Below are 113,053 nucleotides of genomic sequence, written 5' to 3'. Positions count from 1 at the left end.
GCCTGCATCAACCCGTCGCGCGGCGCGTAGTAGATCGCATATCGTGTGTAATATCCCATGCCCGCCTTTTCCCCGCGTTTTGTCACGTCGATGTGACACTTCGCTGCGAAAGCGGCAAGACGTTCAACCGGAGCCTCCCATGAGTGACCTCATCCTCGCCAATGCAACCCTCGTTCTGCCCCGCGAGGTGATCCGCGGATCGCTCGTCATCGAAGACGGGCATATCGCGCGGATCGACGAGGGCGCGAGCATTCCCGAAGGCGCGACGGATTGCGGTGGCGATCTGGTGATGCCGGGGCTGATCGAGTTGCACACTGACAATCTCGAACGCCATATCGAGCCGCGCCCCAAGGTGAACTGGCCGCATTCGGCAGCGATCATCGCCCATGACGCGGAACTTGCTTCGGTGGGGATCACTACGGTGTTCGACGCGCTGCGCGTGGGCTCGATCGGTGTCTCCGGCTCGAGCCGGACCGATTACCACGAATATGCGCGCGCTCTCGCGAGTGAAATTCTGGGGATGCGCGATGCGGGCGGGCTGCGCATCAGCCATTATCTGCATCTGCGCGCCGAAACCTGTTCCGAGACCCTGATCGAGGAGCTTGCAAAATTCGGGCCCGAGGATCGCGTGGGGATCGTGAGCCTGATGGATCACACCCCCGGCGAGCGCCAGTTCCGCGACCTCAGCAAGCTGCGCGATTATGTCTGCGGCAAGCACGGGCTAAGCGATGCCGCTTTCGACGATCACGTCGCAAGCCAGATCGCGCTGAAGGAACGCCTTGGTGCGCGTCATCTCGAAGCCGCGATCGCTGCGGCGGGGCGTTACGGCGCGGTGCTCGCCAGCCATGACGACACCACGGCCGAGCAGGTCGCGCAATCGGCCGCGCAGGGCGTGCATTTCGCCGAGTTCCCGACCACGCGCGAGGCGGCCGAGGCATGTCGGGCGCAGGGGATCGCGGTGATGATGGGTGCGCCGAACTTGATCCGGGGCGGCTCGCATTCGGGCAATGTCGCGGCGCATGAGCTGGCAGAAGCGGACCTGCTCGATATCGTCTCGTCGGATTACGTGCCCTCGGCGCTTCTGTCGGCGGCGCTTCTGCTGGGCGATCTCTGGGATGATCTGGCGCGCGGGATCGCCACCGTGACCGCGGCGCCGGCCGATGCGGTCGGGCTTGAAGATCGCGGGCGGCTCGAGCCTGGCAAACGCGCGGATGTCATCCGCGTGCACCGGTTCAACGGGTCCGGTGCGCTGCGCGGCACTTGGGTCAAGGGCGAGCGTGTGGGCTGAAATCTTGCCCGCAACGCCGGTCATCTGATCGTGCGTGTACCGTTCGCGGCAGGCAAAGGGCGACGTTCTCGTTGCGGTGAAGAGGTTTTCGGACCCGTTGGACGCGGCGACCGGGGCGGCGCTTTCGGGGTTGAAGCCGGGCTATTCGGCGCGACTTGGGGCCGCTTTGCGCCATGCCGGGAGAGATCTCGGCCAAGTGCCGCGTCATCGCCGCTTGTTGCTTTTCATCACGGATGGTGAGCCCTCCGATATCGACACGCCCGATCCGGAATATCTGGTTCGAGATGCGCAGCGCGCCGTCCGCAGCCTGAGCGCGATGGGAATCGATGTTTTCTGCGTCGGCCCCGGACCGCGGAACAAGGAACAGGAGGCCGCTATCTTCGGACGGAACGGCTTTATCCAGATCGACACGCTCAACACGCTGCCGGACAAGCTCTTGTCGTTCTATCTCAGACTGACGCGCTAGGTTCGCGCGGCATCCGTCAGGCACTGATCGGCCCCGGACTCGCGGCGCGCAAATCGAGAGGTCATCCACCGGACTTGCGCGCGTCGCGGATCGCGGGATGCAGCGCGCGGTAGCGGGCATATTGCGCGTCAAAGGCGACACGGAGATCCGCGCGTGGGGCGATGCGCTCGGCGATGGCCGGTGCGGTGCAGATCTCGGACGGAGCGGCGTTGGTCGCAGCGCAAAGGCCGAGGCGGGCCGCCCCGAAAGCCGCGCCGTAATCCCCGGCTTCGGGCAGCAGGATCTCGGTGTCGAGATTGGTTGCGATCATCTCGAGCCAGAGCCGCGACCGCGAGCCGCCGCCGACCGCGATCAGCTGATCGACCCGCGTCCCGGCCTCTGCCAGCACCCGCTGACAGTCCCGGAAGGCGAAGGCGACGCCCTCCATCACCGCTTGTGTCATGCTCTCGGCGGTACTCAGATGCGACAACCCGGTGAAACTGCCGCGCGCGGTCGCGTCGTTATGCGGGGTGCGCTCGCCCGAGAGATAGGGCAGGAAGATCTCTTCTCCCGGGCCCCGATAGCCACGCGCCACGGAACCGGTCAGCTCTACGACATCCCGCCCGACCAGATTTGCGATCCAGTTGAGGCTGTCGCTTGCCGACAGGATCACCCCCATCTGGTGCCACATGCCGGGCAGGGCATGGCAGAAGCTGTGTACCGCGCCAGCCGTATTGGGCGAAAACCGGTCATCTGCGACGAAAAGCACGCCGGAGGTGCCAAGCGAGACGAAGCCCTTGCCGGGGGTGATCGCACCTATCCCGCAAGCCGAGGCGGCATTGTCGCCGCCGCCGCCCGCAACGGGGACGGGGCTGGAAATCCCCCAGCGCGCGCGCAGTTCGGTGCGCAATGCGCCTGCGACCGCAGTGCCCTCGACGAGGGCGGGCATATGGTTGCGCGCGAGCCCCGTCGCCGCGAGGATCGTATCGGACCAGTCGCGCCTGCCGACATCGAGCCAGAGCGTGCCCGCCGCATCCGACATCTCCGAGATATGCTCGCCGGTCAGACGCAGCCGAAGGTAATCCTTCGGCAGGAGCACTTTCGCGACTTTCTCGAAGATCGCGGGCTCGTGGCGCGCGACCCAGATCAGTTTGGGCGCGGTGAAGCCGGGCATCGCGAGGTTGCCGGTGATTGCGTGCAGATCGGGGGCGTCAGTTTCAAGTGCCGCGCATTCCTCGGCTGCGCGCATGTCGTTCCAAAGGATCGCGGGGCGCAGCACCGCGTCGGCAGCATCGAGCAGAACCGCCCCATGCATCTGTCCCGACAATCCCAGCCCGCGCAGCGCAGCCATATCCCCGGGCGCCTTCGCGGCCAGCGCGTCGAGCGCGGCGAGCGTTGCCTGCCACCAGTCCTCGGGGGCTTGCTCGGACCAGCCCGGATGCGGGCGCGAGACCGAGAGGGGCTGATGCGCTTCGGCCAGAACCGTGCCGGTCGGGTCGATCAGCGCCGCCTTGACCCCGGAGGTGCCCAGATCGATGCCCAGATAGGTCTCGCGCGTCATGTCTTCTTTCCTAATGCCGCTCAGGACGCGAGATAGGCGTCGATCGCGGCGCTCATGCCCTCGGCCCAGATCATCTCGAGCCAATGGGCGAAAGCGTCGGCGAAACGCGGCGTGTCGGCAAGATCGCCATAGGTCTGGCGCATCTCGAGCCAGCGGCGGGGATCGGATTTCGCCTCCTGCGCGCGCAGCGTGAGCGCCTCCCAGAACGGATCGTTCGGGGTGATCTCGGAGCCGTCCTCGCGGGTGCCGGCGCACATCCGCGCCCAGGCAGCCTCGACCAGTGCAAGCCCGGATACCGGCTTGCCCGCGGCCAGACCCTCGCGCACTGAAGGCAGAACGAAGCCCGGGTGACGCGACGATCCGTCGAAAGCCACGCGCCGCGTCGTGTCGACGATGGCGGGGTTCGAGAACCGCCGCGCGATCAAGTCGACATAGGCCTCAGGTGTCATTCCGGGCACTTCGGCGACATGGGGGGCGATCTCCTCACGCTCGACCTTGTCGTAGAGCGCGCGGATCTTGGGGTGCTCCATGCAGCCCGAGATCGTCTCGACGCGCAGCACCTCGCCGGGCACGGAAATCACCTGATGCCCGCCATTGAGAATGCGGATCTTCATCACCTCGTAATCATGCACCCGGTTCGAGAAGGTCGCGCCCGCGCGGTCCCAATCGGGGCGCCCGGCGCAGAAATCGTCCTCGATCACCCATTGACGGAAATTCTCATGCGTGACCGGCGCCGCGTCGTCGATCCCGAAAGCGAGCGCCTGGGCGAGCTCTTTCGGGCCGGTCGCGGGCACGATGCAATCGACCATCGAATTGGGAAAGGAGCAATTCGCCTCGATCCAGTCCGCGAGCTCGGGATCCTGCATCCGCGCGAGCGAGACCACCGTCTGACGCAGGATGCGGCCATTGCCTTGCAGATTGTCGCAGCTCTGGCCGGTGAAGGGGCCGGTGCCGCGCTCGCGCCGTAGTCGCAGCGCCGCGACCATCGCGCCGAATGCGGTGCGCGGGCGATCGGGATTGGCCGCGTCATGGACGATATCGGGATGGGCCGCGTCAAAGCCCTTGCCGGCGGGGTCGATGTAATAGCCACCCTCGGTCACGGTCAGCGCGACGATGCGGATATCGGGCTCGGCCATCCGCGCGATGAGCGCGCCATTGCCGTCCTCGATCGCGACATAGTCGATCATCGAGCCCACGACCTCGGCCGAGGAGCTTTCGGGGCCAAGTTCGATCAGCGTCGTCAGATAGTCCTGAGCGGCCAGTTTCGCGCGCTGCACGGCGTCATAGGGGCGCACGCCTGCGCCGACGATAGCCCAATCCTGTGCGAGACCCTGCTGCATCAATCGGTGCAGATACCACGCCTGATGCGCGCGGTGAAAATTGCCCAGCCCGATATGCACGATCCCGGCGCGGAGCGCGCTTCGGTCATAGCGGGGCCGCTCCACGCTTTCGGGCAGGCGGTTCAGGGTCGCATTCGAGAGCTTGATGGCCATCTCGGGGGCTCCTTCTTCCGGCGTGGGCCGGTCAACTCATCCAGTTGCCGCCATCGACATTGAGCGTCTGGGCGGTTATGTATCGGGCGTCGTCGGAAGCGAGAAAAACGCATGGATCGGCGATGTCCTCAGGGCGGCCCATCCGTCCGAGCGGCACGGCCTCGCCGACAAGGCGTTTCTTCTCGCCTGGTGCGCGGTGCTCGTATTTCGCGAAAAGCGCGTCGACCTGATCCCACATCGGGGTGTCGACCACGCCCGGCGCGATGGCGTTCACGCGGATCTTGTGGGGGGCGAATTCCAGCGCGAGCGATTGCGTGAGCGAGATCACCGCCGCCTTGGTCGAACAGTAGATCGCGATGTTCGGCTCGCCCCGCCGTCCGGCCTGCGAGCTGAAATTCACGATTGCGCCGCCTTTTCCGCGCCGCTTCATCCCCGGCACGACGGCCTGAATGGTAAAGAGCGTGCCCGCGACGTTGATGTCGTATTGGCGGCGGTAGTCCTCGAAGGTGATCTCTTCGATCGGGGCCATGTTGAAGACGCCCGCATTGTTCACGAGAATGTCGATCCCGCCCCAGCGTGCCTCGATGGAGGCGACGCCTGCCGCGATCTCCTCGCGGTCGGTGACATCCATCGCGACGGCCATCGCCTCGGGGCCGAGGGCGGCGGCAGTCTCTGCCGCCTCCGCTCCGAGCCGGTCGGCCACGGCGACCCGCGCCCCCGCCGCGACATAGGCCGCGCAGATGGCCCGGCCGATCCCGCGCGCCCCTCCGGTGACGAGGGCGACCTTGCCCGCGAGCGCGCTCATGCGATCCGCATCCCGTCCGCGTCGAAGCGATGGATCTTGTCCTCCTGCGGGGTGAGGAAGATCGTGTCGCCATGGCGCAGGCTGACTTCGCCGCTGGTGCGCACGGTCATGCTCTCGGCGAGCCCGGTGCCCATCACGTGGAAGAACGTGTCCGAACCCAGATGCTCGGAAACGCCGACCGTGCCCTTCCACGCGCCTTCGCTGGGCGAGATCGAGATGTGTTCGGGGCGGATGCCGATGGTATGCGCACCAAGTCTCGCGGCTTCCGCGCCGGTGATGAAATTCATCTTCGGACTGCCGATGAAGCCTGCGACGAAGAGATTGCGCGGGCGCTCGTAGAGTTCGAGCGGAGCGCCGACCTGCTCGATCCGGCCCGCTTGCAGCACCACGATCTTGTCGGCCATGGTCATTGCCTCGACCTGATCGTGGGTGACGTAGATCATCGTCGTGGCGAGGCGGTTATGCAACTCGGAAATCTCCAGCCGCATTCCAACGCGCAGCGCGGCGTCGAGGTTCGACAGAGGTTCGTCGAAGAGGAAGGCCGCCGGTTCGCGCACGATGGCGCGGCCGATGGCGACGCGCTGGCGCTGACCGCCCGAAAGCTGGCCGGGGCGGCGATCGAGGTAATCCCCGAGGTTGAGAACCTTCGCCGCCGCTTCCACGCGCCTGTCGATCTCGGCCTGATCGAACTTCGCCATCTTCAGCGGGAAGGCGATGTTCTTGCGCACCGACATATGCGGGTAGAGCGCATAGCTCTGGAACACCATGGCGAGGCGGCGTTTCGCGGGCACCAGCCCGGTCGCATCCGTCCCGTCGATCGCGATCGTGCCGCTCGTGACATCCTCGAGCCCCGCGATCAGGCGCAGAAGCGTCGACTTGCCACACCCCGAGGGGCCGACGAAGACGACGAACTCGCCATCGTTGATCTCCAGATCGAGCGGCGGGATGACCTCGACCTCGCCGAATTTCTTGGTGACCTTGGAAAGGGTGATCTGTCCCATGTCGCGCCCCCTATTTCACCGCGCCGAAGGTCAGGCCGCGGACAAGCTGTTTCTGAGAGAACCACCCCAGGATCAGGATCGGCGCGATGGCCATCATGGAGGCGGCGGAGAGTTTGGCGTAGAAAAGGCCCTCGGGGCTGGAATAGGAGGCGATGAAGGCGGTGAGTGGTGCGGCGTTCGCAGCCGTCAGGTTCAGCGTCCAGAAGGCCTCGTTCCAGGCGAGGATGACGTTGAGCAGGAGCGTCGAGGCGATCCCCGGTATCGCCATCGGCGTGAGGATATGAATTACCTCCTCGCGCAGCCCCGCCCCGTCCATGCGGGCGGCTTCGAGGATCTCGCCGGGGATTTCCTTGAAATAGGTGTAGAGCATCCAGACGATGATCGGCAGGTCGATCAGGGTCAGGATGATCACCAGACCCGTGCGCGTATCCATCAGCCCGGTGTTCTTGAACAGCAGGAAGATCGGGATCAGCACGCCCACCGGCGGAAGCATCTTGGTCGAGAGCATCCACATCAGCACGTCCTTGGTGCGCTTTCCGGGCACGAAGGCCATCGACCAGGCGGCGGGGATCGCGATGATCAGCCCGAGCACGGTCGAGCCGACCGAGATCACCACCGAGTTCATGAAATGCAGGAAGTAGTCCGAGCGCTCGTTGACCTCGATGTAGTTCTCCAGCGTCCAGTTGAAGAAGAGGAAATGCGGTGGCGTGGCCACGGCCTCCCCTTCGGTCTTGAACGAGGTCAGGAAGGTCCACAGGATCGGGAAGAAGATCAGGAAGGCCACGGCCCAGGCGATGGCGGTCACGATCACGCGGCGGCGGGTGGAAACTCTGCGAGCCATGATATCCTCCTCACGCGTCGAGGTTCTTGCCGATCATCCGCATCAGGAAGATCGCAACGATATTGGCGAGGATGACGGCAATGATGCCGCCGGCGGAGCCTCCGCCCACGTCGAATTGCAGCAGCGACTGGGCGTAGACGAGATAGGTCAGGTTGGTCGAGGCCGTACCGGGCCCGCCATTCGTGGTCACCAGGATCTCGGCGAAGACCGAGAGCAGGAAGATCGTCTGGATCAGGATGACCACGGTCGTCGCGCGCGCCAGGTGCGGCACGGTGATATAGACGAAGCGCGAGATCGCCCCGGCCCCGTCCATCTCGGCCGCTTCCATCTGCTCGCTATCAAGCGATTGCAGCGCGGTCAGCAGGATCAGCGTCGAGAAGGGCAGCCATTGCCAGGCCACGATCATGATGACCGAGAACAGCGGCGCATGGGCGAGGAAATCGAAGGGCGGCAGCCCGAGCGAGGTCGCGATCCAGCCGAAGAGCCCGTTCACCGGGTTCATGAACATGTTCTTCCAGACCAGCGCCGAGACGGTGGGCATGACGAAGAAGGGGGCGATCACCAGGACCCTGACGATCCCCTGTCCCCAGATCGGCTGATCGAGGAGCAGCGCCAGCAGCGTACCGCCGACCGTGGTGATGAGGAGGACGCCCCCGACCAGCACCAGCGTATTGATCAACGCGGTGGTGAAGGCGGGATCGGTGAGGAAATACTTGTAATTGTCGAAGCCGATGAAGTTATGCGCGCCCGGCATCAACAGGTTGTAGTTGAGGAACGAGAAGTAGATCGTCATCGACAGCGGGACGATCATCCAGCCCAGCAGCAGCAGGACTGCCGGTGAGATCATCAGCCGCGATGCGGCGCGTGAATGCTTGGTGGCCATCTCCCCCTCCCTCGTTTGACGGCAGAATTTGGTGGCGGGGCCGGTATGGGGCGGCCCCGCCGGGGTGGGCGGCTTACTTGATGTAGCCTGCCTTCTTCATTTCACGCTCGGTCAGGGACTGCGCGTTCTGAAGCGCCTGATCGGCCGTGATCTGACCCGCGAGGGCCGCCGAGAACTGCTGGCCGACAGCGGTGCCGATCGCCTGGAACTCGGGGATCGCGACGAATTGCACGCCGGTATAGGGCACGTCCTGCACCGAGGGGCTCTTCGGATCAGCCGCGTTGATCGACTTCAGCGTCAGATCCGCGAAAGGCGCCGCGCTGGTGTAGTCGGGGTTCTCGTAGAGCGAGGTGCGGGTGCCCGGGGGCACGTTCGCCCAACCTTCTTTCGAGGCGACGAGCGCGGTGTATTCCTTCGAGGTCGCCCATTCGATGAAGGTCTTCGCGGCGTCTTCCTTCTGAGTGCCCGCCGGGATCGCCAGCGTCCAGGCCCAAAGCCAGTTGCCGTTCTTCGCCACGCCATCCTTGTGCGGGGCCATCGCGAAGCCGACCTGATCGGCGACCTTGCTGTCCTTGGGGTTGGTCACGAAGGAGGCCGCGACGGTTGCGTCCATCCACATGCCGCACTTGCCCTGCTGGAACAGCGCCAGGTTCTCGTTGAAGCCGTTCGACGAGGCGCCGGGCGGGCCGTATTCGTTCATCAGGTTCAGATAGGTGGTGAGGGTGTTCTTCCACTCCGGCGTGTTGAACTGCGGGTTCCAGTCCATGTCGAACCAGCGGCCACCCATCGAGTTGTCCATCGCCGAGAGGAAAGCCATGTTCTCGCCCCAGCCGGCCTTGCCGCGCAGGCAGATGCCGTAGATGCCCGCTTCCTTGTCGGTCATCGCGGCGGCGGCTTTCTCGATGTCGGCCCAGGTCGGGTCCTCGGGCATCGTGAGCCCGGCCTTCTCCATCAGGTCCTTGCGATACATGGTGAAGGAGCTCTCGCCATAGAAGGGCAGGGCGTAGAGGTGATCATCCACCGTCAGGCCCGAGCGGATCGCCGGCAAAAGGTCGTTCACGTCATAGCTGTCGGGCAGATTGTCGAGAGCCACGAGCCAGCCCTGCTTGCCCCAGATCGGAACCTCGTAGGTGCCGATGGTCATCACGTCATACTGACCAGCCTTGGTCGCCACGTCCGTCGTCACCTTCTGGCGCAGGACGTTCTCTTCCATGGTGACCCAGTTCACCTTGATGTCGGGATGCGCGGCGTAGAAGTCATCCATCAATCCCTGCATGCGGATCATGTCGCCGTTGTTTACGGTCGCGACGGTGATGGTGGTCTCTGCCATTGCGCCGCTGGCGGTCAAGCCAAGGACGCACGCGCCCGCGAGCGCGCGAAATTTCATTGTCATGTTTCTCCTCCCAAAGAATCCGAGCAGATGCCCAGAGTATGAGCGAATGCTCACTCATGTGCGATTTTCTGTCAACTCCCTTTTCGAAAACCCTCCGGTTCGTGGGAGAAGAGATTAGGAGAGAAGCGCCTCGGCGGTTTGTTCGGACGTCACCAACCCGTTGAGCAGGCGTCCCTTTAGCGCCGCGCGCAGGGGGGTGACCTTCTCGGGGCCCGCAGCGATCCCGATCGTGTGAGCCCCCTCGCGCCCACCCGGGCGCAAGCCGCCAACACGTCGCGACAGGCGGCTTTCGAGAAAACGCCCCTGCGAATCGAAGCACCAGGAGGCGATCTCGCCCACAGCGCCAAGCGCGCGCTCCTCGCGCAGATCATCGGCCGAGATGAACCCGTCGACGTAAAGCGGCGCGCTCTCGCTCATCTGGCCGACGCCCACGAAGGTCACATCGGCCTCTGCCGCGAGCAATGCGACGATCTTGAGCTGCGGCAGCGCGTAGAAACTGCGCCGGATCTCAGGGTCGTCGAGCAGCACCGGCAGGGGCATCGGGTAGTGGCGTGCGTTCAGCTTGTCGGCCGCCCGCATGATCACGTCATAATTCGACGCGGTCCCGTCGGGAGAGATGTTGCCGATCAGGGAAACGAGCTTGTGCTGCTCGCAATTGATCTTCGGCAATTCTTCGACCATCGCGCGCAGCGCGCGCCCGGTGCCAAGCGCGATCGTCTGCGGTTCGGGCTGGCGCAGGAAACGCTCCATCACGCTCGCCGCGACGGGGGCGATCGCATGGGTGGGATCGGCGCCCTCACCCAAGCGCGGGGCGACACGGACGGTTTTCAGGTCATAGCGCCGTTTCAGTTCGGCCTCGAGCGCGAGGCATCCGGCGATGCGATGCTCCAGCCGGACATGGATCAGCCCCTCCGCCATGGCCTTGGAAACAAGGCGCTGGGCGCGCTGGCGCGAGACGCCAAGCTCTGTCGCGATCTGATCCTGGGTCAGCCCGCCGACATAATAGAGCCAGGCCGCACGCGCTGCCGCATCGGTCGCGCTTTCCTCGGGATCGGGCAGGGGCTTTTTCATCAGCGGGCGGGCTCCTTCGCTTGCAACTCCGGGAATTGCACGAAAAAGCGCGAAAAGCCACCAAGTGTCACCTCGGGAGGCGGCATGCCCTCCGGCAGGTGTACATCGCTCATGTGGCTGCCGCCGGTGAAATGGCACAGACGCATCCCGGCTGCCTGGCCTGCGCGCAGGCCCATCAGGCTGTCTTCGATCACGAGGCAGCGCGCAGGTTCCGCGCCCATCTGGGCTGCGGCGTGGAGAAAGAGATCGGGGGCGGGCTTGCCATTTGCGACCTGCGAGGCGGTGAAGATGCGGCCCGCGAAAGCTTCGGAAAGCCCGGTGAGCTGGAGCGAGCGCGCCACGCGTGCGGGGCTTGAAGAGGTCGCGGCGCAAAACGGCACCGCCAGCCGCGAGAGCACCTCGGCAACCCCCGGCATGATCTTCAGATCGCGCTCGAACGCCACCAGGAGACGGGCGCGGTAATCGGCTTCGAACTGGTCGGGGAGCGTGATGCCGAATTCCTCGCGCACGCGCTGGAGCACCACCGGATAGCTGCGCCCGAGAAAGTTCCGGGCGACAAAGCCCATGTCGATCTCGATGCCATGTTCAGCCAGTTCGGCAATCAGCATCCGCGCGCTGATCACCTCGCTGTCGATCAGCACCCCGTCGCAATCGAAGATGACGAGCTCGATGGCTGCGCCCATGTCCACGTCCCTTCGCTCCCCATGTCCAGTGAGCAACCTATCGCGAGGTTGAGCAATTTCTCAAGCGCCAAGGCGTCCTTGCCCCGCAGCCGCGATCCTGCGCTGGTTGACGCAGCGGCCGCGGAACAGCAGTCCAGACCGCGTCGCGATCTATGTCACGAGATCTTCGCCTCGGCTTTGAGCGCATTGGCAAGAGAGCGGAAACGCGCCTCGGCGACCTCTCCGAAAAGTGCGGTGCCGCGCTTGGTCAGCTTCAGCTCCAGAACGCCCTTCTTGGCCGAATATTGGAGCTCTCCGGCGTCGCCGGGGCTGTGGGTCGCGAACATCGATCCGAAGCGCATCGCCTTGCCCAGCACCTCTGCTTCCTGAATGTCCTCGTCGCTCAGCAGGGGCAGGAACGGTTCAAGGCGCGAGCCGTTGCGAGAGTTCTTGTAACGGTGCAGGAGCGCCACTCCGAGCCAGATCCGCTCGGCATGGGACATGGCCGAGTAATTCGCGCGGGTGACATTCTCGAAACAGGCCTCGGCGCGGTAATCGGGATGCGTGCGCCACGTCGTGTCGTGAAGTAGGCAGGCGGCGCGCACGAGGCGGAATTTCTCGGGCGGCAGCGGACCGAAGATCGGCTCGATGAAGGCGTGCAGTTTCTTGCCAAATCCGGGCATCCGGCTCATCACGCGCTCGGTATGGCGGGCAGCCTCGACCAATGGGTCACGGCGGCGCAGGCGCTCGGGCATCTGCTCGTAGAGCAGACCCTCGCGGATACCGTAGGCCGAGACGTCGATCTCCTTGGGCTGGAAGGTCTCGATCAGCTCGCGCAGCACTTGCGTGGCAAGCGGGACCAGCTCCATCCGCGCGGAGGAGGTGCCGGTCTTGGCCCGCAGCTTCTCGTTGTCGGATTTGGCGATCCAGTCGATCGTCTCCACCAACCCCTCGGGGTCCATCCGGTATTCGTGCAAAACCAGCAGCGGATAGCCGCGCCGCTCCATGTCGAGCCGTGCGATCGCGCGCCACGAGCCACCCACGAGGTAGATGCGTTCGTGATCGGTGCCGACCTGTGCGGCAAGCTCGGCCATCGTGGCCTGGATATGCGCGGTGACGGCCTTCTTGCCGCCCTCGATCTGTTGCAGGCGGAACGGGCCGAGTTGCGAGGTGGCGCGGCGCCAGACCTTCCCGGCGCGGATCTCGGCCAGCTCCATCGAGTTGCCGCCGATGTCGCAGACAAGCCCCTCGGCCTCGGGCCAGCCCAGAAGCACGCCCTGCGCCGAGAGCCTCGCCTCCTCGATCCCGTCGATCACATGGACCTTGAGGCCGGTCTCTTTCTCGATCTGCGCGTGATACTCGGGGCCGTCCTCGGCATCGCGCATCGCGGCGGTCGCAACGCAGGTGAGCGGGCCGATATCCATCCCTTCGGCAAGGGCGGCGAAGCGTTTGAGCGCCACAAGGCCGCGCGCGCGCCCCTCGGGATTGAGCCGACCGGTCTCGGCCAGCCCCTGACCGAGGCCCGCCATTACCTTTTCGTTGAAGAAATAAGCCGGGCTGCGGGCCGCCCCGTCGAAGACCACCATGCGGATCGAGTTCGATCCGATATCGACGACGCCGACGCGCGAAAGCGCGCGCACGGACGGATCGTCGAAGAGCGGCTGACCAAAGGGATCCCAATCGTCGCCATCGGCAAGTTCCAGCGGCGCCTTGTTTTTCGTCATCGAGCCCGTCCGAGTGAGTCGTCCGGCCCCACGCTAGGGCTAGTCGAAGCTGTGGGCAAGTTTCGGAACGTCCTGTGCCCCTGCGGAACCCCGGCCCGAGAGCGAGGGATATTCCATGAAGAACCGGTGGCAGGAGAAGAGATCCTCCTTGCCCTCGGGCAGGTGGCGGATGAACTTGCCGTCGGGTTGCAGGATCCAGCTCTGCGCCTCGTCGGCCATGTTCGCGGACATGATCTGGCCGACGATCTGCGCTTTCACGGTGGGGTTCTTCGCCTCGATCAGCGTCTCGACCCGGCGGTTGAGGTTGCGCCCCATCCAGTCGGCTGAGGAGAAGAACACGCGCGCCTCGTTCGAGGGCAGGCTGTGGCCATTGCCGAAGCAGACGATGCGCGAATGTTCAAGGAAACGCCCGACGATGGATTTCACCCGGATGTTTTCGGACAGGCCCTTGATGCCCGGGCGAATGCCGCAGATGCCGCGGATCACGAGCGAGATCTTCACCCCCGCCTGACTGGCGGCATAGAGCGCGTCGATCACTTCGGATTCGATCAGCGAGTTCATCTTCGCCCAGATCTCGGCGGGCTTGCCCTGCCGCGCGTTCTCGGCCTCGCGCGCGATCAGCTCGAGCAGGCGCGGCTTGAGCGAGATCGGCGAGATCGCGAGGTTTTCAAGCCCTTCGGGCTGCACATAGCCCGAGAGGTAATTGAACACCTTGGTCGCATCGCGCCCCAGCGCCGCGTCGCAGGTGAAGAAGCTCAGGTCCGTGTAGATCTTCGCGGTGATCGGGTGGTAGTTGCCGGTGCCGTAGTGGGTATAGGTCACGAGCTGGTCGCCCTCGCGGCGCACCACGGTCGAGATCTTGGCATGGGTCTTGTAGTTGATGAAGCCGTAGACGACATGCGCGCCCGAGCGCTCCAGCCGGCGCGACTGGCGGATGTTCGCGGCCTCGTCGAAGCGCGCTTTCAGTTCGACCAATGCAGTAACCGACTTGCCGTTCTCGGCGGCCTCGCAAAGTGACGAGACGATCGGGCTGTCCTTCGAGGTGCGATAGAGCGTCTGCTTGATCGCCAGCACGTTCGGATCGTTGGCGGCCTGATCGAGGAAGCGCACCACGAGGTCGAAGGTCTCATAGGGGTGATGCAGAAGGATGTCCTTCTGCTTGATTGCGGCGAACATGTCGCCCTCGTGGTCCTGCACGCGTTCGGGCACGCGCGGGGTGAAGGGCGGCCAGAGCAGGTCGGGGCGCTCGCCCAGAACCAGTTCCTTCACATCAGCGATGCCGACGAGCCCCTTTTCCTCGACCACGTCCTCGGGAGCGACGTGCAATTCGCGCATCACGAGCGCTTGCAGGTCCTCGGGCGCGCCGGCCGAGACCGACATGCGGATGACCTGGCCCCGACGGCGGCGCTTGAGTGCGGTTTCGAATTCGCGCACGAGGTCTTCGGCCTCGTCCTCGACTTCGAGATCGCTGTCACGCAGCACCCGGAACGAGCACGAGCCCACATCCTTGTAGCCCGGAAAGAGCGAGCCGAGATGCAGCATCAGGAGCTGTTCGAGCGGCAGGAAGCGGGCTTCACCGGGCAGGCGCACGAAGCGGTCGATCTGCTGCGGGATCGGCAGCAGAGCCTGCAGGCGGCGATGATCGTTGTCGCGCTCCAGCTCGAGCGCGAGGCAGAAGCCCGTATTGGGGATGAAGGGGAAGGGGTGCGCCGGGTCGATCGCCAGTGGCGAGAGCACCGGGAAGACCTTGTTGAGGAAGTGATCCGAAAGAAAGTCGAGGTCGCGCTTGGTCAGCCGCGAGCGCGACACGACATGGATCCCCTCGCGTTCCATCTCGCGCTTGAGCGCCGACCATGTCGCCTGCTGCGTATCCATCAGGCGGCGAGCATTGGCGTTGATCTTCTCGAGCTGCTCGGCCGGCGACAGCCCGTCGTCGGAAGAGTTCACGTTGCCCTCGCGTACCAGCTCCATCAGGCCGGCCACGCGCACGGTATAGAATTCATCGAGGTTGGTGGCCGAGATCGACAGGAACCGCACCCGCTCGAGAAGGGGCACACGCGGATTGCGCGCCTCTTCCAGCACCCGCCAGTTGAAGGCAAGCCAGCTCAGTTCGCGGTTGAAGAAACGCCCCGGTCCGGTGATCTCCGCTTCGGGCAGCGTGATCGGGGTCGGGAAGGGGGACTTGAGGAAATCGGCTTGTGTCATGGCGCGCTTATCGTTGGAGTTTGTAATGCCTGCGTGACAGTTTGCGCGGCTCAGTCGAGACTGTCCAGCACCTCTGCGGCGAGCCTTTGGGTGATCGCGCGACGCTGCGCGAGCGCCTGCCGGTCGAGCGCGGCGACCAGCTTGCGCGCGGTAGCAAGCGAGCGGTCCATCCGCGTCACCAGCCACGAGATCAGGTTCGGCGCCACGGTCAGCTGGCGGTCGGCAAACAGCTTGACCAGAACCGCGGCCAGAAGCGCGTCATCGGGGGGCGTGATGCGCACCGTCGCGGTCGCTTCCATCCGGCTGATCAGGTCGGGTAGGGTGAGGCCCCAGTCGCGCGGCGGCGTGCGTGCGGTCAGCAGCAGTTGCCCGCCCTCGGCCTGCATCAGGTTATGCAGGTGAAAGAGCGCGCGCTGATGCTCGGGACTTTGCGCGATCGCTTCGGCATCCTCGATCACCGCCGCACCCTGGGCGACCAGGTCGGGGGCCATGTCTTCGGTGAGATCGCGGGCGCGGAGCACGTCCGCTCCGTGCTCGTCGGCCCAGATCGCGGCGAGATGCGTCTTGCCCGCTCCCTCGGGCCCGATCAGGATCATCCGCCCCAGCGGCCAGGCCTCTGGGCTGTCCAGCGTGGTCAGCGCCAGCGCATTCGCGGGGGCGATGAAGAAGTCCTCGCGCCCCTGCGCGGAACGCAGATGCAGCGGGAAGGTCAACTGCTCGGCCATTTCAGCTCTCGTTGTCGCTCGTCTCGGCTGCGCCCGTGCCGGTCCCTGTCTCCGCTGGAAGGCTTTGCGCCGACAGGCCGCGATAGAGCGCCCCATGCAGATATTGGTCAATGAAGAAACGCGCAACCACTCCGATCACCGCCGCGACCGGCACCGCGACCAGCATTCCGACGAAACCGAAGAGCGTGCCGAAGGCGGAAAGCGCGAAGATCAGCCAGAGAGGATGAAGCCCCACGGAATCGCCGACGAGTTTCGGCGTCACGAAATTGCCTTCGAGAAACTGGCCAAGCGCGAAAATGCCCGCGACGATCCCGATATTGAGCCATTCGCCCCAGAACTGGAACAGCGCCAGCCCGATCGCGAGCGTACCGCCTATGATCGCGCCGATATAGGGAATGAAGGTCAGCGCACCGGCAACCGAGCCCACGAGCAGCCCGAAATCGAGTCCCGCCGCCATCAGCGCCACCGCGTAGAAAGTGCCGAGCACGAGGCAGACCGTGACCTGCCCGCGCACGAAGCCCGACAGCACCCGGTCGATATCGCGGGCGATCTGGCGGATCGTGTCGACATGATCGCGCGGCAGCCAGGCATCGATCTTGGCCACCATCCGGTCCCAGTCGAGCAGCATGTAGAAGGCCACCACCGGCACCACGACGATGAAGACGACGATATTGACCACCGTCATCGCCGAACTCAGCACCGTCGCAGCCAGCTCTCCGCCGCGCGACTTGATCGCGTTGCCCAGCGAATTGAGCGTGTCATTGACCACGGAGTTCTGCAAAAGGTCCGGGAAACGCTCGTTCAGGAAGCCCTGGAACGAGCGCAGCAGATCGGGCGCCAGCGCCACGAGCTGGCCGAGCTGGCGCACCAGCATCGGCACGATGGCCAGCGACAGCACCACGAAGACCAGCACCGCGATCAGCGCGATGATCGCCGTCGAGGCCGCCCGCGACAGACCGAGCTTTTCCAGCCGGTCGGCCAGCGGGTCGAGGAAATAGGCGATCGCACCGCCCATGATGAAGGGCAGGATCACATTGCCCAGCCACCACAGCGAGAACACAAGCACCAGCGTGGCGACGGTCCAATAGGTGATCTGCTGGCGAACAGGCAGGGCCATTGCGGCTCCTTTGCGAAAGGGCGTTGTCCTAACGTGGCGAAACGGCGAGGGAAATCAAGGGGTGAGCCGCGTCTCGAAAGGCTTCCAGTGGAAGCCTTTAGCGGCGAACGCGCCGTGCGTCACGGCGCCGGGCCACAGGCAGCCGCACCTTGGGGGGCTTGTTTGGAGTGCCAAGGATCGGCCTCGGCCCGGGGCTGGTCACCCCGCGCCGAGGGTCGAGGTGAGATGAGCTATTCTACCACGGAAGGGGACTTTTGAGCGTGGGGGAGGGGCGTTAGGCTCGTTATATTTACAAAGGTTGGGATATTTCGGAGGCCGTATGCATAACCACTATAAAGACATTCTTTCTCGTATCGTCGCCCCACCCGACTGGTTCGACGAAAATGCCGTGCCGCGCTGGGGGCGTTTCTCTCCGCTCTCGGTGGCGAATGTCTATGCAAAAGAGACGGCCTTGGCTGAGATTTGCTGCCAGGCTTGCCGGCACAGTTTTCAGGTCGCCTTCTCGGAACTGAACATGCAACCGCCACGGCTGCGAAACGCAGCGGGCGGAGAGCTTATGCGACTTGCCGAAATCATTGAGGCAGGGCTTCTGCATTACGGCGATCCGCCCAATATAGACTGCTGCGGTCCCGGGCCGACAATGAACTCTGTGCCACTGAGGGTGCTCGAATACTGGCATCATCCGCCGACCCCTTACAATCTGCCGCGCGAGCAGTTCGAGCGCTATCTAGAGGTCTCTCTCGAAACAAAGGGATGGGTGCGGGACCCGCGCTACGAGGTCGCCTTGCGCGGTTAGCCATCTTGCCCAATCCCCCCATTTCCTCTAGGCCAAGCGCAACATAGGACCTCAACGCTCAAAGGACCGCCATGCGCCTGTCCCGCTACTTTCTCCCCGTTCTGAAAGAAACGCCCGCCGAGGCGCAGATCGCCTCGCACCGCCTGATGCTGCGCGCGGGCATGGTCAAGCAACAGCAGGCCGGGATCTATTCCTGGCTGCCGCTGGGCTACAAGGTGCTGCGCCGGATCGAGCAGATCGTGCATGAAGAGCAGATCCGCGCGGGCCATATTCCGCTGCTGATGCCGACACTCCAGCCCGCGACTCTGTGGCAGGAATCGGGTCGTTACGACGCCTATGGCCCCGAGATGCTGCGCATCAAGGATCGCCACGACCGCGACATGCTCTATGGTCCCACCAACGAAGAGATGATCACCGACATCTTCCGCAGCCATGTGGAAAGCTACAAGTCGCTGCCGCTGACGCTCTACCACATCCAGTGGAAATTCCGCGACGAGGTGCGTCCGCGTTTTGGCGTGATGCGCGGCCGCGAATTCCTGATGAAGGACGGCTACAATTTCGACCTGACCAAGGAAGACGCGCTGCACGCCTATAACCGCCACATGGTCAGCTACCTGCGCACCTATGAGCGCATGGGCCTCACCGCGATCCCGATGCGCGCCGATAGCGGCCCGATCGGGGGTGACGATACGCATGAATTCCTCGTGCTGGCCGAGACGGGCGAGTCGGAAGTGTTCTACGACGCCAAGGTGCCCGAGCTGAAACTGGGCAAGCGCGAAGTCGATTACGACAATCGCGACGAGGTGGCGGGCATCTGCGAAGAGTTCACCACCCTTTACGCCCGCACCGACGAGACCCATGACGAGGCGCTCTTCAACGAGATCCCCGAAGACCGTCGCAAGGTCGGCCGCGGTATCGAGGTCGGGCAGATCTTCTATTTCGGCACCAAGTATTCCGAGCCGATGGGCGCGACCGTGAACACCCCCGATCAGGGCAAGGTGCCGGTCCACATGGGCTCGCACGGGATCGGGGTGAGCCGTCTCGTCGGCGCGCTGATCGAGGCGAACCACGACGAGAAGGGCATCATCTGGCCCGAGGGCGTCACGCCGTTCCATGTCGGGATCGTGAACCTCAAGCAGGGTGATGTGAGCTGCGATTCCGCCTGCGAGGCTCTGTATCGCGCCTTTGTCGAGCACGGGCTCGACCCGCTCTATGACGACCGCGAGGAACGGGCGGGGGCGAAATTCGCGACGATGGACCTGATCGGTCTGCCCTGGCGCATCACCGTCGGGCCGCGCGGGATTGCGGCGAACAAGGTGGAACTCACCTGCCGCCGTACCGGCGAGAGCGAAGAGATGTCGGCGGAAGAGGCGGTCGAGAAGGTCGCGGGGATCTATGCGGCGCTCTGATCCGATCGTCGCGCTGGTCGCGGGGCTCCTTCTTGCAGGGGCCGCGCAGGCGGGCGGTCTGGTCGCGTGGTCCGATGCGGATCTGGGCATCGCCGCGCAGGTGCCGCAAGGCTGGGTCTCGGATACGATGCCCGGTGGCGGGGTGTTGTTCTCGGCGCCCGGGATCGATCCACACAAAGCGCCTCATGTGGCGCTGCGGGCCCATGCCGACAACGGTTCGGATCTGGACGCGGCCCATGACCAGCTCCTGCGCGCGATCCTGCTCGATGGCGAGACGGTTCTGAGCGACGACCAGGGCACGGCCGGTTTCGCGATCCGCTCGCAAGATGCTTTCGGAAAGGTGACACTGCACCAGACCGAGCGGCTCGATTGCGCAAGCGGGGCGCTGCTCGCCTCGGTGCAGACCGATTATCCGGCCGGGATGGCAGCGCAGATGGCGCCGCTTCTGGCACAGGTGCCGGCCACGCTGACCTGCCGTTGAGGGGGCGCTGCCCCCGCGCTGACGCGCCCCCCGATGTATTTCGGGCAAGATGAAGAGGCGTGCACCCGCCAAGACGGGGCGTGCGGCCTTGACCTTTCGGACCAGCCGCGCCAGCTTGCGCCGAATTTTGGTGGATGGAGCCGATGGCCGCACGCACTGCCCCGTTTTCCCGTTTCGAGTTCATGATCGCCTGGCGTTACCTGCGCGCGCGTCGCGCCGAAGGGGGCGTGTCGGTGATGACCTGGATTTCGCTCATCGGCATCACGCTGGGCGTGGCCGCGCTGATTGCGACGCTTGCGGTGCGCGCAGGGTTTCGCGCCGAGTTCGTCGGCACCATCGTCGGCTCGAACCCGCAGATCACCGTCTATTCCGCGCCGACCGAGGTGGTGGAGGGATCTGGGGTCTATTCGCGGCTGATCCGCGATTACACGGAGCGCACCGAGCGCATCAAGGCGATCCCGGGCGTGGTGAGCGCCGCGCCTGCGGTGCGTGGTCAGGCGATGGTGAGTTTCGGCGAGCGCTCGAACGTGGGCGATGTCTACGGGTTGGCGTTGAGCGATCTGAAGAACATTCCCAATATCGCCCATTCCGAGGATGCGCAGGGCGATATCGACGATTTCGGTGCAGGGATCGCGATGGGGATCGGGATGGCGCGCGATCTGGGCGTCTCGGTCGGTGACACGATCAAGCTGATCTCGCCCAATGGTGCGAAGACGCCGCTTGGGACGAGCCCGCGGGTCAATGCCTACAAGGTCGTCTATATCTTCTCGGCGGGGCGCTACGATATCGACCAGACGCGGCTCTACATGCCCTTCAGCGAGGCGCAGAGCTATTTCAACCGTGAGGGAGGGGCGGACGAGATCGACGTGGATGTGACCGATCCCGAAGAGGTCGAAAGCTGGGAGGCCGCGATCAGCGATGCGAGCGGGCCGGGAACCCTGCTGTGGACCTGGAAGGATGCTTCGGGCAGTTTCCTGCGTGCGCTCACGGTCGAGGATAACGTGATGTTCATCATCCTCTCGATCCTGGTGCTGATCGCCTCGATGAATATCACCTCGGGGCTGATCATGCTGGTCAAGAACAAGGGCCGCGATATCGGCATCCTGCGCACGATGGGGCTGAGCCAGGGCTCGATCCTGCGGGTGTTCTTCCTCTGCGGGGCGTTCACCGGCGTGATCGGCACGATCGCCGGGCTGACGCTGGGGGTGCTTTTCGCGGTCAATATCGACAGCGTCATGAGTTTCGTGAACTGGCTGAACGGGGGCGGGGTCTGGGATCCGTCGATCCGTGGGATCTATCACCTGCCGGCGAAACTTCAGCCGCTGGACGTGATCAAGGCGGTGGCGTTGTCGCTGTCGCTGAGCTTCATCGTGACGATCTTCCCCGCGCGGCGCGCCGCGCGGATGAACCCGGTGGAGGCGTTGCGCTATGAATGACGTGCTGATCTGCGAAGGCATCGCGAAGAGTTACAACCGGGGGAAGCCCAACGAGATCACGGTGCTGCGCGACCTGAGCCTCACGATCCCGAAAGGGCAGGTGACCGCGCTGGTTGCGCCTTCGGGCGCGGGCAAGTCGACGCTGCTGCATATCGCGGGGCTCCTGGATACGCCCGATGCGGGGCGGGTGGTGATCGACGGCGAGGATCTGTCGGGCGCGCGCGACGGCAAGCGCACGGCGGCGCGGCGCGAGAAGCTGGGTTTCGTCTACCAGTTCCACCACCTGCTGCCGGAGTTTACGGCGGCCGAGAACATTATCTTGCCGCAGCTCGCCAATGGCGTGAGCCGATCCGCAGCCGAGGCGCGTGCGGCGGATCTTCTTGGCCGGGTGGGGCTGTCTGCGCGGATGGATCACCGCCCTTCCGCGCTCTCTGGTGGCGAGCAGCAGCGTGTGGCCTTCTGCCGGGCGCTGGCCAACGCGCCGAGCCTGCTTTTGGCCGACGAGCCGACGGGCAACCTCGATCCCGCAACCTCGGACACGGTCTTCGACGTGCTGATGGGGCTCGTGCGCGAAACGGGACTTTCGGCGCTGATCGCGACGCATAACTTGGAGCTGGCCGCGAAGATGGATCGCGTGCTGCGGCTCGAGAATGGCGCTTTGACGGAGGGGTAAATGATCGTCTTTGGGATTTCGACCTGTGACACGGTGCGCAAGGCGCGCAAGGCTCTGGAAGCGGCGGGCCGGGACGTGGAGTTTCGCGACGTGCGCGCCGAGCCCCTGACGACCGAAGAGATTGCCGAGTTCGAAGCGGCGTTTGGCGAAAAGATCGTCAACCGCGCCTCGACCACTTGGCGCGCTCTGAGCGAGGAAGAGCGCGCGGCGCCCATCGCCGATCTGCTGAGGGCCCATCCGACGCTGATGAAGCGCCCGGTAATCCGCGAGGGCGACAAACTCACGCTGGGCTGGGCGAAGCCGGTTCAGGCCGAGTGGCTCTGAGCGTCTGAGACGCTCGAAAGCAAACGACCCGCGCAAATGGCGCGGGCCGTTCGGGTCAAACCTGTGTCAAACGCTCAGAGCAGTTGCAGATCCGAAGCCGAGGCGCGACCGTCGCGACCCGACTGGAGCTCGTACGACACTTTCTGGTTGTCGGCGAGTTCCTTGAGGCCCGCACGCTCGACCGCCGAGATGTGCACGAACACATCCTTGCCGCCTTCGTCGGGGGCGATGAAACCATAGCCCTTGGTGGAATTGAACCATTTCACGGTGCCAGTGGCCATACCGTCTTCTCCTTCGTAGTCTCCCGGGGGCGAGATTGCCGCCGGGCCGTGCAGCCAGTGTCTTTCGGATCTTCCGGCTGCCTTTTACAGAAGCGAGGCGGTAGGAAAGTCTGCGAAACACGCTTTCCGAGTCTCTATGAGTTTTGCAAAAATGCAATGACAATCCGTGAGGGGCGCAACCCCCTCACAGGCCAGTGAAATTTGGCGATCCGCCTGTTTTTGCGGCAATTATCCGCGCAGGTCCGGCGGGGTCGATTCGGCCACCAGTTCGGCCACGATCTCGTCGAGCGCGACCGTCGCAGTGCGGGTGTCGCCGAGCTTGCGGACCGAAACGGTGCGCTCCTCGACCTCTTTCATCCCGATCGCGAAGATATAGGGCACCTTGGCCAGCGAATGCTCGCGGACCTTGTAATTGATCTTCTCGTTGCGGGTATCGGCCTCGGCGCGCAGGCCCGCGGCACGGAGCTTCTCGGTGACTTCGCGCACGTAATCATCGGCATCCGAGACGATCGAGGCGACCACGACCTGACGCGGGGCGAGCCAGAGCGGCATCTTGCCCGCATGGCTCTCGATCAGAATGCCGAGGAAACGCTCGAAGGAGCCCAGAACGGCGCGGTGGAGCATGACCGGACGATGCCGGTCGCCATCCGACCCCACGTAATCGGCATCGAGGCGCTCGGGCAGGTTCGGGTCGACCTGAAGGGTGCCGCACTGCCATTGCCGACCGATCGCATCGGTCAGGGTGAATTCCAGTTTCGGGCCGTAGAAGGCGCCTTCGCCCTCCTGGATCTCGTAATCGTAACCGGCATTGCGGCAGGCATTGCCGAGGCTTTCCTCGGCATGGTCCCAGCTCTCTTCCGAGCCGATACGCTTTTCGGGTCGGGTCGAGAGCTTCACCGACCAGTCGTCGAAGCCTAGGTCGGAATAGATCCCGGCGAGGAATTCGATGAATTTCTTCGTCTCGGATTCGATCTGGTCCTCGGTGCAGAAGATATGCGCATCGTCCTGCGTGAAGCCGCGCACGCGCATGATGCCGTGCAGCGCGCCGGAGGGCTCATAGCGCGCGCAGGACCCGAACTCGGCCATGCGCAGCGGCAGGTCGCGATAGCTTTTGACGCCCTGATTGAAGATCTGCACGTGACAGGGGCAGTTCATCGGCTTGAGCGCGTTGATCGTCTTTTCGCGGGCATGCTCCTCGTCGACTTCGACGATGAACATGTTCTCCTGATAGTTCTCCCAGTGGCCCGAGGCTTCCCAGAGCTTGCGGTTGACGACCTGCGGGGTGTTCACTTCGACATAGCCGTCGGCGCGCTGCTTGCGGCGCATGTAGTCCTGAAGCGCGGTGTAGATCGTCCAGCCGTTGGGGTGCCAGAAGATCTGGCCCGGCGCCTCTTCCTGCATGTGGAAGAGATCCATCTCGCGGCCGAGCTTGCGGTGGTCGCGCTTGGCGGCCTCCTCCATCATCGTGACCCAGGCGTTGAGATCCTTCTTGGTCTTAAACGCCACGCCATAGATGCGCTGGAGCATCGGGCGGCTCGAGTCGCCCAGCCAATAGGCGCCTGCGACATGGGTCAGCTTGAACGCGTCGGCGGGCACCTGACCGGTATGCTGAAGGTGCGGGCCCCGGCAGAGATCCTGCCAGTTCCCGTGCCAGTACATCCGGATATCCTCGCCGGGCGGGATCCGGTTGATCAGCTCGACCTTGTACGGCTCGTTCGTGGCCAGGTAGTGGTCGATCGCATGTTTGCGGCTCCAGACCTCGGTCTTGACCGGGTCGCGGGCGTTGATGATCTCGCGCATCTTCTTTTCGATGGCGCCGAGGTCTTCGGGGGTGAAGGGCTCTTCGCGGTCGAAATCGTAAAACCAGCCATTGTCGCGCACCGGGCCGATCGTGACCTTCACGCCGGGATAGAGGTCCTGCACCGCGCGGGCCATGATATGGGCGAGGTCATGGCGGATCAGCTCCAGCGCGGGGCCGTCATCGGCCATCGTGTTGATCGCGATCTGCGCATCCTCATGGATCGGCCATTGCAGATCCCAATGCGCGCCGTTGACCTGCGCGGAAATCGCTTTCTTCGCCAGCGAGGGCGCGATCGAGGCGGCCACTTCGGCAGGAGTCACGCCTGCGTCGTACTCGCGCGAATTGCCATCAGGGAAGGTGAGGGAGATCTGGGACATGTCGTCCTCCTCGTCGGTTTGGCGCCCACGGAACGCCCGGTTGCGGGATATATGTTGCCCGAGCCTTTTGCGCGCGCAGGGCGGGGCTGTCAATGGGGCGGGGGAGGCAGAGTTGTCGCGGGGCTTGTCGCCGCCGGAAATTGGCCCGCCGAAATGGGCCGATGCGGCGAAGTTGCCCGCGCTCCTACTCGACGAGCCCCGGCACCGGCAGTCCCGCCGATTGCCACAGCAGCACGAAATTGAGCCCCAGTACCACCGTCGCCCCCAGAACCGCGAGCCACAGCACCGGCCCGCGGATCGCGAACCGGCCCATGATGTCGGGGCGCCGCGCGAAGACCAGAAGCGCCACCATCGGGACGGGCAGAGCGATCGACAACACCACCTGGCTCATCACCAGCGCTTCGGTCGTGTTCACGCCCAGCCAGACGACGACGAAAGCGGGGGCCATCGTGATCACCCGGCGCAACCAGACCGGAATGTGGCGGCGGATGAAGCCCTGCATGATCATCTGCCCCGCCATCGTGCCCACGACCGAAGAGGAAATCCCCGAGGCGATCAGCGAGGTCAGGAAGGCGGCGGCGGCGAACCCGCCCAGAAGTGGCGTCAGTGTGTGATAGGCGGTCTCGATCTCGGCCACTTCGGCATGACCCTGATGGAAGGCAGAGGCCGCCATGATCACCATCGCCATGTTCACCATTCCTGCGACGGCGAGCGCGATGATCACCTCGCGGTTCGAGAAGCTCACCAACCTTGCCTTTTGCGCAGGGTCGCTGGTGAGCGCCCGGTGCTGGGTCAGACCTGAATGCAGGAAGATCGCATGCGGCATCACCGTCGCGCCGATGATGCCCACCGCGATCGTCAGGGCGCGGGCATCGGGCATCGTGGGGGTGGTCAGACCCGCAAGTGCGCTGCCCCAATCGACGGGGGCCACGAACATCTCTGCCAGGTAACAGGCCCCGATCAGCGCCACGAGCGCGCCGATCACGATCTCCATCGGCCGGAAGCCGCCACGTTCGAACATCAGGATCGCGTAGGTGACCACCGCCGTCACGCCCATCCCCCAGATCAGCGGCCAGCCAAACAGCAGTGACAACCCGAGCGCGCCGCCCAGAAACTCCGCAAGATCGGTCGCCATCGCGGCAATCTCCGAGACGATCCACATCGCGATCGTGACGGGTTTCGAGAAATTCTCGCGCGACAGTTCGGCCAGGTTCTTGCCCGTGACGATCCCGACCCGCGCCGAGATCCCCTGGAAGAGCATCGCGATCAGGTTCGCGGCCAGCACGACCCACAGGAGCTTGTATCCATAACCCGCGCCCGCCCCGATATTCGTCGCGTAATTGCCGGGATCCATATAGGCGACCGAAGCGATCACGGCAGGGCCGAAGAAAAGCCACATCGCACCGCGCCGGGGCGATCCGGCCAGAACCTCGGCCATGGCCGACCGTGTCCTGTCACTCATTCCCTGTCCTGCGCGACTGTTCATTGCCCGGGTCTCCTGTTGCTGCGCTTGCGAAATGTAGCCTTGGCTACAAATTTCGCAAGGGGCTAAATTACGTTGACTTGGGAGGAGTGCCCGCGTCATCCTTTTCCTTGGCTTCCGGCAGGCGCTGCGCTATGCGGGCGGCCCCCGCATCAGGCACCCGGCGAGACAGGAGCGATGAGCGAAACCGACCCCTCTCAGATCAAGGGCTTCAACCGTGCCCGTGAGCGCGCCTCCCGGGCGTTGCTGGAGGATTATGTCGAGATGATCGCGGATCTGGCGGCCGAATTCGGCGAAGCTCGGATCACCGAAATCGCGGCGCGGCTCGGCGTGGCTCATCCGACGGCCACGAAGGCCGTTGCGCGGCTCAAGCGGGAGGGACTGGCGGTCTCACGTCCCTATCGCGGGGTGTTCCTGACCGAAGCCGGCGAGGCATTGGCCGAGCAGGTGCGCGCGCGGCACCGAACCGTCGTGGCGCTTCTACGCGCCGTGGGGGTGCCCGAGGATCTGGCCGAGCTCGATGCCGAAGGGATTGAGCACCATGTCTCGACCCGCACCCTCAAGGCGTTCGAGGCTTTCCTTGCCTCACAAGGCGGCAAAACGGGCTGAGAGCCGCTCTGCCTCGCCCGCAAGTCCGAAGGGCGGATTCACCACGAACATACCCGAGCCGATCATGCCATGGCCTTCGCGCGCGGGGGGGAAGCGCACCTCGTGGCTCAGTGCCTCGGGGAAAGCGCCGCGCAATGCGGCGACCATCCCCTCCTGTGCGCCCGAGGCCAGAACCGGGTACCACAATGCGATGATCCCGACGTTCCACTTTTTCGCGACCTGCCCGATCAGCTTCGGCATCGCGACATAATCCGCCTTCTCCTCGAAGCTCGGATCGATCAGCATCAGGCCGCGGCGCGGGGTGGGGGGCGTGAGCGCCAGAGCCATCTCGCGCCCGTCTGCCTTGTGAACGGTGATCTTGCGCCCCACAGCCTGGCGCAACGCGGTGAATTCCTTCGGATGCAGCTCGCAAAGCTGGATCGTGTCGATGTCCCGCAAGAGCGCCATGGCCACCAGCGGCGAGCCCGGATAGGCTTGCGGCCCATGCTTGGCCCGAACCGTGGCGAGCGCCCGCATATAGGGGTGATCGGGCGCAAACCAGCCCAAGCCCTCGATCCGTGCGATCCCCGCCGCCGCCTCGCCCGTTTTCACCGCCTCGGCCGCATCCAGCGCATAGAGCCCGCGCCCGGCATGGGTCTCGAGGTAACTCAACGGCTTGTCCTTGCGCGTGAGGTAGTCGAGCGCCGAGGCCAGCAGTGCGTGCTTGTGCACATCGGCGAGATTTCCGGCGTGATAGGCGTGTTGATAAGACAGCATCGGCGGGCCTCCTTGCGCTCCTTCCTGCCCTGCGCCGCGCGTGAGGGCAATCCCGAAGCGCGGGCCTTCTTCTTGATCCAAATATCTCGGGGGGCGCCGCACGGCGCGGGGGCAGGGCCCCCTCGACCTCTCCGCATGGCGAGAAAAGAAAACGGCGGCGCCCAGGGAGGAGGAGGGGCGCCGCCGTCTCTTTGCTACCTTGGGTCTCAGGGAGGAGGAGAGACCCTTCGGCATGTCCGACGCCGCTTCAGGGAGGAGGAAGAAGCAGCGTCTTACCCTTGGGCCCAGGGAGGAGGATAGGGCCTTCGGTATCTGGTGGGCGGCACCCTCAGGGAGGAGGAGGAGGGTGCCGCCAAAACGATCGGTCCAGGGAGGAGGAGAGGACCTTTCGCATTCTTATCCTCAGTTTGGACCCTTTGGTCCGCATATCAAGTGCTGCACCGCAGCATGCGACAGCCTGTCGCACCTGCGCGCTGATTGTAGGCGGCGACCTCAGGGAGGAGGAGAGAGGTCGCCGCCTGCTCAGCGCGGGTCTCAGGGAGGAGGAGAGAGACCCGGGCAGCTCGGTTCCGGCATCGCAGCGTCTCGCCGCGCGGGGCCGGTATGGTCTGGATGGCGGCGCCCTCAGGGAGGAGGAGGAGGGCGCCGCCGAGTTCCTAAGCCCCAGGGAGGAGGAGAGGGGCTTCGGAAATCAATTACTTGCCGTATGCGGCCTCATAGGCCACGCGGGTGATCATCGAGCGATGCATCCCGAGATCGTCGAGCTCGCGGGAGGACAGCGAGCGGAGTTCGTTGAGCGTCTGACGGTACACCTTGCGACGCGCCATGGCGTCGGAGAGTTTTGCCTTGAGCTTCGAGAAGCCGCTTTCGCTCAGTTGGATGTCGTGAACGAGTGCCATCGTCTTCGCCTCTTCTTTTCTCGTACGGGGCCCTGTGCGTTTTCCCGCTTCTGGGCCCGAATTCGTCACTGCGCTTTCTGTCGCGTTGTCCCTAAGATGGGCTGAATGCTGCGGGTGCACAATGCGCCGAGGCCTCAATGCCGCCATGCAGAAAATGCATGAATGATTCTGACCCATTTCCGAGGCATATGCGCAAGAAACGTGCGCTTCGGATGCATGTTCGCATCTGAACCTGTCGGTTTAGACAGGAATGCGCTTGAACTGCGCGGCAAAAACGCCACAGTTCCCGGCGAATTGACCATTTTGACGGACGCTAACAGTCCGGGGAATCGGAGGGTTTGCATGGCTCTGAGCAAGGAGCAGGTGCTTGATGTGCTGCGTGCAGTCGAGGTGCCGGGGGGCGGAACCGCGGTGAGTCGCGATCTTCTGCGTGCGCTCGCGGTGCAGGACGGGGTTGTGAGATTCGTGCTCGAGGGTGCGCCGCAGGCTGAACTCGAGGCGATGCGCCCGGTGCTCGAAGCGGCGGTGAAGTCGCTGCCTGGGGTGGCGAGCGTGACGATCGTGGTGCCCGCGGGGCCGCCGCGCGGTATGGGCGGGACGGCGCAACAGGCGCGCGGCCCGGCAATCGGCGGTCATCCCAAGCCCCAATCGGGCCCGCAGCCTGTGCCGGGGGTGGCCAGGATCATCGCGGTCGGTTCCGGCAAGGGTGGCGTGGGCAAATCCACCGTCAGCTCCAACCTCGCCGTAGCGCTTTCGCGAGCGGGTAAAAGGGTGGGGCTGCTCGATGCCGATATCTATGGCCCGTCCCAACCGAGGATGATGGGAGCAACGCAGCGGCCCTCTTCGCCCGATGGCCAGACCATCCTGCCGCTGAAGGCGCATGGCGTCGCGCTGATGTCGGTCGGCCTGATGCTGAAAGAGGACGAGGCGGTGATCTGGCGCGGTCCGATGCTGATGGGCGCGATGCAGCAAATGCTTTTCCAGGTGAAATGGGACGAGTTCGGCCCGCTCGACGTGCTCTTGATCGACCTGCCGCCCGGAACCGGCGATGTGCAGCTTACGCTGTGCCAGAAGACGAAACTCGATGGAACGATCGTCGTGTCGACTCCGCAGGACGTGGCGCTGCTCGATGCGAAGAAGGCGATCGACATGTTCCGCAGGCTCGATGCCCCCGTGCTGGGGCTGATCGAGAACATGTCCTCTTATATATGCGCCAATTGCGGGCATGAGGCACATCCTTTCGGTCAGGGCGGGGTCGAGGCGGAGGCGGCGCGTCTGGGCTTGCCTTTCCTTGGTGCGCTGCCGCTTGATCTCGATGTGCGGCTCGCGGGTGATGCCGGCACGCCGGCTGCGGCGGGCGAAGGGGCCGCGGCCGAGGCCTATGCGGCGCTTGCGGAGGCATTGATCGCGCGCGGCGCGGTCTGATCCATTCCATATGAAGATTCGAAAGGGCGCCCTTCGCGGCGCCTTTTTTCTCATTCTGCGCGCGGCGCTTCGGGGGCTCACGGGAATTCGTGGGATCTTGTTCTGGGAATTCACGGGAGCGTGTGGCTGACGTGAGGGGGCGAGTCGCGGCGAAAATCGGGAAATCACAGGGAAATCGCGCCGAGTCGAGGCAAATCATCCTTTCGTGATGGGCGGTTTGAGGCTTGGCCCCTGGGATATTTTCGCCACGAAAGGCGTGCTTGGGTCGATCTTTTGGAAAAAATTTGAATCCTCTGGGAACTTAACCCACCCGAGCTTTGCCACTAAATATGGGGTTGATCCCGAAAATTCATGCCATATAAAGCATGTTTTTCCCGAAGGTCTCAGTTCCTGATGTCCTTTCGGGGTGATCTCTTCCCATTTCTCGGCAAATTTTTTCTTGCGTGCCATGAATTCCCATGGCATCCCTAATTCATCGGAAGCGAGGACACAAAGAGGCATAAAGACCTCACGGCGATACGCAGGTTTCATACAGGCACCCGCTTCACGAAAATAAGAGATCCGGCGCGCGAGCGAGCAGACATCCCCCCAGGTGGCGCGTGCAGTCGGACATACCCAGAGATGGGAACGAGGGCGGCGGATTGGGCAGTGGCAGCAGCCCAATCCGCCGTTTTCATTTCCGGGCTCCGGCCCGGTTCGGGACAGGTGATAGGAGCGCGCTTTGGCGGGCATGTTCATAGGCGAATACACCTTCAAGGTGGACAGCAAGGGTCGCGTGTCGATCCCCGCGCTGTTTCGTCGTGAGCTCGAGGAGGGCGACCCCGACCGTCCGAACAAAGAGCGTCCGCGCATGGTCATCGTCTACGGCGCCGATACCCAGAAAATGCTCCAGGTCTATACGCAGGCCGCTTTCGAAGCGCTGGCCGCCGATATCGCGGCGCTTCCGCGCGGCTCGAAGCAGCGCACGATCCTGCAGCGTCTCGTGCTTTCGAAATCGCATCCGACCGAGGTCGACAATGATGGTCGCCTGGTGATCCCGGCGCCGCTTCGCGCGAAGATCGGCCTGTCGAGCGAGGCCTATTTCTCCGGCGTGGGCGAGACCTTCGAAATCTGGAACCCCGAGACCTTCGCCGCTGCCGACGAAGCGAATATCGACCAGTGGGTCGAGGAGCAGGGCGAAGATTTCGACCCGCTCAGCCTTTTGTCACAGGGGTGAGCCATGTCGGATCGGGACGCCCTGCCAGACGCCCCCCATATCCCGGTTTTGCTGCGGCCGCTCCTTCGGGCGGTCGCGCCTGTCTCCGGCATCTGGCTTGACGGTACTTTCGGCGCGGGCGGCTACACGCGTGGCCTGCTCGAGGCCGGGGCCGACAAGGTGATCGGGGTCGATCGCGACCCGGCCGTGTTCGAGATGGCCGAAAGCTGGCGTGGACAATATGGCGACCGGCTCGAACTGGTCGAAGGCACGTTTTCCGAACTCGATACCTATTGCGAAGAACCGCTCGACGGGGTGGTGCTCGATCTTGGTGTGTCGTCGATGCAGCTCGATCAGGCCGAGCGCGGGTTTTCCTTCCTGCGCGACGGACCGCTCGACATGCGGATGTCGCAAGAGGGGCCGTCCGCCGCCGATCTGGTGAACGAGACGGACGAGGCCGATCTCGCCGATATCCTCTATCAATACGGCGAGGAACGCGCCTCGCGCCGGATCGCCAAGGCGATCGTCGAGGCGCGCAAGGTTCAGCCTTTCGAGACCACGCAGCAACTCGTGAAGGTGATCGAGCGTTGCCTGCCGCGCCCGAAACCGGGCCAGAGCCACCCGGCCACGCGCAGTTTCCAGGGCATCCGCATCGCGGTGAATGACGAATTTGGCCAGCTCATCGAGGGGTTGGAGGCGGCAGAGCGCGCGCTCAAGCCGGGCGGGCTTCTGGCGGTGGTCAGCTTCCACTCGCTTGAGGATCGTGTGGTGAAGCGCTTCTTTGCGGCGCGCTCCTCCACGGGTGGTGGCGGGTCGCGCTATGCGCCGGTTCAGCAAACCCTTGATCCGGCGTTCGAAATTCTCGTCAAAGGCGATGGTCCGGACGAAGAGGAACTGGCCGAGAATCCGCGTTCGCGCTCTGCACGGCTACGGGTGGGGCGGCGCACGCAGGCGCCGGCCGGCAAGGCTGATCGCAGTCAGCTGGGCCTGCCCGCGCTCGTGACCGGAGAGAAGAAGGGGAAACGCCGTTGAGACTGCTTGCCTATCTCGCCACGTCTGTCTTCGTCATGGGGCTCGCCTTCTGGGCCTATCACGTCAATTACGACACGCAGGACAAGCTCGACGAGCTGCGCGATCTCAACCGTGAAATCGCCTCGCTCAACGAGGGTCTTTCGGTTCTCAATGCCGAATGGGCCTATCTCAACCGTCCCGAGCGCCTGCGAGAGCTGGTCAATCTGAACTTCGCCTCGCTGCGCCTGCTGCCGATGACGCCCGAGCAATTCGGCACCGTCGCCCAGATCGCCTATCCGACCCCGCAAGCCGACGCGCCCGACACCTCCGGTCTGTCCGACCCGGTTGATGTGAAGGCCGATCCCGAGGGAGGGAACTGATGCGCACGCCCCTTCGTCCGCTTGCCCGTATCCTCGACGCCCGTGCCAGGGGCGAGAATCCCGACGCGATCGAGCGTGAAAACCGCCGCCTGCGTGGCGAGGCGACCCGCGACAAGGCCCGTCAGCGCGCCGAGGGTCGTCTGCTGGTCATGTCGGTGCTGTTTCTCGCGGCCTTCCTGACGGTCGGGCTGCGGATGGGATCCTTCGCGGCGTCACGCCCCGAAGAGCCGCAAACCGATATCTCGACCGAGCAGATCCACGCTCAACGCGCCGATATCGTCGATCGCAAGGGCAGGGTGCTGGCCACCAACCTTCTCACCCATGCTCTCTACGCCCAGCCGCCGATGATGATCGACCCCAAGGGCACGGTCGACAAGCTGGTCGCGATCTTCCCCGATCTCGATCGCGAACGGCTGATCAAGGATTTCACCGGCGGGCGCAAATTCGTCTGGATCAAGAAGCGCATCAGCCCCGAGCAGATGCAGGCCGTGCATGATATCGGTGATCCGGGGCTTCTGTTCGGCCCGCGCGAGATGCGGCTTTACCCGAACGGGCATCTTGCCGCGCATATCCTTGGCGGCTCTCGCTATGGCACCGAAGGGGTGAACTCGGCCGAGATCCTTGGCGTGGCCGGGATCGAGAAGGAATATGACGGCTGGTTGCGCGATCCGGGCAACGGCGGTCAGCCGCTCAAGCTCTCGCTCGATCTGACGGTGCAGGCGGCGCTGGAAGACGTGCTCGCAGGCGGCATGAAGCTGATGAACGCCAAGGGCGCGACGGCGGTTCTGATGAAGGTCCATACCGGCGAGATCGTCGCGATGGCGAGCCTGCCCGATTTCGACCCCAACGACCGGCCCGCACCGCTTCTGAAGGGCGATCCCTCCGACAGCCCGCTGTTCAATCGCGCGGTGCAGGGGATGTACGAGCTCGGCTCGACCTTCAAGATCTTCGCGGTGGCGCAAGCGATGCAGGACGGGCTCGTCACGCCCTCCACGATGATCGACACCAAGGGTCCGCTGCGCTGGGGCAAATTCAGGATCCACGACTTCCACGATTACGGCAAACAGCTCTCGGTCACGGATGTGATCGTGCACAGCTCGAATATCGGAACTGCCCGGATCGTGCAGCAGATCGGCCCCGAGAAGCAGCGTGAATTCCTCGGCAAGCTCGGTCTGCTCGAGCCCTCGCCGGTCGAGTTGATCGAGGCGCCCACGGGCCGTCCGATCCTGCCCTCGAAATGGTCCGAACTCTCGGCGATGACCATCGGCTATGGGCACGGCCTGTCCGACAGCCCGCTGCAACTGGCCGCCGCCTATGCGACAATCGCCAATGACGGCAAGCGCGTACTTCCCACGCTCATCGCACAAGGCGGCCCGCGAGAGCCGCATAAGCAGGAATTCGGCGCGCCCGAAGGCGATCAGGTCGTCTCGCCTTCCGTCGCGCGCAAGGCGCTGGCAATGATGCGCGCAGTGGTCACGCGCGGCACTGCGAGCTTCGGCGATGTCGCGGGCTATCAGGTCGCGGGCAAGACCGGCACCGCCGACAAGCCCAATCCGCAGGGCGGCTATTACGACGACAAGGTGATCTCGACCTTCGCGGGTGTCTTCCCGGTGACCAGCCCCGAATACGTTCTGGTGCTGACGCTCGACGAGCCGACCGACACCTCGGGCAAGGAACCGCGCCGCACCGCGGGCTGGACCGCCGTTCCGGTGGCCGCCGAAACGATCCGCCGCGTGGCGCCCCTGCTGGGTCTGCGCCCCGAGCCGACCACGCCGGATACGCTCGACGGGATCCGCCTTGTGAAGAAGGATTGAAGCCGCTTTCACGCCCCGTGCACGATGCCGCGCATGGGGCCCGGGCCGGGGTGCTCGCGCCTTGACCTTGCAAGGCTGCCACCGGATAAGTGCGACAAGCTGAGTGAGGGACGAACGACATGGCCGCTGGCAGCAAAATGCTGAGCGAATTGGGGCTGACCCCTTTGCACGGAGGGGATCGCGCGATCTCGGGGCTTTCGGTCGACAGTCGTCAGGTCAAACCAGGTCATCTCTTCGCGGCGCTTCCCGGGACGAAGATCCACGGGGCCGAGTTCATCCCCTACGCGCTGCGCATGGGCGCGGCTGCCGTTCTGACCGATCGCGCCGGTGAGCCGATCGCGCGCGAAGCGCTGGAAGGCACCGATACCGCCATCGTGATCACCGAGGATCCGCGTCAGGCGCTGGCCTTCGCCGCAGCCCTCTGGTTCGGGCGCCAGCCCGAGACGATGATCGCGGTCACCGGCACGAACGGAAAGACCTCCGTCGCGACCTTCACCCGCCAGATCTGGCAGCTGCTGGGCTTCGAGGCGGCCAATATCGGCACGACCGGTGTCGAGGGCAGCTATTCCGCGCCCTCGTCGCATACCACGCCCGAGCCGATCACCCTGCATCGGTTGCTCTCGGACATGGCGGGTGTGGGCGTGACACATGCGGCGATGGAGGCCAGCTCGCACGGGCTCGCGCAGCGACGCCTCGACGGGGTGACGCTGACCGCCGCCGCCTTCACGAATTTCACGCAAGACCACCTCGATTATCATGCGAGCTTTGACGAGTATTTCGCGGCCAAGGCGGCGCTCTTCACCCGAGTTCTGCCCGAGGATGGCGCGGCGGTGATCAATCTCGACGATCCCAAGGGGCAGGAACTCGCGAAATACGTCACCGCACGCGGGCAGGAGCTGATCGGGATCGGCCATTCCGAGCAATGCGAGATGCAGATCCTCGGTCAGCGTTTCGACGCGACGGGGCAGGATGTGCGCTTCGCCTGGGAAGGCTGGACGCAGATGACCCGCCTGCCGCTGATCGGCGGGTTCCAGGCGATGAACGTGCTCACGGCCGCGTCGCTTGCCATTGCTTGTGGCGCCGAGCCCGAAGAGGTCTTCGCCACCCTGCCGCGCCTGACCACGGTGCGCGGGCGTATGCAGCTGGCCGCGACTCGCGAGAACGGTGCGACGGTCTTCGTCGATTACGCCCATACGCCCGACGCGGTGCAGACCGCGCTCAAGGCGCTGCGCCCTCATGTGATGGGGCGCCTCATCGCCATCGTCGGCGCGGGTGGGGATCGTGACACGACCAAGCGCCCGCTGATGGGCAAGGCGGCGGCCGAGAATGCCGATCTGGTGATCGTGACCGACGACAACCCGCGCACCGAAGACCCCGCCACGATCCGCGCCGCGGTGATGGAGGGCGCGCCGGGGGCGATGGAGGTGGGCGATCGTGCCGAGGCGATCCTGCGCGGCGTCGATGCGCTCGGTCCGGGCGACGCGCTCCTGGTGATGGGCAAGGGCCATGAGAGCGGGCAGGTGATCGGGTCGGACATCTACCCGTTCGATGACGCCGAACAGGCGAGCGTGGCCGTGGCCGCACTGGACGGGAAGATCTGATGGGCGTGCTCTGGACTTCGACCGACGCGGCGACCGCGACCCAGGGGCAGGTGACGCAACCTTTTGCCGTGACGGGGATTTCCATCGATACCCGCACGATCCGTCCGGGTGATCTCTTCGTCGCGCTCAAGGATGTCCGCGACGGGCATGATTTCGTACGTCAGGCGCTCGACAAGGGCGCGGCGGCGGCGCTGGTGAGCCGCATCCCCGAAGGGTGTTCGGCATCCGACCCGTTGCTGATCGTGCCCGAGGTTCTGCCCGCGCTCGAGGCGCTGGGGCGTGCCGGACGCGCCCGGTCTCGCGCCCGGGTGCTTGCCGTGACCGGTTCGGTCGGCAAGACCTCGAGCAAGGAGATGCTGCGCGCGGTCCTGTCTGCGCAAGGCAGGGTCCATGCCGCCGAGGCCAGTTTCAACAACCACTGGGGCGTGCCGATCACGCTGGCGCGGATGCCCGAGGACGCCGATTTCGCGGTGATCGAGATCGGAATGAGCAATCCCGGTGAGATCGCGCCGCTCGCCCGCCTCGCGCGGCCCCATGCGGCGATGATCACCACCGTCGCCCCGGCCCATCTCGCGGCCTTTGAAAATATCGAGGGCATCGCGCGCGAAAAGGGAGCGATCTTCGAGGGGCTGGTCGCGGGCGGCACCGCCGTGATCCCGACCGGGCTCGAAGTGACGCCGATCCTGCGTGAGGCGGCGGCGACCGCTGGCGCGGTCGTCAGCTTCGGTCCCGAAGCAGGCTCCGACTACCGGCTGATCGAAGCGCGCATCGCGGGAGACGCGACGGTCGTTCAGGCTGAGCACCACGGAAAGCCGATGCTTTTCAAGGTTATGACGCCGGGCAAGCATTTTGCCACGAACGCTCTGGGCGTGCTGGCACTGGCCGAGGCCGCGGGCTGCGATCCGGCGGTCGCGGCGATGGATCTGGGCTCGTGGTTGCCGCCCGCAGGACGTGGTCAGCGCGAGCGGATCTATCTCGATATCGTGGACGAGGCCGAGAGTTTCGATCTTTTCGATGACGCGTTCAACGCCAACCCGGCTTCGATGGCCGCAGCGCTCGACGTGCTGGCGGGCGCGAGCCCCCGCGACGGGGTGGGGCGCACCGTGAAGGGCCGCCGCATCGCGATCCTCGGCGACATGCTCGAGCTGGGAGCGGACGAAGCCGCGCTCCATGCCGCGATCGCGGATCTGCCCTCGATGGCATCGGTCGATCTGGTGCATATGGCAGGCCCGCGCATGGCGGCGCTGCGCGACGCACTTCCGCGGGCCAAACGCGGTGAATGGTACAAGAGCGCCGAGGAGCTGGCCGAACGCGCGCGCCATCTCGTCGATCCCGGCGACGTGGTGCTGGTGAAGGGCTCGAAGGGTTCCAAGGTCAGCCTTGTCGTTGATGCATTGAAAAAACTGCGCCAGCCCGGCGCGGCCGAGGCGCATAGAGGAAAAGAATAATGCTGTATTGGCTTACCGACCTGTCCGATGGCGGCGGCGTGTTCAACCTGTTTCGCTACATCACCTTCCGGGCGGGCGGGGCTTTCTTCACGGCGCTTCTGGTGGGGTTTCTCTTCGGGCCGTGGCTGATCAACATCCTGCGGATGAAGCAGGGCAAGGGCCAGCCGATCCGCGATGACGGCCCCGAGGGGCATCTGGCCAAGGCGGGCACGCCGACGATGGGCGGCATCCTGATCCTCACCGCGCTTCTGGTCTCCACGCTGCTCTGGGCGCGGCTCGACAATGGCTATATCTGGGTCGTGCTGATGGTCACCTATGGCTATGCCGCGATCGGTTTTGCCGATGATTACGCTAAGGTCTCCAAGCAGAACACCAAGGGCGTGAGCGGCAAGGCACGGCTGGGCCTTGGCTTCCTCCTGGCGCTGATGGCCTCTGTCGCGACCTGGTATCTGCACCCTTCGGAGCTGGCGGGCCATGTCGCGGTGCCCTTCCTCAAGGATCTGATCCTGAATCTCGGCTATTTCTACATTCCCTTCGCGATGTTCGTGATCGTGGGCGCAGCAAATGCGGTGAACCTCACCGACGGGCTCGACGGGCTGGCGATCATGCCGGTGATGATCGCCGCCGGCACGCTGGGCGCGATCGCCTATGTCGTGGGCCGCACCGACTTCACCGAATATCTGGGCGTGCAATTCGTGCCCGGCACCGGAGAACTCGCGATCTTCACCGCCGCGCTGATGGGCGGCGGACTTGGCTTCTTGTGGTATAACGCGCCGCCGGCGGCGGTGTTCATGGGCGATACCGGCTCGCTGGCCCTGGGCGGTGCGCTCGGCGCCATCGCGGTCTGCACCCAGCACGAGATCGTCCTTGGGATCGTCGGTGGTCTCTTCGTGGTCGAGGCGCTCTCGGTGATCATCCAGGTCGCCTATTTCAAGCGCACCGGGAAACGGGTCTTCCTGATGGCGCCAATCCATCACCATTTCGAGAAGAAGGGCTGGTCGGAGCCGCAGATCGTGATCCGCTTCTGGATCATTTCGCTGATCCTCGCGCTGATCGGCCTTGCGACTCTGAAAATCCGCTGATCCCGACAAACGGTTTTCACGCCGCCGATTTATAAGGCGGTGCAATGAAACCTGACCCGGCTATGCCCGATGCGCCGCCTTGCGGGGCGGCGCAGAGGCTGCGAGATTTGTGCCTGTATGCCTTTCGCGCTCCGCTGCATGCAGAGGGGCTGCACGGGGAATGAGAATGGGACAAGGTAAACAAGCGCTGATCTACGGGCTTGAGGACAGGCCTGCACCGGGGCCGGCCTCGCTCGCCGCGCTCCAGCATATCCTCGCCTCGATCGTGGGCATCGTGACGCCTACGCTGGTGATCGGCGGTGCGCTGGGTCTGGGCGAGCACGTACCCTACCTGATCGCCATGTCACTTTTCGTCTCGGGCGTGGCGACCTTCATCCAATCGAACCGGGTCGGGCCGGTGGGCTCTGGGCTCCTGAGCGTGCAGGGCACCTCCTTCGCCTTTCTTGGCGCGATCCTCGCTGCGGGTTTTACGGTGAAAGAGCGCGGCGGCACGCCCGAGGATATTCTCGCAATGATCTTCGGTCTCTGCCTCGTCGGCTGTGTGGTCGAGATCGTGCTGTCGCAATTCCTCGACAAGCTGGGAAGGGTGGTGAACCCGACCGTGACCGGCGTCGTGATCACCGTGATCGGGCTGAGCCTCGTGAAGGTCGGCTTCACCGATTTCGCGGGCGGCGCACAGGCGGGTGAAAACCTCGGTCGGCCGCTGAACCTGGCGCTTGGCACCCTCGTCGTCGCGGTGATCCTGGTGACCACCTTCCTCGGCAAGCCGATGCTGCGGATCGCGGCGATCATGATCGGGCTCATTGCGGGGACGATTGTCGCAGCGCTCTTCGGCATGGTGGACCCATCTCCGCTGGCGCAGGCGCAATGGCTGGCGTTTCCTGTGCCCTTCAAATTCGGCTTCGATTTCGACTTCGGCCTCTTCATCCCGATCGCCTTTCTCTACCTCGTGACGGCCATCGAGACCTCGGGCGACCTGACGGCGAACTCGGTGATCTCGGGTCAGCCGGTGCGCGGGCCTCTCTATCTCAGCCGGATCAAGGGCGGCGTGCTGGGCGATGGTGTGAATTCGGGACTGGCGGCGATCTTCAACACCTTCCCGAACACGACGTTTTCGCAAAATAACGGGGTCATCCAGATGACCGGCGTGGCGAGCCGTCACGTCGGGCGCTACATCGCGGGCTTCCTTGTCATTCTCGGATTCTTTCCGATCATTGGCGCCGTTTTCCTGCTGATCCCCAAACCTGTTCTGGGCGGTGCCACGCTTTTGCTCTTCGGCTCGATCGCGGTTGCTGGCATTCGCATCATCGCCTCCGAGCCGATCGACATGCGCCGCGTCTATATCATGGCGATGAGCTTCGGCCTCGGGCTCGGCGTGACGCTGGTCCCCGAGGCTACGCAATATCTGCCGGTGCTGGTCAAGCAGGTCGTGGCGACTCCGATCACACTTGCGGGTCTCTCGGCGATCCTGCTGTCGCTGCTGATCCCCGAAAGCCCGACATCCAAAGGCGAAATCGCAGAAGAAGCCCAAGAGGCCCCGGTCGGTGGCGCGGAGTAACGCCTCTCACCGCCGAGATTACCATTAAGGGCGGACGGACCTCCTCTTTTCCCATGCGCCGCAGCGGTGTCTGAGCTTCCCGCCCCTTTCCCTTTCCAACCGCTTCAAATATCCCGGGGCAGCGGGGGGTGGCCCCCGCGCGCGACAGGAGACTGCGATGATCCCGGTTCAGGGCTTTGACGGACATAAGGTGGCGGTTCTGGGCCTCGGGCGTTCGGGTCTGGCTACAGCGGCGGCCCTGCGCGCAGGCGGGGCAGCGCCGCTTTGCTGGGATGACAGTCCCGAGGGGCGGGCCCGCGCCGAGGAGGCGGGCTTTGCAATCCACGACCTCACCGGGCAAACCGCCTTCGACGGGGTCGCGGCGCTGATCGTCTCGCCGGGCATTCCGCATCTCTACCCCAAGCCCAACCCGGTGATCGCGGCGGCAATGGCGGCAGGCATTCCGGTCGACAATGATATCGGGCTTTTCTTCCGCTCTTGGGCGACGCGCGAGTTCGACAATTTCGACACCACTCCGCGCACGATCTGCGTGACCGGCTCGAACGGGAAATCGACCACCACGGCGCTCATCCATCATATCCTGCAAGAGGCGGGCCGCCCGACGCAAATGGCGGGCAATATCGGGCGCGGCGTGCTCGATATCGAACCGGCCGAGGATGGCGAGGTCGTGGTGCTGGAACTGTCGAGCTACCAGACCGATCTCGCGCGGGCCCTGACCCCCGACATTGCAGTCTTCACCAATCTATCTCCCGATCACCTCGATCGCCATGCAGGGATGGGCGGCTATTTCGCGGCCAAGCGTCGCCTCTTCGCCGAGGGCGGCCCCGATCGCGCGGTGATCGGGGTGGACGAGCCCGAGGGCGTCTATCTCGCCAACCAGATTTCGATGGGGCGCGAGGACGACCGGCTGATCCGGGTTTCCTCGGCGCGCAAGCTCGGCGACTGGGGCTGGTCTGTCTTTGCCCGCAAGGGGTTCCTGAGCGAATGGCGCAAGGGGCGGCAAATGGCTTCTATCGACCTGCGCGAAATCACTGGGCTTCCGGGCGCGCATAACCACCAGAACGCCTGCGCCGCCTATGCCGCGACGCGCGCGATCGGGATCGCGCCGCGGATGATCGAGCAGGCGTTCCACTCTTTCGCGGGGCTGCCTCATCGCAGCCAGACGGTGGCAGACAAGGGAGGCGTGCGCTGGGTCAACGACTCCAAGGCCACCAATACCGACAGCGCAGCCAAGGCGCTCGATGCGTTCCGCAATATCCGCTGGATCGCGGGGGGGCTGGGCAAGGAGGGCGGGGTGGCGAGCCTCGCGGGCCATCTCGAACATGTGCGCAAAGCTTATTTCATCGGCCATTCAGCGCGTGATTTCGCGTTGGAACTCGCCCCGCTCGAACACGAGATCTGCGAGACGATGGAGGCTGCGGTCGCAGCGTGTGCGCGCGACGCGGAACCCGGAGATACGGTTCTGCTTGCACCGGCGGCAGCGAGCTTCGATCAATATCCCAATTTCGAAAAGCGCGGCGAGCATTTCGCGCAGCTCGTGGATGCGCTGCCGGGGTAAACCCGGGCTTGCGCCCGCGCGTGCAATGGCGATGCTGAGCCCATGAGCGATGCCCCCACGAGCGATGCCGGAGCTATCTCGACCCCGACGCCCGAGCTGCTACCCGCGGGCACGGATGGGATGCTCGTGCGGTTCGCACTCAGCCCCGACCCGGTCGCGATGGCGGCCGCGCAGGGTTTCGAGCGTGCGCTGGAAGAGGCCCGGCCCGCCGGGGTTATCGAGGTGGCGCCCGCGCTCGTCTCGGTGCTGCTGCGCTTCGATCCCGCACAGACCCGGCGCGCCGATCTGATCGCGGCCCTGCGCCCTCTGGCAGAGCGCGCGGCACGCGAGGCAGGTCACCTGCCGGACCCGATCCGCCGCTGGCAGATCCCCGCGGCTTTCGGGGGTGACAACGGCCCCGAGCTTGCCCCCATTGCCCGCCAGCTTGGCCTGAGCGAGAGGGAAGCGGCGGGTGAGATCTGCAAAACGGATCTTCGCGTGCTCGCGATCGGGTTCTTTCCCGGTCAGCCCTATCTCGGTCTTCTGCCCGAACCCTGGAACCTGCCGCGCCTGCCAGAGCTGGTGCCCTCGGTGCCCTCCGGTGCCGTGGTCGTCGCGGTGCGCCAGATCGTGCTTTTCGGTGCGTCCTCGGCAACAGGGTGGCGGCAGGTCGCACGCTCGCATTTTCGCTGTTTCGATCCCGCGCGGACCGAGCCGATGCCCCTGCGCGCGGGCGATGCGATCCGTTTCGTGCCGATCAGCGCCGGGGAACTGGCGGCGCTCGATACGCCCGATGGTTTGGGCGGCGCGCGGCTGGAGCATCTGGCATGAGCGCGCTGCGGGTCTTGCGCGCCGATGGGTTGATCTCGGTGCAGGATATGGGCCGCGAGGGCTATCTCGCCCAAGGCCTTTCGCGCGGTGGTGCGATGGACCGTCTGGCGCTACTGGAGGCGGCTGCTTTGCTGGGGGCAGAGACCCCGCTGGCAGGGCTCGAGATGGCCGGGGCAGGGGGGCTTTTCGAGGTCACCCGGCCGATGCGGATCGCCCTGACCGGCGCGCCGATGCGGGCCGATCTCGACGGGGTGGCATTGCGCTGGAACGCGGCCCATCCTTTTTTGCCCGGACAACAGTTGCGCATCGGCGGCGCGCAGGCGGGCAGTTACGGCTATCTCGTGCCGGGCGGCGAGCTTGCGACACCCGACTGGCTGGGCAGCCGCGCGGCACATCTGTCGGTCGGGATTGGCGCGCGGGTGGAGAGCGGCCTGACGTTGCCCTGCGCAGACGATCCCGCACCGGACCGTCCGGCGCGCGGATTGCCTGCAACCCAGCGTTTCGGCGGTGGCACGGTGCGGGTGGCAGACGGCCCGCAAACCGCGCTGTTTGACCCCGCAGTGATCGCGTCATTCTTTGAAACGGGTTTTGTGCGCGCCCCGCGTGGGAACCGCCAGGGCGTGCAACTCGATGCGGAGACGCGGTTTGCGGCGCAGGGGGCGGCGGGGCTGGCATCTGACGTGATCGGGCCGGGAGACGTTCAGATGACGGGTGACGGCGTGCCCTACATTCTGCTCGCCGAATGCCAGACCATCGGCGGCTATCCAAGGATCGGCAAGGTGATCCCTGCTGATCTGCCGATTGTCGCGCAGGCCCCGCCCGGAGCGCGGCTCCGCTTCTCGCGGCTGTCGCCCGATCAGGCCGATGCGCTCTGGCGGTCCGAGGCCGAGCAGTTGCGCACCCTTCGGGCCGCCTGCCATCCGCTGATCCGAGACCCGTCTGAAATGGGGGATCTGCTTTCCTACCAGCTCATCGGCGGTGTAACCTCGGGCGACGATCTGGAGAGGGGCTGATGCGTATCGATCTCAATGCCGATATGGGCGAGGGTTTCGGCCCTTGGAGCATGGGCGATGACACGGCGCTGCTCGACGTGATCAGCTCGGCCAATATCGCCTGCGCTTTTCATGCGGGCGACCCCGATCACATGGCTGCGGTGATGCGCGCGGCGGTGACGCAGGGAGTGGGCATTGGCGCGCATCCGGGATTTGCCGACATGCAAGGTTTCGGGCGGCGGCGGATGTCTCTTTCCTCCGAGGAGCTCGGAAATCTGGTCGCCTATCAGCTGGGGGCTGCACAGGCGATGGCCCGGCGCGCGGGCGGGCAGGTGCGGCATCTGAAACTTCACGGGGCGCTCTCGAACATGGCGGCCGAGGATGCCTCGATCGCGCGCGCCTGTTTCGAGGCGGCGCTTGCGGTCGATCCCGAACTCATTCTCGTGGTGATGCCTCTGACCGCAATGGACGAGGCGGCGGAAGCGCTGGGTGCGAAGCGGGCGGGCGAGGTCTTTGCCGATCGCGCCTATACCGAAACAGGTCTTCTGGCCCCGCGAGGTACGCCGGGCGCGATGATCCATGATGCAAGCGAGGCGGCCGAACGGGTGGCGGCGATGCTGCGCGCGGGCGGGATCGTAACCGGCTCCGGCAAGGTGCTGCCGTGCCGGATCGACACGGTCTGCGTGCATGGCGACAGCCCCGATGCGGTTGCGATGGCGCGCGCTCTGCGGGGCCATCTCGCGGCCGAGGGGATCGGGATCGCGCGCTTTGGCTGAGGCTCAGGCCTTCGAGGCGATGTAATTCGCGGTCATCAGGTCGAGATGCGCGCCGCCGCCATTCTTGAAGATCGTGATCTCCTCGGCGCTCTCACGACCTTTCGCGGAGCCACCGACCAGATCGTAGAGATCGCCCAGCACGTCGTCTTCCGAGATCACGCCCGCGCGCATCGGGATCAGCAGCTCCCCGATATGGCCAAGCGTTGTCGCGCGGCTGTCGACGAACAACCGTCCCTTTGAGATCAGCGCATCATCAGCCTCGCGCATGTCGGCCTTGTAGGCGCCGATCAGGTCGACATGAGTGCCGGGCCTGATCCAGTCGCCATGCAGCACCGGCTCGCGCGCCATCGTCGCGCAGGAGATTATATCGGCCATGCCTGCCGCCTCGGCCAGATCTGGCGCGGCAGTAAGGGGAATGGCGCTTTCGACATCCTCCACCAGCGCCTGCGCCTGTTCGGGGCGCCGCGTCCAAAGGGTGATCCGCTCAAGCCCCGGAAAGAGCGCGCCATAAGCCGCGATCAGCGAACGGGCCACCGTCCCGCCGCCCACGATCAGAAGGCGTTTGCTGTCGGGCCGCGCCAGAAGTCGCGCGCCAAGGCCGCTATCGGCGGCTGTCTTGATCTCGGTGACGAGCGGGCTTTCGACGATGGCGCGCAGGCAGCCATGCTCGGGCTCGAAGACCAGCATCGCGCCTTGCACCGTCGGCAGGCCAGCCTTTGGGTTCCCATCGAAGACGGTGAAGCTTTTGACGCCGTAGCCCAGCCCCGGCACATAGGCCGAGCGGCTGAGCAGCGTGCCGGTCGCGGGGCCGAGGAAGGTGTCTCCGATCTCTGCTCGCGGGCGTTTGTGACCTTCGCGCAGGGCCTCCACCGCCTCCGCCCAGTCGAGCCGGTTGATCATCGCGTCATAGGTCAGGGTCGGGATGCTCATCGTCTCTCCTTATAACGGGTCGAGCCAGCGCGCCTGGGCCGACACATCTTGTACCTCGCGCGCCTCGCCCGAAATCGCCTGCGCCAGCAGCTCGCCGCAGCCCGCCGAGGCGGTCCAGCCAAGCGAGCCGTGGCCCGCATTGATCCAGAGATTGGGATAGGCGCGCACCCGTCCAAGATAGGGGGCGCTGGCGGGGGTGGTCGGGCGAAGTCCCGTCCAGAAGGTGACATCGTCGAGATCGACCACATCCGCGAAATGGCGTTCGGCATAGCGGCGCAGGATGTCGAGCCGCTTCTCGGGCATGTCGCGATTGCGGCCCGCGAATTCAGCAAGCGCGGTGATCCGCAGGATGCCGCTATAGACGCCGACGGCAAGCCGCGCGGCCTCGTCGATGAAGGGCAGGGTCGGCGCAGCTTCGGCATCCTTGATCCGCCAGCTGCCGGAATAGCCCTTCACCGGATAGATATTGGGCGCAAAGCCCAAGGGGCGCGTGAGGTCGGGGGTCTCGATCCCGGTCGCGAGGATGACGTGATCGGCGGCAATCACCTCGCCGCCCGCGCGGATGCCTGTGATCGTGCCGTTCTGCCGCTCGAACCCCTCGAACTCGGTGTCGTAGCGCAGGGTTACATGGTTCAGCCGCCCCAGATGCGCGCCAAGCTCGTTGGTGAAGAGGTGGCAATCGCCCACGCTGTCCTCGGGCGCGTAGAAGCCGCCAGCGAAATGATCCGTCATCCGGCTCAGGCGCGGGTCTTTCGCGACGATCTCGGCGGCGGTGACCGGCTGGAGATGTGCGCTGGCATGACTGTCGCGGAAGGTCTCGAACTCGGCGCGGTCGGTATGCAGGTAAAAGCCCCCCGCGTGGCGTACGAGCCCGCCAAGCCCGGCCTCTTCGGCGACCACGGGCAGGCGCGCGCGGCTGAACCGGCAGAGCCGTGCGAGCCGGTCGCTATTGGCCCTATGCGCCTCGGTGGAACAGTTGCGCAGGAATTCCAACCCCCAGCGGATCAGCGCCGGATCGCTCCAGCGGCTGACTTTCACGCCCGGATCGCGCCCCGCGGCGGCGCGGATCATCGTGCCGAGCGCTCCGGGTCCGGCCCAGGCCTCGGCATGGCCGATCGAGATGATCCCCGCATTGCCCTTCGAGCACAGGTTCGCCGGCGCCGATCCGCGCTCGATCACCGTCACCTTTGTGCCGCGCCGCGCCAGCGCATAGGCGGTCTGGATGCCCACAACGCCCGCGCCGAGAACGACGACGCTCATGCGCGCCACCCAGAGCGGCGGGCTGCGATGGAGGAATTGGTCGGAAAACCGGGCATTTGCGGCCCCTTCTTGAGAGTCGCGGAGAGGCTATCGGCGCCCCCGAAGCCCGTCAAGCAAGCCCGACTGGCGCAAAGAAATGTGTCGTATGACAAGTAATACAACCTCAGGTGGTGTTTTCGCGACGCAGCACCGATGCGCGATGGCTTTGGCGGGGCTTAGCCTTGGACTCGGCTGCCCGGCACGTCTGGGGACACGGGGCCATTTCCGCCGGGGAGCCCGGCTTTGTAAAGCAAATGGAGTGCAAGATGAAACTGTTCAAACTCAAGACCCTTCGCGACCTGAAGAACGACGAAGAGGGCGTCACCGTCGTCGAATACGGCATCGCGCTGTCTGTTGCACTGGGTATCGGCGCGGCGATTTATGCAGGCCTTGCAGGTGACATCGAACTTGCGATGGAGGCAGCCGGGAAGGCCATGCCGACCACCCAAGCTACCGGTACCTACAACCAATGAACTTAGGGAAGTAGCGGTTCGAGCATTCTCGGAACCGCTGCACCTTTCATCGCGCTTGCTTGGGGCGGTTCGTTATTCGATTTGCCCCAAGCTTTTCAATCCTTTGAAATGGAGAGCGCCATGCGTATCGCATCCCTGCTGACCTTCACCGCCGGTCTTGTCGTTGCGGGCGGCTCGGCCTACCTGGCGCAGAATTTCTTCGAAGCAAAGCTTCAGCGCGAGGCTGCCGCCGAAAAGGCCGGTCTCGTCGAGGTTCTTGCCGCCGCACAGAGCATTCCCTTCGGCCAGACCATCGAATCCCAGAAGCTGACCACCATCGCATGGCCCAAAGAGGCTTTGCCGCCGGGTGTCTTTACCGACACTGCGGCGCTGCTGCCGGCTCAGGGCCAGCAGCCGCGCCGCGCAAAGGCCGAGATCGCGCAGGGCGAGCTGATCCTTGCCTCGAAGGTCTCCGGCTATGGCGAGAAGATCACCATCGTCCAGACTCTTGGCCCGAACAGCCGCGCCATGGCGATCGAGGTCAACGCCTCGAGCGGTGTCGGTGGCTTCGTCACGCCCGGCGACAAGGTCGACGTGATGATGACACGGGGTCGCAACGATACGCTCAAGACCGTCACGATCCTTCAGGACGTCCGGGTGATCGGTGTCGACCAGACCTCGGATGAAAAGGTCAAGACGCCGGGTGTCGCGCGTACCGTGACGGTCGAGGTGACGCCCGAACAGGGCCAGCGCCTCGCTCTGGCGCAAAAGGCGGGGACGCTCAGCCTGACGCTGCGCACGCTCGACGACGCCGAGAGCGAACCGCTGCCCTCGATCGGTCTTGCCGATATCCTGAGCGAACGCCCCTCCAAGCTCGAGCCGACCCAGGTGCGCACGGTGATCATCCGCCGCGGCACCGAAGTCACCGAGACCGCGATCAAGTGAGGCGCGGGGGAGATGGCACGTATCCACGACAGTATCCGGCGCTTTTCCCAAGATGAAGACGGGACGATCCTCGTCTTCTTCGGCATGAGCCTCGTGATCCTGTTCGGATTGGTGGCCCTTTCCTTCGATCTCGGTCGTCTCGGGAGTACCCGCTCCGAGCTTCAATCCTACGCCGATTCCGTGGCGCTGGCCGCCGCAGGAGAGCTTGACGGCAATTCCGACGCGATCTCGCGCGCCAATTCCGCCGCAGCGCTCGTTTCGGACACGCAGACATTCGGTGCGGGCGGGCATTCGCTCAGCTATGCCGAGATCGATCCCGATAATGCTGACGGCGCTGACGTGGTGAGCGACGTCACGCTCACCTACCTCTCGCGGCTGCCGAAAGATACCGAGACAATCGCGGATGTCGCGACGACCGAGCCCGCGAAAGCGGCTTTCGTCCATGCCGCCGTTGCGCGCCACGATGTCAGCGCGACATTCGCGGCGGTCTTCACGACACTGGGGGGCTTTGACGCATTCGACGGCAGCGCCGAGGCGGATGCCATCGCGGGGCTCGAAATTCAGGCCTGCGATGTGACCCCTCTGATGTTTTGTGTGCCCCCGGGATTCAAGGCTTCGGCCAATATCGGCACGATGGTACGTATTCGCGCGGGCGGGAGCGGTGCGGCATGGGGCCCGGGAGACTTCGGCTTTCTCGATCCCGACAAGATCAAGGTCGATGACGAAGGCCCTTGCGCAAAGCTGAACGGCGCGCATCTCGACGCTTGCTTGCTGGGGGCGCAACAGAGCATCACGCAATGCTTCAACCAGCGCGGCGTCGATACGGAGCCGGGCCAGAAAGAAGGGCTCAACGCCTCGATCTTCAATGTCCGCTTCGACATGTATCAGGCGATCATGAACGGGCTGAGCAACGACGAAGACTATGCGCCCGCGCCCAATGTGATCAAGGGGATCATCAAGAAGGATCCGGGGAACAGCTCCAACCAGAATCAGGGCCAGGGCAAAGCGAATTGCATCGGCGAGGCCGAGCAGGTTTCACCTGACACGGTCGGGTTGCCCCGGGACGATTGCTTCATGGATAAAAGCTGCGATCGCTTTGGTGATGGCGACTGGAGCGAGGGGCGCGAAACCTATGTCGCGACGAATTACGGCGCGGGTGTCGACGATCCGCACCCGGACGCGGTCACGCGCTACGATTATTACCTCGCCGAAATCAAGGCGGCCGCTGGCGGCGAGATCCTGACTGACCGCGCCGAGACGGGGCTGCCTACCTGCGCGCCTGCCGCGTCGAGCAACCCCGACCGCCGCGTGCTGATCGTAGCGGGGATCGATTGCTCGGCCGAGACCGGAACCGTGATCAAGGGGGCGATGTCGGACGTTCCCGTGAAGGAATTCGTCAAGGTCTTCCTCACCGAGCCGGTGGGCGAGGATGGCTCGACACCGCCCGTGATGGATATCTGGGGCGAGATCATCGGCTCGGCCAGCAATGGCGGGTCGGAAGATACGGGGACTGGGGGCATCGTGCGCGATGTCGTCCAGCTTTACCGGTGAGCGCGATGTGGGGGACGATCGCATATCCGATCCAAAGCCTGCGCCGTCTCTGGCGCGACGAGGAAGGCGCTCAACTGGTCGAATTCGCGCTGGTTCTGCCGATCCTGCTGGTGCTTTTCGCGACGATCGTCGAGGGCGGGCGGATGTTCCTTTCCTACCAGACGGTAATCGGCGGCGTGCGCGACGCGAGCCGTTATCTCGCCCGTGTCACGCCGCGCGACATCTGTGACAATGAAGACAGTTTCGACGGGCGCGGCGATGATCTGACCGATATCGTGGAAAAGGCCCTGACTGGCGAAAGACTGCTGCCGAGCGGCATCACGGTTACCGGCGTCACTCCGAGCCTGACCTGCACGACGGGTGATTACCGTTTCGGCACCGCCCCGGTCGTCAGCGTCAGCGCGGCTCTGAGCATCACCTTTCCATTCGGTGCGATCTTCTCCTTTGCGGGCGGGCAGACGCTGGGCACGCTCTCGACGAGCGTCGCCGATGAACACCGGGCTTACGGAACATGAGCGCGCGGCTCGCATCTCGCGCCCGCAAGGCGCTGCGCGGCTTTGCCCGCGACGAGAGCGGGGCGGCGCTGGTCGAGTTCGCGCTGGTGATCGGGCTCTACCTGATGATCTTCTTCGCGCTGATCGATTTCGGTCGGATGGCCTTTCATTATGTGAACGCGCAACGCGCGCTTCAGGTCGCGGCGCGGCTGGCGGCAGTGCGTTCGCCCGCGTGCGATGGCGTTCCTCCGATCCACGAACGCGGGGTTACGCCACAAGGGGAGATCGAGCCGAATTTCGGCACGAATTGCAACGCCTCCGACACGACCTGCGCCAATCCCGGCACGATCACCTGCGCGGGCAATGCCGACAATGGCACGGCCAAGGATATCTGGTCGATCGTCCAGCGCGCGCTGCCCAATGACGCCGAAATCGGGGATCTGTCGTTTTCCTATTCCTACGATCCCGACCTCGGCTTCCTGGGGGGGCCTTATGTGCCGATCGTGACCGTCAAACTGCAAAATCTCGACTTCCAGTTCGTGACGCCGATCGGGGCCTTCGCTTCGCTTTGGACGAGCGAGGAGGTCACACAGATATCGCGCGTGACCTTCCCGAGCCTGAGCACCTCGATGCCGGGGGAAGCATTGGGACGGGATGGGACGAGCTGAGAGATGAAGGGGAGAGATGACATGACGAGCGTGAACAAGCAGATGTTCCTGGTGGCCGATTCCGCCGAAGCGGTGCAGACCGAATCCGGGCAGCGCCGACTGAATTTCGCCGCCGAATCCGAGCGTCTCGCGAAGGGCGGTTCCGCCGCGCACGAGGGGCATGTGATCGCCGTTGCGCGCAGCCGGGGCGGGATCGGGGCGACCATGCTCGCGGTCAATCTCGCCCATCACCTCGCCACGATCGGCAGCACGCGCAAGAGCGGTCCGGCTCGTCGCGTTGCGCTTGTGGATCTCGACCTGCAATTCGGCATGGTCGCGGGCTTTCTCGATCTCGAACCGAGCCCCGCGCTTTACGATATGGCGCGCGATGGCGGCATCCCCGATGACACCTTCCTCGATCAATCGCTGCAATCGACCCCGGATGGGCTCGATGTGCTCTGCGCGCCCTCTGCCTTCGCGCCGCTCGATGCGCTGCGGCCTGACCAGCTGCGCGGCCTCATCGAGGCGTTGCAGGCGCGCTACGAATATGTCGTGGTCGATCTGCCCCATGCGCTGGTCGACTGGGTCTCGCCGGTGCTGGCACATGCCGGGCTGATGTATCTCGTGACCGATCTCTCGGTGCCCTCGCTCCAGCAGGCGCGGCGCCTGATCGATGCCTATGCCGAGGACAACCTCGCGCTGGAGATCGAGATCGTGGTCAATCACGAGGCGCGTCCGCTTTTGCCGCACCGTCACCACCAGGAGGCCGCGCGCGCGCTCGATCGCGAACTGCGCCACTGGCTGCCCGATGATCGGCGCGCGGCGAAGGAAGCCGCCGATCGCGGCCTGCCGCTGGGGCGTGTCGCGCGTCATTCGTCCCTTGCCAAAGCGGTGGGCAAACTCGCCCAGGATCGTCTCAAGAAGGCCGCCGCAGCGGCGCACGTCAGCTGAACGGAGGGAAAGACATGTTTCGCAATTTCACCGATCGCGGGTCGAAGCCTTCCGAAAAGGACAAGGTGATCCCTCTGGGGCAACACCGCGCCGCCGCCGGTGCCCCCGCCGATACGCTCGTGCTGCATGAGGCCCCGGTCAAGGCGACGCCCGAAACCGCTCCGGCATTCGAGGAAAGCCAGCGCCGCGCGCTCGAACTGAAAAGCCGGCTTCACGATGCGCTGCTCGACCGTCTGAACCTGTCGATGATCGACAAGGTCGTGCCCGAAGAGCTGCGTCGCGAAGTGGCCACGCTCGTCTCCGAGGAGCTGCGCGACGCCAAGACGCCGCTGCGGGCCGATCAGTTCAAGACGCTGGTCGACGAACTGCTTGACGAGGTGCTGGGCCTTGGCCCGCTCGAACCGTTGATCGCGGATCCCACGATCAACGACATCCTCGTGAATGGCTGCCACAAGGTTTTCATCGAACGCAACGGCGTGCTGGAGCGCACGCAGGTCCGCTTCCGCGACGAGCGTCACCTGTTGCGCATCATCGACAAGATCGTCTCGCGCGTGGGCCGCCGGATCGACGAGAGCAACCCTTGGGTCGATGCGCGTCTTGAGGATGGCAGCCGTGTCAACGCGATCATCCGTCCCTGTGCCATCGACGGCCCGAGCATCTCGATCCGCAAATTCGCCCGCCAGCCTTACACGCTGGAGCGTCTGGTCGGCACCGGCATGATGACCGAACAGGCGGCACATTTCCTCAAGGGGCTGGTGCAGGCACGCAAGAATATCCTGATCTCGGGCGGTACGGGCTCGGGCAAGACGACGCTTCTCAACGCGATCTCGGCGGCGATCGATCCGCGAGCGCGGATCGTCACCATCGAGGACGCGGCAGAGCTTCAGCTGCAACAGGAGCATGTGGTGCGTCTTGAAACCCGCGCCTCCAATCCCAACGGACAGGGCGCGGTGCATCAGCGCGATCTGGTGCGCAATGCGCTGCGGATGCGCCCCGACCGCATCATCGTCGGCGAGGTGCGCGGGGGCGAGGCCTTCGACATGCTTCAGGCGATGAACACGGGCCATGATGGCTCGATGACCACCGTGCACGCCAATTCCGCCCGCGACGCGCTGGGCAGGATCGAGCAGATGGTGACCATGATCGGCCTCGACATGCCTCTCTCCGCGATCCGTTCGCAGATCGCTTCGGGGCTCGACGTCGTGGTGCAGATCGCGCGCATGTCCGATGGCCGCCGCCGGGTGCTCTCGATCTCCGAGATCACCGGGCAGGAGGGCGATATCGTGATGATGCAGGACATCTTCACCTTCCGAAAGAAGGGCACGCTCGGCGATGGCACCATCGAGGGCAACTTCACCGCGACCGGCCTGCGCCCGCGTTGTCTCGAGGACATGATCGCGGCGGGTGTCGAGGTCGACCCTTCAGATTTTGTCGTGCGGGGGTGAGGGGCCATGTTCAACGGGATCGAGAATGACTGGTTCGCCTATCTGACCTATAGCGGCATCGCATTGGGCATGCTGCTGGCAGTAACGGGGGCATTGCATCTGGCCAGCCGCAGCGAGACACGCGGCGAGGCGAAGAGCCGCCGGATGAAGATGATCGCCCAAGGGCGCAATACCGAAGAGCTTCTTGCGCTTCTGAAGCCCGCGCCGCGCAGCGGGATCGCGGCGCATCTGCCGCAGGCGCTTGACCTCGCGCGCCAGCTGCACCGCGCCGGCATACCGATCTCGCCGGACCGTTTCGTGGCGCTTTGCGCCTCGCTTGGGGTGGGGGGCTTCGTGCTCAGCTTCGCGGCTCTCGGCCTGCTTCAGGCGGTGGCCGTGGCGATGGTCGTGGGGGTGGCGCTCCCGGCGCTGGTGGTCCGATTTCGCGCCAAGGACCGGATGACGAAGCTCACCGGGCAGCTGCCCGATGCGCTCGACATGCTCGCGCGGGGGCTCAAGATCGGCCACCCGCTGAACATGACGATCGGGGCCGTGGCCGAAGAGATGCCCGATCCGATCGGGACCGAGTTCGGCCTGATCTTCGATCAGGTGACCTATGGTGACGATCTGCCCGACGCGGTGCTGGATTTCGCGGATCGGGTGGGGATCGAGGATGTGGACTACCTCGCCGCAAGCATCGGCATCCAGCACGGGACCGGGGGCGATCTGGCCCGCGTACTCGAGGTGCTGGGCCGGACGATCCGTGGCCGCATCGCGTTGCGCCGAAAGATCAAGGCGATCTCGGCGGAGGGGCGGGCCTCGGCCTGGTTTCTCAGTGCGCTGCCCTTCGTCATGTTCGGCTTCACCAATTTCATTTCGCCGGGCTATTTCGGCGAGGTCGCCGATGACCCGCTCTTCAAGCCGATGGCTGCGATCGTGCTGCTGCTGGTGGTGCTCAACGGGCTGATCCTGCGCAAGCTGGTCACGTTCCGGATCTGACGGGGAGGAAAGAGTCATGCTGATGACACGTATCGAGAGCATCGCGCTGGAGCTGGGCATCGCGCCCGAGACGGTTCTCGCAGGGGGCATTGGGCTCGGGGCGCTGCTGGTGATCTGGGGGCTTCTGGCGGCGTTCCAGCGCGACCGGGCGGTCGAGCGCATCGCCGCGATCGGCGGGGCCCGCGCGAATGTCCGCGCCGAGCATGCGTTGCTCAAGGCACCGGAGGCCACGCCGGGGCGCTTCATGAAGGCCTTCGTGCCCGCCGACCGTCAGAAACGCAGCGCGCTTCAGCGCAAGCTTGAAATGGCGGGGATGTCCGATGTGGGTGCGTTGCGCCGGTTCACGCTTGTGCGTGTCATTCTCGGTATCGGTCTTCCGGGGCTGTTCCTCGGTCTGTTGATTGCCGCCCGCACGCCCGAACTGAGCCTGCCTTTCGGCCTCTCGGACCGTCTCGGCGGGCTGAGCGGCATGGCAACCTACCAAATCCTGACCGGGCTTGTGGCCTTTGGCTATCTCGCGCCGCTGAAATGGCTGGGCGGACGCATGAAAGAGCGCCGGTTGCGCATCGAGGAGAGCTTTCCGAACGCGCTCGATCTGATGCAGGTCGCGATCGAAAGCGGGATGGGGTTTGACGCTGCGATGACGCGTGTGGGCAACGAGCTTGCGAATACCTCAGCCGAGATCTCCTTCGAGTTCCTGTCCGTACAACGCCAGGTACAGGCGGGTCGCGAGCGCGACGCGGCTTTGCGCGACATGGCCGATCGCACCGGGGTCGAGACGGTGCGTGCCTTTGCCAATGTCGCCACGCAATCCTTGCGCTTCGGCTCCTCCATGGCACAGGCGCTCACGACCTATGCAGAGGAATTGCGTGCGATGCGGGAAATGCGCGCCCAGGAGAAGGCCAACCGGCTGCCGGTGCAGATGTCGGGCGTGCTCGCCTCGCTGATGCTCCCGGCGCTGATCCTGATCTGTCTCGGGCCGATCGTGATTCGCTACCTCAACAATGTCTGAGCCGAATCGAGGCGAAAAGGAATCGTTTCAATTTGCGAAACGGTTGGAAAAACACGCGAAATGCCCAAGTTTGTCTCGGCGCCCGTACTGAAATGTCTACCTGTGGTTGAGCAACTGTCTCTCAAAACTGCCCACAGGCTGCTGTGGATATCAATCCAAAGATTAGCTTAGGGCGACGGTGAAAAGTAGGTTACGCTGGGGGAACTCACACGCTGCCAAGAATATGTGAGTACATTATATAAGTCTTTGGGATGGTGGGGGCCATGAGGGACTATGCGATGGATCGGGGTGGGGACCCCGGTCAGCAACGCGCTATTGAAGCCGGCATGATCGGCGCAGTGGCGCAATGGTGCGAGTGTTTGCACGGAACCAATCCGCTGCGCAGCGCTCTGCGAATTCTGACTGACAGTATCGGAGCAGAGGCGATCGTGCTCTCGCGCTATGCGCGGGCCGGAGAGACGCCGACGCGGGTTCTGGTCCATGACAGGGCACGCTCGGGGAATCGGATCCCGTTGCAGCAAAGCTTCGCCGAACTCTTGCTGGATGGTTATCTCGACAAGGCCAAGCCGGGTTCGACCTGGTACGGAACGATGCGCGACGAAGAGCTTCCGGCCGCCGCCGCGATGCTTCTGGCCCGGCGCCAGCTGCACGAGTTGGTGGTGATCCCGCTCGAGGTGAGTGACCGCGCGATCGACACGATCGAGCTACATTTCTCCGACAAGCTGCGCCATTATCAGCAAGCGGTGCTGACGATCCTTGCCGATACGCTCAGCCGGACCTGGAGCAACCGTGCACGCGGGCTCTTTACCGAGGCGCTGCTGAAATCGGCTGCGGCGCAGGCGGCACCCGCCGTGGGTTCGCCCATCCTGAGCGCGGACAATCCCGCACGGCTCAGTCGCGCCGAGTATCGCGTCTGCCTGCTTCTGAGCCACGGCCAGTCACCCGATCAGATGCGCGGCGAGCTTGGGATCTCGGAATCGACCCTGCGCACGCATCTGAGCAATCTCTATGCCAAGACAGGTGCACGCAACCTGGCCGAGCTGACCTTCCAGCTCGTCTCGGATCTGCCATTCGAGCTCACCCGCCGCCATGCGGGACGGCTGGCATGAGCCTGCAACTGCTGCCGCTGGTCGCTCTGGCGCCGCTTCTGTTCATGGTGGCGTTCAGCGACCTGCGCGAGATGCGCATCCCTAACCGGCTGGTGCTGATTGCGCTGGGGCTTTTCGTCCTGTGCGCTCCGCTTCTGGGCTGGTCCGAGATTGGCGCGCGTCTGACCGTGGCGGGGGTGACCTTAGCGATCGGCTACGTGCTGTTCACCTTGCGTGCCTTCGGGGGCGGGGATGTGAAATTCCTGACCGTGCTGATGCTCTTCGTGCCCTCCGCTGCGGTGGCGCAGTTTCTTATTGTCTTCTCGGTGTCGCTGATCATTGGCAGTGGCATCGCGATCGGCTTGCAACGTGCCCCGGTCGCGGCGCGTCTCGACTGGATGACCTGCCGACGCAGGGGCAAGCTGCCGATGGGCATTTCGCTCGCAATGGCGGGGCTGGCGCTGCCTTACGTGCTTGCGATCGGCTAACCGCGCGTCAAAACTCGGCGAGAAATCAAGAGTTCTTGTGCGTGATCAAGGCGCATCCCTGATTTCTGTGTCATACTATAAAGATAGACAAGGCAGGGGACATGCTATGCGTGGTCACGATTTTCGCTATTGGATGCTCGGCACGGCGCTCGCTACGGGCGTGTTGATGAGTATGACAGGGGTGGCGCTCGCGCAGGATGCGGCGACACCCGTTGCGCCCGCGACAGAGCCCGCCGCCTCGCAAGACGCCACTCAGGTCTCCCCGCGCAGTCGGGCCGAGGCTTTGATTTACGGGCTCGACGGCCAGACAAAAGATGTCGCTGCCGGGCTTGCGCTGCTTGAGACTGCGGCGGCGCAGGGCGATCTTCCTTCCCAGACCTCGCTTGGAAACCTGCTGCTCTGGGGTGGGCCGCTTCCGGCTGATCCCGCACGCGGCGAGGCGCTGCTGTCGGAAGCCGCAGCGGCAGGCGACAGCGAGGCCAAGCTGATCCTTGGCAGGCAACTGATCGGGGGCTGGGCAATTCCCCGCGATCTGGATCGCGGCAAGGGGCTGCTCGAGGAGCTGGTTGCGAAGGGAGATCCAAAGGCCGAGGTCGCGCTGGCCGAGTTCTACCTTTACGGCACGGGACTTCCGAAGGATTGGGAGAAAGCCAAGGCGCTTGCCGAAGCCGCCGCCGACAAGGGCGACGGGCAGGGCATCTGGAAATACGGCGAGATGCTGATGTGGAGCGAGCGCGACCCCAAGGGCGCCGAAGCGATCCTCAACCGTGCGGGCGAACTGGGCGCGGGGCAGGCCTATGCCACGCTCGCGGAAGGCGCGATGTATGGGTATCTTGGCGGCGGTTCGGTCTCGCGCGCGAAATTCGAAGGCTATGCCGAGAAAGCGCGCGCCGCGGGCAACCAGCGCATCGAGGTGCTTGATGCCATCCGCCAGATGTGGGGTATCTCGATGCGCGCCGACGGGCCCAAGACCGTCGAGGAGTTGACGCAGGCCTCCAATGCCGGCAATCGCGAAGCCGCGCGCTATCTGCTGGGGCTTTTGCGCGATGGCAACGGGCTCAATATACAGAAGGATCGCGCGGCGGCCGAGGCATTGCTCAAGGACCATCCCGAGCTTTTCACCGATTCCGAACGCGCGGCGATGCAGTTGAGCATCGATGTCGCGAAGCGGCGCGATCCGAAAGGGATCGCGGCCTCTGCGGCTGTCGTACAATCGCGCCGCGCCGATCTGAGCCAGGCGGCCGCCGAGGATCTCTTCAAGGCTGCGCCGAACGTGGTGATCTACGTCCTTCAGGAGGATCTGAAGGCGAAGGGGCTCTATTCGGGCAAGCTCGATGGGCTGGCGGGGCCGTTGACGCTGAGAGGGATGAACAAGCTGTGCAAGACTGTGCCGGGTGGGCTCAATTGCACGGACGGCATCCTGAGCCGGAAAACCGTCGGTGCCCTTCTCGTGAACCCTTGATCGACAGATCCTGCCCGCGACGCAATCTCGCAGTGAAAACGGCGTGTTCACGGGCAGGATTGCTTTGTGTCAGGGTTATTCACAGCGTAATCTGGTAGTCTTGATATGTTTGAAGGGGCAAATACCTTTCAGGCGTTCGACGGGTCAGGTGGGCAAGGCCCGAGGTGTTGGAAGGGGTAAGAATGTCAGCCGAAAAAGAATTCGTTCCGCCTTTTGTCAGTGGGGCTGGGGCGCTGTCGGGTGCTCAGGCGTATCGCCGCACAGTACTCATCGCGGGCGGAGCGGGCTTCATCGGGTCCAATCTTTCGCGGCGTCTGCTGGCGCAGGGCGACCGGGTGATCTGCATCGACAATCTTGAAACGGGACGTAGCGCCAATATCGAAGGGCTGATCCCCAATCCCGGCTTCGCCTTCTTCCTGCATGATATCGTGGAGCCCTTCACGGTGAAGGGGCCGGTGGACCGGATCTACAACCTTGCCTGTCCGGCCTCGCCGCCGAAATATCAGCGTGATCCGGTGCATACGCTCAAGACCTCTTTCATCGGGGCGCTGAACCTGCTCGCGATTGCCGAGAAGAAAAATGCGCGGATCCTGCAAAGCTCGACCTCCGAAGTTTACGGCGACCCCGACATCTCGCCTCAGCCCGAGAGCTATCGCGGTCTGGTCAACACGGTCGGCCCGCGCGCCTGCTATGACGAGGGCAAGCGCGCCACCGAAACGCTGTTTTACGAAAGCCACCGCCAGACCCATGTCGATGTGCGCATCGCGCGGATCTTCAACACGTACGGGCCGCGTATGGACCCGGAGGACGGGCGCGTGGTGTCGAATTTCGTCGTGCAGGCGCTGACGGGCCAGCCGCTCACGGTCTATGGCGAGGGCGAGCAGACCCGGTCCTTCTGCTATATAGAGGATATGCTCGTCGGTCTGACGTCACTGATGGAGGCCGATGAACTGGAGCCGACGATCTTCGATCCGATGAACCTCGGCAATCCGCATGAGTTCACCATGCTCGAACTGGCCGATCTCGTGCTTCATCTGACAGGGGCGAAGGTGAAACGCGAGTTCCATCCGCTGCCCAAGGACGACCCGCTTCAGCGCCGCCCGGACATCACGCGGGCGAAGACGCTTCTGGGGTGGGAGCCGAAAGTGCCGCTCCATGACGGGCTTATCCCGACGATCGAGTATTTCCGCGAGGAGATCGATATGGCGCAGCAGCGCATCGGCGGCGTGGCATGAGCAAACCGAAGATCCTCGTGACAGGGGGGGCGGGCTATATCGGCTCGCATTGCTGCAAGGCGCTGGCAAAGGCCGGGCGCGAGCCGGTGGTCTATGACGATCTTTCGCGTGGCCATGCGGATGCGGTGCGCTGGGGGCCGCTGGTGGTGGGCGACATGCGCGACCGTGCGCTACTCGAGAAAACGCTGGCCGAGCATCGGATCGGCGCGGTGATCCATTTCGCGGCGCTTGCCTATGTCGGCGAGAGCGTGGGCGCGCCCGAGCACTATTACGACGTGAACCTCGGGGGCATGACCGCGCTGCTGGAGGCGGTCGAAGCGGTGGGGATCGACAAGATCGTGTTCTCGTCGAGCTGCGCGACCTATGGCACACCCGACCGCCTGCCGATCTCGGAGGACCTGCCGCAGGCTCCGATCAACCCTTACGGCCGCACCAAGCTCGTCTGCGAATGGATGTTGCAAGATGCTCAGGTCGCACATCGGCTGCGCTTTGCCGCGCTGCGCTATTTCAACGCCGCCGGGGCCGACCCAGAGGGCGAGATCGGGGAACGTCATGACCCCGAGACCCATCTGATCCCGCTGGTGCTGATGGCGGCCTCGGGGCAGGCAGGGCCGGTGAAGATCTTCGGCACCGATTATCCCACGCCCGATGGCACCTGTATCCGCGACTATATCCATGTCGACGATCTGGCCCGCGCGCATCTGCTCGCGCTCGATCACCTCGAGGCGGGAGGCGAGAGCGTGAAGCTCAACCTCGGCACCGGGCGTGGCGCGTCGATCCACGAGGTGGTGGCCGCGGTGGAGCGGGTGACGGGCCGCAAGGTGCCCCATGAACTGGCCCCGCGCCGTCCCGGCGATCCGGCGGAGCTGACAGCCGACCCGTCCAAGGCGGCCGAGGTGCTGGGCTTCACCGCACGTTACCGCGATCTCGACGAGATCGTGGCCCATGCAGCGCCATGGTTCGGCCTCTAACCGCCCGACCAGCCGCCAGCCGGGCTTGAGCCTGCCGCAAGGACCTCTATCTTGCCCCTCAAAGGCAAATCAGGAGGCAGACATGGCAAGCGATCCGATCGACGCGAAAACCCTCGACAAGCTCGCGCAGGTCGCGGTGAAGGTGGGGCTCAACCTGCAACCGGGCCAGGATCTGGTGCTGACCGCGCCGGTCGAGGCGCTGCCACTCGTGCGCAAGATCGCCGCCGAGGCGTACCGCGCGGGGGCATCGACCTTCACCCCGATCCTCAGCGATGGCGAGATCACGCTGGCGCGGTTCGAGAACGCCCATGACGACAGTTTCGATCACGCGCCGGGCTGGCTCTACAAGGGCATGGCCGAGGCCTATGCCGGGGGCGCGGCACGCATGGCGATCGTGGGCGAAGATCCGATGCTGCTGGCCGAGCAGGATCCCGAGAAGGTCGCGCGCGCCGGCAAGGCCAATTCGATCGCCTATAAGCCCGCGCTCGAGAAGATCTCGAATTTCGACATCAACTGGTCGATCGTGAGCTACCCGACCGCCGCCTGGGCGAAGCGCGTCTTCCCCGACCTGCCCGAAACAGAGGCGGTGGCGAAACTGGCCGCTGCGATCTTTGCCGCCTCGCGTGCCGATCAGCCCGATCCGGTCGCGGCCTGGGAGGCGCATAATGCGGCGCTGCGTACGCGCACTGAATGGCTCAACACCCAGCGGTTTGCCGCGCTCCATTTTCAGGGCGGCGGCACCGATCTGACGGTGGGGCTTGCCGATGACCACGAATGGAACGGCGGGGCCTCGACGGCGAATAACGGCGTCACCTGCAACGCCAACATCCCCACCGAGGAGGTCTTCACCACGCCTCATGCCAAGAAGGTCGAAGGCGTCGTGCGTGCGACCAAGCCGCTCTCGCATCAGGGCAGCCTGATCGAAAATATCGAGATGCGTTTCGAAGGCGGCCGCGCCGTCGAGGCGAAAGCCAGCCGGGGCGAGGCGGTCCTGCAAAAGCTCCTCGATACCGACGAGGGCGCGCGCCATTTGGGCGAGGTGGCGCTGGTGCCGCATGGCTCGCCAATCTCGCAATCGGGGTTGTTGTTCTACAACACGCTTTATGACGAGAACGCCGCTTGCCATATCGCGATGGGCCAGTGCTATTCGAAATGCTTCGTCGGCGGGGGCGAGATGAGCCCCGAGGAAATCGCCGCGAAAGGGGGTAACAGCTCGATGATCCATGTCGACTGGATGATCGGCGGGCCCGAGACCGATATCGACGGGATCACCGCCGATGGCGCCCGCGTGCCGGTTTTCCGCAAGGGCGAATGGGCCGTTTGAGGTTTTCCCAGCTCTGACTGAAAAACGGGCGCATCCTTTCGGGTGCGCCCATTTTTTTGGCGCGACTGCTTCTGCCGGTTATTCTGCTGCACTGCGGAAAGCGGCGAGATTGCCGGGTGTGGGCTGAACCCTCTACCGCTGGGCGCGAAGAGGGTGCCATGTCGAAGAAATTGTCCATCGTCGTCGTCGAAGCCGAGCCCGAGCGAGCCGCCCTGATCGAGGCGAGCCTGCGCGAGGCGGGCGATTTCGAGATTGCTGTGATTGCCGAGACGGCCGGGCTCGCCCGACGCATTTCCGAGCGCAACCCGGACGTCGTGCTGATCGACATGGCCAACCCCTCGCGCGATATGCTCGAAGAGATGGCGCTGGCCTCGGGGCCGCTTGAGCGGCCCGTGGCAATGTTCGTTGATCGAGAAGACGAGGGAATGACCAAGGCCGCGATCGACGCGGGCGTGTCGGCCTATGTCGTGGCCGGGCTGCGTGCGGACCGGATCAAGCCGATCCTGGACGCCGCGGTGGCGCGCTTTCACATGATCCACCGGATGCGGGCGGAACTCGCCGCGACCAAACGTGCGCTGGAAGAGCGCAAGGTGATCGACCGTGCCAAGGGTTTGTTGATGAAGGCGCGCGGCGTCGACGAGGATGCGGCCTATGCGCTGCTGCGCAAAACGGCGATGGATCAGGGAAAGCGTGTGGCCGAAGTGGCGCAGGCGCTGGTTACGGCGGCGGGGCTTCTGGCATGAGTGGCGCGCCGATCTCTGTCGGGTTCATCCCACTCGTTGATGCCGCACCGCTGATCATCGCGCGCGAAATCGGGTTTGCCGAGGAAGAGGGGCTCGACCTCAAACTTGCGCCCGCGCCGAGCTGGTCGACCCTGCGCGACCGCCTCGCAATGGGGCAGATCGAGGCGGCGCATATGCTCTTCCCGATGCCGGTCGCGGCGGCGCTGGGGCTCGGGGGCTTTGGCACCAGGATCGACATTCTTCTGGTTCTCTCGCTCAATGGAAATTCCATTGGCGTATCGCGCGCCCTTGCCGAGAAAATTCGCGCCAACGGGTACGAGTTCGATTTTACCTGCGCCAAACGGGCGGGGGAGGCGCTGATCGCAGCGCTTGACGGGCCGCTGCGCATCGGCGTGCCGTTCCCGTTCTCGATGCATGCAGAGATGCTCTATCACTGGCTTGGTGCGCTGGGGCTGAAAGCGCCGCAGGATCTCGATGTGCGTACCGTGCCGCCGCCGCTGATGGCCGAGGCTTTGGCCGCAGGCGAGATCGACGCCTTCTGCGTGGGCGCCCCCTGGGGCTCGATCGCAGTCGAAACCGGGGTTGGCGAGCTGCTTCTGCCAGGAACCGCGATCCGGGCCAACGCGCCCGAGAAGGTTTTGGCCGTGCGTCACGACTGGGCCGAGGCGGAACCGGGTCTCACACGGCGCCTGATGCGTGCCACCTGGCTTGCGGGGCGCTGGCTTGCACGGCCCGAGAATCGCGGCACTGCAGCTGAAATCCTTGCGCTGCACGAATATCTCGACCTGCCCGCCGAACTGATCGAGCGGTCTCTGACGGGGGAGCTGATAATCTCGCAGCGCGGCGAGCTGCGTCGCGTCAGCGGCTATCTGGAGTTCTTCGAGGGGGCTGCGGCCTATCCCTGGGCGTCGCAGGCGGCGCTGGTCGCGTCGCGTCTCGCCGCTCGGATGGGGCTTGGTCGGGAAGAAGCGATGGCGGCCGCGCGTGCGATCTGCCGGACCGATCTCTACCGCCGCAACCTTGCGGATCTGGGAGCCGAAATGCCCGGCGCGCGCGAGAAGATCGAAGGCGCAATGACCGAGCCGACCGCAGTCGCCACGCAATCCGGCAAGCTGATTCTGTCACCGGATGCGTTTTTCGACGGCTGGATTTTTGATCCCTCAAATCCCTGACGGTGAAAATTTGGGCAAATAAAACGGCCCGCGAAAAATTCGGCCCTTTTGCGGGTGCAGAAATTTCCAAGGTCGTTGACGCCGCAGCTGCACAATGGGATTCTTGACTTATCGAGGCAAGGTCGTCTCGACGAAGACATTCATAGCCGCGCGCTGCAGCGTGGCTTCGGGCAAAGCCGCTCGATCTTAGCGCAGACTTCCACTCCTCCTCCCTGGAAGCGCGCCTGGATCGGGCGGTTTTTTCATTTTCGACGCAAAAATGACGACACAGGGACAGTGAACAATGAAAAAGCTTCTGGCAGCTATCGCTACCACGACGATCTTGAGCGCTCCGGCCTTCGCAGAGATGCTTGATGTCGAGAAGGACGAGCTGAAATTCGGCTTCATCAAGCTTACCGACATGGCGCCGCTCGCAGTGGCCTATGAGAAGGGCTATTTCGAGGATGAGGGCCTTTTCGTCACGCTCGAGCCGCAGGCGAACTGGAAGGTTCTGCTGGATCGCGTGATCGACGGCGAACTTGACGGGGCACATATGCTGGCCGGTCAGCCGCTGGCCGCGACCATCGGCTTCGGCACCAAGGCCCATGTCATCACGCCCTTCTCGATGGATCTCAACGGCAACGGCATCACCGTGTCGAACGAGGTCTGGGAAGAAATGAAGAAGAACATCCCCGTCGACGCCGAAGGCAAGCCGGTCCACCCGATCTCGGCCTCTGCGCTCAAGCCGGTTGTCGAAAGCTACCGCGCCGCCGGCAAGCCCTTCAACATGGGCATGGTCTTCCCGGTTTCGACCCACAATTACGAGTTGCGCTACTGGCTGGCGGCCGGTGGCCTGGAGCCGGGCTACTACTCGCCCGATGACGTGTCGGGTCAGATCGGCGCCGACGTGCTGCTCTCGGTGACCCCGCCGCCGCAGATGCCCGCGACCCTCGAGGCCGGCACGATCTACGGCTATTGCGTGGGCGAGCCGTGGAACCAGCAGGCCGTCTTCAAGGGGATCGGCGTTCCGGTCATCACCGATTACGAGATCTGGAAGAACAATCCCGAGAAAGTCTTCGGCATCACCGCCGAATTCGCCGAGGAAAATCCGAACACGACCCTCGCCATCACCAAGGCGCTGATCCGCGCCGCGATGTGGCTCGATGAGAACGACAACGCCAACCGCCCCGAGGCGGTCGAGATCCTCGCCAAGTCGGAATATGTCGGCGCGGATGCGGAAGTCATCGCGAACTCGATGACCGGCACCTTCGAATACGAGAAGGGCGACAAGCGCGACGTTCCCGATTTCAACGTCTTCTTCCGCTACTACGCGACCTATCCCTACTACTCGGACGCGGTGTGGTATCTCACCCAGATGCGCCGCTGGGGCCAGATCTCCGACAGCCAGCCCGACAGCTGGTATGACGAGGTCGCCAAGTCCGTCTACAAGCCCGAGATCTACCTGAAGGCTGCGCAGATGCTGGTCGAGGAAGGCATCGCGGACAAGGCGGATTTCCCTTGGGATACCGATGGTTACCGGGATCCGACGTCCGATATCATCGACGGCGTCGAGTATAACGGCCGCACTCCCAACGCTTATATCGACAGCCTGCCGATCGGCCTGAAATCCGGTCAGAAAGTGGTCGGAAACAAGGTCGAGGGCTAAGCCCTGACCCCCACGGGCGAGGCCCCGACCTGCCTCGCCCGCCTTTTTCAACTCTCTCGCCCATCAAGGACGCACAGCCATGACCGCCATCGACCCTGACGCCCTGAACGCGCAAGAGGCCCGCGAGGCCCGTCGCGAACGTCTCTTCACCCGTATCAACAAGGCCGATGGCTGGTTCAAGGTACTCGGCCTGAGCTGGGTCACGCCGATCCTGCGCGCCTTCGCGGGCGACAATCCCAAGACGCAGATGAAGGAGATCTGGCAGCTCCTGGGCGTGCCTGTCACCGCGATCGTTCTGTTTCTCGCCGCCTGGGCAACGCTGGCGCCGAAGGTGCAGACCTCGCTTGGCGCGATCCCGGGGCCGGCACAGGTCTGGGAGCAGGTGGGCGTTCTCTATCAGGACCATGCCGACGAACGCGCCAAGGCCGCGGCCTTTTACGAGCGTCAGGAAGTGCGCAACGAAAAGCTCGTCGCCGACGGCAAAGCCGACCGCGTGAAATGGCGCGATTACACTGGCAAGCCGACCTATTTCGATCAGATCTGGACCTCGATCAAGACGGTGTTCTTCGGTTTCGCGCTCGGTACCATCATCGCTGTTCCGCTGGGCATCATGGCGGGTCTGTCGAAGACGGCGAATGCGGCGATGAACCCGCTGATCCAGATCTTCAAGCCGGTCTCGCCGTTGGCGTGGCTGCCGATCGTGACCATGGTCGTCTCGGCGGTCTACACCACCTCGGACGGCATGTTCTCGAAGAGCTTCCTTGTCTCGGCGATCACGGTGACGCTGTGCTCGCTCTGGCCCACGATCATCAACACAGCGCTTGGCGTGGCTTCGATCGACAAGGATCTGGTGAACGTCTCGAAGGTGCTCAAGATGAACACCTGGACCAAGATCACCAAACTGGTGCTGCCCTCGGCGCTGCCGCTCATCTTCACCGGACTGCGTCTGTCGCTCGGTGTGGGCTGGATGGTGCTGATCGCGGCGGAAATGCTCGCGCAGAACCCCGGTCTTGGCAAATTCGTCTGGGACGAGTTCCAGAACGGCTCCTCCAGCTCGCTCGCCAAGATCATGGTCGCGGTCTTCACCATCGGCATCATCGGCTTCATCCTCGATCGCCTGATGTTCGCGATCCAGTCGATGTTCACCTTCTCGAATAACCGGTGATCGCCATGGATATCCTCGAATTCGACAATGTCTCCAAGAGCTTCGGCGAAGGCGCGGAACGCACCGACGTGCTGAAGAACGTGAACCTCAAAGTCGAGGAGGGCGAGTTTCTCGTGCTCCTGGGCTTCTCCGGTACCGGGAAGACGACGCTGGTGAACCTGATGGCCGGTCTCGAGATGCCCAGCCGGGGCGAGGTTCGCTTCAAGGGCAAGCGGATCACCGGTCCGGGCCCCGAGCGCGGCGTGATCTTCCAGAACTACTCGCTGATGCCGTGGCTGACGGTGGACGCCAATGTCGGCCTCGCCGTCGACACGATCTTTCCGAACCTGTCCAGGAAAGAGCGTCAGGAAAAGGTTGATCATTACGTGCAGATGGTGGGGCTTGCCCATGCCAAGGCCCGCCGTCCGGCCGAGCTTTCGGGCGGCATGCGCCAGCGGGTGAACGTCGCCCGCGCGCTTGCGATGAACCCCGAGATGCTGCTCCTCGACGAACCGCTCTCCGCGCTCGACGCGCTGACGCGGGCGAACCTTGCCGACGAGATCGAGCATATCTGGGAAGCCGATAAGAAGACCTGCGTGCTCATCACCAACGATGTGGACGAGGCGATTGTGCTTGCCGACCGAATCATAGCGCTCAACCCCGATGGCACGCTGGGCGAGGAGTTCAAGGTCACGATCCCCCGTCCGCGTGACCGGGGGGCGATGAACCACGATCCCGAATTCAAGCGCCTGCGCGCCGGCGTCACCAATTACCTGATGGATGTGGGGATGCAGGCCAAGGCCGAGGGCAAGCGCCTGCTGCCGGACGTGGTGCCGCTGCATGCGCTGCCCAAGGCGGTGTCGGAGGCCGCGCGCTCGGCGCTCGAAGACAAATATCTCGAATATTCGCAGCTCCATAAGATCTATCCGACCCCGAAAGGGCCGCTGACCGTCGTCGAGGATTTCAACCTCACCCTGAAGAAGGGCGAGTTCGTCTCGCTGATCGGGCATTCGGGCTGCGGGAAATCGACCGTTCTCACGATGACTGCGGGGCTCAACGATGTGTCGAAAGGCGGCATCAAGCTCGACGGTTTCGAAGTGAAGGGCGCCGACCCGGAGCGCGCCGTGGTGTTCCAGTCGCCCTCGCTCTTCCCCTGGCTGACGGCGCGCGAGAACGTGGCGGTCGGTGTCGACAAGGTCTATCCCAAGGCGTCGCGCGCCGAGCGTCAGGACGTGATCGACTACTATCTGGAGCGCGTGGGGCTTGGCGATGCGATGGACAAGCCCGCCTCCGAGATGTCGAACGGGATGCGCCAGCGTGTCGGTATCGCGCGCGCCTTCGCCCTTTCGCCCAAGCTGCTCCTTCTCGACGAGCCCTTCGGGATGCTCGACAGCCTGACCCGCTGGGAGCTGCAAGAGGTGCTGATGGAGGTGTGGAGCCGCACCAAGGTCACCGCCGTCTGCGTGACCCATGACGTCGACGAGGCGATCTTGCTGGCCGACCGCGTCGTGATGATGACGAACGGGCCGCGCGCCACGATCGGCAAGATCACCGAGGTCGACCTGCCGCGTCCGCGCACCCGCAAGGCGCTTCTCGAGCACCCCGACTACTATACCTATCGCGAGGAAATCCTGAATTTCCTCGAGGAATACGAGCACGGCGCTCACAAGAAGAAGGATGCTGCATGATGGCTGAGCGGCTCGTCATCATCGGCGCCGGCATGGCGGCAGGCCGGCTTCTCGACCATCTCACCGAGGAAGCGCCCGGCCGCTATGATATCACGCTCTTCAATGCCGAGCCGCGCGGCACCTATAACCGCATCATGCTCTCGCCCGTGCTGGCGGGCGAGACGCGCTATGACGAGATCGTCACCCATGATGACGCCTGGTATGCGCGCCACGCGATCACCTGCCGCTTCGGCGAACGGGTGAGCGGGATCGACCGCGCCGCGAAGCGCGTCCACGCGCCCGGCGGCGATGTGCCTTATGACCATCTGGTGATCGCGACTGGCTCGAGTCCGGTCATGTTGCCCCTGCCGGGGGCCGATCTGACTGGCGTGATCGGCTATCGCGATTTCGAGGATACCGAGGCGATGATCGCCGCGGCCTCGCGGGGAGGCCGTGCCGTCGTCATCGGCGGTGGGCTGCTGGGGCTCGAGGCAGCCGCGGGCCTTGCCGCGCGCGGCATGGAGGTGAGCGTCGTTCATCTCATGGGGCACCTGATGGAGCGCCAAATCGATCCCGCCGCCGGGTTCTTGCTGCGCAAGGCGCTCAACGATCGCGGCATCCGCGTGGTCTGCAGCGCGGTCTCGAAGGAAATCGCCGGTGAGAATGGCCATGTCCGCGCGCTGATCCTAGAGGACGGGACCGAACTGCCCTGCGATCTTCTGGTCATGGCGGTGGGCATCCGCCCGACCACGGCGCTTGCAAAAGAGGCAGGGCTCGAGGTGGGTCGCGGCATCCTTGTCGATGATCAGCTCCACAGCTCCGACCCCGCGATCTACGCCCTTGGCGAATGTGTCGAGCATGACGGCCAGCTTTTCGGGCTCGTCGCGCCGCTCTTCGATCAGGCCCGCGTGCTTGCCGATGTGCTGCAGGGCCGCGAGGCCGCGTTCACCCCGCCTGAAGTCTCGACGAAGCTCAAGGTCACGGGCTGCGATATCTTCTCGGCGGGAGATTTCGCGCCGGCAGAGACCCGCGAGGAAATCGTGCTCAGCGATCCCGCGCGCGGCACCTACCGCCGGCTCGTGCTCGAAGAGGGTCGCCTGAAAGGTGCGGTCTTCTATGGCGACAGCCGCGATTCCGGCTGGTTTCGCGATTTGATCCGAACCGGTGCCGATGTCAGCGCTCTGCGCGAGACGCTGATCTTCGGCCCCGCTGACCCGCAACCTCTGCCAGCGCCTTATGGCGGGCTGTGCAGCCTGACCGCGTGAGGCCCCGATGACCGATGTCTCTTCCCTCGATCTGCGCCGCGGCGCGCGTGCCTGCGCTGTGCGCACGACCTGCCCTTATTGCGGTGTGGGCTGCGGCGTGCTGGCCGAACCGGACGGGCAGGGCGGTCTGAAAATCCGGGGCGACAAGGCGCACCCGGCCAATGAGGGCAAGCTCTGCTCGAAAGGCTCGGCACTGGGCGATACTGTCGCACTCGATGACCGGCTGCTTGCGCCGCAGGTGATGGGACGCGAGGCGAGCTGGGGCGAGGCGCTTGACCTTGTCGCCGCGAAATTCGCCGCAAGTATCCGCGAGCACGGGCCCGACAGCGTCGCGATGTATGTCTCGGGGCAGCTTCTGACGGAAGATTACTACGTCGCCAACAAGCTGATGAAGGGCTATGTCGGCACCGCCAATATCGACACCAATTCGCGCCTGTGCATGGCCTCTTCGGTTGCAGGCCACCGCCGCGCTTTCGGCACCGACACCGTGCCCGGCCTCTATGCCGATTGGGAAGAGGCTGATCTGGTGGTTCTGACGGGGTCGAACCTCGCCTGGTGTCACCCGGTTCTTTACCAGCGCCTCGCCGCCGCCAAAAAAGCGCGGCCCGAGTTGAAAGTCGTCACCATCGACCCCCGCCGCACCGCGACCACGGATCTCGCCGATTTTCATCTGGCAATCGCGCCGGGGGGGGATGGGGCGCTCTTCAACGGGCTGCTTGCGCGCATCGTCGAGGCTGGTGTCGTCGACAGCGACTATGTTGCGCGCAATGTCTCGGGATTTCCCGAGGCGGTCGCGGCGGCACAGGCGAGCGATCTCGGCATGACCGGGCTGAGCGCGGAGGAACTCGACGCTTTCTATCAGCTCTGGATCGGCAGCGAGAAGGTCGTCACCGTCTACAGCCAGGGCATCAACCAGTCGAGCTCGGGCAGCGACAAGGTCAATGCGATCATCAACTGCCATCTCGCGACGGGCCGGATCGGCAAACCGGGCATGGGGCCCTTCTCGGTCACCGGCCAGCCCAATGCGATGGGCGGGCGCGAGGTAGGCGGTCTGGCGAATATGCTCGCGTGCCATCTCGATATCGAGGAACCCGCGCATCGCGATGCGGTGCAGGGCTTCTGGGTCAGCCCCGAAATGCCCGACAAGCCGGGCCTGAAAGCGGTCGACATGTTCCGTGCGGTCGAGGAGGGGCGGATCAAGGCGCTCTGGATCATCTCGACCAATCCCGCCGTCTCGATGCCCGAAGCCGATCGGGTGCGCGCCGCGATTGAGGGGTGCGATTTCGTTGTCGTCTCGGACATCACTGCGCGCACCGACACCGCGCAGCTCGCCGATGTGCTGCTGCCCGCGACCGGCTGGGGCGAGAAGGACGGCACCGTCACCAATTCCGAGCGCATGATCTCGCGCCAGCGCCGCGTTCTGCCCGCACCCGGTGCGGCCCGGCCCGACTGGCAGATCATCTGCGACGTGGCGGCGCGCATGGGCTGGGGCGAGGCCTTCGCCTATGACGGAGCGGCCGCGATCTTTCGTGAATATGCGGCGCTCTCAGGCGTCGCGGGGGCGCTCGGGCGCGATTTCGATATCTCTGCGCTCGCCGAGATCTCGGACGAAGAATATGAAGCGCTCGCGCCTTTCTGCTGGCCGCAAAGCGCGCGCAAATCGGGCGGGCGTTTCTTCGCGGATGGTCATTTCTACACCAAGGACAACCGCGCCCGGATGTTGCCGATCACGCCCCGCGCGCCGCAATCGCAGCTTAGCGATACCTATCCCTTCCGCTTCAACACCGGCCGCGTGCGCGATCACTGGCACACGATGACGCGCACCGCGAAATCGGCGCGGCTGAGCCAGCACATGGCCGAACCCTATCTGGAGCTGAACCCGGCCGATGCGGCGAAGCTGGGCATCAAACCGGCGCAGCTCGTGAGCGTCGAGAGCCCTGCCGGCACCGCGATCCTGCGCGCGATGGTGAGCGAGCGCATCGGGCGGGGAGAGGTCTTCGCACCGATGCACTGGACCGGTCAGACGGCCTCGGCGGGCCGCATCGACGCTTTGGTCGCGGCCAATACCGATCCGGTCTCGGGCCAGCCCGAGAGCAAGGGCTCGGCAGTCAGTATCACCCCTTTCCCCGCCGCCTGGTACGGGTTCGCGATCGCCGGTGAGGAGATCATGCCGACCAGCCGTTATTGGGCGAAGGCCCGCAGCGCGAAAGGCTGGCGCGTCGAAATGGCTTGCGATGCAGATCCCGAGGATTGGGTCGGTTACGCGCGCGGACTTTTCAATCTGCCCGAGGCCGAGGTGGTGACGCTGCTCGATCCGGCGCGCGGCATTGCCCGCATCGCATTCGTCGCCGAGGGGCAGGTGCTTGCCGCGCTCTTTGCGGCCCCCGAGCCCGTCGCGGTCTCGCGCGCTTTCCTGACGGATCAGATCGGTGCTCAACCGGATCCCGCGCTGATGTCGGGTCGTCCGGGCTCTGACCGCCCCGATCCGGGCGCGACCATCTGCGCCTGTTTCGACATCGGTGTGAACACCATCCTCGCCGCAATCCGCGAGCAGGGCCTGACCTCGGTCGAAAAGATCGGGCTGGCGCTGAAAGCGGGCACGAATTGCGGATCCTGCCGCCCCGAACTCGCAGCCCTGCTGGCGAGCGCCACCCCGGCGCAAGCCGCCGAATGACCGGAGATCAGCCATGACCATGCTTCCTGTCTCGCTCGCCGATGCGTTCCCGACCCCCGATCGCCGCAAGGGCGGGCGGATCTCGCTTGTCGGCGCGGGCCCCGGTGCGGCTGATTTGCTGACCCTGCGCGCGCTCAACCGCCTGCAAGAGGCCGAGATCGTGTTCTACGACCGGTTGGTCGATCCAGACGTGCTCGAGTTCTGCCCCCAGGCGGAACGGATCTATGTCGGCAAGGAGGTCGGTCGTCACGCCTGGCCGCAGGAGAAGATCGACGAGGTCATCGTCGCCGCCGCCCTTCAGGGGCGCCGCGTGGTGCGCCTCAAATCGGGCGATCCGGGTGTGTTCGGACGCGCGACCGAAGAGCTTGCCGCCGCGGCCGAGCACGGTATCCCGATCGAGATCGTCCCGGGCGTCTCGGCGGCTTCCGCAGCCGGCGCCGCCCTCAACCGCTCGTTGACCGAGCGCGGCGCGACCGACCGGCTGGTCTTCGCGACCGCGACCTGCCGCGAGGGGGATGAAACGCCCGAGTGGGTCGAGGTGCTGCGCCCCGGCACGACGCTTGCGCTTTACATGGGGGTGCGCAAGGCCCCGAAGATCGCCGCCGACCTGCTTGCGGCGGGCGTGCCGGGAGAGGTCGAGGTCGAGATCGTCGCCTCCGCCACGACCGTGCGCGAGAAAGTCGCCCGGACCTGCCTGTCGGAATTGGCCGCGACGATCGCACGCGAAGAGATCGCCAATCCCGCGATCATCCTGATACGCTATGCCAAACCGCTCGCGCAAAGCCGGGCAATGGCGGTCGGTGTGGCCGCACAGGCCTGACGCAAATTAAGCCTCATCGTTTCCCCCTCCGGCCGCCTTCCTTCGGGAAGGCGGCTCTTTTTCGAATCGCGCTTGCAGCAGAGAGGGTTAGGCGCCGTTCTCATGGTGCCGCGAAAATGGGCAGCTTCGCCCTGTGCGCAGTCAAACGAGAAGGTCGCGCGACAATTTCGGATCGGCTCCGACGATTTAGCGCAGTTTTCTTTGCAGGTGCAGCATTGAGGGCAGTAATTATGGATTATCAAGTCCTCGGGCATGGCGCCCGGGCTTTCCACCGCAACGGCGCGGTATTTCTCGTCAAGCGCCCCATGAGGGGCACAGCGGCAACGGGGCTGCACCTTCGGATCGCTCGCGATCCGCGGAGATGCACCCGTTTCTTCCTACGCATTCTCCGGACGATTTCGGCCTCGGCCGCCCCAGTCACTCACGGAGACCGCGCATGGAAACGCAGAAACAAAAACTGGTCATCATCGGCAACGGCATGGCGCCGGGGCGGATGCTCGAACATCTCTTCGATCTGACCGACGCTTACGAGGTCACGATCTTCAACGCCGAGCCGCGGGTCAATTACGATCGCATCATGCTCTCGCCGGTGCTCTCGGGCGACAAGAGCTATGCCGACATCATCATTCACGGCCAGGGCTGGTATGACGAGCACGGCATCACCCTCCACAAGGGCGAGAAGGTGGTCGAGATCGACCGCGTCGAGCGCAGGGTGATCTCGGACAAGGGCACTGTCGAACATTACGACAAGCTCGTGATCGCCACCGGTTCGCAGCCGTTCATCATCCCCGTTCCGGGCAAGGATCTGCCGGGCGTGCTCGCCTATCGCGATCTCGACGATACCGAGGCCATGGTCGCGGCGGCCAAGAAGGGCGGCAAGGCGGTGGTGATCGGCGGCGGTCTTCTCGGCCTCGAGGCGGCGGCGGGTCTGCGCCTGCGCGGCATGGAGGTGACCGTGCTGCACCTGATGCCCTCGCTGATGGAGCGCCAGCTCGACGAAGCTTCGGGATACCTGCTGCAGCGTGCGCTCGAAGCGCGCGGGATCGACGTGAAATGCCGCGCCAACACCAAGGCGATCCTTGGCGCCGACAAGGTCGAGGGCGTCGAGCTGGAAGACGGCACCGTGCTTGAAGCCGATCTCGTGGTGATGGCCGTGGGCATCCGTCCCAATTCCGGCCTCGCCAAGGAGGCCGGGATCGAGGTCAATCGCGGCATCGTCACCGACGCGACGATGCGCACCTCCGATCACGCGATCTACGCGCTCGGCGAATGTGCCGAGGTCGATGGCCGCGTCTATGGCCTCGTGGCGCCACTCTACGAGATGGCAAAGGTTGCGGCCCATGCGCTCGCCGGAGAAGAAACCGCCGGGTTCAAGCATTCCGAGACCCCGACCAAGCTCAAGGTCACGGGCTGCGATCTCTACTCGGTGGGAGATTTCGCCGAAGGGGAAGGGCGCGAGGATATCGTTCTGCGCGATGCGCAGCGCGGCAGCTACAAGCGTGTCATTCTCAAGGATAACAAGATCATCGGCGCCGTTCTTTATGGCGATGTGGCCGATGGCGGCTGGTTCAACGAGATGCTGCGTGCCGCGACCGATGTCTCGGACATGCGCGATACGCTGATCTTCGGTCAGGCCCATCAGGGCGGTGGCAGCTTTGATCCCGTGGCGGCAGCCGCGGCCCTGCCGGACGACGCCGAGATCTGCGGCTGCAACGGTATCTGCAAGGGCCAGATCGTCCAGTCGATCACCGACAAGGGCCTCACCGCGTTGAGCGAGGTGCGCGCCCATACCAAGGCTTCGGCCTCCTGCGGTACCTGTGCGAACAATGTCGAGAACCTGCTCAAGGCGGTGCTGGGCGATGCCTTCGAGAAGAAGGCCGAAGGAATGTGTGGTTGCACGCCGCTCGGTCACGGTGAGGTGCGCCGCCTGATCAAGGCCCGCGAGCTCAAGTCGATCCCCGAGGTCATGCAGGAGCTCGAATGGTCGAGCCCCGAGGGCTGCGCCAAGTGCCGCCCCGCGCTGAACTACTACCTCGTCTCGGACTGGCCGGGCGAATACGAAGATGATTACCGCTCGCGTTTCATCAACGAGCGCGTCCACGCCAATATCCAGAAGGACGGCACCTATTCGGTCGTTCCGCGCATCTGGGGCGGCAAGACCTCCGCCGCCGAACTGCGCGCCATCGCCGACATTGCCGAGAAATACGACGTGCCGGAGGTGAAGTTCACCGGCGGCCAGCGTATCGACCTTCTGGGCATCAAGAAAGAAGACCTGCCGGGCATCTGGGCCGATCTGAACGAGCACGGCATGGTCTCGGGCGGCGCCTATACCAAGGGGCTGCGCACGGTGAAGACCTGCGTGGGTCAGGAATGGTGCCGTTTCGGGACGCAGGATTCGATGGGGCTCGGGATCAAGCTCGAGAAATTCCTCTGGGGGTCCTGGACGCCCGCGAAACTCAAGCTCGCCGTCACCGGCTGTCCGCGTAACTGCGCCGAGGCCACCTGCAAGGACATCGGCATCATCTGCGTCGATAGCGGCTATCAGATCGTCTATGGCGGCGCGGCGGGCCTGCATATCCAGGGCACGACCGAGCTTGGCATCGTCGCCACAGAAGAAGAGGTGATCGAGATCACCGCTGCGCTTACCCAGCTCTACCGCGAAGAGGGCTTCTATCTCGAGCGGATCTACAAATGGGCCGATCGCGTCGGCTACGACCGGATCAAAACCATCGTGCTCGAGGACAAGGAGGCGCGCCGCGAGTTGCACGACCGCTTCGTCTTCTCCCAGAAATTCGCGCAAGTGGACCCCTGGGCCGAGCGCGTCGCGGGCAAGGACGCCCACGAATTCAAACCTATGGCAGAATTCAAGCTGGAGGCAGCGGAATGAACGCGCAAGTCGAAAACTGGGTCGCGATCGGCCCGCTCTCCGAAATTCCCCGCCAGGGCTCGCGCCGCGTGCTCTGGGGGCAGATCAAGATCGCGGTGTTCCGCATGTCGGATGACCGTGTCTACGCACTCGAGGACAAGTGCCCGCACAAGAACGGGCCCCTGAGCGAAGGGATCGTGCATGAAGGCTGTGTCACATGCCCGCTCCATAACTGGGTGATCTCGCTCGAGACGGGCGCCGCACAGGGCGCAGACGAGGGCCAAACCCGTACTTTCCCCGTCAGGGTCGAGGACGACACCGTCCTGATCGCATTCTGACGGCCTCCCACCACATCCAACATCGAGGGACGCAAACGATGTCTTATGTTCAACCGAAGGAATTCGCCGCGAAGATGGTCGACGCCGGTGAATCGAAAGTCTTCATGTCGACCAAGGATACCCTGATCCGCGCCTATATGGCGGGGGCCATCCTCGCACTGGCGGCCGCCTTCGCGGTCACCATCGCGGTCAATACCGGCAACTTCCTCGTAGCGGCGCTGCTGTTCCCGGTGGGTTTCTGCACGCTCTACCTGCTCGGTTTTGACCTGCTGACCGGCGTGTTCACGTTGGCGCCGCTGGCGCTGCTGGCCAAACGTCCGGGCGTGACGATCGGCGGTGTCCTGCGCAACTGGGGCCTCGTGTTCCTCGGCAATTTCGGCGGTGCACTGACCGTGGCCGTCTTCATGGCGATCATCTTCACCATGGGCTTCAGTCAGGAACCCAATGCTGTCGGCCAGAAAATAGGCAAGATCGGCGAGGCCCGGACCTTGGGATACGCCGCTGCCGGCGCTTCGGGCATGCTGACCGTCTTCATCCGCGCCGTGATGTGCAACTGGATGGTCTCGACCGGCGTGGTCGCGGCGATGATGTCGAACTCAGTCTCGGGCAAGATCATGGCGATGTGGATGCCGATCCTGATCTTCTTCTACCTCGGCTTCGAGCATTCGATCGTCAACATGTACCTGTTCCCCTCGGGCATCATGCTCGGCGGCCAGTTCACCTGGGTCGACTACTTTGCTTACAACGAGATCCCCGTCGTGCTGGGCAACCTCGTGGGCGGCCTGACTTTCGTAGGCGGCATGATCTACGCCACCCACTTCCGCGAAAGCCCCAAGCGCAATGCCGCGAAGTCCGAAGGCAGCGTCGGCGTCCCCGCTGAATAAGCCTTCGACAGCCCGCAAGCCCCGTCACCCTTCCCGGCGGGGCTTGCACCTTTTCATCCTCCTGTCGTGAAAGGTCCGACCGCCATGCCGAGGGACAGCGCCAGCCAGACCCGTCTCGAGGTCACGCTCGGCCAGTTCGCGAGCGCGGGCCGCAAGGAGAGGATGCAGGATTTTCATGGTGCGGCTCTGCCCGAGGGCATCGAGCGGCGCCTCAAGGGGATCGTTCTGGCCGTAGCCGACGGCATCTCCCCGAGCCCGGTCAGCCATGTCGCCGCCGAAAGCGCGGTGAAGGCGCTGATGGGCGACTATTTCGCGACCTCGCCCGCCGAGACAGTGCGCTCCGCGGCAAGCAAGGTGATTGCCGCGACCAATAGCTGGCTTTACGCCCAGACACGCCATGCCGGGATCGACGATCCGGACCGCGCGCATATCTGCACGCTCAGCGCGCTGATCCTGAAGGCGCGTCGGGCGCATCTGTTTCACATGGGAGACACCCGCATCTGGCGGCTCTCGGGCGCGGCACTCGAGCCCCTGACCGAAGATCACACGGCCCCGGGCGGGGGATGGCTGACGCGGGCGATGGGGCTCGCGCCGCAGATCGAGATCGATTGTCGCCACGTCGATTTGCGTGTGGGCGATGTCTTCATGCTCACCAGCGACGGGGTTCACGCGTACTGGGATATGCGCGCGGTGGCCCGCCGGATCGCGGAGGCGAGCGATCTCGATCAGGCCGCGCGCGAGATCGCCGAGGCGTCGCTCACCGCAGGGTCGCCCGACAATCTCACCATCCAGATCGTGCGGATTGAGGCGCTGCCCGATCCCGAACCCGCCGATCTCATGCCCGAAGCTGCCCACCTGCCGGTGATCGATCCGCCCGCGCCGGGCGAGGAGATCGACGGCTACCGTATCCTGCGCGCGTTGCACGGCAATGACCGTTCGCATGCCTTTCTCGCCGAGGACGGCCTGGGGCGGCAGGTGGTGCTCAAGTTCCCCGCCTCCGAGATGCGCGAGCGCCCCGATCACCTGCGTGCGATGATGGCCGAGGAATGGATCGCACGGCGCTTCGCCTCGCCCCACTTGATGACCGCGCCGCCCGCCCGCGAGCGCACGGCCTTCTATGTCGCCTCGGATTACATCCCCGGCCAGAGCCTGCGCCAATGGATGCGCGACAATCCCCGTCCCGATGCCGAGAGCGTGCGCGAGATCGTCGAACAGATCGACCAGGGGCTGCGGCTGATGCATCGCCGCGAGATCCTGCATCAGGATCTGCGCCCTGAGAATATCCTGATCGGGCGCGACGGGGTTGTGCGGATCATCGATTTCGGCTCGGCCTGGGTTGCAGGCGTCGCCGAAGCGGGGCCGGCGCGCGACGAGGATATCCTTGGCACCCAGCAATACAGTGCGCCGGAATATTTCTCGGGCGAGGCGATCAGCTGGCGCGCCGAGATGTTTTCGCTGGGCGTCATCACCTATGAGATGTTTACCGGCCGTCTCCCCTTTGGGGCGCAGGTCGCACGGATTTCCTCGCCGCGCGATAGGCTGCGACTGCGCTATCGTCCGCTCACCGATCTGCGCCCTGATCTGCCCGACTGGATCGACGCCGCGCTAGAGCGCGCCTCCCATCCCGATCCCGCGCGCCGCCCCGATGCCTTGGGCGAGTTCATCGCCGACCTGCGCCGTCCCGCAGCCGATTACGTCGCGCGCAACCGTCGTCCCCTGATCGACCGCGACCCGCTCACCTTCTGGAAAGTGCTGAGCACGGTTCTGGGGCTCGCAGTGGTGATCTTGCTCGCGAACTTGCTCGCATAACCCCGAATGGCCCGCCAGAGGCCGCTACTGACAGGAGAGAGACGATGACGATGATGATCCCCGATATTCTCGACAAGGAAGACGTGACCGTGATGATCATCGCGGCCCGCAAGAAGCTCGGGCTGAAATGGGCCGAGATTGCCGAGAAGATCGGCATGTCGCCGGTCTTCACCCATTCCGCCTGCATGGGCATGAACGCCTTCCCGGCGGAAAAGGCGAAAGCGCTGTGCGAGGTGCTGGGCCTTCCGGGCGAGGCGGCCGAGGTGCTTGCCGAAAGCCCCACCAAGGTCTTTGACCAGACCGTGCCGACCGATCCCTGCATCTACCGCTTCTACGAGGTGGTGGGCGTCTATGGGCCGACGCTCAAGGCGCTGATCCACGAGGAGTTCGGCGACGGGATCATGTCGGCCATCGATTTCGACATGTCCGTGACGCGCGTGTCGCACCCCAAAGGCGACCGCGTGAAAGTCGAGATGTCGGGCAAATACCTGCAATACAACGCCTGGTGAGGCGAGGCGGGCGCGCGCAGTCGTCCGCGCGCGCCCGCTATCCAGATCGGGTCTTCCCGGTCAGATCCCCTTGGCCAAGCTCTGCGCGATGAGCGCCGCGCGTGTCTTTTCCAGCGAGGGATGGATCAGTGCGTTCTCGATCGCGGCGACCTGCTCGTAATCGAGCGCGTCCAGCGGCTTGCCGCCTGCGAAGGGGGTGGCGCGGGAGATGTCGAAAGCGCTCAGATGCGGGTCCGAGGGCATGTAATACGCCGGATCAGGCCCCGATTTGGCAGCGCTCGACGCGCCATCGGGCATCATGTCTTGCGGTGACGGGCCACTCGCGGCCGATGCGGCCAAAGCGCCGAAAGCGCTCATCGCGATTGCAAGGCCGAGCCGGGTCAGAGTGCGGCAGAAAAACATTGTCTACCTTTCCTTCAGAATGGCGAGAATCGTGGCTTTCTTGTCGGCCTCGTCGGTGCGTTGAACGAGTACGGATTTGATCACCGCGATCTGGCGAGCCGAGAGGTTCGACAGGTCCACATCCCCGACGAGTTCATGGATGCGCTGGATCTCGAGTTGCGAGAGCGGTTGGCCGGCAAATACGCTTTGAGGGGAAAGCGCCGGCAGGGCGGCGACCCCAAGGGCCGCAATCAGGGCAAGGTGTTTCATCGCGAAAAACTCCGGACTGGTACTGGCCTCATGATGGCGGAGCGCATGGGCAAAGCAAGACGGGGGGCATGCAAGTTTCGGTGAACGGCGCCCGCGCCCGCTTGACGTCAGGGGAAACGCGGGGGCTTCCCTGACTGCAAAGCCTTGTGATACCATGGCAAAAAATGAACGGGGCAAACTCACGACCCCGAAAAACGAGCAGGATAAAGCAGGTATGAGGGCCGGGTATCAGGGCACCTTCGTCATTTCGTGGGCGCAAACAGAGATCGACGGCACGCCGGAGCCGCCGACAGAGACCGTCATCATCGGCGCTTGCTGGCGTTGGTCGGGGCAGGCGGTCTGCGTCGATGGCCCCAATGACCGGCTGATCCTGCGCAACGCCCGTGGCGAGGCCGAACTGCGCGCCAAGGCCGCGCGGGCCGTTCGCAAGCTCTTGGGCGAGGCGGTGGGCCAGCCCGGGATCGGCACGCGCGAGGACGAGGACGACACGCCCAACCAGAGCTTTACCCTCACCGATGGCCATCACGCCTATGTCGTGACTCTGATCGAGCTGCCAGAAAGCGGCACCCGCATCCTGATGTTCGCAGGCCGTATGCCGCCCGCGCAAACCGACCTCTGGGTCGTCGATCGCGCGCTTGACCTGCGCCCGAAAGAGCTGCGCAAGGGACCGGCGGGGGTGATCTGTTTCACGCCCGGAACGCTGATCGAGACCGATCGCGGACGTCGCCCCGTGGAGGCGCTGCGCGAGGGCGACAGGGTGTTGACCCGTGACGATGGTGCGCAGCCAATCTGCTGGATCGGGCAGCGCCGGATCTCGGGCGCGCGGCTGCATGCGATGCCGCATCTGCGCCCGGTGCGGATCGGCGCCGGCGCCTTCGGCATCGGGCGCCCCGATCGCGACCTGATTGTCTCGCCGCAGCATCGGATGCTGGTGCGCGGGGCCGCCGCGCGCGCGCTTTTCGCTGAAGAAGAGGTTCTGGTGCGCGCCTGCGATCTGGTGAACGGCCGCCAGATCCGCTTCGAGGCGGCGATCCCCGAGTTGCATTACATCCACTTGATGTTCGAGCGCCACGAAGTGCTCTGGGCAAACGGCGTCGAGACCGAGAGCTTCCACCCCGCCTCTACCCGAATCGAGATGATCGCGCCCGAGCAACGGGCGGGGCTGATGGCGATCCTTCCCGATGTGTCGGAGAACCCGCTGAGCTATGGCGCCTATGCGCGCCGCGCGCTCAAGGCCTCCGAGGCCGCGATCCTGCGCCACGATCTCGCCGCCTGATCCCCGCACCTCGGTTTCCGCGCCTGACGCACAGTTTCGTGCGCATTTTGCGCCTTTTCTCTCGCGCCCGTGCGCCCTAGCCTTGGGTCAAAGGAGACCTCCATGACCAGACCCGTCGTCGGCATCATCGGCAATCGTGGCCTCGTGAATGACCGCTATCCCGTCCATGAGGGCGGGCAGATCAATTCCGAGGCCGTGAGCAAGGTGGCCGATTGCATCCCGCTGCTGATTCCGGCCGATCCCGAATACGTCTCGGTCGAGGAGCTTTGCGAAGTCTGTGACGGGTTCCTGCTGACCGGCGGACGGCCCAATGTGCATCCGGCCGAATATGGCGAGGAACCCACCGAGAAACATGGCACCTTCGATCGTGCCCGCGATGCGATCACCCTGCCGCTGGTGCGCCGCTGCGTCGAGACCGGCCAGCCCTTCTTCGGCATCTGCCGGGGCTTTCAAGAAGTGAATGTCGCGATGGGCGGCACTCTCCATCCCGAGATCCGCGAAATTCCGGGCCGGATGAATCACCGCATGCCCCCCGAAGGCACGCTGGAGGAGGCTTTCACCAATCGCCATATCGTGCATCTCGTCCCCGGAGGGCGTTTCGCGACGCTTCTCGGAGCGGATGAGGTGACCACCAACACGCTGCACGGCCAGGGGATCTGCCAGCCGGGGGCGCGTATCGTCATCGAAGGGCGCGCCGAGGATGGCACTCCCGAGGCGATCTACGTCAAGGACGCACCGGGTTTCACGATGTCGGTGCAATGGCATCCCGAATGGCAGGCGGCGGAAGATCCGGTCTCGCGCCCGCTATTCGAGGCTTTCGGTGATGCGGTCCGCGCCTGGGCGCGCGGCGAACGTCCCGCGGCCTGTGTGGCCTGATACCAAACCGATCTGGGAGAAGAGAATGAAGCGCTCGCGCGTCAATGAGATCATGGCCGAGGCCGAGGAGATGATCCAGGAGTTCGGCTTTCGTCTGCCGCCGTTCGCCTGGTGGAGCCCGGCCGAGTTCAAGGCCCGCCTGCCGCAGGCCCAACGTATCGTCGAGGCCGCGATGGGCTGGGATATCACCGATTACGGGCAGGGCGATTTCGACAGGCTCGGTCTCTTCCTCTTCACGCTGCGCAACGGCGATCTGCGCGACCTTCAGGCGGGTCACGGCATGGCCTATGCCGAGAAACTGCTGATCTCGCGCCGCGATCAGATCAGTCCGATGCACACCCATGTCATCAAGGCCGAAGACATCATCAACCGGGGCGGGGCGATGCTCGCGATCGAGCTTTATGGCTCGGATGCGGAAGGGAATTTCTGCGAGAGCGCCGGCGGGCAGGTGATGTGCGACGGCGTTCCGCGCCGCTTCGAACCCGGCGAGGTGTTGATGCTGCGCCCCGGAGAAAGCGTCACGCTGCGCCCCGGCGACTGGCACGCCTTCTGGGGCGAGGGCGGCGATGTGCTGATCGGCGAGGTCTCGACGGTCAATGACGACAAGACCGACAATATCTTCCGCGACCCGATCGGGCGGTTCTCGGAGATCGAGGAAGACGAGGCGCCGCGCCACCTGCTGGTGAGCGATTACGACAAATTCCTGTAATCAAAGGTATTTGGCGGCTTCCTTGCGGGCGAAGGGCTTGAGCCTTTCGCCATGATCCGCGAGCCAGGCGCGCACGCGCTCGGGGTCTTTCTTGCCCAGCTCCCGCAGCCACCAGCCGATCGCTTTCTGGATGAACCAGTCGCGGTCATCGGCCAGTTGCATAGCCCAGCCCAGAACCTCGTCCCGCACGGCCTCATCCTCGGGTTTGGGGTTACGCTGCTTGGTCCAGGGCAGGGTGAAGACGAAGGCGGCGCGCCGGGTCCACATGTGATCCGAGCGCACCCAGTCCGCCACCTCGTCGAGCCGCGCAGGCTCGGCTTGCAGCCGTTTCGAGCCCGCCTTGGCCACCTGATCGGCAATCGCCCAGGCGTCGAATTGCGGCACCCAACTTGCGATGAGGTCCCAAGCCGCTTCATCGGGGCGCAGCCGCGCCTGCGTCAGCAGCTTGGCCGCCGCGATCCGGGCCTCGTGAATGTCGGTCTCCCAAAGCGCGCGGGCCAATTCCACGCGCCCCGCGACGTCCAGTTGTCCGCGCCAGAGCGACACCATGTCGTCAATCGCCGGAACGGACACGCCCAGATACCGCCTCTCCGCCTTGTGATAGGCGGCCATCTCGGCGGCTTTCCCTGCATCCTCCCAAGCCTCGAGCGCATGGAGTGCGTCCTCAAGCGTGGGCGGCGGGCCGACCGGCGCTTCGTCCTCTTCGGGTTCCTCGAAACTCTCGTAATCCACTTCCGAGGCTGCATAGGCCTCGGCCTCGGCGCGAAGGCGCGCGTCTTCGACGGGGTCGAGCGGGGCGAAATCCTCTGCGCGCGGGCGGGCGATGCGCTTCTTGCCGCGTTTCCGGCTCATTCGACCGTCACCGATTTCGCGAGGTTCCGCGGCTGATCCACATCCGTGCCCTTCGCGACGGCCGTGTGATAGGCCAGAAGCTGCGCCGGGACAGCATAAAGGATCGGCGCGAAAGGTTCAGCGATTTCAGGCAGTTGAATCTGCGCCCAAGTGCCGTCTCCGGCGATCTGAAGTCCCTTTGCATCCGAAGCCAGCAGCACCATCCCGTGACGCGCCATCACCTCCTGCATGTTCGACACGGTCTTGTCGAAGAGCCGGTCGTGCGGCGCCATCACGATCACCGGAACCGAGCGGTCGATCAGCGCAATCGGCCCGTGTTTGAGTTCGCCCGAGGCGTAGCCTTCGGCGTGAATGTAGCTGATTTCCTTGAGTTTCAGCGCGCCTTCAAGGGCCAGAGGATACATCGGCCCACGCCCCAGGAAGAGGATGTCCTGCGCCTCGGCGAGGCTCTCGGCGAGCTTCGCGATCGGCTCCGAAAGGCTCATCGCCTGGTTCAGAAGGCCGGGAAGGCTGCGCAGCGCCTCGGTATGTGCGCTCAAGATTTCATCGTCGATCTGCCCCCGGTCGCGCCCGGCTTTCAGCGCCATCACGGCAAGGACCAGAAGCTGCGCGGTGAAGGCCTTGGTGGAGGCCACCCCCACCTCGATGCCTGCAAGGATCGGCAGCGCGATATCGGCCTCGCGCGCAATCGAGGAACTGGGCACGTTCACCACGGCCACCGTCTTGGCGACATTCTCGGCGCAGTAGCGCAGCGCCGCCAGCGTGTCGGCCGTCTCGCCCGACTGGCTGACGAAGATCGCGAGGCTGCGCGCTGACAGAGGCGGTTCGCGATAGCGGAATTCCGAGGCCACGTCGATTTCACAGGGAATGCGGGCGAATTCCTCGAACCAGTATTTGGCCACTGCGCAGGCGTAATGCGCTGTCCCACAGGCGATCAGGATAATCCGGTCGATGTTGGAAAAGTCCAATTCATCGGGCATGTTCAGCCCCGATTTCGGCAGATAATGTCGCAAAGCATCCGCCAGGACGACGGGTTGCTCGGCGATCTCCTTGGCCATGAAATGCTTGTAGCCGCCCTTCTCGACCTGCGCCTGACCGAGGTCGATGCGTTGCTCGTCGCGGTTCGCGCGGCGGCCCGAGGCGTCGAAGATCTCCGCGCCTGCGCGAGTGACGAAGGCATAGTCGCCCTCTTCGAGATAGGTGATCCGGTCGGTCATCGGCGCCAGCGCAATCGCGTCCGAGCCCACGAACATCTCGCCATCGCCATGTCCGATCGCCAAGGGCGAGCCCTTGCGCGCGGCGATCATCAGGTCGTCCTCGCCATCGAAGAGCCATAGCAGAGCGAAAGCCCCCTCGAGCCGCCCGAGCGCCTCGACCGCAGCCTCCTTCGGACCCATGCCCCGATCCATGAACATGCGGGTGAGAAGGGCAACGGTTTCGGTGTCGGTTTCCGTTTCGGGACTGATCCCGGCTTCGGCCAGCTCGGCGCGCAGTTCGCGAAAGTTCTCGATGATGCCGTTATGGACGACCGCGACCGGGCCGGAGCGATGCGGATGGGCATTTCCGGCCGTCGCCGCGCCATGCGTGGCCCAACGGGTATGGCCAATGCCCGACTTGCCTGCGAGCGGCTCATGCACCAGCAGGTCCGAGAGGTTCACCAGCTTGCCGACCGCGCGACGGCGGTCGAGATGCCCATTGTTAACCGTCGCGATCCCGGCACTGTCATAGCCGCGATACTCCAACCTCTTGAGGCTCTCGACCAGCAACGGTGAGACCTCGTGATTTCCCAAAACACCAATAATTCCGCACATATATCAGGCTTTCTTCAGGCGCCGTTCTTTCTCGGCGCACAGTTTCGCAAATAGCTTTTTCGCCAATCCGGGGCGGTTCACCTGCTCGGCGCGTTCGATCGCGATGGCCTCGGCGGGCACATCCTTCGTGATCACCGAGCCCGAGCCCGTCAGCGCCCCGTCGCCGACCGTCACCGGAGCCACGAGCATCGTGTCCGAGCCGATGAATGCGTTCGCGCCAATCGTGGTGCGATGCTTCATCACGCCGTCGTAATTGCAGGTCACCGTGCCCGCTCCGATATTCGTATGCTCGCCGATATCGGCATCGCCCAGATAGGTCAGGTGGCCGACCTTCACGCCTTCGGCGAGGATCGAATTCTTCACCTCGACGAAATTGCCGATATGCACGTCTTCCGCCAGTTCCGCGCCGGGGCGCAGGCGGGCGAAGGGACCGACGGTCGCCCCGCGCGAGATATGGCAGCCTTCGAGATGACAGAATGCCTCGATGGTGGCGCCGGATTCGATGGTCACGCCGGGGCCGAAGACCACGTTCGGGCCGATCACCACGTCGCGCCCGATATAGGTGTCGAGCGCAAACCAGACGGTTGCAGGATCGACCATCGTCACGCCGTTTTCTTGCGCCTCGGCACGCATCCGTTCCTGGAACAGCGCCTCGGCGCGGGCAAGCTCGGCGCGGGTGTTGATGCCGAGCGTTTCCGCCTCGTCGCAGGTCACGACTTCGGCCGTGAGGCCGCGCTCGCGCGCCGCGGCAACGATGTCGGTGAGGTAATATTCGCCGGCGGCATTCTCGTTCGACAGCCCCGCGACCAGTTCGGTCAACAGCACGGCATCACAGGCAATCACGCCGGAATTGCAAAGCGTTATTGCGCGTTCTTCATCCGACGCGTCCTTGAACTCGACGATCCGGTCCAGCGCGTTGCCGCGTGCGACCAGCCGTCCGTAGCGCCCCGGATCGGCCGCCTCGAAGCCCAGCACGGTCACCGCCGCATCGGAGGCTGCAAGACGCTCCAGCGTCTCGGGGCGGATGAAGGGCGTGTCGCCGTAAAGCACGATCACGCGTCCATCGAACCCGTCGAGCCTGGGCAGGGCCTGCGCTACGGCATGGCCGGTGCCGAGCTGTTCTTCCTGCAACACGATTTCCGCCTCGGGGTCGATCTTGCCCACCGCCCTCTTCACCAAATCCGCACCATGGCCTGCCACGACGATCACCGTCTCGGGTTCGAGCGCGCGGCCTGCGGCCAGCGCATGGGCCACCAGCGGCGCGCGGCCGACCTGATGGAGCACCTTGGGCAGGTCAGAGTTCATGCGGGTACCTTGCCCCGCGGCGAGAGTGATCAGTGCAATGGCCATGAGAAACCTTTTCTTCTGCTCGCCCCCGTTTTACGCATTGGCAACTTTGCCGCAAGTGGGGTGTCTTCACGCTTCCTTTCGCGGTGTTACGAGCGACAAAAGGAGAGCCGATGCGCACGGTGGTTTTCGATCTCGATGGCACGCTGGCCGATACGTCGGGCGATCTGATCGCGGCGGCCAATGCCTGCTTTGCCGCGCGCGGCCATGAGGCGCTTCTCGATCCGGCCAGCGATGCGCTGATCGCTTTTCACGGCGGGCGCGCGATGCTGATGGCAGGGTATGACCGGCTGGGCGTGCCCGAGGCCGAGCGCGAGGAGATGATCGAGGCCGATTACTATCCGCTTCTGGCCTATTACGGCGAGAATATCGACCGTTACACCACGCTTTATCCCGGCGCGGTCGCGGCGGTGCAGACCTTGCGCGCGCAAGGCTACGCCACCGCGATCTGTACCAACAAACCCGAGGGGCTGGCGCGCGATCTGCTGGCGAAATTCGCGATTTCCGACCTCTTCGATGCGCTGATCGGCGCCGATACGCTGCCGCTGCGCAAGCCCTCGCCCGAGCCCTATCATGCGGCGGTCGAGCGGGCGGGCGGGACTGTGGCGGCCTCGCTTCTCGTGGGCGACACCAATACCGATCGCGAGACCGCGCGTGCGGTGGGCGTGCCGTGCATCCTTGTCACGTTCGGCCCCGAGGGGCGCGCCATCGAGCGTCTCGCGCCCGAGGCCTTGCTCGATCATTTCGACGCGCTGCCCGATCTGGCCGCGCAGATGCTCGGGAGCGCTTGACAGGGCAGGGCGCGCGGCACAGCCTGCGCGCCTCTCCTCCGCGAAATCCCATGCACAGTCCCCAGATCGCCCCCGCCAAGCGTCACGCCACCGCTTTCGTCCTGATCGCGGTGTTTCTCGACATGGTGGGCTTCGGGCTGATCATCCCGGTGCTGCCCTCGTTGATCGCGCAGGTGGGCCATCTCGATCTCGCGCAGGCGAGCCGGATCGGCGGCTGGATGTTCGCGGCCTTCTCTCTGGCGCAGTTTCTCTTCGCGCCGCTTATGGGGAACCTCTCGGATCGCTTCGGCCGGCGCCCGCTCCTGCTGCTCGCGATCGGGGGGCTGGGGGTCGATTATCTCTTTCATGCGTTCGCCCCGACCGTGTTCTGGCTGTTCGTGGGGCGGATTATCGCCGGGGTCTGCGGCGCTTCCTACGTGATCGCCAACGCCTATCTCGCCGATGTCACTCCCCCGGCCGAGCGCGCCCGTGCTTTCGGCCTGATCGGGGCGGCCTTTGGCTTCGGGTTCATCGCGGGTCCCGCCCTGGGCGGCTTTCTGGGCGAGCTTGGCCCGCGCGTGCCCTTCCTCGTGGCGGCGGCACTGTCGGGGTTGAACCTGCTCTACGGCATCTTCGTGCTGCCCGAGAGCCTGCCACCCGCGCTGCGACGCCCCGTGAACTGGCGCGCCTGCAACCCGCTGGGCACGCTCGCGGTGTTTCGCCAATATCCGGGCGTCTTGCCGATGGGCGCGGCACTTGGAGTCTATCTCTTCGCCTCGGCTGTTTATCCGGCGATCTGGCCCTTCTGGGGCATGGCGAAGTTCGGCTGGTCCGAGGGGCTGGTCGGACTGACGCTGGCGGGCTACGGCGTCGTCGCGGCGCTGTTTCAGGGCGGGCTCGCGGGCCCGCTTGCGCGGATTTTGGGCGAAGCGCGCGTGGCGGGGATCGGCCTTGTGCTTGGCGCGGTTCTGGCCGTGGCACTGGGCCTGTCGAACAGTCTCGCGATGGTGCTGATCGTGCTCGTGGTGACAGGGATCGAGGGGCTGGTTCAGCCCATGATCTCCTCGCTGATGTCGAATGCCGTGCCCGAGGATGCACAAGGCGCGCTGCAAGGCGGGATCTCGGCGGTGATGAACCTTGCTATGCTGCTGGGCACCTTGTTCTTCACCCAGATCTTCGGGATATTCCTCGCCGAGAACGCCCCGGTGCGCACGCCCGACATGGCCTTCTATGTTGCGGCCATCATTCTTCTGGGCGCGTGGGCGCTGTTCTGGCGCGCAAGGAAACTGTGAGCGATGGACGAGATCTTCACCGGCAATTTCACCCAGCAGGAGCCGATCCCCGAAGACGCGATCGCGAAGGCCGTGGAGGTCATGCGCTCGGGCCGTCTGCACCGCTACAACACTGGCCCCGGCGAGGCGGGCGAGGCGGCGCTGCTCGAGCAGGAATTCGCCGCCTTCACCGGCGCGCGCTATTGCCTCGCGGTCGCCTCGGGCGGCTATGCGCTGGGCTGCGCCCTGCGCGCGCTTGGCGTCGGGCCGGGCGAGAGCGTGCTGACCAACGCTTTCACGCTCGCCCCCGTGCCGGGCGCTATCGCCGCTCTCGGCGCTCAACCCGTTTTTGTCGAGACGACCGAGAACCTCGCCATCGATCTCGAGGATCTGGCGGCCAAGGCCCCGTTGGCGCGGGTGCTGTTGCTCTCGCATATGCGCGGCCATATCTGCGATATGGATCGCCTGATGGAGATCGCGCGCGCCCATGATCTGACGGTGGTCGAGGATTGCGCCCATACGATGGGGGCTCATTGGGCCGGTGTGCCCTCTGGCCGCCATGGCGTGGTGGGGTGCTATTCGACCCAGACCTACAAGCACATGAATTCCGGCGAGGGCGGGCTGATCGTCACCGATGATGCCGAGTTGGCCGCTAAGATGATCCTGCTGTCGGGAAGCTACATGATGTATCCGCGCCATCTCGCGGCTCCCGGCCCGGACGTATTCGAGGCCCTCAAATACGACACCCCCAATGTGTCGGGCCGGATGGACAACCTGCGCGCCGCGATCCTGCGCCCGCAATTGCCGACGCTGCCGGACCGGGTCGCGCGCTGGAACAGCCTCTATCGCGTGATGGAGGCGGGGCTTGCCGACACGCCCGGCCTTGCACTCATCGCGCGCCCGCAGGCCGAGGCCTATGTCGGATCGTCCTTCCAGTTTCGTCTGCCGGGGCGAGACGCGACATCGATGCGCGATCTGGTCGAGCGCTGCGCCGCGCGTGGGGTCGAGCTCAAATGGTTCGGCGCGCCCGAGCCCGCAGGCTTCACTTCGCGCCATGACAGCTGGCGCTATGCCGAGGCGCAGAGCCTGCCCAAGACCGATGCGATCCTAGCGAGCCTGCTCGATCTGCGCCTGCCGCTGACTTTCACCGAAGAGGATGCGGGCCAGATCGCGCGCGTTATCCGCGCCGAAGTTCTGGCCTGAGGGGGGGGAGGGGCGCTGCCCCTCTTTCCTTCGGAAATTCACCCCGAGATATTTGGATCAAGAAGAAGCGGCGCGGGGCTTCTCTTCTTCTTGACGAAAATATCTCGGGGGAGTCTCCTCAGGAGACGGGGGCAGCGCCCCCGGTCTGACAGGCGGTCCTGGGAAAAAACGGTCGGTTGTCGGTTCGGTTCGCGCCGCAGGCAGTGATCGGGTGCAACGCCTCCTATCCTGTTCCAACGCTTCCAGTGCGGATTTGTGCGAGCCCGTGGACGCAGTTCCTCCATGTCGGACCCGCGCTGCGTCGCACTGCTCAAATCGCGGGTTTGCGGTGCAAGGTGCCTTGCTCATAGGCGTAGGCGCATTGGATCAGGAGGTGTTCGCTCCATTGCTTGCCAAGGAAGATAAGCTCGAACGGCGCGCCCGAGGCGTAGTAGCCCGCCGGAACGGTGATCCCCGGGATGCCCGCGATGTTCAGCTCCCCGACGGTCGTCTCGAGGATCGCGTCGCCCGAGTGAAGGCCCGGTAGTTCGCACAGCATCTGCGGATAGACGAGCGCGTCGAGCTGGTGACGCGCGAAGACGTCCTCGATCAGGAGCAGGTAGGCGCGCTTCAACGCGGTGAACTCGGGCAGCGCGGGCGGCGTCGCCGGAGATTTCACGGCCTCGACGAAATCGGGAAGTTCGTTGAGGAAGCCAAGGATCGCCCCCTTCGCGAGCACGTTTTCGTATTTCGTGGCCTCGACGAATTCCTCCCAGGTCTTGATCGCGGCATCGGGGCCGAGCCGTTCGAGATATTTCGTCATGTCATAGGGGATCGATTCCAGTCCCCGACCGTCGAAGAAGGGCGTGCCGGGTGTGATCTGGCGGTAACTCGCGAAATCCGTGCCCGCGAACGGGTCGAGGATAAGCTCTGCGCCCAGATCGGCCAGCTCGTCGATGGTGCGGGCGTAGAGATCGCTGGCCTCAGGGGACAGTTCGTTCTTACGCCATCCCGGCCCGTAGAGGCCGAGCCGCTTGCCCTTCAGCGCGTCCTTCGACAGGCCCGAGGCGTAGCCGCCGTCGGGGATCTTGTCGACGCAGGCGAGCGTCTTGGGATCTTCGGTGGTGAAGCCCGCCAGCACATCGAGGCCAAGCGCCGCATCGGTCACGTTGCGCGCAATCGGCCCGACCACATCGCGATTGCCCGAGAGCGGCACGACCCCGGCATTCGGCACCAGCCCGATCGTCGGCTTGATGCCCACGAGCCCCTGCGCCGAGGCCGGGTTCTGGATCGACCCGCCGGTTTCTTCGGCGAGACCCATGACGCACATATGGGTGGCAACCGCCGCCGCCGAGCCCGCGCTCGACCCGCCCGGCGCGCGGTCCTCGATCGCGGGGTTGATCGTGGGGCCCGCCCAGCTGTCATTGGCGTGGGTTCCGGTCCAGCTCAGGATCGGCACGTTGGTCTTGCCGAGGATGACCGCATCGGCTGCGCGCATCCGCGCCACCACGGGGCTGTCGCGCTCGGGCATCAGATCGACCCCGCCCGCTCCCGAATAGAGCAGCCGCCAGCCCGCCGTGGTGGGGATGCCCGCCATGTCCATCGGATCCTTGACGACGATCGGGACCCCGGCCAGTGGCCCGAGCGCCTCACCCGCCGCGCGCCGGCGGTCGATCTCGCGGGCGGTCTCGAGCGCAGCTTCGTTCTCGAAGATGATCGCGTTGTATTTTCCGTTCAGCGCCTTGACCTGGTCGATGCAGGCCTGCGTCAATTCCTCTGCAGTGAACTGCCCCGAGGCCAGCCCCTCCCGGACGGTGGCGACGGTGAGCGTTCCGAGATCCGGCAGATCGGGATTCGTTTGGGTGGACATGAGAGACTCCTTTTCCGTTTGGCGAGCAAGATGCCGCCAACGCCCGAGCCGTGCGGGCTGGCTCCTAGGTGACAAGGCTCGGTCCGTTGCGCGCAGCCGCGCCCACATGAGGGACCGAAGCCGGGAAGAAAAAGGTCGTCTCTGCCCGCGAAGCTGCCTTCAAAGGCAGAGACGACAAGGAAGCGAGCCGCGCGACAAGGGATCGGCACGCGGCCCGAGCTCATTCCGCAATGCCGACGATCGATTTCAGGACCGAGGCTCCGACGGTGTATTTCGGATCGACCATGTTCCCCAGACGCACGCGGCCGCACTGGGTCAGCAGCATGTAGGCGTCGATCTCGTCGAAACCGAAATCAGCGGCCATCCAGCGGATCAGTTCGCGATAGGCGCCGCGCGCGGCATCTTCCATCGGGCGCGCCGAGCCGACCGTCATGTAGAACTCTTCGTTCTCGAGGCGCGGCGTGCGGATCGTCCAGTTCTTGATCAGGTCGATGCGCACGGTGGTGACAGTCGGATGTTCGACCGCGACGCCGCAAAGCTCACCATCGCCCTGTGCGGCATGGCAATCCCCGAGGAACAGGTAGCCGCCCTCGGTTTGCACCGGCAAGTAGACGACCGCGCCGGGCGCGACATCAGGCAGATCCATGTTGCCGCCGTAATAGTCCGGCACCAGCGACGAGATCGCCTCGGCAATCGGGGCCGTGCCGATCGTGCCGATGAAGGGCTCGTAGGGTAGGCTGATCTTGTCGTTCCATTTCGTGCCTTCCTCGACGGTGATCTCGAGCTTGCGCACCACCTCCGGCAGCGGCGCGGTCAGGAGCGCGGTCTCGAAGGTCGGAACCAGCCCGCCGAATTCGGGCATGATCACGGTGGTGCCCCGCGGCTGCGGACCACGCGGCACGATGCTTTCGATATAGACCGCGATCGTGTCGCCCGGTTCGGCGCCGTTGACGTAGATCGGGCCGTTCTGCGGGTTCAGGAAGGGGAAGTTCAGGATCTCGGTCGGCTTGTCGGATTCCGACTTGATCGCGCCCTCGAAAGCGTCATGGGTCTCGGCGCTGACCACGGTGCCCGGATCGACGGTCAGGACCGGCTCGATCCCGGCGGTGTAGATGTAGGGATAGCTTCCCTGTTCTTCCTCGGTGATCGTGCGCGTCTCGAGGGCCTGACCTTTCGCCACGCCCTTGCGCGCCATGATGGACTCTTCAAACCAGCTCATAAGTTGCTCCTTTCATTCTGAATTTCTGGAAAGTGTTTCGGCGGATCAGACCGACAGGTATCGTCGGATCGTGTCGCGATCCTGCAGCATCTCGCGGTCGAGCTCGGCCACGATGCGGCCCTTGTCCATGACGTAGCAGCGCTGCGCCATTGCCCGGATCATGTCGACATTCTGCTCGACGAAGACCACGGTCACGCCGGTCTCGCGGTTCAGCTCGACCATGATGCGCGCGATGTCCTGCACGATGTTCGGCTGGATCCCCTCGGAGGGTTCGTCGAGCAGGATCATCGAAGGGTCGCCCATCAGCACCCGCCCGATGGCGAGCTGCTGTTGCTGACCGCCCGACATCGTGCCCGCGCGCTGATCGGCGCGTTCTTTGAGGATCGGGAAATAGCGGTAGATCTCGTCGACCTTGCCGGGGGTGGACTTGCCCGCGATGCTTTCGCCGACGAGCAGGTTTTCGAGCACGGTCATACGCGGGAAGACATCGCGCCCCTGCGGCACGTAGCCGATGCCCTTGCGCGCCCGGTTATGTGCGGAGACGAGGTCGATAGAGGCACCGCGCAGGTTGATCGAACCCCTGTCGGTCGGCAACAGCCCGATCAGCGTCTTCATCAGGGTCGATTTGCCGACCCCGTTGCGCCCGATCACGGCGACGATCTCGCCCTCGCGGACCTGAAAATCGACGCCTTGCAGAACCGGCTTGCCGCCATAGCCCGCATTGAGCGCGATCACGTCGAGAAGGACTTCCTTACGCATCAACTTCTCCCAGATAGATGGCGGCGACACGTTCATCGGCAGTGATCTCGTCGATGGTGCCCTGCGCGAAAATCTTGCCGAAATGGAGCACGGTAACCTGGTGGGCGATCTGGCGCACGAAGGCCATGTCGTGTTCGACGGCCAGCAAGGTCATGCCCTCGCGGTTGAGCTCCTGAAGCATCTCGCCGGTGGCGAATGTCTCGTCAGGGGTCATCCCGGCGGTCGGTTCGTCCAGCAGCAAGAGGCGCGGCTTCAGTGCCACCGCCATGCCGATCTCGAGCCACTGTTTCTGACCGTGGCTGAGATTTCCCGCGAGCTGCTTGCGGTCCTGCGAGAGTTTAAGGAACTCCAGCAGCCGGTCGATCTCCTCTTGCAGGATCTCGGGCGCGACATGGTGCTGAAGCGCGATCGTCAGGTTCTGCTGGACACTCAGTTCCTTGAAGATGCCGGGCACCTGGAACTTCACGCTGATCCCCTTGCGGATGCGCTCGAAGGGCTTCGCGCGGGTGATCTCCTCGCCGTCATAGAGAATCTCGCCGCTATCGGGCAGGTGCTCGCCCAGGATCAGCTTGAAGAAGGTGCTCTTGCCGGCGCCGTTGGGACCGATCAGGCAGTGCATTTCTCCGGGCTGGAGCGCGAAATCGACATTGCCCGTGACGTGAAGCCCGCCGAAATGCTTGTTGAGCTGGCGTGTTTCGAGAATGGCCATCACCGCTCTCCTTCCAGTTTGGATTTCCGGCGCATGAAGGGCGAGAGCAGCGCGATCACGATGCCACGCGGGGCGATCAGCACGGTGATCACCAAGAGCGTCCCCATCACGATCAGCGCGTATTGGCTGCCGTAGATCGTGAGCGACTGGAACACGATGAGCACCGCGAGCGTGCCGACCAGCGTCGTCGTGAGGTCCGTGCGTCCGCCGACCGCGACCCAGACGATGGGCAGCGAGGCCGCCGTCATGCCCATCGAGGCGGGCGTGATGTAGTTGCCCCAGGAGGTGTAGAGCACCCCCGAGAGGCCCGCGAGCGCAGAGCCGATCACGAAGGTCGCAAGCTGATACTTGCGCACGTCATAGCCCAGCATCTCGGCGCGCATCGGGTTCTCGCGGATCGCCACGATGACATTGCCGAAGCGCGAGTTCACGAGGATGCGCAGCCCGAGATAGCAGACCAGCAGCAGCACCAGCGTGACGTAATAGAGCGTCACGTCCGGGTAGAGGACGATATTGCCGCTCGGCCACGGGATCGTCAGCGAGGGCATCGCCCCCATGCCGTTGAACCCGTTGAGGCGCGCCTTGCCGATCGCCCATTCCGGCCCCGCCGTCTGCGCCATGAAGCGTTCGAGCACCAGCGTCACCGAGAGCGTCACGATGCCAAGGAATACGCCGCTGATCCTGCCGAAGAACAGGAAATAGCCAAGGATCGTCGCGAAGAGCGCGCTGATGCCCACCGCAAGCGCGAGCGAGATCAGCGTCAGCCCATAGGCGTCCCCGAGGTTGATCGTCAGGACCCCGTAGGCATAGCCCGCGACCCCGAAGAAGGCGGTCTGGCCGAAGCTCAGCGCCCCGCCATAGCCCCAGATCAGGCTCAGCCCCATCGCCATGAAGAGCCAGTTGAAGAAGTAGACATTGTTGCCCACGTCGTAGCTGTCGGCGAAGAACGGATAGGCGCAGGCGGCCAGCAGGACGACGCCGAAGCCAGACCAGAATTTCGGTCCCTTGCCGAGGGTTTGCGGCCCCTCGATGAGCTTCAGGAAGGAAATGAAACGGGATGCGCTGCTCACGTCAGGCCCTTTCTTTCAGGATCTTGCCGCTGATGCCGCGCGGCAGGATGCGGATCACGATGATGACGGCGATGAGCATGCCGATCTGACCGGCAAGCTGGCCCTGCCAGGAGGTCAGCGAGGCCTTGATGAAGCCAAGCACGACCGCGGCGGGCGCCGTTCCGAGGAAGATATCCGCGCCACCCACGACGACGGTCACGAACGCCTCGACCATGAAGGCCGCGCCCATCGTCGGCACGAGCGTCATCGTCGGCGCGTAAAGCCCACCGGCGAGGCCAGCAAGCGCCGCACCCAGACCGAAGGTCAGGCTGTAGATCAGGTTCGTGTTGACCCCGAGGGCCTCGGCCACATGCGGCACCTGGATCGTGGCGCGGGCGAGGATGCCGAAGCGGGTCTTGGTGAACATCAGCCACAGCGCGGCGAGGGTCACGAGCGCCATCACCATCAGCACGATGCGGTAAATCGAATAGGAATAATCGCCGACCGAGAAGCTGCCGAAAGGCGTGCCGCTGCCGGCCATCGTCGTGCCCAGCACGATCAGCGTGCCCTGGGTGACGATCATCGAAATGCCCCAGGTCGCCACGATCGTATCGAGCGGGCGTTTGTAGAGCGGACGGATCACCACGACCTCGACGATCATTCCGGCGAAGCCAGCGGCAAGGGAACCCAATGCGATAGCGATCGGCAGGGGCACGCCCATATGGGTCGCGCTCGTCGAGACATAGGCGCCGCAGAGGATGAATTCGCCATGCGCGAGGTTGATCACACCCATCATGCCGAAGATCACCGCGAGGCCGCAGGCGCTGAGCACGAGGAAGGCGAAGGCGTCTCCAAACTGATAGAAGAAGCTGAAAAGAGAGTAGAGGAACTCCATCGACCGTCCTTTCTTGGTGGCCAGCGTTCGGGAAAATCCGGGGAAGGAGAGATGCGGAGCCCCGAGGCCCCGCATCCGCAGGCGTCGGATCAGTTCGACGGCAGGTGCGACGGGGTATATTGGTCGCTCGGGTCGCTCTTGGTCAGGTCGCAACCGACATCGCCCAGCCAGTAGGGCTTGATGTCATCCCAGGTTTTCGGGAATTCGATCGAGTGATCGGCGTTGACATGAGCGAGATAGATCGTGTGCGAGGTGTGCTGGCTCTTCGGGTCGATGCACATCTTACCTTCGGGCGCGTCGTAGCACAGGTTGCCATCGGCGAGCGTGGCGCGCACATCGGCCAGTGCGGTCGAACCACCCGCTTTCTCGACCATCTCCTTGTAGAGATAGACTGCAGCGTAGGAGTTCTCGGCTTCCTGGTTGATATAGGGCTCGTCGGGGAACATCGCGTGGAACTTCTCTACGAAGGCCTTGCTTTCCGGCGTGTCGATCTCCTCGACATAGTTCACCGTCGCATACATGTCCTTCAGGCTCGGGGGCGTGAAGCGCTTGTGCTCGTAGCCCTGACCGACATTGACCGAGGAAGCCATCGGCAGATCGAGGTTCGCCGACCCGGCCTGCTCGTAATAGGACGACTGCGCGGTGCCCACGAGGAGGGTCACGACGAAATCAGGCTTGGCGCCCTGGATGTTCTGGATCGTCTGCGAGAATTGCGACACGCCGAGCGGGATGAACTCCTCGCCCACCATGGTGCCACCGTTTTCCTTGACGATGTTGCGCACCCATTCGGCCGAGATCTGGCCGAAGTTGTAGTCGGCGGCGATCGTGTAGACGTTCTTGCCGTATTTCTCCATCATATAGGGGATCAGCGTCGAGAACTGCTGCTCGGGCACTGCGCCGGTGACGATCATGTTCGCGTCGCAGACGCCGCCTTCATACTGGTTGTTGTAGAAGGCCAGCCCGTCGAACTGATTCACGATCGGGCGGTAGGCTTCGCGCGAGGCCGAGGAGAAGCCCGCGAAGACCACGTCCACCTTGTCGCGCTGCAGCACGCGGCGCATGAATTCCTGATAGCGGGTATTGTCCGACTGCGTGTCGTAGATCACCAGCTCGATCGGACGACCGGCGATGCCGCCCGCGTCGTTGATCTCCTTGGTGGCCAGCTGGATGCCGTGGACCTTGCCGATGGTCGCGAGCGCAAAGTCTCCCGACTGGTCTTCAAGCACGCCGATCTTGATCGGGTCCGCTGCCTGAGCCGCCATCGGCCCGGCAAAAGACAATAGGGTAGCGAGCACCGAAGCGGTGCTGATCAGTTTCCTGGTCATTTTCAACTCCTTGTTGAGGTTTTCCGGGTGCCCTTTTCGGCTAGTGCGCCTGACACCTCTTCTTCGTTTCACCGCGATCGAGATCGCTGTCCGGGTTTGCCAGCATCAGGGACTCGCAATGGTCCTCGACGCTGACGCGCGCGCGCATGCTGTCCTTTCGCAGAAGGTCGTATGCGGCATCTTCGTTAAGTCCGCGCTGGCGCATCAGCGCCGCGACGGCCTTGATCACGTAAATCCTCTTGCGGCGGCGTTCGCCCATATCGTCGAGGCTCACTCTCAGCCCGTCGACATGCTCGAACGCATTCACGCCCAGATAGAGGGCGGAGTAGACGGCCCCGCTATGGATCGGTTTTTGCAGGAAGGACGCAGCCCCGAGTTGGAGCATCGCCTTGAGCCGGCTCGGCGCTTCCGTGCCGACCAGTCCGACCGTCGGGCAGGGCGCGTGCAGGCTCGACACGTTGTAGCTGCCGGGCCATGCGAGCGGCAAATTCAGATCGCCGTCGATGATCACCAAGTCGGTGTCCGGTGCCAGATTGTCCGGCAATTCGAAGTCCTGACGCAGTGGGACGGGCCGGGCGTCCGGCTCCAGTCCAAGCCGGCGCAGCGTCGCCTCTAGAATGCCCAGTGACTGGCCTTCCGTCGTGAAGATCACCGCCCTGCGACCTCTGAAGTTTTGCGCGATACGGGGTGCCTTCATGAAACCACCCTCACATACTTGCGTCGCTGTGCGGGCTCGAAGGCCGTCGTGGATGTCACGAGGTAAGGATCCGCCGCGATCGGCTCGGGGGCCTCGATCAGGATGTCGAACTCGAAATCGTTGCGCGACAACCCGATGCGAGGGGTGAGCGAGGCGTGATAAGTGTCGGGGTCGATCGTGACCCGTCCCTGCGGCGCATCGAAAACCTGTCCCGCAGCCGCCTTGAGAACCGGCCCCACCTCCGCCGTGCCAGCATCCGAGACGGATTTGGCAAGCATATGAATGGCGATGTAGGCGGCCTCCGCTTCGGCCGAGGCGACAGGCCCCTCGGGGAAGGCCTTGCCATAGGCCTCGACGAAGCGCTTGTTGCGCTCGCCTGCGAGGGACGAGAAATAGACGCTGGAGCTTATCTGCCCGTCGGACCCGACGGGGCCGATCGCGCGGAGTTCGGGCTCCGACAGGTTGCAGCTCGCGATCGGGAAGCGTGTGGTCTGCTTGATCCCGCGCGCTTCGCAGGTCTCCCGGAAGGCCCGGAAGAACGCGTAGGAAGACTCGCCAATCAGCGCGTTGAACACGAAGTCGGGCTCGGTCTCGAGGATTTCCTCGATGATGGCGCCCATTTCGGTCTCGCCAACGGGCAGGTAACGCTCGGCCAGCACTTCGCCGCGACGCCTTTGCAGCTCCTCGCGCATCACCCGGTTGCTTTCCCAGCCCCAGATGTAATTCGAGCCGATGCAATAGGCGCGGCGGCCGAAACGGGCGCACAGAAAGTCGATCAAAGGCGACATGTGATGGTTCGGTGCCGCGCCGGTATAGATGACGTTGGTTGAGCTCTCGAAACCTTCGTAATGCGTCGGATACCACAGGAGCGCGTCATGCTTCTCGAAGAGCGGGATCACGTCCTTGCGGCTCGACGAGGTGTAGCATCCGCAGACATGGCGAATGCCCTGATCGAACATGCTCTGAACGGCGGGTGCGTATTTGTGCAGCTCGCTCGCGGGGTCGATGTGGACGGGGCGGAAGGTGACCGCAGCCGTCGGGTCCGCGTTGATCTCGTCACAGGCAAGCTGCGCACCGTTGAGCTGCGTATGCGCTACCCGGCCATAAGAACCGGTGGTCGAGAAAAGCAGGCCGATCGGTAGTTCGATACGTGTCATCTGGCTTCTTCCAACGGCAAGAAACCCCAGAAGCAGAATCTGCTTTTGGGGCGGTAATGCCGACATATCTTGAGATTTCAACGCGCCGTAGCGAGCACATTTGCTCTGCGCTTAAGTGAACGCTAGGTAAGGATCACGAAGCTGTCAATAGGCGCGCATCATCGCTTCTCTTCTTCAATTCTTCAGTTGGAATTTGCTTGCTATTGAAGCCCGCTGCGAAACCCGTTGCTTGAAAATTGAGCGCAACTCGGACGCAAAGGGCGGATTCGGGTGCCGCCCGGATCTCTTTGCAGGTGCTGGGGCTGATCCAGAGAGAGTGGGACTGTCGCGCGCGAGAGGCATCTGCCGGGGCGCGGGCATCTTTGTTCGTGAGTCGCTGAAAGGGGAGGCCTCGACGCATGTTCGGATGCGCCAGCTCCGATCGAGCGGCGCCATGTCATCAGAAGGATCGCAAGGGCCCCTCGGGCGTGCGCGTCGTGCCATCGCCGTACTGCGCCCCACTATGCGCGGTCGCGACGCCTCCCGATGGGCGCAGGCCACGACGCGCAAAACGCTCGCGAGAGATTACGCGAATATGCTGTACTGCCCTAGATGCTTGATTTTCCGGCGGTGCCTTCGCTAGATCAGGCGAGATGAGGAGGCAGGCCCGGTGCTGATACAGGTTGGACAGGCGCGCACGATCGCGGTCGATCTCCGGCTGGCGATCTGGTTGTCGCTGGTTGCCGGTGCCGTCAATGCCGCCGGGTTCCGCGCCTTGGGCTATTTCTCGGCCAATATGACGGGCAATGTCTCGACGGCCTCGGATATGCTCGCGCTTGGACGGTTCGCGGGCGCATTCTGGCTTTTGATGTTGCTGGCGGCCTTCGTGTTCGGAGCCTTTGTCTCCGGGCTGCTGATCGCCGCCGGCGAACGGCGCAATCTGCGCGGGATCTATGCTTTCTCCATCCTGTTGGAGGCGGGGCTTCTGGTGGGGCTTGCGCTGTTGGACCTGACCTGGTCGGCGCAGGCGGGCGGGCAATTGATGATGGTGGGGCTGAGCATGCTGATGGGGCTGCAGAACGCCGCGACCACGAAGATCTCGGACGCGAAGGTGCGCACCAGCCATGTCTCGGGGATCGCGACCGATCTCGGCCTGGAGCTGGCGGAACTCTCGCGCGGGCGGGCGGCGCTCGATCCGGCGCGGCGCGACGTGCTGCTCGCAAGGCTGGTTCTCCATCTCGCGACGTTGTTTGCGTTCTTCGGCGGCGGGATTTCGGGGGTTTGGGGCTACGAGCAGATCGGGCCGATGGTCTTCGTGATCATCGCGGCGCTGCTGATGCTGATCGCGCTGCCCGAATTGCGCAAGGCCTATCGCTCCGGCGAGAACGGGCGCGGATAACGCAATGCACCGCCGATTATGGGCCGCTTGCAAAGAATAAAGTATACATTCGCAAAAAGACCCGCTATGGACGCGCTTTCCGTCGCGCCCTGCGACCCTGCGCGGCACGGCTCGCCGCACTCGACTGGACTTCTCCTCATATGATCTCTCCCCTTTCCGAAGCGCTCGCCGAGCGCGGTTACGACACACTCACCCCGGTGCAGGAGGCGGTGATCGCCCCCGAGCTTGCAGGGTCGGACCTGCTGGTCTCGGCGCAGACGGGGTCGGGCAAGACGGTGGGGTTCGGGCTTGCGATCGCGCCGACGCTGCTGGGCGAGGCGGAGAAATTCGGCCCGCCCGCGGTCCCGCTGGCGCTGGTCGTGGCGCCGACGCGCGAACTGGCCTTCCAGGTCATGCGCGAACTGAGCTGGCTTTACGCCAAGACCGGCGCGGTCGTGGCCTCCTGCGTGGGCGGCATGGATATCCGGCAGGAACGGCGCGCGCTTGATCGCGGCGCCCATGTCGTGGTCGGCACGCCCGGTCGTTTGCGCGACCATATCGAGCGCGGCTCGCTCGATCTGGGCGATGTGCGTGCGGTGGTGCTCGACGAGGCCGACGAGATGCTCGATCTCGGCTTCCGCGAGGATCTGGAATTCATTCTCGGTGCGGCGCCGGAAGAGCGCCGGACGCTGCTGTTCTCGGCCACCGTCTCGCCGATGATCGCGCGGCTGGCCGAGCAGTTCCAGCGGGACGCACAGCGGATCAACACGATCGGCGCGGCCGAGCAGCATGCCGACATCTCCTATCAGGCACTGCGCGTCGCGGCCTCCGACAGCGAGCACGCGATCTTCAACCTGCTGCGCTATCACGCTGACGAAAGCGCGATCGTCTTCGCCAATACCCGTGCAGCGGTGACGCATCTCACGACGCGGCTCGGCAATCGCGGCCTCGCGACGGTGAGCCTTTCGGGTGAACTGAGCCAGGCCGAACGCAGCCATGCGCTGCAAGCGATGCGCGACGGGCGGGCGCGGGTTTGCGTGGCGACCGATGTGGCCGCGCGCGGGATCGACCTGCCCAAGCTCAGCCTCGTGATCCATGCCGATCTGCCGACCAATACCGAGACGCTCCTGCACCGTTCGGGCCGCACGGGCCGGGCCGGGCGCAAGGGGATCTCGGCGCTCATCGTGCCGCCGAAGATGGTCAAGCGCGCCGAGCGCTTGCTGAAATGGGCGAAGATCGATGCGGAATGGGGGGTCGCGCCCTCGGCTGACGAGATCCTGCGCCGCGACGAGGAGCGGCTGATGTCCGATCCGTCCTGGGAGACGCCGCTGACCGAGGAAGAGGCCGCTTTCGCCGCGCGCCTGCTCGCGCAGCGCAGCCCCGAGGTGGTCGCGGCGGCTTTCCTGCGCCTGCACCAGTCGCGCCATGCCGCCCCCGAGGATCTTCTGCCGCCGGAGACGAAACTCGCCCGCGAAGAGCGTGATTTCGGGCCTAGCCGCTGGTTCGCGCTTTCGGTCGGGCGCGATGACCGGGCCGAGCCGCGCTGGCTGTTGCCGGTTTTGCGTCGCGCGGCCGATCTCGAGCGCAACGCGATCGGCGCGATCCGCATCCAGCAGAGCGAGACCTTCGTGGAAATCGCGGAGTCGAGCGCCGAGCAGTTCCTGGGCGCACTCGACTCCGAGGGAGCGCTGACCGAGGAGATCTCGGTGCGTCCGCTTGACGGTCCGCCGAATTTCCAACGTGGCCGCTCCCCGCGCCCCGAAGGCGGCAAGCCGCGCTTCGAGGGCAAGAAGCCGCGCCCGGACCGTCCCGCGCGCAAGTTCGACGACGCCCCCAAGCCCGAGCGCAAACCCCAGCCCGCGCCGGAGCGTCCGAAAGCCTGGGAGCCGAGGGAAGAGGGGGGCAAGCCCTCGAAATTCGCCAAGGCGGCTCCGAAGGCAGAGGGCAAGCGCAAGGCAAAATGGGCCCCCGAGACCGAGGCGCTCGACCTGCCCGAGTTCGATGGCGAACCCGCGCGCAAGCCCGCGCCCTCGGGCAAGGGGGCGAAATACGCGCCGCGCAAGCCGGCGGGCGGAAAAGGTGGAAAGCCGTTCAAGAAGGGCAAGCCCGGCGCTGCCGGGGACGGAAAACCCTTCAAGGGCGGTGCAAAACCCTCGCGCAAGCCGCGCGCCAGCGGCAATGACGCGCCGCGCCGACCGAAGCGCTGACCTCTCTAAACAGCTGACGAAAACGCCCTCCTTGCCGGGGGCGTTTTTCTTTTTTGCCAAGCTGGCGCGCAAGGAAGCCCTCTCGCCCGCCCACTCGACGCGCCTCATCGTCACCCGCGCCCAGAGCCGCTTTCGATCTCTGGGCACTTGACGCGACTCACTTTGCCCGAGTAAATGAACGAGCGTTCAATAAACCGGGGGAGGAGATCCGATGTTCGCAGGCTCGATGGAGTTCGATCTGGGCGAGGATATCGCCGCACTTCGTGACATGGTGCGCCGCTGGGCGGCGGAACGGGTGGCGCCGATCGCGGCGAAGACCGATCTGGACAATGAATTCCCCAATGAGCTCTGGACCGAGATGGGGGAGCTTGGTCTGCTCGGGATCACTGTCTCCGAGGAATATGGCGGGGCAGGGATGGGCTATCTCGCCCATGTGGTCGCAACCGAAGAGATCGCGCGGGCTTCGGCCTCGATCGCGCTCAGCTACGGCGCGCATTCGAACCTCTGTGTGAACCAGATCAAGCTGAACGGGTCGGAAGAGCAGAAGAAGAAATACCTCCCCGGGCTGATCGCCGGGACGAGCGTCGGCGCGCTGGCCATGTCGGAATCGGGGGCCGGTTCGGACGTGGTGGGCATGAAGCTCAACGCCGAGAAGCGCAACGGCTACTATGTGCTCAACGGTCATAAATACTGGATCACCAACGGGCCGGATGCCGATACGCTCGTGGTCTATGCGAAGACCGACCCGGAGGCCGGGAGCAAAGGCATCACCGCCTTCATCGTGGAAAAAGACTTCAAGGGCTTCTCCACCTCCAAGCATTTCGACAAGCTCGGCATGCGCGGCTCGAACACGGCGCAGCTCTTCTTCGAGGATTGCGAAGTGCCCTTCGAAAACGTGCTGGGTGCGGAAGGCAAGGGCGTGCGCGTTCTGATGTCGGGTCTCGATTATGAGCGCGTCGTGCTCTCGGGCATCGGCACCGGTATCATGATGGCCTGTCTGGACGAGGTCGTGCCCTATTCCAAGGAGCGCCAGCAATTCGGCCAGCCGATCGGGAATTTCCAGCTCATGCAGGCCAAGATCGCCGATATGTATGTCGCGATGAACACCGCGCGCGCCTATACCTACGAGGTTGCCAAGGCCTGCGATCGCGGCGCGGTGACGCGTCAGGACGCGGCGGCGACGGTGCTCTATGCGTCCGAGCAGGCGATGGTGCAGGCGCATCAGGCGGTTCAGGCGCTGGGCGGGGCCGGGTTCCTCAACGATTCCAACGTCTCGCGCCTGTTCCGTGACGCCAAGCTGATGGAGATCGGCGCGGGCACCTCGGAAATTCGTCGGATGTTGATCGGCCGCGAGATCATGGGGGGCGCGTGATGCGCCCTCTGGCGATCCCTCTCGCATTGGCGCTGATGGCCGCCCCGGCCTTCGCGCAGGAGCCGCAGGTCGATCCGGCCACGGTCCGCGCCTGTTTTGACGATGCAAGGGGCACCACACCGGATTGCATCGGTGAGGCCGCCGCAGCCTGCCAGGCACAGCCGGGCGGGGAGACGACGCTGGGCATCTCGGCCTGCCTTCAGGGCGAGGCGCAGGCTTGGGACGATCTGCTGAACGCGCAATACAAGGGCGTGCGAGCGCGGCTGATCGAACAGGGCGGCACCGAGCTGGCGGACCAGCTGCTTGATGCGCAGCGCACCTGGATCGCCTTCCGCGATGCCGATTGCGGGCTGGTCTATTCGATCTGGGCCGAGGGCTCGATCCGCACCGTGATGGCGTCGGATTGTTATCTTCACAAGACCGCGCAGCGTGCTTTGGAGCTGCGCGATATGGGGAGCATGGAATGAAACTGTCCTCTCAGGTTCTCACCTCCTCGGAGGGGTTTGCGAAAAACCGCACCGCGCATCTCGACGCGCTCGCCACGGTGCGCGCGGCGGCCGAGGCCGCGGCGGCAGGTGGCGGCCCGGCTTCGCTCGAACGGCACCTGTCGCGTGGCAAGATGGCCCCTCGCGAGCGGGTGGCGGGGCTCCTGGACCCCGGTTCCCCCTTCCTCGAAGTGGGCGCGACGGCGGCACATGAGATGTATGGCAATGCCGCCCCTTGCGCGGGCGTGATCGCCGGGATCGGCCGCGTGATGGGGCAAGAGGTCATGGTGGTCGCGAACGACGCCACCGTGAAGGGCGGCACCTATTACCCGCTGACGGTGAAGAAGCACCTGCGCGCTCAGGAGATCGCCGAGGAAAACCATCTGCCCTGCATCTATCTCGTCGACTCGGGCGGCGCGAACCTGCCCAATCAGGACGAGGTCTTCCCCGATCGCGACCATTTCGGGCGCATCTTCTTCAATCAGGCGCGGATGTCGGCCAAGGGCATCGCCCAGATCGCCGTGGTGATGGGCTCGTGCACGGCTGGCGGCGCCTATGTGCCCGCGATGTCGGATGTGACGATCATCGTGAAGGAACAGGGCACGATCTTCCTCGCCGGTCCCCCGCTGGTGAAAGCCGCGACGGGCGAGGTGGTCAGCGCCGAGGACTTAGGCGGCGGCGACGTGCATACGCGGCTCTCGGGCGTGGCCGATTACCTCGCCGAGGATGACGCCCATGCGCTGGCGCTTGCGCGCCGCGCTGTCGGCTCGCTGAACCGTGCCAAGCCCTCGACCGTGCAATGGCAGGCCGAGGAAGAGCCCGCCTACGACCCCGAGGAAATCCTCGGCGTGGTGCCGGCAGACCTGCGCACGCCCTACGATATCCGCGAGGTGATCGCCCGTATCGTGGACGGCTCGCGCTTCGACGAGTTCAAGCCGCGCTTCGGCGAGACCATCGTGACCGGTTTTGCCCATGTCAAAGGCTGCCCGGTGGGGATCGTCGCCAATAACGGCGTGCTCTTCTCGGAAGCCGCGCAGAAGGCCGCGCATTTCATCGAACTGTGCTCGCAACGCTCGGTGCCGCTCGTTTTCCTGCAAAACATCACCGGCTTCATGGTCGGCCGTAAGTACGAAAACGAGGGCATCGCGCGCCACGGCGCCAAGATGGTCACCGCCGTCGCCACGACCTCGGTTCCGAAGATCACGATGCTGGTCGGCGGCTCCTTCGGGGCGGGAAATTACGGCATGGCGGGCCGCGCCTATTCGCCGCGCTTCCTCTGGACGTGGCCCAATTCGCGCATCTCTGTGATGGGCGGCGAACAGGCCGCGGGCGTGCTTGCCACCGTCAAACGCGACGGGATCGAGCGCAAGGGCGGCCAATGGTCCGCCGAGGAAGAGGCCGAATTCAAGCGCCCCACCATCGAGATGTTCGAGCGCCAATCGCACCCGCTCTACGCCTCGGCGCGGCTCTGGGATGACGGCATCATTGACCCGCGCAAATCGCGTGAGGTGCTGGCGCTCTCGCTTTCCGCCGCGCTCAACGCGCCGATCGAACCGACCCGCTTCGGCGTGTTCCGGATGTAAGTTTTTCGCCTCCGGCGGAGGTATTTCGAGCAAGATGAAAACCGCATTTCATCTTGCCCGAAAAATACCTCGGGGGGCTCGCAGCGCGAGCGGGGGCAGCGCCCCCTCCGACGCTCTCAAGAGGGAGACCGACATGTTTTCCAAGATCCTGATTGCCAATCGCGGGGAAATCGCCTGCCGCGTGATGGAGACCGCGCGCAAGCTTGGCGTCGCGAGCGTGGCCGTCTATTCCGAGGCCGACGCGCAGGCGCGCCATGTCGCGATGGCCGATGAAGCCGTGGCGATCGGTGGTCCGGCGCCGAAGGACAGCTACCTGCGCGGTGATGTTATCATCGCGGCGGCGAAGCAGACCGGTGCGCAGGCGATCCATCCGGGCTACGGGTTCCTCTCCGAGAACCCCGATTTCGTCGAGGCCGTCGAGGCGGCGGGGCTCACCTTCATCGGCCCTTCGGCCAAGGCGATCCGCGCGATGGGGCTCAAGGATGCGGCCAAGGCGCTGATGGAAAAGGCAGGCGTGCCCGTCGTGCCGGGCTACCACGGCGAGAACCAGGACCCCGAGCATCTTTCCGGCGCGGCAGACACGATCGGCTACCCGGTCCTGATCAAGGCCGTCGCGGGCGGCGGCGGCAAGGGGATGCGGCTCGTCGAGAAACCTGCGGAGTTTGCCGATGCGCTGGCCTCGGCGCAGGGAGAGGCGCAGACCGCTTTCGGCAACCCCGCCGTTCTGATCGAGAAATACATCGGCTCGCCGCGCCATATCGAGGTTCAGGTCTTCGGCGATGGGGAAAAGGCCGTGCATCTGTTCGAGCGTGACTGCTCGCTTCAGCGTCGCCATCAGAAGGTGATCGAGGAGGCCCCGGCGCCGGGCATGACGCCCGAGATGCGCGAAGCGATGGGGCAGGCGGCGACGCGTGCGGCCGAGGCCATCGGTTACAAGGGCGCGGGCACGATCGAATTCATCGTGGACGGCTCGGAGGGGCTGAGGCCCGACCGGTTCTGGTTCATGGAGATGAACACCCGCCTTCAGGTCGAGCATCCCGTGACCGAGGCGATCACCGGGGTCGACCTGGTCGAGTGGCAGCTGCGGGTAGCCTCGGGCGAGCCGCTGCCCTGCGCCCAAGGTGATCTGACGATCACCGGACATGCGTTCGAGGCCCGGCTTTATGCCGAGGACGTGCCGGCTGGCTTCCTGCCCGCGACGGGGACGCTCTCGCATCTGCGCTTTGCCGAGGACTGCCGCGCCGATACCGGGGTGCGAACCGGTGACACGATCAGCCCGTGGTATGACCCGATGATCGCGAAGGTGATCACGCATGGTCCGACCCGCGCCACCGCGCTTGGGCAGCTCGCCCGCGCGCTGGAGGAAACCGAAGTGGCGGGGACGGTGACGAACCTCGCCTTCCTCGCACGGCTCGCGCGGCACGAGGGCTTTGGCAAAGGTGTGGTCGATACCGGGCTGATCGGACGCGAGATCGAGACCCTTTCGGCCCCGGTTGCCACGCCTGCCGCCGCCAAGGCGCTGGGGGTGATCGCGGCGGCCGGGCTTTGGGAGGGGGAGGCGAGCGGCTTCAACCTTTGGGGCGCACCGCGCCGGGCTGTCCCGTTCGAGGAAGAGGCCGCGATCCGCGTGCAGGGCCCGGGCCATGTCACGGTCGAGCTGGGCGAGGCGTCGCATGACTGCGTGCTCGCCGAGGATGGCTGGCGCGTCGATGGCGCGAAGACCGGCGCGCGGATGGCGCGCGAAGCGGATGCGGTGACGATCTTCCTGCATGGCGCGCATCGTTTCGAGATCCCCGATCCTCTGGCGCGCGGCAGCGATGCCGAGGCCTCGGACCTGACGCTCGCCCCGATGCCGGGGCTGGTGAAAGCGGTCTTCGTCGAGGCGGGGCAGCAGGTTTCCGCGGGCGACCGGCTCGCGATTATGGAGGCGATGAAGATGGAGCACACGATGCTCGCCGCGCGCGATGGTGTGGTGGCCGAGGTGCTCGTCACCGCAGGCGCGCAGGTCGAGGCGGGCGCGGCGCTGATCCGGCTGGAGGAAGAGGAATGATCCGGCTGCACCACGTTCCCGGTTCGCGCTCGATGCGAGTGTTGTGGCTGCTCGAGGAGCTGGGGCTGGAGTATGAGCTGAAAACCTGGTCGCTGACCGATGGCTCGCTGCGCAGCCCCGAGTTCCGCTCGATGTCCCCGGCGGGCCGCATTCCGGCGCTGGAGATCGACGGGCGCTCGATCTTCGAGAGCGGCGCGATCGTCGAATATCTTGCCGAGCGCCATCCCGAGGCGGGGCTGGCGCCGCCCTTGGGGGAGGCCTCGCGGGCTGACTATCTTGAATGGGTGCATTTCGCTGAGACGCAGGCCAACATCCTGCAAAACCTCAACTTTCATCACATCTTCCTACGCCCTGTCGAGGCCCGTTCGGTTGCGATGACCAAGCTCGACACGAAGCGGCTCGAGGTCACGATGAAGGCGCTCGAGGCGCATCTGGAGGGGCGTGACTGGCTGCTCGGAGCGTTCTCGGCGGCCGATTGCATGCTGGGTTTCAACCTCGATGCAATGTTCCGTTTCGTGCGGGCCGAGGGCTTCCCGGCTATCGCGGCCTATCGCGCCCGGGTCGAGGCGCGCCCTGCCTATGCGCGGGCGGTCGCGGCGGGTGGCGCGAGCATGTATGCGCAGGAGTTCTACGAGGTTTCCGATGCCTGAGTTGGTCGAGATCTTCGAGATGGCCCCGCGCGACGGGCTGCAGAACGAAAAGCGCGAGATCGCGCTGGCCGACAAGATCGCGCTGGTCGATTGCCTGAGCCGCGCCGGGTTCCGCCGGATCGAGGTGGGCTCTTTCGTCAGCCCGAAATGGGTGCCGCAGATGGCGGATTCGGCCGCCGTGTTCGCGGGGATCGCGCGCAAGCCGGGGATTTCCTATGCGGCGCTGACGCCCAACATGAAGGGCTACGAGGCAGCGATTGCGGCGGGCGCCGATGAGGTGGCGATCTTCGCCTCGGCCTCGGAAGGGTTTTCGCGCGCAAACCTCAATTGTTCGATTGCGGAAAGCCTGGAGCGGTTCACGCCGATCATGGAGGCCGCGAAGGCTGATAATGTGAAAGTGCGGGGCTATGTCTCGGTCGTGACCGACTGCCCGTTTGACGGGGCGACGCCGCCCGAGAACGTCGCGAAGGTGGTGGCGAGCCTGCGGGATATGGGGTGCTATGAGATCAGCCTTGGCGACACGATCGGGCAGGGCACGCCGGAAAGCGTGACGGCGATGTTGCGTGCGGTGCTGGAGGAAGCACCGGCGGAGCAGCTTGCCGGACATTACCATGACACGAGCGGTCGCGCGCTCGACAATATCGAGGCATCGCTTGAACTGGGCCTGCGGGTCTTCGATGCGGCGGTGGGCGGTCTGGGCGGCTGTCCCTATGCGCCGGGGGCTGCAGGCAATGTCGCGACCGAGGCCGTGAATGCGCGGCTCGTCGCGCTGGGATATGAGACGGGGCTGGATGGGGCGGTGCTGGAAGAAGCAGCGGCGCTGACACGGAAAATGAAAGGGCCCCAGAAATGAAGGAGCAACGCGATGTTTGAGACGATCAGAATCAGCACGGACGAGCGCGGCATTTCGCGGCTCACGCTCGCGCGGGCGGAAAAACATAACGCGTTGTCCGAACAGATGATGGAGGAACTGACCACGGCCATCGCGCAGCTCGGCGCAGATGAGGCGGTGCGCGTCGTGATCCTTCAGGCCGAAGGGCCCAGCTTCTGCGCGGGCGGCGATCTGAAATGGATGCAGGCGCAAATCGCGGCTGGCGCGAAGGAACGCGCGGCAGCGGCGCGCAAGCTCGCCACCATGCTTCAGGCGCTCAACACCTGCCCGAAGCCCGTGATCGGCGCGGTGCAGGGAAATGCGTTTGGTGGCGGGATCGGCATGATGTCGGTCTGCGACGTGGCGATCGGCGTCGAGGGCGCGAAATTCGGCCTGACCGAGACCAGGCTCGGCCTGACCCCGGCGACGATCTCTCCTTATGTGGTCGCGCGGATGGGCGAGGCGCGGGCGCGTCGCGTCTTCATGTCCTCGCGGCTCTTCGAGGCCGCCGAGGCACGTGATCTGGGGTTGTTGGCCAAGGTCGTCTTGCCCGAGATGCTGGAGCGGGCCGTGATGGCCGAAGCCGAACCCTACCTTGCCTGCGCGCCCGGCGCGGTAGGCGAGGCGAAGGCGCTGGTCCGCGCTCTGGGACCGAAAATCGACGAGAGCACGATCGACATGACGATCGAGGCTTTGGTCACCCGTTGGGACTCTGCCGAGTCGGCTGAGGGAATCAGCGCCTTCTTCGAAAAACGCGCTCCTGCGTGGAAACGCTGATTCGGCGCAATTTCCGAAAAATCAAAACCGCGTTAACGTTGTGATAATTTCGCGACGGCAGCATTTCGCCCCGGCCCAAGCGCCACAGGAGAAAGCGCGATCGGGCCTGCGGCCCATTTTCGCATGCATCGGTATACAAAATCGCTTTCCTCCCCTGCGGAAAGCGATTTTCCGACCCTCGCTCGGTTGACCCGCAGGGGGCGCGGGGCTATTGCTCGCCTAGCCGGAACCTGCGCGACATCTCGTCGCGATGTTAGGGAGCCAAAAGCCCATGCATGACATGCTGCGCGAATACCTTCCCATCCTCATCTTCCTCGCCATGGCGGTCGTATTGGGGCTTGTGCTCCTGGCGGCAGCTGCGGTGCTTGCGGTGCGCAACCCCGATCCCGAGAAAGTCTCGGCCTATGAATGCGGGTTCAACGCCTTCGACGATGCACGGATGAAATTCGATGTTCGTTTCTACCTCGTCTCGATCCTGTTCATCATCTTCGACCTCGAAGTGGCCTTCCTCTTCCCCTGGGCGGTCGCCTTCGGGCAGATGTCGATGGTGGGTTTCTGGTCGATGATGGTCTTCCTCGCGGTTTTGACCGTAGGATTTGCATATGAGTGGAAGAAGGGGGCGCTGGAATGGGCGTGATGACCGGGGCAAATACCGCCGGAGCGGACCGCGAAGTCGCGACTCAGGCACTGAACAAGGAGTTGCAGGACAAGGGCTTCCTGCTCACCACGACCGAGGACATCATCAACTGGGCCCGTAACGGCTCGTTGCACTGGATGACCTTCGGCCTCGCCTGCTGCGCCGTCGAGATGATGCAATGCTCGATGCCGCGCTATGACCTCGAGCGTTTCGGCACCGCGCCGCGCGCCTCGCCCCGCCAGTCCGACGTGATGATCGTTGCGGGCACGCTGACCAACAAGATGGCCCCCGCGCTGCGCAAGGTCTACGACCAGATGCCCGAGCCGCGTTACGTGATCTCGATGGGGTCGTGCGCGAATGGCGGCGGCTATTACCACTATTCCTATTCGGTGGTGCGCGGCTGTGACCGCGTCGTGCCGGTCGATATCTACGTTCCGGGCTGCCCGCCCACGGCGGAGGCGCTGCTCTACGGCATCCTTCAGCTGCAACGCAAAATCCGCCGTACCGGCACGCTGGTGCGCTGAGGAGAGCGAGAGATGGACGATACTGCCCTTCAGGAACTGGCTGCGCATATCGAGCTGAAACGCCCCGATGACGTGGTCTCGACCGAGATCGCCTTTGGCGAGCTGACGGTGACGATCACTGCGCAATCGGCGGCGAGCTTCGTGGAATTCCTGCGCGACGATTCAAGCTGCCTGTTCTCGAACCTCGTCGACATCACCGCCGTCGACTGGCCCGAGCGCCCGCAGCGCTTCGATGTCGTCTGGCACTTCCTGTCGATGTATCGCAACCAGCGTATCCGCGTGAAGGCGGCGATCCGCGAGGAGGACATGGTCCCCTCGATCACCGACATTCACCCCAGCGCGAACTGGTTCGAGCGCGAGATCTTCGACATGTTCGGCATCCTGTTCTCGGGGCATCCGGACCTGCGCCGCCTGCTGACCGATTACGGCTTCCGCGGGCACCCGCTGCGCAAGGACTTCCCGACGACCGGTTATGTCGAAGTGCGCTACGACGAAGTGCTCAAGCGCGTCGTCTACGAGCCGGTGAAGCTCACGCAGGAATACCGGCAGTTCGATTTCCTCTCCCCCTGGGAGGGCGCGAAATACATCCTTCCGGGTGACGAGAAGGGAGAGGCGAAATGATGGACGGCGATATCCGCAACAATGTCTATGATGACGGCTCGCGCGATCAGCTGACCGACGAGCAGCGTATCCGCAACTTCAACATCAACTTCGGTCCCCAGCACCCGGCCGCCCACGGCGTGCTGCGCATGGTTCTGGAACTTGACGGCGAGGTGGTGGAACGCGCAGATCCGCATATCGGCTTGCTGCACCGTGGCACCGAAAAGCTGATGGAGAGCCGCACCTACCTGCAGAACCTGCCTTATTTCGACCGCCTCGATTACGTGGCGCCGATGAACCAGGAACATGCGTGGTGTCTCGCGATCGAGCGTCTGACCGGCACGGTCGTGCCGCGTCGCGGGCAACTGATCCGCGTGCTCTACTCGGAAATCGGGCGCATCCTGAACCACCTGCTGAACGTCACGACGCAGGCGATGGACGTGGGGGCGCTGACCCCGCCGCTCTGGGGCTTCGAGGCCCGCGAAGAGCTGATGGTGTTCTACGAGCGCGCCTGCGGT

Annotated in this window: 105 protein-coding genes (2 of these 105 running past the window's edge); 69 read left to right on the top strand and 36 right to left on the bottom strand. The window is 64.6% G+C overall.

Annotated features, from left to right (window positions below; all coding sequences use genetic code 11):
* Window positions 1-59: the beginning of a DUF1045 domain-containing protein gene (locus tag BMI90_RS14305; RefSeq protein ID WP_078530164.1), read on the bottom strand. Its footprint begins 631 nt before the window's first position; 59 of the gene's 690 nt are visible here — the first part of the coding sequence; it begins with the start codon at window positions 57-59; its stop codon lies beyond the left edge, outside the window.
* An 80-nt stretch (window positions 60-139) separates the two neighbouring features.
* Between BMI90_RS14305 and BMI90_RS14300 the strand changes: the two genes are divergently transcribed.
* Window positions 140-1,288 carry an alpha-D-ribose 1-methylphosphonate 5-triphosphate diphosphatase gene (locus BMI90_RS14300; protein ID WP_078530163.1) on the top strand — a complete coding sequence of 383 codons (1,149 nt, stop codon included), beginning with the start codon at window positions 140-142 and terminating at the stop codon, window positions 1,286-1,288.
* Between the two features lie 130 nt (window positions 1,289-1,418).
* Complete coding sequence (locus BMI90_RS14295; RefSeq protein ID WP_168172794.1) at window positions 1,419-1,754, top strand: VWA domain-containing protein; 336 nt, start codon at window positions 1,419-1,421, stop codon at window positions 1,752-1,754.
* Window positions 1,755-1,815: 61 nt separating this feature from the next.
* Here BMI90_RS14295 and xylB read toward each other — a convergent pair whose 3' ends face one another.
* From xylB to BMI90_RS14230, 13 genes are all read right to left on the bottom strand, one after another.
* Window positions 1,816-3,294: a xylulokinase gene (gene xylB, locus BMI90_RS14290; protein ID WP_078530161.1), complete on the bottom strand. Its 1,479-nt coding sequence runs from the start codon at window positions 3,292-3,294 to the stop codon at window positions 1,816-1,818.
* 20 nt (window positions 3,295-3,314) lie between these two features.
* Window positions 3,315-4,787, bottom strand: a complete 1,473-nt coding sequence (locus BMI90_RS14285; protein WP_078530160.1) for a mannitol dehydrogenase family protein — start codon at window positions 4,785-4,787, stop codon at window positions 3,315-3,317.
* Between the two features lie 31 nt (window positions 4,788-4,818).
* Complete coding sequence (locus tag BMI90_RS14280) at window positions 4,819-5,592, bottom strand: L-iditol 2-dehydrogenase (protein WP_078530159.1); 774 nt, start codon at window positions 5,590-5,592, stop codon at window positions 4,819-4,821.
* Window positions 5,589-6,593, bottom strand: a complete 1,005-nt coding sequence (locus tag BMI90_RS14275) for an ABC transporter ATP-binding protein (protein ID WP_078530158.1) — start codon at window positions 6,591-6,593, stop codon at window positions 5,589-5,591. The genes BMI90_RS14280 and BMI90_RS14275 overlap by 4 nt, the downstream gene beginning before the upstream one ends.
* Before the next feature lie 10 nt (window positions 6,594-6,603).
* Window positions 6,604-7,434: a carbohydrate ABC transporter permease gene (locus tag BMI90_RS14270; protein WP_078530157.1), complete on the bottom strand. Its 831-nt coding sequence runs from the start codon at window positions 7,432-7,434 to the stop codon at window positions 6,604-6,606.
* Window positions 7,435-7,444: 10 nt separating this feature from the next.
* Window positions 7,445-8,317, bottom strand: a complete 873-nt coding sequence (locus BMI90_RS14265; RefSeq protein ID WP_078530156.1) for a sugar ABC transporter permease — start codon at window positions 8,315-8,317, stop codon at window positions 7,445-7,447.
* A 73-nt stretch (window positions 8,318-8,390) separates the two neighbouring features.
* Window positions 8,391-9,710: a sugar ABC transporter substrate-binding protein gene (locus tag BMI90_RS14260; RefSeq protein ID WP_078530155.1), complete on the bottom strand. Its 1,320-nt coding sequence runs from the start codon at window positions 9,708-9,710 to the stop codon at window positions 8,391-8,393.
* Window positions 9,711-9,824: 114 nt separating this feature from the next.
* On the bottom strand, window positions 9,825-10,781 hold the full coding sequence (locus BMI90_RS14255; protein WP_078530154.1) for a sugar-binding transcriptional regulator: 957 nt from the start codon (window positions 10,779-10,781) through the stop codon (window positions 9,825-9,827).
* Window positions 10,781-11,470 (bottom strand): HAD family hydrolase, encoded by a 690-nt coding sequence (locus BMI90_RS14250; RefSeq protein ID WP_078530153.1) that lies wholly within the window; start codon window positions 11,468-11,470, stop codon window positions 10,781-10,783. Before BMI90_RS14250 ends, BMI90_RS14255 begins: the two co-directional genes overlap by 1 nt.
* Window positions 11,471-11,619: 149 nt before the next feature.
* Window positions 11,620-13,167, bottom strand: coding sequence for a Ppx/GppA family phosphatase (locus BMI90_RS14245; RefSeq protein WP_078530152.1), 1,548 nt, complete (start codon window positions 13,165-13,167; stop codon window positions 11,620-11,622).
* Between the two features lie 39 nt (window positions 13,168-13,206).
* Window positions 13,207-15,372, bottom strand: a complete 2,166-nt coding sequence (locus BMI90_RS14240) for an RNA degradosome polyphosphate kinase (protein ID WP_078530151.1) — start codon at window positions 15,370-15,372, stop codon at window positions 13,207-13,209.
* 50 nt (window positions 15,373-15,422) lie between these two features.
* Window positions 15,423-16,097, bottom strand: a complete 675-nt coding sequence (locus tag BMI90_RS14235) for a DnaA/Hda family protein (RefSeq protein WP_078530150.1) — start codon at window positions 16,095-16,097, stop codon at window positions 15,423-15,425.
* Between the two features lies 1 nt (window position 16,098).
* Window positions 16,099-17,214, bottom strand: a complete 1,116-nt coding sequence (locus BMI90_RS14230) for an AI-2E family transporter (protein WP_078530149.1) — start codon at window positions 17,212-17,214, stop codon at window positions 16,099-16,101.
* 319 nt (window positions 17,215-17,533) lie between these two features.
* Here BMI90_RS14230 and BMI90_RS14225 point away from each other — a divergent pair, with 319 nt between their 5' ends.
* From BMI90_RS14225 to BMI90_RS14200, 6 genes are all read left to right on the top strand, one after another.
* A complete protein-coding gene (locus BMI90_RS14225; RefSeq protein WP_078530148.1) occupies window positions 17,534-18,010 on the top strand; it encodes a hypothetical protein in 477 nt (158 codons plus the stop codon).
* Between the two features lie 71 nt (window positions 18,011-18,081).
* A complete protein-coding gene (proS, locus tag BMI90_RS14220; protein WP_078530147.1) occupies window positions 18,082-19,419 on the top strand; it encodes a proline--tRNA ligase in 1,338 nt (445 codons plus the stop codon).
* Window positions 19,406-19,900, top strand: a complete 495-nt coding sequence (locus BMI90_RS14215) for a hypothetical protein (protein WP_078530146.1) — start codon at window positions 19,406-19,408, stop codon at window positions 19,898-19,900. The genes proS and BMI90_RS14215 overlap by 14 nt, the downstream gene beginning before the upstream one ends.
* Before the next feature lie 143 nt (window positions 19,901-20,043).
* Window positions 20,044-21,336, top strand: a complete 1,293-nt coding sequence (locus BMI90_RS14210; protein ID WP_078530145.1) for a lipoprotein-releasing ABC transporter permease subunit — start codon at window positions 20,044-20,046, stop codon at window positions 21,334-21,336.
* The gene (locus BMI90_RS14205; protein ID WP_078530144.1) at window positions 21,329-22,009 is read left to right on the top strand and encodes an ABC transporter ATP-binding protein; all 681 of its coding nucleotides are present in this window, start codon (window positions 21,329-21,331) and stop codon (window positions 22,007-22,009) included. Before BMI90_RS14210 ends, BMI90_RS14205 begins: the two co-directional genes overlap by 8 nt.
* Window positions 22,010-22,333: an ArsC/Spx/MgsR family protein gene (locus tag BMI90_RS14200; RefSeq protein WP_078530143.1), complete on the top strand. Its 324-nt coding sequence runs from the start codon at window positions 22,010-22,012 to the stop codon at window positions 22,331-22,333.
* A gap of 74 nt (window positions 22,334-22,407) precedes the next feature.
* Here the strand turns inward: BMI90_RS14200 and BMI90_RS14195 are convergent, their stop codons facing one another.
* The 3 genes from BMI90_RS14195 to BMI90_RS14185 all read right to left on the bottom strand — a co-directional run bounded on the left by BMI90_RS14195 (window position 22,408) and on the right by BMI90_RS14185 (window position 26,254).
* On the bottom strand, window positions 22,408-22,614 hold the full coding sequence (locus BMI90_RS14195) for a cold-shock protein (protein ID WP_038078802.1): 207 nt from the start codon (window positions 22,612-22,614) through the stop codon (window positions 22,408-22,410).
* 228 nt (window positions 22,615-22,842) lie between these two features.
* Window positions 22,843-24,792, bottom strand: a complete 1,950-nt coding sequence (gene thrS / locus BMI90_RS14190) for a threonine--tRNA ligase (RefSeq protein ID WP_078530142.1) — start codon at window positions 24,790-24,792, stop codon at window positions 22,843-22,845.
* Between the two features lie 184 nt (window positions 24,793-24,976).
* Complete coding sequence (locus BMI90_RS14185) at window positions 24,977-26,254, bottom strand: Nramp family divalent metal transporter (RefSeq protein WP_245795053.1); 1,278 nt, start codon at window positions 26,252-26,254, stop codon at window positions 24,977-24,979.
* Window positions 26,255-26,452: 198 nt separating this feature from the next.
* On the opposite strand from BMI90_RS14185, the gene mntR reads away from it, so the two are divergent.
* Window positions 26,453-26,884, top strand: a complete 432-nt coding sequence (mntR, locus tag BMI90_RS14180) for a manganese-binding transcriptional regulator MntR (RefSeq protein ID WP_078530140.1) — start codon at window positions 26,453-26,455, stop codon at window positions 26,882-26,884.
* Here mntR and rlmJ read toward each other — a convergent pair.
* Together rlmJ and BMI90_RS14170 are read right to left on the bottom strand one after the other, a co-directional pair.
* Window positions 26,861-27,640 (bottom strand): 23S rRNA (adenine(2030)-N(6))-methyltransferase RlmJ, encoded by a 780-nt coding sequence (gene rlmJ / locus BMI90_RS14175; RefSeq protein WP_078530139.1) that lies wholly within the window; start codon window positions 27,638-27,640, stop codon window positions 26,861-26,863. The genes mntR and rlmJ overlap by 24 nt on opposite strands.
* A gap of 695 nt (window positions 27,641-28,335) precedes the next feature.
* The gene (locus tag BMI90_RS14170) at window positions 28,336-28,539 is read right to left on the bottom strand and encodes a DUF1127 domain-containing protein (protein WP_078530138.1); all 204 of its coding nucleotides are present in this window, start codon (window positions 28,537-28,539) and stop codon (window positions 28,336-28,338) included.
* Window positions 28,540-28,881: 342 nt separating this feature from the next.
* On the opposite strand from BMI90_RS14170, the gene BMI90_RS14165 reads away from it, so the two are divergent.
* A complete protein-coding gene (locus BMI90_RS14165; RefSeq protein ID WP_078530137.1) occupies window positions 28,882-29,964 on the top strand; it encodes an Mrp/NBP35 family ATP-binding protein in 1,083 nt (360 codons plus the stop codon).
* A 195-nt stretch (window positions 29,965-30,159) separates the two neighbouring features.
* Here BMI90_RS14165 and BMI90_RS18790 read toward each other — a convergent pair whose 3' ends face one another.
* Entirely contained in the window at window positions 30,160-30,414 is a 255-nt protein-coding gene (locus BMI90_RS18790) for a hypothetical protein (protein WP_168172793.1), read from the bottom strand.
* Between the two features lie 280 nt (window positions 30,415-30,694).
* Between BMI90_RS18790 and mraZ the strand changes: the two genes are divergently transcribed.
* The 12 genes from mraZ to BMI90_RS14105 all read left to right on the top strand — a co-directional run bounded on the left by mraZ (window position 30,695) and on the right by BMI90_RS14105 (window position 44,189).
* Window positions 30,695-31,180: a division/cell wall cluster transcriptional repressor MraZ gene (gene mraZ / locus BMI90_RS14160; protein ID WP_168172795.1), complete on the top strand. Its 486-nt coding sequence runs from the start codon at window positions 30,695-30,697 to the stop codon at window positions 31,178-31,180.
* Window positions 31,181-31,183: 3 nt separating this feature from the next.
* Window positions 31,184-32,191, top strand: a complete 1,008-nt coding sequence (gene rsmH / locus BMI90_RS14155; RefSeq protein WP_078530135.1) for a 16S rRNA (cytosine(1402)-N(4))-methyltransferase RsmH — start codon at window positions 31,184-31,186, stop codon at window positions 32,189-32,191.
* Window positions 32,188-32,550, top strand: coding sequence for a cell division protein FtsL (locus tag BMI90_RS14150; protein WP_078530134.1), 363 nt, complete (start codon window positions 32,188-32,190; stop codon window positions 32,548-32,550). The genes rsmH and BMI90_RS14150 overlap by 4 nt, the downstream gene beginning before the upstream one ends.
* The gene (locus tag BMI90_RS14145) at window positions 32,550-34,364 is read left to right on the top strand and encodes a penicillin-binding protein 2 (protein ID WP_245795054.1); all 1,815 of its coding nucleotides are present in this window, start codon (window positions 32,550-32,552) and stop codon (window positions 34,362-34,364) included. The genes BMI90_RS14150 and BMI90_RS14145 overlap by 1 nt, the downstream gene beginning before the upstream one ends.
* Before the next feature lie 119 nt (window positions 34,365-34,483).
* Window positions 34,484-35,965, top strand: coding sequence for a UDP-N-acetylmuramoyl-L-alanyl-D-glutamate--2,6-diaminopimelate ligase (locus BMI90_RS14140; protein WP_078530132.1), 1,482 nt, complete (start codon window positions 34,484-34,486; stop codon window positions 35,963-35,965).
* Complete coding sequence (murF, locus tag BMI90_RS14135; RefSeq protein ID WP_078530131.1) at window positions 35,965-37,413, top strand: UDP-N-acetylmuramoyl-tripeptide--D-alanyl-D-alanine ligase; 1,449 nt, start codon at window positions 35,965-35,967, stop codon at window positions 37,411-37,413. Before BMI90_RS14140 ends, murF begins: the two co-directional genes overlap by 1 nt.
* Complete coding sequence (gene mraY, locus BMI90_RS14130; RefSeq protein ID WP_078530130.1) at window positions 37,413-38,495, top strand: phospho-N-acetylmuramoyl-pentapeptide-transferase; 1,083 nt, start codon at window positions 37,413-37,415, stop codon at window positions 38,493-38,495. Before murF ends, mraY begins: the two co-directional genes overlap by 1 nt.
* 166 nt (window positions 38,496-38,661) lie before the next feature.
* Window positions 38,662-40,053: a nucleobase:cation symporter-2 family protein gene (locus tag BMI90_RS14125; RefSeq protein WP_078530129.1), complete on the top strand. Its 1,392-nt coding sequence runs from the start codon at window positions 38,662-38,664 to the stop codon at window positions 40,051-40,053.
* 157 nt (window positions 40,054-40,210) lie between these two features.
* Complete coding sequence (gene murD / locus BMI90_RS14120) at window positions 40,211-41,611, top strand: UDP-N-acetylmuramoyl-L-alanine--D-glutamate ligase (protein WP_078530128.1); 1,401 nt, start codon at window positions 40,211-40,213, stop codon at window positions 41,609-41,611.
* A gap of 42 nt (window positions 41,612-41,653) precedes the next feature.
* On the top strand, window positions 41,654-42,421 hold the full coding sequence (locus BMI90_RS14115; protein WP_078530127.1) for a carboxyltransferase domain-containing protein: 768 nt from the start codon (window positions 41,654-41,656) through the stop codon (window positions 42,419-42,421).
* Entirely contained in the window at window positions 42,418-43,434 is a 1,017-nt protein-coding gene (locus BMI90_RS14110) for an urea amidolyase (RefSeq protein WP_078530126.1), read from the top strand. The genes BMI90_RS14115 and BMI90_RS14110 overlap by 4 nt, the downstream gene beginning before the upstream one ends.
* Entirely contained in the window at window positions 43,431-44,189 is a 759-nt protein-coding gene (locus tag BMI90_RS14105; RefSeq protein WP_246831557.1) for a 5-oxoprolinase subunit PxpA, read from the top strand. The genes BMI90_RS14110 and BMI90_RS14105 overlap by 4 nt, the downstream gene beginning before the upstream one ends.
* A 3-nt stretch (window positions 44,190-44,192) precedes the next feature.
* Here the strand turns inward: BMI90_RS14105 and BMI90_RS14100 are convergent, their stop codons facing one another.
* Together BMI90_RS14100 and BMI90_RS14095 are read right to left on the bottom strand one after the other, a co-directional pair.
* Window positions 44,193-45,119 carry an ornithine cyclodeaminase gene (locus BMI90_RS14100; RefSeq protein WP_078530124.1) on the bottom strand — a complete coding sequence of 309 codons (927 nt, stop codon included), beginning with the start codon at window positions 45,117-45,119 and terminating at the stop codon, window positions 44,193-44,195.
* Between the two features lie 9 nt (window positions 45,120-45,128).
* Window positions 45,129-46,379 carry an FAD-dependent oxidoreductase gene (locus BMI90_RS14095; protein ID WP_078530123.1) on the bottom strand — a complete coding sequence of 417 codons (1,251 nt, stop codon included), beginning with the start codon at window positions 46,377-46,379 and terminating at the stop codon, window positions 45,129-45,131.
* 305 nt (window positions 46,380-46,684) lie between these two features.
* On the opposite strand from BMI90_RS14095, the gene BMI90_RS14090 reads away from it, so the two are divergent.
* The 28 genes from BMI90_RS14090 to cynS all read left to right on the top strand — a co-directional run bounded on the left by BMI90_RS14090 (window position 46,685) and on the right by cynS (window position 78,997).
* Window positions 46,685-46,891 carry a hypothetical protein gene (locus tag BMI90_RS14090; RefSeq protein ID WP_078530122.1) on the top strand — a complete coding sequence of 69 codons (207 nt, stop codon included), beginning with the start codon at window positions 46,685-46,687 and terminating at the stop codon, window positions 46,889-46,891.
* 120 nt (window positions 46,892-47,011) lie between these two features.
* Window positions 47,012-47,815, top strand: coding sequence for a Flp pilus assembly protein CpaB (gene cpaB, locus BMI90_RS14085; protein WP_078530121.1), 804 nt, complete (start codon window positions 47,012-47,014; stop codon window positions 47,813-47,815).
* Between the two features lie 12 nt (window positions 47,816-47,827).
* Entirely contained in the window at window positions 47,828-49,366 is a 1,539-nt protein-coding gene (locus BMI90_RS14080) for a TadE/TadG family type IV pilus assembly protein (RefSeq protein ID WP_078530120.1), read from the top strand.
* Window positions 49,367-49,371: 5 nt separating this feature from the next.
* Window positions 49,372-49,881, top strand: coding sequence for a TadE/TadG family type IV pilus assembly protein (locus BMI90_RS14075; protein ID WP_078530119.1), 510 nt, complete (start codon window positions 49,372-49,374; stop codon window positions 49,879-49,881).
* Window positions 49,878-50,528, top strand: a complete 651-nt coding sequence (locus BMI90_RS14070; protein WP_078530118.1) for a TadE/TadG family type IV pilus assembly protein — start codon at window positions 49,878-49,880, stop codon at window positions 50,526-50,528. The genes BMI90_RS14075 and BMI90_RS14070 overlap by 4 nt, the downstream gene beginning before the upstream one ends.
* Before the next feature lie 21 nt (window positions 50,529-50,549).
* Window positions 50,550-51,458: an AAA family ATPase gene (locus BMI90_RS14065; RefSeq protein WP_168172792.1), complete on the top strand. Its 909-nt coding sequence runs from the start codon at window positions 50,550-50,552 to the stop codon at window positions 51,456-51,458.
* Between the two features lie 14 nt (window positions 51,459-51,472).
* Complete coding sequence (locus tag BMI90_RS14060) at window positions 51,473-52,903, top strand: CpaF family protein (protein ID WP_078530116.1); 1,431 nt, start codon at window positions 51,473-51,475, stop codon at window positions 52,901-52,903.
* Between the two features lie 6 nt (window positions 52,904-52,909).
* Window positions 52,910-53,881 carry a type II secretion system F family protein gene (locus BMI90_RS14055; RefSeq protein ID WP_078530115.1) on the top strand — a complete coding sequence of 324 codons (972 nt, stop codon included), beginning with the start codon at window positions 52,910-52,912 and terminating at the stop codon, window positions 53,879-53,881.
* A 16-nt stretch (window positions 53,882-53,897) separates the two neighbouring features.
* Entirely contained in the window at window positions 53,898-54,893 is a 996-nt protein-coding gene (locus BMI90_RS14050) for a type II secretion system F family protein (protein ID WP_245795055.1), read from the top strand.
* Between the two features lie 263 nt (window positions 54,894-55,156).
* Window positions 55,157-56,002 (top strand): helix-turn-helix transcriptional regulator, encoded by an 846-nt coding sequence (locus BMI90_RS14045; protein WP_168172791.1) that lies wholly within the window; start codon window positions 55,157-55,159, stop codon window positions 56,000-56,002.
* Window positions 55,999-56,469, top strand: a complete 471-nt coding sequence (locus tag BMI90_RS14040; protein WP_078530113.1) for a prepilin peptidase — start codon at window positions 55,999-56,001, stop codon at window positions 56,467-56,469. Before BMI90_RS14045 ends, BMI90_RS14040 begins: the two co-directional genes overlap by 4 nt.
* Window positions 56,470-56,575: 106 nt before the next feature.
* The gene (locus tag BMI90_RS14035) at window positions 56,576-57,931 is read left to right on the top strand and encodes an SEL1-like repeat protein (protein ID WP_078530112.1); all 1,356 of its coding nucleotides are present in this window, start codon (window positions 56,576-56,578) and stop codon (window positions 57,929-57,931) included.
* Window positions 57,932-58,113: 182 nt separating this feature from the next.
* The gene (locus BMI90_RS14030) at window positions 58,114-59,166 is read left to right on the top strand and encodes a UDP-glucuronic acid decarboxylase family protein (protein ID WP_078530111.1); all 1,053 of its coding nucleotides are present in this window, start codon (window positions 58,114-58,116) and stop codon (window positions 59,164-59,166) included.
* Window positions 59,163-60,137: a UDP-glucose 4-epimerase GalE gene (gene galE, locus BMI90_RS14025; protein WP_078530110.1), complete on the top strand. Its 975-nt coding sequence runs from the start codon at window positions 59,163-59,165 to the stop codon at window positions 60,135-60,137. Before BMI90_RS14030 ends, galE begins: the two co-directional genes overlap by 4 nt.
* A gap of 82 nt (window positions 60,138-60,219) precedes the next feature.
* The gene (locus tag BMI90_RS14020; RefSeq protein ID WP_078530109.1) at window positions 60,220-61,461 is read left to right on the top strand and encodes an aminopeptidase; all 1,242 of its coding nucleotides are present in this window, start codon (window positions 60,220-60,222) and stop codon (window positions 61,459-61,461) included.
* A gap of 158 nt (window positions 61,462-61,619) precedes the next feature.
* Complete coding sequence (locus tag BMI90_RS14015; RefSeq protein ID WP_078530108.1) at window positions 61,620-62,204, top strand: ANTAR domain-containing protein; 585 nt, start codon at window positions 61,620-61,622, stop codon at window positions 62,202-62,204.
* Window positions 62,201-63,376, top strand: coding sequence for a CmpA/NrtA family ABC transporter substrate-binding protein (locus tag BMI90_RS14010; protein ID WP_078530107.1), 1,176 nt, complete (start codon window positions 62,201-62,203; stop codon window positions 63,374-63,376). The genes BMI90_RS14015 and BMI90_RS14010 overlap by 4 nt, the downstream gene beginning before the upstream one ends.
* A 283-nt stretch (window positions 63,377-63,659) precedes the next feature.
* Window positions 63,660-65,021: a CmpA/NrtA family ABC transporter substrate-binding protein gene (locus tag BMI90_RS14005; protein ID WP_078530106.1), complete on the top strand. Its 1,362-nt coding sequence runs from the start codon at window positions 63,660-63,662 to the stop codon at window positions 65,019-65,021.
* A gap of 79 nt (window positions 65,022-65,100) precedes the next feature.
* On the top strand, window positions 65,101-66,186 hold the full coding sequence (locus BMI90_RS14000; RefSeq protein ID WP_078530105.1) for an ABC transporter permease: 1,086 nt from the start codon (window positions 65,101-65,103) through the stop codon (window positions 66,184-66,186).
* 5 nt (window positions 66,187-66,191) lie between these two features.
* Window positions 66,192-67,853, top strand: a complete 1,662-nt coding sequence (locus BMI90_RS13995) for an ABC transporter ATP-binding protein (protein ID WP_078530200.1) — start codon at window positions 66,192-66,194, stop codon at window positions 67,851-67,853.
* Window positions 67,853-69,097 carry an FAD-dependent oxidoreductase gene (locus BMI90_RS13990; protein WP_078530199.1) on the top strand — a complete coding sequence of 415 codons (1,245 nt, stop codon included), beginning with the start codon at window positions 67,853-67,855 and terminating at the stop codon, window positions 69,095-69,097. The genes BMI90_RS13995 and BMI90_RS13990 overlap by 1 nt, the downstream gene beginning before the upstream one ends.
* 7 nt (window positions 69,098-69,104) lie before the next feature.
* The gene (locus BMI90_RS13985) at window positions 69,105-71,771 is read left to right on the top strand and encodes a nitrate reductase (RefSeq protein ID WP_078530104.1); all 2,667 of its coding nucleotides are present in this window, start codon (window positions 69,105-69,107) and stop codon (window positions 71,769-71,771) included.
* Between the two features lie 13 nt (window positions 71,772-71,784).
* Window positions 71,785-72,591: a uroporphyrinogen-III C-methyltransferase gene (gene cobA / locus BMI90_RS13980; protein WP_146671296.1), complete on the top strand. Its 807-nt coding sequence runs from the start codon at window positions 71,785-71,787 to the stop codon at window positions 72,589-72,591.
* A 436-nt stretch (window positions 72,592-73,027) separates the two neighbouring features.
* On the top strand, window positions 73,028-75,478 hold the full coding sequence (gene nirB, locus BMI90_RS13975) for a nitrite reductase large subunit NirB (RefSeq protein ID WP_078530103.1): 2,451 nt from the start codon (window positions 73,028-73,030) through the stop codon (window positions 75,476-75,478).
* Window positions 75,475-75,795: a nitrite reductase small subunit NirD gene (gene nirD / locus BMI90_RS13970; protein WP_078530102.1), complete on the top strand. Its 321-nt coding sequence runs from the start codon at window positions 75,475-75,477 to the stop codon at window positions 75,793-75,795. Before nirB ends, nirD begins: the two co-directional genes overlap by 4 nt.
* 38 nt (window positions 75,796-75,833) lie before the next feature.
* Window positions 75,834-76,679: a formate/nitrite transporter family protein gene (locus BMI90_RS13965; RefSeq protein WP_078530101.1), complete on the top strand. Its 846-nt coding sequence runs from the start codon at window positions 75,834-75,836 to the stop codon at window positions 76,677-76,679.
* Between the two features lie 84 nt (window positions 76,680-76,763).
* On the top strand, window positions 76,764-78,488 hold the full coding sequence (locus BMI90_RS13960; protein WP_078530100.1) for a bifunctional protein-serine/threonine kinase/phosphatase: 1,725 nt from the start codon (window positions 76,764-76,766) through the stop codon (window positions 78,486-78,488).
* Window positions 78,489-78,532: 44 nt separating this feature from the next.
* Window positions 78,533-78,997, top strand: a complete 465-nt coding sequence (gene cynS / locus BMI90_RS13955; protein ID WP_078530099.1) for a cyanase — start codon at window positions 78,533-78,535, stop codon at window positions 78,995-78,997.
* 60 nt (window positions 78,998-79,057) lie between these two features.
* Here cynS and BMI90_RS13950 read toward each other — a convergent pair whose 3' ends face one another.
* Entirely contained in the window at window positions 79,058-79,399 is a 342-nt protein-coding gene (locus BMI90_RS13950; protein WP_078530098.1) for a hypothetical protein, read from the bottom strand.
* A 3-nt stretch (window positions 79,400-79,402) separates the two neighbouring features.
* Window positions 79,403-79,648: a hypothetical protein gene (locus BMI90_RS13945; RefSeq protein WP_078530097.1), complete on the bottom strand. Its 246-nt coding sequence runs from the start codon at window positions 79,646-79,648 to the stop codon at window positions 79,403-79,405.
* 214 nt (window positions 79,649-79,862) lie between these two features.
* Here BMI90_RS13945 and BMI90_RS13940 point away from each other — a divergent pair, with 214 nt between their 5' ends.
* The 3 genes from BMI90_RS13940 (at window position 79,863) to BMI90_RS13930 (ending at window position 82,509) form a co-directional block, all read left to right on the top strand.
* The gene (locus tag BMI90_RS13940) at window positions 79,863-80,924 is read left to right on the top strand and encodes a Hint domain-containing protein (protein ID WP_078530096.1); all 1,062 of its coding nucleotides are present in this window, start codon (window positions 79,863-79,865) and stop codon (window positions 80,922-80,924) included.
* Between the two features lie 102 nt (window positions 80,925-81,026).
* A complete protein-coding gene (locus BMI90_RS13935; RefSeq protein ID WP_078530095.1) occupies window positions 81,027-81,800 on the top strand; it encodes a gamma-glutamyl-gamma-aminobutyrate hydrolase family protein in 774 nt (257 codons plus the stop codon).
* A 25-nt stretch (window positions 81,801-81,825) separates the two neighbouring features.
* The gene (locus BMI90_RS13930; protein ID WP_078530094.1) at window positions 81,826-82,509 is read left to right on the top strand and encodes a D-lyxose/D-mannose family sugar isomerase; all 684 of its coding nucleotides are present in this window, start codon (window positions 81,826-81,828) and stop codon (window positions 82,507-82,509) included.
* Here BMI90_RS13930 and BMI90_RS13925 read toward each other — a convergent pair whose 3' ends face one another.
* Genes BMI90_RS13925 through glmU form a run of 3 tightly spaced genes read right to left on the bottom strand, consistent with a single transcriptional unit; the run spans window position 82,510 to window position 86,522 of the window.
* Window positions 82,510-83,361, bottom strand: coding sequence for a DNA alkylation repair protein (locus BMI90_RS13925; RefSeq protein WP_078530093.1), 852 nt, complete (start codon window positions 83,359-83,361; stop codon window positions 82,510-82,512).
* Window positions 83,358-85,172 carry a glutamine--fructose-6-phosphate transaminase (isomerizing) gene (glmS, locus tag BMI90_RS13920; protein WP_078530092.1) on the bottom strand — a complete coding sequence of 605 codons (1,815 nt, stop codon included), beginning with the start codon at window positions 85,170-85,172 and terminating at the stop codon, window positions 83,358-83,360. Before glmS ends, BMI90_RS13925 begins: the two co-directional genes overlap by 4 nt.
* A 3-nt stretch (window positions 85,173-85,175) precedes the next feature.
* Window positions 85,176-86,522 carry a bifunctional UDP-N-acetylglucosamine diphosphorylase/glucosamine-1-phosphate N-acetyltransferase GlmU gene (gene glmU / locus BMI90_RS13915; RefSeq protein WP_078530091.1) on the bottom strand — a complete coding sequence of 449 codons (1,347 nt, stop codon included), beginning with the start codon at window positions 86,520-86,522 and terminating at the stop codon, window positions 85,176-85,178.
* Window positions 86,523-86,632: 110 nt separating this feature from the next.
* Between glmU and BMI90_RS13910 the strand changes: the two genes are divergently transcribed.
* The 3 genes from BMI90_RS13910 to BMI90_RS13900 are packed head-to-tail and all read left to right on the top strand — an operon-like array spanning window position 86,633 to window position 89,763.
* Window positions 86,633-87,310 carry an HAD-IA family hydrolase gene (locus BMI90_RS13910; protein WP_078530090.1) on the top strand — a complete coding sequence of 226 codons (678 nt, stop codon included), beginning with the start codon at window positions 86,633-86,635 and terminating at the stop codon, window positions 87,308-87,310.
* A gap of 50 nt (window positions 87,311-87,360) precedes the next feature.
* Window positions 87,361-88,581 (top strand): TCR/Tet family MFS transporter, encoded by a 1,221-nt coding sequence (locus BMI90_RS13905; RefSeq protein ID WP_078530089.1) that lies wholly within the window; start codon window positions 87,361-87,363, stop codon window positions 88,579-88,581.
* 3 nt (window positions 88,582-88,584) lie between these two features.
* Window positions 88,585-89,763, top strand: a complete 1,179-nt coding sequence (locus BMI90_RS13900; RefSeq protein ID WP_078530088.1) for a DegT/DnrJ/EryC1/StrS family aminotransferase — start codon at window positions 88,585-88,587, stop codon at window positions 89,761-89,763.
* A 310-nt stretch (window positions 89,764-90,073) separates the two neighbouring features.
* Here BMI90_RS13900 and BMI90_RS13895 read toward each other — a convergent pair whose 3' ends face one another.
* The 9 genes from BMI90_RS13895 to BMI90_RS13855 form a co-directional block, all read right to left on the bottom strand.
* The gene (locus tag BMI90_RS13895) at window positions 90,074-91,612 is read right to left on the bottom strand and encodes an amidase (protein ID WP_078530087.1); all 1,539 of its coding nucleotides are present in this window, start codon (window positions 91,610-91,612) and stop codon (window positions 90,074-90,076) included.
* 220 nt (window positions 91,613-91,832) lie between these two features.
* Complete coding sequence (locus tag BMI90_RS13890; RefSeq protein ID WP_078530086.1) at window positions 91,833-92,831, bottom strand: acetamidase/formamidase family protein; 999 nt, start codon at window positions 92,829-92,831, stop codon at window positions 91,833-91,835.
* A 45-nt stretch (window positions 92,832-92,876) separates the two neighbouring features.
* Window positions 92,877-93,590 (bottom strand): ABC transporter ATP-binding protein, encoded by a 714-nt coding sequence (locus BMI90_RS13885; RefSeq protein WP_078530085.1) that lies wholly within the window; start codon window positions 93,588-93,590, stop codon window positions 92,877-92,879.
* Window positions 93,583-94,299, bottom strand: a complete 717-nt coding sequence (locus tag BMI90_RS13880; protein ID WP_078530084.1) for an ABC transporter ATP-binding protein — start codon at window positions 94,297-94,299, stop codon at window positions 93,583-93,585. Before BMI90_RS13880 ends, BMI90_RS13885 begins: the two co-directional genes overlap by 8 nt.
* Complete coding sequence (locus BMI90_RS13875; protein ID WP_078530083.1) at window positions 94,299-95,369, bottom strand: ABC transporter permease; 1,071 nt, start codon at window positions 95,367-95,369, stop codon at window positions 94,299-94,301. Before BMI90_RS13875 ends, BMI90_RS13880 begins: the two co-directional genes overlap by 1 nt.
* 1 nt (window position 95,370) lies before the next feature.
* Window positions 95,371-96,243: a branched-chain amino acid ABC transporter permease gene (locus BMI90_RS13870; protein ID WP_078530082.1), complete on the bottom strand. Its 873-nt coding sequence runs from the start codon at window positions 96,241-96,243 to the stop codon at window positions 95,371-95,373.
* A gap of 89 nt (window positions 96,244-96,332) precedes the next feature.
* Window positions 96,333-97,568, bottom strand: a complete 1,236-nt coding sequence (locus BMI90_RS13865; protein ID WP_078530081.1) for an urea ABC transporter substrate-binding protein — start codon at window positions 97,566-97,568, stop codon at window positions 96,333-96,335.
* A gap of 40 nt (window positions 97,569-97,608) precedes the next feature.
* Entirely contained in the window at window positions 97,609-98,265 is a 657-nt protein-coding gene (locus BMI90_RS13860) for an ANTAR domain-containing protein (protein ID WP_078530080.1), read from the bottom strand.
* Window positions 98,262-99,422: a transporter substrate-binding domain-containing protein gene (locus BMI90_RS13855; RefSeq protein WP_078530079.1), complete on the bottom strand. Its 1,161-nt coding sequence runs from the start codon at window positions 99,420-99,422 to the stop codon at window positions 98,262-98,264. Before BMI90_RS13855 ends, BMI90_RS13860 begins: the two co-directional genes overlap by 4 nt.
* Before the next feature lie 649 nt (window positions 99,423-100,071).
* On the opposite strand from BMI90_RS13855, the gene BMI90_RS13850 reads away from it, so the two are divergent.
* From BMI90_RS13850 to BMI90_RS13790, 13 genes are all read left to right on the top strand, one after another.
* Window positions 100,072-100,800, top strand: a complete 729-nt coding sequence (locus tag BMI90_RS13850) for a YoaK family protein (RefSeq protein ID WP_146671295.1) — start codon at window positions 100,072-100,074, stop codon at window positions 100,798-100,800.
* Window positions 100,801-100,940: 140 nt separating this feature from the next.
* Window positions 100,941-102,986, top strand: coding sequence for a DEAD/DEAH box helicase (locus BMI90_RS13845; RefSeq protein ID WP_078530077.1), 2,046 nt, complete (start codon window positions 100,941-100,943; stop codon window positions 102,984-102,986).
* Window positions 102,987-103,197: 211 nt separating this feature from the next.
* A complete protein-coding gene (locus BMI90_RS13840) occupies window positions 103,198-104,358 on the top strand; it encodes an acyl-CoA dehydrogenase family protein (RefSeq protein WP_078530076.1) in 1,161 nt (386 codons plus the stop codon).
* Window positions 104,358-104,825, top strand: a complete 468-nt coding sequence (locus tag BMI90_RS13835) for a lysozyme inhibitor LprI family protein (RefSeq protein WP_078530075.1) — start codon at window positions 104,358-104,360, stop codon at window positions 104,823-104,825. The genes BMI90_RS13840 and BMI90_RS13835 overlap by 1 nt, the downstream gene beginning before the upstream one ends.
* Window positions 104,822-106,426, top strand: coding sequence for a carboxyl transferase domain-containing protein (locus tag BMI90_RS13830; RefSeq protein WP_078530074.1), 1,605 nt, complete (start codon window positions 104,822-104,824; stop codon window positions 106,424-106,426). Before BMI90_RS13835 ends, BMI90_RS13830 begins: the two co-directional genes overlap by 4 nt.
* Before the next feature lie 133 nt (window positions 106,427-106,559).
* A complete protein-coding gene (locus tag BMI90_RS13825; protein WP_078530073.1) occupies window positions 106,560-108,476 on the top strand; it encodes an acetyl/propionyl/methylcrotonyl-CoA carboxylase subunit alpha in 1,917 nt (638 codons plus the stop codon).
* Window positions 108,473-109,126, top strand: coding sequence for a glutathione S-transferase family protein (locus BMI90_RS13820; protein WP_168172790.1), 654 nt, complete (start codon window positions 108,473-108,475; stop codon window positions 109,124-109,126). The genes BMI90_RS13825 and BMI90_RS13820 overlap by 4 nt, the downstream gene beginning before the upstream one ends.
* Window positions 109,119-109,979, top strand: a complete 861-nt coding sequence (locus BMI90_RS13815; RefSeq protein ID WP_078530072.1) for a hydroxymethylglutaryl-CoA lyase — start codon at window positions 109,119-109,121, stop codon at window positions 109,977-109,979. The genes BMI90_RS13820 and BMI90_RS13815 overlap by 8 nt, the downstream gene beginning before the upstream one ends.
* A gap of 12 nt (window positions 109,980-109,991) precedes the next feature.
* Window positions 109,992-110,774: a crotonase/enoyl-CoA hydratase family protein gene (locus tag BMI90_RS13810; RefSeq protein ID WP_078530071.1), complete on the top strand. Its 783-nt coding sequence runs from the start codon at window positions 109,992-109,994 to the stop codon at window positions 110,772-110,774.
* 271 nt (window positions 110,775-111,045) lie between these two features.
* On the top strand, window positions 111,046-111,411 hold the full coding sequence (locus BMI90_RS13805; protein WP_078530070.1) for an NADH-quinone oxidoreductase subunit A: 366 nt from the start codon (window positions 111,046-111,048) through the stop codon (window positions 111,409-111,411).
* Entirely contained in the window at window positions 111,402-111,935 is a 534-nt protein-coding gene (locus tag BMI90_RS13800; RefSeq protein WP_210401956.1) for an NADH-quinone oxidoreductase subunit B, read from the top strand. The genes BMI90_RS13805 and BMI90_RS13800 overlap by 10 nt, the downstream gene beginning before the upstream one ends.
* Window positions 111,936-111,947: 12 nt before the next feature.
* Window positions 111,948-112,556 (top strand): NADH-quinone oxidoreductase subunit C, encoded by a 609-nt coding sequence (locus tag BMI90_RS13795; protein ID WP_078530069.1) that lies wholly within the window; start codon window positions 111,948-111,950, stop codon window positions 112,554-112,556.
* On the top strand, window positions 112,553-113,053 hold the beginning of the coding sequence (locus tag BMI90_RS13790; protein WP_078530068.1) for an NADH-quinone oxidoreductase subunit D. It continues 744 nt past the right edge of the window; 501 of the gene's 1,245 nt are visible here — the first part of the coding sequence; the start codon lies at window positions 112,553-112,555; its stop codon lies off the right edge, out of view. Before BMI90_RS13795 ends, BMI90_RS13790 begins: the two co-directional genes overlap by 4 nt.

This window comes from Thioclava sp. L04-15 (genome assembly GCF_002020275.1).
Lineage (GTDB): Bacteria > Pseudomonadota > Alphaproteobacteria > Rhodobacterales > Rhodobacteraceae > Thioclava > Thioclava marina.
This window is presented reverse-complemented; position numbering and strand designations above follow the sequence as displayed.

Bases quoted from the DNA above. Each gene is read 5' to 3' on its own strand.
- BMI90_RS14300 (WP_078530163.1), top strand. From the start codon at position 140: ATGAGTGACCTCATCCTCGCCAATGCAACCCTCGTTCTGCCCCGCGAG.
- xylB (WP_078530161.1), bottom strand. From the start codon at position 3,294: ATGACGCGCGAGACCTATCTGGGCATCGATCTGGGCACCTCCGGGGTC.
- BMI90_RS14285 (WP_078530160.1), bottom strand. From the start codon at position 4,787: ATGGCCATCAAGCTCTCGAATGCGACCCTGAACCGCCTGCCCGAAAGC.
- BMI90_RS14280 (WP_078530159.1), bottom strand. From the start codon at position 5,592: ATGAGCGCGCTCGCGGGCAAGGTCGCCCTCGTCACCGGAGGGGCGCGC.
- BMI90_RS14275 (WP_078530158.1), bottom strand. From the start codon at position 6,593: ATGGGACAGATCACCCTTTCCAAGGTCACCAAGAAATTCGGCGAGGTC.
- BMI90_RS14270 (WP_078530157.1), bottom strand. From the start codon at position 7,434: ATGGCTCGCAGAGTTTCCACCCGCCGCCGCGTGATCGTGACCGCCATC.
- BMI90_RS14265 (WP_078530156.1), bottom strand. From the start codon at position 8,317: ATGGCCACCAAGCATTCACGCGCCGCATCGCGGCTGATGATCTCACCG.
- BMI90_RS14260 (WP_078530155.1), bottom strand. From the start codon at position 9,710: ATGACAATGAAATTTCGCGCGCTCGCGGGCGCGTGCGTCCTTGGCTTG.
- BMI90_RS14255 (WP_078530154.1), bottom strand. From the start codon at position 10,781: ATGAAAAAGCCCCTGCCCGATCCCGAGGAAAGCGCGACCGATGCGGCA.
- BMI90_RS14245 (WP_078530152.1), bottom strand. From the start codon at position 13,167: ATGACGAAAAACAAGGCGCCGCTGGAACTTGCCGATGGCGACGATTGG.
- BMI90_RS14240 (WP_078530151.1), bottom strand. From the start codon at position 15,372: ATGACACAAGCCGATTTCCTCAAGTCCCCCTTCCCGACCCCGATCACG.
- BMI90_RS14235 (WP_078530150.1), bottom strand. From the start codon at position 16,097: ATGGCCGAGCAGTTGACCTTCCCGCTGCATCTGCGTTCCGCGCAGGGG.
- BMI90_RS14230 (WP_078530149.1), bottom strand. From the start codon at position 17,214: ATGGCCCTGCCTGTTCGCCAGCAGATCACCTATTGGACCGTCGCCACG.
- BMI90_RS14225 (WP_078530148.1), top strand. From the start codon at position 17,534: ATGCATAACCACTATAAAGACATTCTTTCTCGTATCGTCGCCCCACCC.
- proS (WP_078530147.1), top strand. From the start codon at position 18,082: ATGCGCCTGTCCCGCTACTTTCTCCCCGTTCTGAAAGAAACGCCCGCC.
- BMI90_RS14215 (WP_078530146.1), top strand. From the start codon at position 19,406: ATGCGGCGCTCTGATCCGATCGTCGCGCTGGTCGCGGGGCTCCTTCTT.
- BMI90_RS14210 (WP_078530145.1), top strand. From the start codon at position 20,044: ATGGCCGCACGCACTGCCCCGTTTTCCCGTTTCGAGTTCATGATCGCC.
- BMI90_RS14205 (WP_078530144.1), top strand. From the start codon at position 21,329: ATGAATGACGTGCTGATCTGCGAAGGCATCGCGAAGAGTTACAACCGG.
- BMI90_RS14200 (WP_078530143.1), top strand. From the start codon at position 22,010: ATGATCGTCTTTGGGATTTCGACCTGTGACACGGTGCGCAAGGCGCGC.
- BMI90_RS14195 (WP_038078802.1), bottom strand. From the start codon at position 22,614: ATGGCCACTGGCACCGTGAAATGGTTCAATTCCACCAAGGGCTATGGT.
- thrS (WP_078530142.1), bottom strand. From the start codon at position 24,792: ATGTCCCAGATCTCCCTCACCTTCCCTGATGGCAATTCGCGCGAGTAC.
- BMI90_RS14185 (WP_245795053.1), bottom strand. From the start codon at position 26,254: ATGAGTGACAGGACACGGTCGGCCATGGCCGAGGTTCTGGCCGGATCG.
- mntR (WP_078530140.1), top strand. From the start codon at position 26,453: ATGAGCGAAACCGACCCCTCTCAGATCAAGGGCTTCAACCGTGCCCGT.
- rlmJ (WP_078530139.1), bottom strand. From the start codon at position 27,640: ATGCTGTCTTATCAACACGCCTATCACGCCGGAAATCTCGCCGATGTG.
- BMI90_RS14170 (WP_078530138.1), bottom strand. From the start codon at position 28,539: ATGGCACTCGTTCACGACATCCAACTGAGCGAAAGCGGCTTCTCGAAG.
- BMI90_RS14165 (WP_078530137.1), top strand. From the start codon at position 28,882: ATGGCTCTGAGCAAGGAGCAGGTGCTTGATGTGCTGCGTGCAGTCGAG.
- BMI90_RS18790 (WP_168172793.1), bottom strand. From the start codon at position 30,414: ATGGCACGCAAGAAAAAATTTGCCGAGAAATGGGAAGAGATCACCCCG.
- mraZ (WP_168172795.1), top strand. From the start codon at position 30,695: ATGTTCATAGGCGAATACACCTTCAAGGTGGACAGCAAGGGTCGCGTG.
- rsmH (WP_078530135.1), top strand. From the start codon at position 31,184: ATGTCGGATCGGGACGCCCTGCCAGACGCCCCCCATATCCCGGTTTTG.
- BMI90_RS14145 (WP_245795054.1), top strand. From the start codon at position 32,550: ATGCGCACGCCCCTTCGTCCGCTTGCCCGTATCCTCGACGCCCGTGCC.
- BMI90_RS14140 (WP_078530132.1), top strand. From the start codon at position 34,484: ATGGCCGCTGGCAGCAAAATGCTGAGCGAATTGGGGCTGACCCCTTTG.
- murF (WP_078530131.1), top strand. From the start codon at position 35,965: ATGGGCGTGCTCTGGACTTCGACCGACGCGGCGACCGCGACCCAGGGG.
- mraY (WP_078530130.1), top strand. From the start codon at position 37,413: ATGCTGTATTGGCTTACCGACCTGTCCGATGGCGGCGGCGTGTTCAAC.
- BMI90_RS14125 (WP_078530129.1), top strand. From the start codon at position 38,662: ATGGGACAAGGTAAACAAGCGCTGATCTACGGGCTTGAGGACAGGCCT.
- murD (WP_078530128.1), top strand. From the start codon at position 40,211: ATGATCCCGGTTCAGGGCTTTGACGGACATAAGGTGGCGGTTCTGGGC.
- BMI90_RS14115 (WP_078530127.1), top strand. From the start codon at position 41,654: ATGAGCGATGCCCCCACGAGCGATGCCGGAGCTATCTCGACCCCGACG.
- BMI90_RS14110 (WP_078530126.1), top strand. From the start codon at position 42,418: ATGAGCGCGCTGCGGGTCTTGCGCGCCGATGGGTTGATCTCGGTGCAG.
- BMI90_RS14100 (WP_078530124.1), bottom strand. From the start codon at position 45,119: ATGAGCATCCCGACCCTGACCTATGACGCGATGATCAACCGGCTCGAC.
- BMI90_RS14095 (WP_078530123.1), bottom strand. From the start codon at position 46,379: ATGAGCGTCGTCGTTCTCGGCGCGGGCGTTGTGGGCATCCAGACCGCC.
- BMI90_RS14090 (WP_078530122.1), top strand. From the start codon at position 46,685: ATGAAACTGTTCAAACTCAAGACCCTTCGCGACCTGAAGAACGACGAA.
- cpaB (WP_078530121.1), top strand. From the start codon at position 47,012: ATGCGTATCGCATCCCTGCTGACCTTCACCGCCGGTCTTGTCGTTGCG.
- BMI90_RS14080 (WP_078530120.1), top strand. From the start codon at position 47,828: ATGGCACGTATCCACGACAGTATCCGGCGCTTTTCCCAAGATGAAGAC.
- BMI90_RS14075 (WP_078530119.1), top strand. From the start codon at position 49,372: ATGTGGGGGACGATCGCATATCCGATCCAAAGCCTGCGCCGTCTCTGG.
- BMI90_RS14070 (WP_078530118.1), top strand. From the start codon at position 49,878: ATGAGCGCGCGGCTCGCATCTCGCGCCCGCAAGGCGCTGCGCGGCTTT.
- BMI90_RS14065 (WP_168172792.1), top strand. From the start codon at position 50,550: ATGACGAGCGTGAACAAGCAGATGTTCCTGGTGGCCGATTCCGCCGAA.
- BMI90_RS14060 (WP_078530116.1), top strand. From the start codon at position 51,473: ATGTTTCGCAATTTCACCGATCGCGGGTCGAAGCCTTCCGAAAAGGAC.
- BMI90_RS14055 (WP_078530115.1), top strand. From the start codon at position 52,910: ATGTTCAACGGGATCGAGAATGACTGGTTCGCCTATCTGACCTATAGC.
- BMI90_RS14050 (WP_245795055.1), top strand. From the start codon at position 53,898: ATGCTGATGACACGTATCGAGAGCATCGCGCTGGAGCTGGGCATCGCG.
- BMI90_RS14045 (WP_168172791.1), top strand. From the start codon at position 55,157: ATGAGGGACTATGCGATGGATCGGGGTGGGGACCCCGGTCAGCAACGC.
- BMI90_RS14040 (WP_078530113.1), top strand. From the start codon at position 55,999: ATGAGCCTGCAACTGCTGCCGCTGGTCGCTCTGGCGCCGCTTCTGTTC.
- BMI90_RS14035 (WP_078530112.1), top strand. From the start codon at position 56,576: ATGCGTGGTCACGATTTTCGCTATTGGATGCTCGGCACGGCGCTCGCT.
- BMI90_RS14030 (WP_078530111.1), top strand. From the start codon at position 58,114: ATGTCAGCCGAAAAAGAATTCGTTCCGCCTTTTGTCAGTGGGGCTGGG.
- galE (WP_078530110.1), top strand. From the start codon at position 59,163: ATGAGCAAACCGAAGATCCTCGTGACAGGGGGGGCGGGCTATATCGGC.
- BMI90_RS14020 (WP_078530109.1), top strand. From the start codon at position 60,220: ATGGCAAGCGATCCGATCGACGCGAAAACCCTCGACAAGCTCGCGCAG.
- BMI90_RS14015 (WP_078530108.1), top strand. From the start codon at position 61,620: ATGTCGAAGAAATTGTCCATCGTCGTCGTCGAAGCCGAGCCCGAGCGA.
- BMI90_RS14010 (WP_078530107.1), top strand. From the start codon at position 62,201: ATGAGTGGCGCGCCGATCTCTGTCGGGTTCATCCCACTCGTTGATGCC.
- BMI90_RS14005 (WP_078530106.1), top strand. From the start codon at position 63,660: ATGAAAAAGCTTCTGGCAGCTATCGCTACCACGACGATCTTGAGCGCT.
- BMI90_RS14000 (WP_078530105.1), top strand. From the start codon at position 65,101: ATGACCGCCATCGACCCTGACGCCCTGAACGCGCAAGAGGCCCGCGAG.
- BMI90_RS13995 (WP_078530200.1), top strand. From the start codon at position 66,192: ATGGATATCCTCGAATTCGACAATGTCTCCAAGAGCTTCGGCGAAGGC.
- BMI90_RS13990 (WP_078530199.1), top strand. From the start codon at position 67,853: ATGGCTGAGCGGCTCGTCATCATCGGCGCCGGCATGGCGGCAGGCCGG.
- BMI90_RS13985 (WP_078530104.1), top strand. From the start codon at position 69,105: ATGACCGATGTCTCTTCCCTCGATCTGCGCCGCGGCGCGCGTGCCTGC.
- cobA (WP_146671296.1), top strand. From the start codon at position 71,785: ATGACCATGCTTCCTGTCTCGCTCGCCGATGCGTTCCCGACCCCCGAT.
- nirB (WP_078530103.1), top strand. From the start codon at position 73,028: ATGGAAACGCAGAAACAAAAACTGGTCATCATCGGCAACGGCATGGCG.
- nirD (WP_078530102.1), top strand. From the start codon at position 75,475: ATGAACGCGCAAGTCGAAAACTGGGTCGCGATCGGCCCGCTCTCCGAA.
- BMI90_RS13965 (WP_078530101.1), top strand. From the start codon at position 75,834: ATGTCTTATGTTCAACCGAAGGAATTCGCCGCGAAGATGGTCGACGCC.
- BMI90_RS13960 (WP_078530100.1), top strand. From the start codon at position 76,764: ATGCCGAGGGACAGCGCCAGCCAGACCCGTCTCGAGGTCACGCTCGGC.
- cynS (WP_078530099.1), top strand. From the start codon at position 78,533: ATGACGATGATGATCCCCGATATTCTCGACAAGGAAGACGTGACCGTG.
- BMI90_RS13950 (WP_078530098.1), bottom strand. From the start codon at position 79,399: ATGTTTTTCTGCCGCACTCTGACCCGGCTCGGCCTTGCAATCGCGATG.
- BMI90_RS13945 (WP_078530097.1), bottom strand. From the start codon at position 79,648: ATGAAACACCTTGCCCTGATTGCGGCCCTTGGGGTCGCCGCCCTGCCG.
- BMI90_RS13940 (WP_078530096.1), top strand. From the start codon at position 79,863: ATGAGGGCCGGGTATCAGGGCACCTTCGTCATTTCGTGGGCGCAAACA.
- BMI90_RS13935 (WP_078530095.1), top strand. From the start codon at position 81,027: ATGACCAGACCCGTCGTCGGCATCATCGGCAATCGTGGCCTCGTGAAT.
- BMI90_RS13930 (WP_078530094.1), top strand. From the start codon at position 81,826: ATGAAGCGCTCGCGCGTCAATGAGATCATGGCCGAGGCCGAGGAGATG.
- BMI90_RS13925 (WP_078530093.1), bottom strand. From the start codon at position 83,361: ATGAGCCGGAAACGCGGCAAGAAGCGCATCGCCCGCCCGCGCGCAGAG.
- glmS (WP_078530092.1), bottom strand. From the start codon at position 85,172: ATGTGCGGAATTATTGGTGTTTTGGGAAATCACGAGGTCTCACCGTTG.
- glmU (WP_078530091.1), bottom strand. From the start codon at position 86,522: ATGGCCATTGCACTGATCACTCTCGCCGCGGGGCAAGGTACCCGCATG.
- BMI90_RS13910 (WP_078530090.1), top strand. From the start codon at position 86,633: ATGCGCACGGTGGTTTTCGATCTCGATGGCACGCTGGCCGATACGTCG.
- BMI90_RS13905 (WP_078530089.1), top strand. From the start codon at position 87,361: ATGCACAGTCCCCAGATCGCCCCCGCCAAGCGTCACGCCACCGCTTTC.
- BMI90_RS13900 (WP_078530088.1), top strand. From the start codon at position 88,585: ATGGACGAGATCTTCACCGGCAATTTCACCCAGCAGGAGCCGATCCCC.
- BMI90_RS13895 (WP_078530087.1), bottom strand. From the start codon at position 91,612: ATGTCCACCCAAACGAATCCCGATCTGCCGGATCTCGGAACGCTCACC.
- BMI90_RS13890 (WP_078530086.1), bottom strand. From the start codon at position 92,831: ATGAGCTGGTTTGAAGAGTCCATCATGGCGCGCAAGGGCGTGGCGAAA.
- BMI90_RS13885 (WP_078530085.1), bottom strand. From the start codon at position 93,590: ATGCGTAAGGAAGTCCTTCTCGACGTGATCGCGCTCAATGCGGGCTAT.
- BMI90_RS13880 (WP_078530084.1), bottom strand. From the start codon at position 94,299: ATGGCCATTCTCGAAACACGCCAGCTCAACAAGCATTTCGGCGGGCTT.
- BMI90_RS13870 (WP_078530082.1), bottom strand. From the start codon at position 96,243: ATGGAGTTCCTCTACTCTCTTTTCAGCTTCTTCTATCAGTTTGGAGAC.
- BMI90_RS13865 (WP_078530081.1), bottom strand. From the start codon at position 97,568: ATGACCAGGAAACTGATCAGCACCGCTTCGGTGCTCGCTACCCTATTG.
- BMI90_RS13860 (WP_078530080.1), bottom strand. From the start codon at position 98,265: ATGAAGGCACCCCGTATCGCGCAAAACTTCAGAGGTCGCAGGGCGGTG.
- BMI90_RS13855 (WP_078530079.1), bottom strand. From the start codon at position 99,422: ATGACACGTATCGAACTACCGATCGGCCTGCTTTTCTCGACCACCGGT.
- BMI90_RS13845 (WP_078530077.1), top strand. From the start codon at position 100,941: ATGATCTCTCCCCTTTCCGAAGCGCTCGCCGAGCGCGGTTACGACACA.
- BMI90_RS13840 (WP_078530076.1), top strand. From the start codon at position 103,198: ATGTTCGCAGGCTCGATGGAGTTCGATCTGGGCGAGGATATCGCCGCA.
- BMI90_RS13835 (WP_078530075.1), top strand. From the start codon at position 104,358: ATGCGCCCTCTGGCGATCCCTCTCGCATTGGCGCTGATGGCCGCCCCG.
- BMI90_RS13830 (WP_078530074.1), top strand. From the start codon at position 104,822: ATGAAACTGTCCTCTCAGGTTCTCACCTCCTCGGAGGGGTTTGCGAAA.
- BMI90_RS13825 (WP_078530073.1), top strand. From the start codon at position 106,560: ATGTTTTCCAAGATCCTGATTGCCAATCGCGGGGAAATCGCCTGCCGC.
- BMI90_RS13820 (WP_168172790.1), top strand. From the start codon at position 108,473: ATGATCCGGCTGCACCACGTTCCCGGTTCGCGCTCGATGCGAGTGTTG.
- BMI90_RS13815 (WP_078530072.1), top strand. From the start codon at position 109,119: ATGCCTGAGTTGGTCGAGATCTTCGAGATGGCCCCGCGCGACGGGCTG.
- BMI90_RS13810 (WP_078530071.1), top strand. From the start codon at position 109,992: ATGTTTGAGACGATCAGAATCAGCACGGACGAGCGCGGCATTTCGCGG.
- BMI90_RS13805 (WP_078530070.1), top strand. From the start codon at position 111,046: ATGCATGACATGCTGCGCGAATACCTTCCCATCCTCATCTTCCTCGCC.
- BMI90_RS13800 (WP_210401956.1), top strand. From the start codon at position 111,402: ATGGGCGTGATGACCGGGGCAAATACCGCCGGAGCGGACCGCGAAGTC.
- BMI90_RS13795 (WP_078530069.1), top strand. From the start codon at position 111,948: ATGGACGATACTGCCCTTCAGGAACTGGCTGCGCATATCGAGCTGAAA.